General features: G+C 69.4%; 111 protein-coding genes, 1 tRNA gene and 1 riboswitch (2 of these 113 running past the window's edge). Of the genes, 57 read left to right on the forward strand and 55 right to left on the reverse strand.

The features are described 5' to 3' along the window. The 3 genes in view from BOSE46_RS19025 to BOSE46_RS19035 are tightly spaced (at most 19 nt apart) and all read right to left on the reverse strand, a layout consistent with a single transcriptional unit that may run on beyond the window. A protein-coding gene (locus tag BOSE46_RS19025; RefSeq protein ID WP_159541724.1) for a hypothetical protein crosses the window boundary here: on the reverse strand, positions 1–74 show its beginning. Its footprint begins 154 nt before the window's first position; the window shows 74 of its 228 coding nt (coding positions 1–74); the start codon lies at positions 72–74; the stop codon falls past the left edge of the window. A 19-nt stretch (positions 75–93) separates the two neighbouring features. Continuing rightward, positions 94–462, reverse strand: coding sequence for a YidH family protein (locus BOSE46_RS19030; RefSeq protein WP_159541725.1), 369 nt, complete (start codon positions 460–462; stop codon positions 94–96). Continuing rightward, the gene (locus BOSE46_RS19035; RefSeq protein ID WP_159541726.1) at positions 459–1,355 is read right to left on the reverse strand and encodes a rhodanese-related sulfurtransferase; all 897 of its coding nucleotides are present in this window, start codon (positions 1,353–1,355) and stop codon (positions 459–461) included. The genes BOSE46_RS19030 and BOSE46_RS19035 overlap by 4 nt, the downstream gene beginning before the upstream one ends. A gap of 101 nt (positions 1,356–1,456) precedes the next feature. Here BOSE46_RS19035 and BOSE46_RS19040 point away from each other — a divergent pair, with 101 nt between their 5' ends. The 3 genes from BOSE46_RS19040 to BOSE46_RS19050 are packed head-to-tail and all read left to right on the forward strand — an operon-like array spanning position 1,457 to position 3,849. Then, positions 1,457–2,050: a hypothetical protein gene (locus tag BOSE46_RS19040; RefSeq protein WP_159541727.1), complete on the forward strand. Its 594-nt coding sequence runs from the start codon at positions 1,457–1,459 to the stop codon at positions 2,048–2,050. A gap of 42 nt (positions 2,051–2,092) precedes the next feature. Further along, positions 2,093–2,440, forward strand: a complete 348-nt coding sequence (locus tag BOSE46_RS19045) for a hypothetical protein (RefSeq protein ID WP_159541728.1) — start codon at positions 2,093–2,095, stop codon at positions 2,438–2,440. Continuing rightward, positions 2,437–3,849 (forward strand): amidase, encoded by a 1,413-nt coding sequence (locus tag BOSE46_RS19050; RefSeq protein WP_159541729.1) that lies wholly within the window; start codon positions 2,437–2,439, stop codon positions 3,847–3,849. The genes BOSE46_RS19045 and BOSE46_RS19050 overlap by 4 nt, the downstream gene beginning before the upstream one ends. Here BOSE46_RS19050 and BOSE46_RS19055 read toward each other — a convergent pair. The 4 genes from BOSE46_RS19055 to BOSE46_RS19070 form a co-directional block, all read right to left on the reverse strand. After that, entirely contained in the window at positions 3,846–5,825 is a 1,980-nt protein-coding gene (locus BOSE46_RS19055) for a reprolysin-like metallopeptidase (protein WP_159541730.1), read from the reverse strand. The genes BOSE46_RS19050 and BOSE46_RS19055 overlap by 4 nt on opposite strands. Before the next feature lie 97 nt (positions 5,826–5,922). Beyond that, positions 5,923–6,318, reverse strand: coding sequence for a VOC family protein (locus BOSE46_RS19060; RefSeq protein ID WP_159541731.1), 396 nt, complete (start codon positions 6,316–6,318; stop codon positions 5,923–5,925). 60 nt (positions 6,319–6,378) lie between these two features. Then, complete coding sequence (map, locus tag BOSE46_RS19065; RefSeq protein ID WP_159541732.1) at positions 6,379–7,146, reverse strand: type I methionyl aminopeptidase; 768 nt, start codon at positions 7,144–7,146, stop codon at positions 6,379–6,381. Then, positions 7,143–7,523, reverse strand: a complete 381-nt coding sequence (locus BOSE46_RS19070) for a hypothetical protein (RefSeq protein ID WP_159541733.1) — start codon at positions 7,521–7,523, stop codon at positions 7,143–7,145. The genes map and BOSE46_RS19070 overlap by 4 nt, the downstream gene beginning before the upstream one ends. Before the next feature lie 222 nt (positions 7,524–7,745). Here BOSE46_RS19070 and BOSE46_RS19075 point away from each other — a divergent pair, with 222 nt between their 5' ends. Genes BOSE46_RS19075 through BOSE46_RS19090 form a run of 4 tightly spaced genes read left to right on the forward strand, consistent with a single transcriptional unit; the run spans position 7,746 to position 11,331 of the window. Then, positions 7,746–8,663 (forward strand): ABC transporter ATP-binding protein, encoded by a 918-nt coding sequence (locus BOSE46_RS19075; protein WP_159541735.1) that lies wholly within the window; start codon positions 7,746–7,748, stop codon positions 8,661–8,663. Between the two features lies 1 nt (position 8,664). Next, positions 8,665–9,408, forward strand: coding sequence for an ABC transporter permease (locus BOSE46_RS19080; protein WP_159541737.1), 744 nt, complete (start codon positions 8,665–8,667; stop codon positions 9,406–9,408). Between the two features lie 17 nt (positions 9,409–9,425). Then, positions 9,426–10,706: a sensor histidine kinase gene (locus BOSE46_RS19085; protein WP_236551804.1), complete on the forward strand. Its 1,281-nt coding sequence runs from the start codon at positions 9,426–9,428 to the stop codon at positions 10,704–10,706. Then, positions 10,699–11,331 (forward strand): response regulator transcription factor, encoded by a 633-nt coding sequence (locus tag BOSE46_RS19090; RefSeq protein WP_159541741.1) that lies wholly within the window; start codon positions 10,699–10,701, stop codon positions 11,329–11,331. The genes BOSE46_RS19085 and BOSE46_RS19090 overlap by 8 nt, the downstream gene beginning before the upstream one ends. 76 nt (positions 11,332–11,407) lie before the next feature. Here BOSE46_RS19090 and BOSE46_RS19095 read toward each other — a convergent pair whose 3' ends face one another. From BOSE46_RS19095 to BOSE46_RS19105, 3 genes are read right to left on the reverse strand one after another with little or no spacing between them, the layout of a single operon-like run. Beyond that, entirely contained in the window at positions 11,408–12,208 is an 801-nt protein-coding gene (locus BOSE46_RS19095; protein WP_159541743.1) for an SDR family oxidoreductase, read from the reverse strand. A gap of 2 nt (positions 12,209–12,210) precedes the next feature. Beyond that, positions 12,211–13,425, reverse strand: a complete 1,215-nt coding sequence (locus BOSE46_RS19100; RefSeq protein ID WP_159541745.1) for an acyl-CoA dehydrogenase family protein — start codon at positions 13,423–13,425, stop codon at positions 12,211–12,213. A 1-nt stretch (position 13,426) separates the two neighbouring features. Further along, positions 13,427–13,885 (reverse strand): MaoC family dehydratase, encoded by a 459-nt coding sequence (locus BOSE46_RS19105; protein ID WP_159541747.1) that lies wholly within the window; start codon positions 13,883–13,885, stop codon positions 13,427–13,429. A gap of 106 nt (positions 13,886–13,991) precedes the next feature. Here BOSE46_RS19105 and BOSE46_RS19110 point away from each other — a divergent pair, with 106 nt between their 5' ends. Continuing rightward, complete coding sequence (locus BOSE46_RS19110) at positions 13,992–14,504, forward strand: hypothetical protein (RefSeq protein ID WP_159541749.1); 513 nt, start codon at positions 13,992–13,994, stop codon at positions 14,502–14,504. Here the strand turns inward: BOSE46_RS19110 and BOSE46_RS19115 are convergent, their stop codons facing one another. From BOSE46_RS19115 to BOSE46_RS19130, 4 genes are all read right to left on the reverse strand, one after another. Next, positions 14,505–15,206 carry an energy-coupling factor transporter transmembrane protein EcfT gene (locus BOSE46_RS19115; RefSeq protein ID WP_159541751.1) on the reverse strand — a complete coding sequence of 234 codons (702 nt, stop codon included), beginning with the start codon at positions 15,204–15,206 and terminating at the stop codon, positions 14,505–14,507. A 79-nt stretch (positions 15,207–15,285) separates the two neighbouring features. Beyond that, on the reverse strand, positions 15,286–16,677 hold the full coding sequence (locus tag BOSE46_RS19120) for an ABC transporter ATP-binding protein (RefSeq protein ID WP_159541753.1): 1,392 nt from the start codon (positions 16,675–16,677) through the stop codon (positions 15,286–15,288). Continuing rightward, positions 16,678–17,295 (reverse strand): ECF transporter S component, encoded by a 618-nt coding sequence (locus BOSE46_RS19125; protein WP_159541755.1) that lies wholly within the window; start codon positions 17,293–17,295, stop codon positions 16,678–16,680. Beyond that, positions 17,285–17,394: riboswitch (TPP riboswitch) on the reverse strand. (Overlaps the previous gene by 11 nt.) Before the next feature lie 79 nt (positions 17,395–17,473). Beyond that, positions 17,474–18,856, reverse strand: a complete 1,383-nt coding sequence (locus BOSE46_RS19130; RefSeq protein ID WP_159541757.1) for an FAD-binding oxidoreductase — start codon at positions 18,854–18,856, stop codon at positions 17,474–17,476. 30 nt (positions 18,857–18,886) lie between these two features. On the opposite strand from BOSE46_RS19130, the gene BOSE46_RS19135 reads away from it, so the two are divergent. The 6 genes from BOSE46_RS19135 to BOSE46_RS19160 all read left to right on the forward strand — a co-directional run bounded on the left by BOSE46_RS19135 (position 18,887) and on the right by BOSE46_RS19160 (position 25,438). Further along, positions 18,887–19,555, forward strand: coding sequence for a GPP34 family phosphoprotein (locus BOSE46_RS19135; protein WP_159541759.1), 669 nt, complete (start codon positions 18,887–18,889; stop codon positions 19,553–19,555). A 34-nt stretch (positions 19,556–19,589) separates the two neighbouring features. After that, positions 19,590–20,135 (forward strand): NUDIX hydrolase family protein, encoded by a 546-nt coding sequence (locus tag BOSE46_RS19140; protein ID WP_159541761.1) that lies wholly within the window; start codon positions 19,590–19,592, stop codon positions 20,133–20,135. Continuing rightward, positions 20,132–20,584 (forward strand): GNAT family N-acetyltransferase, encoded by a 453-nt coding sequence (locus tag BOSE46_RS19145; RefSeq protein ID WP_159541763.1) that lies wholly within the window; start codon positions 20,132–20,134, stop codon positions 20,582–20,584. Before BOSE46_RS19140 ends, BOSE46_RS19145 begins: the two co-directional genes overlap by 4 nt. Positions 20,585–20,715: 131 nt before the next feature. Beyond that, a complete protein-coding gene (locus tag BOSE46_RS19150) occupies positions 20,716–21,903 on the forward strand; it encodes an MFS transporter (protein ID WP_159541765.1) in 1,188 nt (395 codons plus the stop codon). A gap of 111 nt (positions 21,904–22,014) precedes the next feature. Continuing rightward, positions 22,015–25,059, forward strand: coding sequence for a heterodisulfide reductase-related iron-sulfur binding cluster (locus tag BOSE46_RS19155; RefSeq protein ID WP_159541767.1), 3,045 nt, complete (start codon positions 22,015–22,017; stop codon positions 25,057–25,059). Between the two features lie 4 nt (positions 25,060–25,063). Next, on the forward strand, positions 25,064–25,438 hold the full coding sequence (locus BOSE46_RS19160) for a YchJ family protein (protein WP_159541769.1): 375 nt from the start codon (positions 25,064–25,066) through the stop codon (positions 25,436–25,438). A gap of 7 nt (positions 25,439–25,445) precedes the next feature. Here BOSE46_RS19160 and BOSE46_RS19165 read toward each other — a convergent pair whose 3' ends face one another. Then, positions 25,446–25,808: a hypothetical protein gene (locus tag BOSE46_RS19165; RefSeq protein ID WP_159541771.1), complete on the reverse strand. Its 363-nt coding sequence runs from the start codon at positions 25,806–25,808 to the stop codon at positions 25,446–25,448. A gap of 130 nt (positions 25,809–25,938) precedes the next feature. On the opposite strand from BOSE46_RS19165, the gene BOSE46_RS19170 reads away from it, so the two are divergent. The 7 genes from BOSE46_RS19170 to BOSE46_RS19200 all read left to right on the forward strand — a co-directional run bounded on the left by BOSE46_RS19170 (position 25,939) and on the right by BOSE46_RS19200 (position 32,376). Then, positions 25,939–28,026: a tetratricopeptide repeat protein gene (locus BOSE46_RS19170; protein ID WP_159541773.1), complete on the forward strand. Its 2,088-nt coding sequence runs from the start codon at positions 25,939–25,941 to the stop codon at positions 28,024–28,026. A 90-nt stretch (positions 28,027–28,116) separates the two neighbouring features. Further along, complete coding sequence (locus BOSE46_RS19175; protein ID WP_159541775.1) at positions 28,117–28,401, forward strand: hypothetical protein; 285 nt, start codon at positions 28,117–28,119, stop codon at positions 28,399–28,401. Between the two features lie 150 nt (positions 28,402–28,551). After that, on the forward strand, positions 28,552–29,076 hold the full coding sequence (locus BOSE46_RS19180) for a hypothetical protein (RefSeq protein WP_201299681.1): 525 nt from the start codon (positions 28,552–28,554) through the stop codon (positions 29,074–29,076). 48 nt (positions 29,077–29,124) lie between these two features. Further along, positions 29,125–29,763 (forward strand): ABC transporter ATP-binding protein, encoded by a 639-nt coding sequence (locus BOSE46_RS19185; protein ID WP_159541777.1) that lies wholly within the window; start codon positions 29,125–29,127, stop codon positions 29,761–29,763. Continuing rightward, positions 29,760–31,247 (forward strand): DUF6297 family protein, encoded by a 1,488-nt coding sequence (locus tag BOSE46_RS19190; protein WP_159541779.1) that lies wholly within the window; start codon positions 29,760–29,762, stop codon positions 31,245–31,247. Before BOSE46_RS19185 ends, BOSE46_RS19190 begins: the two co-directional genes overlap by 4 nt. A 98-nt stretch (positions 31,248–31,345) precedes the next feature. Beyond that, a complete protein-coding gene (locus tag BOSE46_RS19195; RefSeq protein WP_159541781.1) occupies positions 31,346–31,876 on the forward strand; it encodes a hypothetical protein in 531 nt (176 codons plus the stop codon). Further along, complete coding sequence (locus tag BOSE46_RS19200) at positions 31,873–32,376, forward strand: RNA polymerase sigma factor (RefSeq protein ID WP_159541783.1); 504 nt, start codon at positions 31,873–31,875, stop codon at positions 32,374–32,376. Before BOSE46_RS19195 ends, BOSE46_RS19200 begins: the two co-directional genes overlap by 4 nt. A gap of 3 nt (positions 32,377–32,379) precedes the next feature. Here BOSE46_RS19200 and BOSE46_RS19205 read toward each other — a convergent pair whose 3' ends face one another. Next, entirely contained in the window at positions 32,380–32,991 is a 612-nt protein-coding gene (locus BOSE46_RS19205) for a TetR/AcrR family transcriptional regulator (RefSeq protein WP_159541785.1), read from the reverse strand. A 103-nt stretch (positions 32,992–33,094) separates the two neighbouring features. On the opposite strand from BOSE46_RS19205, the gene BOSE46_RS19210 reads away from it, so the two are divergent. Both BOSE46_RS19210 and BOSE46_RS19215 read left to right on the forward strand, forming a co-directional pair. Next, positions 33,095–34,534 (forward strand): MFS transporter, encoded by a 1,440-nt coding sequence (locus BOSE46_RS19210; protein WP_201299682.1) that lies wholly within the window; start codon positions 33,095–33,097, stop codon positions 34,532–34,534. A 76-nt stretch (positions 34,535–34,610) separates the two neighbouring features. Continuing rightward, positions 34,611–35,147 (forward strand): anthrone oxygenase family protein, encoded by a 537-nt coding sequence (locus BOSE46_RS19215; protein WP_159541789.1) that lies wholly within the window; start codon positions 34,611–34,613, stop codon positions 35,145–35,147. Here the strand turns inward: BOSE46_RS19215 and hutI are convergent. Genes hutI through hutH form a run of 5 tightly spaced genes read right to left on the reverse strand, consistent with a single transcriptional unit; the run spans position 35,108 to position 41,782 of the window. Further along, positions 35,108–36,250, reverse strand: a complete 1,143-nt coding sequence (gene hutI, locus BOSE46_RS19220) for an imidazolonepropionase (protein ID WP_159541791.1) — start codon at positions 36,248–36,250, stop codon at positions 35,108–35,110. The two genes, BOSE46_RS19215 and hutI, sit on opposite strands and share 40 nt — an antisense overlap. Next, entirely contained in the window at positions 36,247–37,377 is a 1,131-nt protein-coding gene (locus BOSE46_RS19225; RefSeq protein ID WP_236551805.1) for a formimidoylglutamate deiminase, read from the reverse strand. Before BOSE46_RS19225 ends, hutI begins: the two co-directional genes overlap by 4 nt. Further along, a complete protein-coding gene (locus tag BOSE46_RS19230) occupies positions 37,374–38,546 on the reverse strand; it encodes an allantoate amidohydrolase (protein ID WP_159541793.1) in 1,173 nt (390 codons plus the stop codon). The genes BOSE46_RS19225 and BOSE46_RS19230 overlap by 4 nt, the downstream gene beginning before the upstream one ends. A gap of 48 nt (positions 38,547–38,594) precedes the next feature. Continuing rightward, complete coding sequence (gene hutU, locus BOSE46_RS19235; RefSeq protein WP_159541795.1) at positions 38,595–40,259, reverse strand: urocanate hydratase; 1,665 nt, start codon at positions 40,257–40,259, stop codon at positions 38,595–38,597. After that, a complete protein-coding gene (gene hutH, locus BOSE46_RS19240; protein ID WP_159541797.1) occupies positions 40,256–41,782 on the reverse strand; it encodes a histidine ammonia-lyase in 1,527 nt (508 codons plus the stop codon). Before hutH ends, hutU begins: the two co-directional genes overlap by 4 nt. Positions 41,783–41,861: 79 nt before the next feature. Here hutH and BOSE46_RS19245 point away from each other — a divergent pair, with 79 nt between their 5' ends. Beyond that, positions 41,862–42,605, forward strand: coding sequence for an IclR family transcriptional regulator (locus tag BOSE46_RS19245; RefSeq protein WP_159541799.1), 744 nt, complete (start codon positions 41,862–41,864; stop codon positions 42,603–42,605). Positions 42,606–42,661: 56 nt separating this feature from the next. Then, entirely contained in the window at positions 42,662–44,470 is a 1,809-nt protein-coding gene (locus tag BOSE46_RS19250; protein WP_159541801.1) for a CocE/NonD family hydrolase, read from the forward strand. 54 nt (positions 44,471–44,524) lie between these two features. Here BOSE46_RS19250 and BOSE46_RS19255 read toward each other — a convergent pair whose 3' ends face one another. Both BOSE46_RS19255 and BOSE46_RS19260 read right to left on the reverse strand, forming a co-directional pair. Next, positions 44,525–45,319, reverse strand: a complete 795-nt coding sequence (locus BOSE46_RS19255; protein WP_159541803.1) for an ABC transporter permease — start codon at positions 45,317–45,319, stop codon at positions 44,525–44,527. Beyond that, on the reverse strand, positions 45,316–46,230 hold the full coding sequence (locus tag BOSE46_RS19260; protein WP_159541805.1) for an ABC transporter ATP-binding protein: 915 nt from the start codon (positions 46,228–46,230) through the stop codon (positions 45,316–45,318). The genes BOSE46_RS19255 and BOSE46_RS19260 overlap by 4 nt, the downstream gene beginning before the upstream one ends. Positions 46,231–46,392: 162 nt before the next feature. On the opposite strand from BOSE46_RS19260, the gene BOSE46_RS19265 reads away from it, so the two are divergent. The 4 genes from BOSE46_RS19265 to BOSE46_RS19280 are packed head-to-tail and all read left to right on the forward strand — an operon-like array spanning position 46,393 to position 50,461. Beyond that, positions 46,393–47,598, forward strand: a complete 1,206-nt coding sequence (locus BOSE46_RS19265; protein WP_159541807.1) for an AGE family epimerase/isomerase — start codon at positions 46,393–46,395, stop codon at positions 47,596–47,598. After that, on the forward strand, positions 47,595–48,485 hold the full coding sequence (locus BOSE46_RS19270) for a carbohydrate kinase (protein WP_159541809.1): 891 nt from the start codon (positions 47,595–47,597) through the stop codon (positions 48,483–48,485). Before BOSE46_RS19265 ends, BOSE46_RS19270 begins: the two co-directional genes overlap by 4 nt. A gap of 27 nt (positions 48,486–48,512) precedes the next feature. After that, positions 48,513–49,856 carry an MFS transporter gene (locus BOSE46_RS19275; protein WP_159541811.1) on the forward strand — a complete coding sequence of 448 codons (1,344 nt, stop codon included), beginning with the start codon at positions 48,513–48,515 and terminating at the stop codon, positions 49,854–49,856. Continuing rightward, the gene (locus BOSE46_RS19280) at positions 49,853–50,461 is read left to right on the forward strand and encodes a hypothetical protein (protein ID WP_159541813.1); all 609 of its coding nucleotides are present in this window, start codon (positions 49,853–49,855) and stop codon (positions 50,459–50,461) included. Before BOSE46_RS19275 ends, BOSE46_RS19280 begins: the two co-directional genes overlap by 4 nt. An 8-nt stretch (positions 50,462–50,469) precedes the next feature. On the opposite strand, the gene BOSE46_RS19285 is transcribed toward BOSE46_RS19280, so the two are convergent. Both BOSE46_RS19285 and BOSE46_RS19290 read right to left on the reverse strand, forming a co-directional pair. Further along, positions 50,470–51,294, reverse strand: a complete 825-nt coding sequence (locus BOSE46_RS19285) for a carbohydrate kinase family protein (RefSeq protein WP_159541815.1) — start codon at positions 51,292–51,294, stop codon at positions 50,470–50,472. Then, a complete protein-coding gene (locus tag BOSE46_RS19290) occupies positions 51,291–52,199 on the reverse strand; it encodes a pseudouridine-5'-phosphate glycosidase (RefSeq protein WP_159541817.1) in 909 nt (302 codons plus the stop codon). Before BOSE46_RS19290 ends, BOSE46_RS19285 begins: the two co-directional genes overlap by 4 nt. A 241-nt stretch (positions 52,200–52,440) precedes the next feature. On the opposite strand from BOSE46_RS19290, the gene BOSE46_RS19295 reads away from it, so the two are divergent. Next, on the forward strand, positions 52,441–53,013 hold the full coding sequence (locus BOSE46_RS19295) for a hypothetical protein (protein ID WP_159541819.1): 573 nt from the start codon (positions 52,441–52,443) through the stop codon (positions 53,011–53,013). 52 nt (positions 53,014–53,065) lie between these two features. Here the strand turns inward: BOSE46_RS19295 and dcd are convergent, their stop codons facing one another. After that, positions 53,066–53,641: a dCTP deaminase gene (dcd, locus tag BOSE46_RS19300; RefSeq protein ID WP_159541821.1), complete on the reverse strand. Its 576-nt coding sequence runs from the start codon at positions 53,639–53,641 to the stop codon at positions 53,066–53,068. A 56-nt stretch (positions 53,642–53,697) separates the two neighbouring features. Here dcd and BOSE46_RS19305 point away from each other — a divergent pair. Further along, positions 53,698–53,768: transfer RNA gene (locus BOSE46_RS19305), tRNA-Gly, on the forward strand. A gap of 195 nt (positions 53,769–53,963) precedes the next feature. On the opposite strand, the gene BOSE46_RS19310 is transcribed toward BOSE46_RS19305, so the two are convergent. Beyond that, a complete protein-coding gene (locus BOSE46_RS19310; RefSeq protein WP_201299683.1) occupies positions 53,964–54,515 on the reverse strand; it encodes a sugar O-acetyltransferase in 552 nt (183 codons plus the stop codon). A 109-nt stretch (positions 54,516–54,624) separates the two neighbouring features. Further along, positions 54,625–56,055 carry a ricin-type beta-trefoil lectin domain protein gene (locus tag BOSE46_RS19315; RefSeq protein WP_236551806.1) on the reverse strand — a complete coding sequence of 477 codons (1,431 nt, stop codon included), beginning with the start codon at positions 56,053–56,055 and terminating at the stop codon, positions 54,625–54,627. Positions 56,056–56,230: 175 nt separating this feature from the next. Between BOSE46_RS19315 and BOSE46_RS19320 the strand changes: the two genes are divergently transcribed. Further along, complete coding sequence (locus BOSE46_RS19320; protein ID WP_159541823.1) at positions 56,231–56,704, forward strand: hypothetical protein; 474 nt, start codon at positions 56,231–56,233, stop codon at positions 56,702–56,704. Positions 56,705–56,887: 183 nt separating this feature from the next. After that, complete coding sequence (locus BOSE46_RS21525) at positions 56,888–59,473, forward strand: LuxR family transcriptional regulator (protein WP_159541825.1); 2,586 nt, start codon at positions 56,888–56,890, stop codon at positions 59,471–59,473. 89 nt (positions 59,474–59,562) lie between these two features. Here the strand turns inward: BOSE46_RS21525 and BOSE46_RS19330 are convergent, their stop codons facing one another. From BOSE46_RS19330 to BOSE46_RS19350, 5 genes are all read right to left on the reverse strand, one after another. Further along, positions 59,563–62,457, reverse strand: a complete 2,895-nt coding sequence (locus BOSE46_RS19330; protein WP_159541827.1) for an Ig-like domain-containing protein — start codon at positions 62,455–62,457, stop codon at positions 59,563–59,565. Positions 62,458–62,659: 202 nt separating this feature from the next. Beyond that, a complete protein-coding gene (locus tag BOSE46_RS19335) occupies positions 62,660–63,577 on the reverse strand; it encodes a LysR family transcriptional regulator (RefSeq protein WP_159541829.1) in 918 nt (305 codons plus the stop codon). A gap of 278 nt (positions 63,578–63,855) precedes the next feature. Then, complete coding sequence (locus tag BOSE46_RS19340) at positions 63,856–66,663, reverse strand: LysM peptidoglycan-binding domain-containing protein (protein ID WP_159541831.1); 2,808 nt, start codon at positions 66,661–66,663, stop codon at positions 63,856–63,858. A gap of 20 nt (positions 66,664–66,683) precedes the next feature. Next, on the reverse strand, positions 66,684–67,769 hold the full coding sequence (locus tag BOSE46_RS19345; RefSeq protein WP_159541833.1) for a hypothetical protein: 1,086 nt from the start codon (positions 67,767–67,769) through the stop codon (positions 66,684–66,686). Beyond that, positions 67,766–68,356, reverse strand: a complete 591-nt coding sequence (locus tag BOSE46_RS19350) for a hypothetical protein (protein ID WP_159541835.1) — start codon at positions 68,354–68,356, stop codon at positions 67,766–67,768. Before BOSE46_RS19350 ends, BOSE46_RS19345 begins: the two co-directional genes overlap by 4 nt. A gap of 258 nt (positions 68,357–68,614) precedes the next feature. Between BOSE46_RS19350 and BOSE46_RS19355 the strand changes: the two genes are divergently transcribed. Both BOSE46_RS19355 and BOSE46_RS19360 read left to right on the forward strand, forming a co-directional pair. After that, positions 68,615–70,603, forward strand: a complete 1,989-nt coding sequence (locus BOSE46_RS19355; protein WP_159541837.1) for an alpha/beta hydrolase — start codon at positions 68,615–68,617, stop codon at positions 70,601–70,603. Continuing rightward, positions 70,600–71,031, forward strand: a complete 432-nt coding sequence (locus BOSE46_RS19360) for a hypothetical protein (RefSeq protein ID WP_159541839.1) — start codon at positions 70,600–70,602, stop codon at positions 71,029–71,031. Before BOSE46_RS19355 ends, BOSE46_RS19360 begins: the two co-directional genes overlap by 4 nt. 19 nt (positions 71,032–71,050) lie before the next feature. Here the strand turns inward: BOSE46_RS19360 and BOSE46_RS19365 are convergent, their stop codons facing one another. From BOSE46_RS19365 to eccD, 12 genes are all read right to left on the reverse strand, one after another. Continuing rightward, positions 71,051–71,707 carry a TadE/TadG family type IV pilus assembly protein gene (locus BOSE46_RS19365; protein ID WP_159541841.1) on the reverse strand — a complete coding sequence of 219 codons (657 nt, stop codon included), beginning with the start codon at positions 71,705–71,707 and terminating at the stop codon, positions 71,051–71,053. Continuing rightward, on the reverse strand, positions 71,704–72,147 hold the full coding sequence (locus tag BOSE46_RS19370; RefSeq protein ID WP_159541843.1) for a TadE/TadG family type IV pilus assembly protein: 444 nt from the start codon (positions 72,145–72,147) through the stop codon (positions 71,704–71,706). Before BOSE46_RS19370 ends, BOSE46_RS19365 begins: the two co-directional genes overlap by 4 nt. After that, a complete protein-coding gene (locus BOSE46_RS19375; RefSeq protein ID WP_159541845.1) occupies positions 72,144–72,566 on the reverse strand; it encodes a TadE/TadG family type IV pilus assembly protein in 423 nt (140 codons plus the stop codon). The genes BOSE46_RS19370 and BOSE46_RS19375 overlap by 4 nt, the downstream gene beginning before the upstream one ends. Before the next feature lies 1 nt (position 72,567). After that, positions 72,568–72,786: a hypothetical protein gene (locus BOSE46_RS19380; protein WP_159541847.1), complete on the reverse strand. Its 219-nt coding sequence runs from the start codon at positions 72,784–72,786 to the stop codon at positions 72,568–72,570. A gap of 32 nt (positions 72,787–72,818) precedes the next feature. After that, positions 72,819–73,721, reverse strand: coding sequence for a type II secretion system F family protein (locus BOSE46_RS19385; protein ID WP_159541849.1), 903 nt, complete (start codon positions 73,719–73,721; stop codon positions 72,819–72,821). Beyond that, entirely contained in the window at positions 73,718–74,602 is an 885-nt protein-coding gene (locus BOSE46_RS19390) for a type II secretion system F family protein (RefSeq protein WP_159541851.1), read from the reverse strand. Before BOSE46_RS19390 ends, BOSE46_RS19385 begins: the two co-directional genes overlap by 4 nt. 2 nt (positions 74,603–74,604) lie before the next feature. Next, the gene (locus BOSE46_RS19395) at positions 74,605–75,912 is read right to left on the reverse strand and encodes a CpaF family protein (RefSeq protein WP_236551807.1); all 1,308 of its coding nucleotides are present in this window, start codon (positions 75,910–75,912) and stop codon (positions 74,605–74,607) included. Continuing rightward, positions 75,909–76,697 carry a hypothetical protein gene (locus BOSE46_RS19400; protein WP_159541853.1) on the reverse strand — a complete coding sequence of 263 codons (789 nt, stop codon included), beginning with the start codon at positions 76,695–76,697 and terminating at the stop codon, positions 75,909–75,911. Before BOSE46_RS19400 ends, BOSE46_RS19395 begins: the two co-directional genes overlap by 4 nt. Before the next feature lie 9 nt (positions 76,698–76,706). Further along, positions 76,707–77,378 (reverse strand): SAF domain-containing protein, encoded by a 672-nt coding sequence (locus tag BOSE46_RS19405; protein ID WP_159541855.1) that lies wholly within the window; start codon positions 77,376–77,378, stop codon positions 76,707–76,709. A gap of 124 nt (positions 77,379–77,502) precedes the next feature. After that, entirely contained in the window at positions 77,503–77,841 is a 339-nt protein-coding gene (locus BOSE46_RS19410) for a hypothetical protein (RefSeq protein ID WP_201299684.1), read from the reverse strand. Beyond that, positions 77,834–78,967, reverse strand: coding sequence for a hypothetical protein (locus BOSE46_RS19415; protein ID WP_159541857.1), 1,134 nt, complete (start codon positions 78,965–78,967; stop codon positions 77,834–77,836). The genes BOSE46_RS19410 and BOSE46_RS19415 overlap by 8 nt, the downstream gene beginning before the upstream one ends. After that, positions 78,967–80,322 carry a type VII secretion integral membrane protein EccD gene (gene eccD, locus BOSE46_RS19420; protein WP_159541859.1) on the reverse strand — a complete coding sequence of 452 codons (1,356 nt, stop codon included), beginning with the start codon at positions 80,320–80,322 and terminating at the stop codon, positions 78,967–78,969. The genes BOSE46_RS19415 and eccD overlap by 1 nt, the downstream gene beginning before the upstream one ends. A 121-nt stretch (positions 80,323–80,443) precedes the next feature. Between eccD and eccCa the strand changes: the two genes are divergently transcribed. The 6 genes from eccCa to BOSE46_RS19450 all read left to right on the forward strand — a co-directional run bounded on the left by eccCa (position 80,444) and on the right by BOSE46_RS19450 (position 88,800). Next, a complete protein-coding gene (gene eccCa / locus BOSE46_RS19425; protein WP_159541861.1) occupies positions 80,444–84,409 on the forward strand; it encodes a type VII secretion protein EccCa in 3,966 nt (1,321 codons plus the stop codon). An 88-nt stretch (positions 84,410–84,497) separates the two neighbouring features. Further along, the gene (locus BOSE46_RS19430; protein WP_159541863.1) at positions 84,498–84,857 is read left to right on the forward strand and encodes a hypothetical protein; all 360 of its coding nucleotides are present in this window, start codon (positions 84,498–84,500) and stop codon (positions 84,855–84,857) included. 28 nt (positions 84,858–84,885) lie between these two features. Beyond that, a complete protein-coding gene (locus tag BOSE46_RS19435; RefSeq protein ID WP_056210777.1) occupies positions 84,886–85,191 on the forward strand; it encodes a hypothetical protein in 306 nt (101 codons plus the stop codon). A 7-nt stretch (positions 85,192–85,198) separates the two neighbouring features. Further along, the gene (locus BOSE46_RS19440; RefSeq protein ID WP_159541865.1) at positions 85,199–85,555 is read left to right on the forward strand and encodes a hypothetical protein; all 357 of its coding nucleotides are present in this window, start codon (positions 85,199–85,201) and stop codon (positions 85,553–85,555) included. Between the two features lie 114 nt (positions 85,556–85,669). Beyond that, complete coding sequence (locus BOSE46_RS19445; RefSeq protein ID WP_159541867.1) at positions 85,670–88,363, forward strand: hypothetical protein; 2,694 nt, start codon at positions 85,670–85,672, stop codon at positions 88,361–88,363. Between the two features lie 176 nt (positions 88,364–88,539). Next, entirely contained in the window at positions 88,540–88,800 is a 261-nt protein-coding gene (locus BOSE46_RS19450) for a hypothetical protein (protein ID WP_159541869.1), read from the forward strand. 9 nt (positions 88,801–88,809) lie between these two features. On the opposite strand, the gene BOSE46_RS19455 is transcribed toward BOSE46_RS19450, so the two are convergent. Continuing rightward, entirely contained in the window at positions 88,810–90,243 is a 1,434-nt protein-coding gene (locus BOSE46_RS19455) for a hypothetical protein (RefSeq protein WP_159541871.1), read from the reverse strand. 131 nt (positions 90,244–90,374) lie between these two features. On the opposite strand from BOSE46_RS19455, the gene BOSE46_RS19460 reads away from it, so the two are divergent. The 12 genes from BOSE46_RS19460 (at position 90,375) to BOSE46_RS19515 (ending at position 101,720) form a co-directional block, all read left to right on the forward strand. Next, the gene (locus BOSE46_RS19460; protein WP_159541873.1) at positions 90,375–93,269 is read left to right on the forward strand and encodes a hypothetical protein; all 2,895 of its coding nucleotides are present in this window, start codon (positions 90,375–90,377) and stop codon (positions 93,267–93,269) included. Next, complete coding sequence (locus BOSE46_RS19465) at positions 93,266–93,892, forward strand: hypothetical protein (protein WP_159541875.1); 627 nt, start codon at positions 93,266–93,268, stop codon at positions 93,890–93,892. The genes BOSE46_RS19460 and BOSE46_RS19465 overlap by 4 nt, the downstream gene beginning before the upstream one ends. A gap of 25 nt (positions 93,893–93,917) precedes the next feature. Continuing rightward, on the forward strand, positions 93,918–94,508 hold the full coding sequence (locus tag BOSE46_RS19470; protein WP_236551808.1) for an HAD family hydrolase: 591 nt from the start codon (positions 93,918–93,920) through the stop codon (positions 94,506–94,508). 141 nt (positions 94,509–94,649) lie between these two features. Then, positions 94,650–96,512, forward strand: coding sequence for an acyl-CoA dehydrogenase (locus BOSE46_RS19475; protein WP_159541877.1), 1,863 nt, complete (start codon positions 94,650–94,652; stop codon positions 96,510–96,512). Between the two features lie 97 nt (positions 96,513–96,609). Further along, the gene (locus BOSE46_RS19480) at positions 96,610–97,053 is read left to right on the forward strand and encodes a MarR family winged helix-turn-helix transcriptional regulator (RefSeq protein WP_159541879.1); all 444 of its coding nucleotides are present in this window, start codon (positions 96,610–96,612) and stop codon (positions 97,051–97,053) included. Continuing rightward, entirely contained in the window at positions 97,050–97,340 is a 291-nt protein-coding gene (locus tag BOSE46_RS19485; protein ID WP_159541881.1) for a hypothetical protein, read from the forward strand. Before BOSE46_RS19480 ends, BOSE46_RS19485 begins: the two co-directional genes overlap by 4 nt. Before the next feature lie 79 nt (positions 97,341–97,419). Continuing rightward, positions 97,420–97,944, forward strand: coding sequence for a hypothetical protein (locus BOSE46_RS19490; RefSeq protein WP_159541883.1), 525 nt, complete (start codon positions 97,420–97,422; stop codon positions 97,942–97,944). Further along, positions 97,937–98,728 (forward strand): maleylpyruvate isomerase family mycothiol-dependent enzyme, encoded by a 792-nt coding sequence (locus BOSE46_RS19495; RefSeq protein ID WP_236551857.1) that lies wholly within the window; start codon positions 97,937–97,939, stop codon positions 98,726–98,728. Before BOSE46_RS19490 ends, BOSE46_RS19495 begins: the two co-directional genes overlap by 8 nt. A 36-nt stretch (positions 98,729–98,764) precedes the next feature. Continuing rightward, positions 98,765–99,700 (forward strand): oxidoreductase, encoded by a 936-nt coding sequence (locus tag BOSE46_RS19500; protein WP_159541887.1) that lies wholly within the window; start codon positions 98,765–98,767, stop codon positions 99,698–99,700. A 140-nt stretch (positions 99,701–99,840) separates the two neighbouring features. After that, the gene (locus BOSE46_RS19505; protein ID WP_159541889.1) at positions 99,841–100,293 is read left to right on the forward strand and encodes a GNAT family N-acetyltransferase; all 453 of its coding nucleotides are present in this window, start codon (positions 99,841–99,843) and stop codon (positions 100,291–100,293) included. Positions 100,294–100,410: 117 nt separating this feature from the next. Beyond that, a complete protein-coding gene (locus BOSE46_RS19510; protein ID WP_159541891.1) occupies positions 100,411–100,833 on the forward strand; it encodes a hypothetical protein in 423 nt (140 codons plus the stop codon). Positions 100,834–100,865: 32 nt separating this feature from the next. After that, positions 100,866–101,720 carry a hypothetical protein gene (locus BOSE46_RS19515; RefSeq protein ID WP_159541893.1) on the forward strand — a complete coding sequence of 285 codons (855 nt, stop codon included), beginning with the start codon at positions 100,866–100,868 and terminating at the stop codon, positions 101,718–101,720. Here the strand turns inward: BOSE46_RS19515 and BOSE46_RS19520 are convergent. Both BOSE46_RS19520 and BOSE46_RS19525 read right to left on the reverse strand, forming a co-directional pair. Then, complete coding sequence (locus BOSE46_RS19520; protein WP_236551809.1) at positions 101,717–102,289, reverse strand: GNAT family N-acetyltransferase; 573 nt, start codon at positions 102,287–102,289, stop codon at positions 101,717–101,719. The two genes, BOSE46_RS19515 and BOSE46_RS19520, sit on opposite strands and share 4 nt — an antisense overlap. 18 nt (positions 102,290–102,307) lie before the next feature. After that, positions 102,308–103,609, reverse strand: a complete 1,302-nt coding sequence (locus BOSE46_RS19525) for a nitrate/nitrite transporter (protein ID WP_236551810.1) — start codon at positions 103,607–103,609, stop codon at positions 102,308–102,310. A 55-nt stretch (positions 103,610–103,664) separates the two neighbouring features. Between BOSE46_RS19525 and BOSE46_RS19530 the strand changes: the two genes are divergently transcribed. Together BOSE46_RS19530 and BOSE46_RS19535 are read left to right on the forward strand one after the other, a co-directional pair. Continuing rightward, entirely contained in the window at positions 103,665–103,970 is a 306-nt protein-coding gene (locus tag BOSE46_RS19530) for an NIPSNAP family protein (protein ID WP_159541895.1), read from the forward strand. Between the two features lie 25 nt (positions 103,971–103,995). Next, positions 103,996–104,601 (forward strand): DUF1684 domain-containing protein, encoded by a 606-nt coding sequence (locus tag BOSE46_RS19535; protein WP_159541897.1) that lies wholly within the window; start codon positions 103,996–103,998, stop codon positions 104,599–104,601. A gap of 4 nt (positions 104,602–104,605) precedes the next feature. On the opposite strand, the gene BOSE46_RS19540 is transcribed toward BOSE46_RS19535, so the two are convergent. The 7 genes from BOSE46_RS19540 to BOSE46_RS19570 form a co-directional block, all read right to left on the reverse strand. After that, positions 104,606–104,878, reverse strand: coding sequence for a hypothetical protein (locus tag BOSE46_RS19540; RefSeq protein ID WP_159541899.1), 273 nt, complete (start codon positions 104,876–104,878; stop codon positions 104,606–104,608). 137 nt (positions 104,879–105,015) lie between these two features. Then, complete coding sequence (locus BOSE46_RS19545; RefSeq protein WP_236551811.1) at positions 105,016–105,429, reverse strand: Hsp20/alpha crystallin family protein; 414 nt, start codon at positions 105,427–105,429, stop codon at positions 105,016–105,018. 144 nt (positions 105,430–105,573) lie between these two features. Then, positions 105,574–106,953 (reverse strand): dihydrolipoamide acetyltransferase family protein, encoded by a 1,380-nt coding sequence (locus BOSE46_RS19550; RefSeq protein ID WP_159541901.1) that lies wholly within the window; start codon positions 106,951–106,953, stop codon positions 105,574–105,576. 9 nt (positions 106,954–106,962) lie between these two features. Next, positions 106,963–107,937 (reverse strand): alpha-ketoacid dehydrogenase subunit beta, encoded by a 975-nt coding sequence (locus BOSE46_RS19555; protein WP_159541903.1) that lies wholly within the window; start codon positions 107,935–107,937, stop codon positions 106,963–106,965. Then, positions 107,934–109,064, reverse strand: coding sequence for a pyruvate dehydrogenase (acetyl-transferring) E1 component subunit alpha (pdhA, locus tag BOSE46_RS19560; RefSeq protein WP_159541905.1), 1,131 nt, complete (start codon positions 109,062–109,064; stop codon positions 107,934–107,936). The genes BOSE46_RS19555 and pdhA overlap by 4 nt, the downstream gene beginning before the upstream one ends. Before the next feature lie 194 nt (positions 109,065–109,258). Further along, entirely contained in the window at positions 109,259–110,317 is a 1,059-nt protein-coding gene (locus tag BOSE46_RS19565; protein WP_159541907.1) for a histidinol-phosphate transaminase, read from the reverse strand. A gap of 29 nt (positions 110,318–110,346) precedes the next feature. Continuing rightward, the gene (locus tag BOSE46_RS19570; RefSeq protein WP_159541909.1) at positions 110,347–111,324 is read right to left on the reverse strand and encodes a TIGR03557 family F420-dependent LLM class oxidoreductase; all 978 of its coding nucleotides are present in this window, start codon (positions 111,322–111,324) and stop codon (positions 110,347–110,349) included. 62 nt (positions 111,325–111,386) lie between these two features. Here BOSE46_RS19570 and BOSE46_RS19575 point away from each other — a divergent pair, with 62 nt between their 5' ends. Further along, positions 111,387–112,325 (forward strand): DMT family transporter, encoded by a 939-nt coding sequence (locus BOSE46_RS19575; protein ID WP_159541911.1) that lies wholly within the window; start codon positions 111,387–111,389, stop codon positions 112,323–112,325. A gap of 57 nt (positions 112,326–112,382) precedes the next feature. Then, on the forward strand, positions 112,383–113,243 hold the start of the coding sequence (locus BOSE46_RS19580) for an FtsX-like permease family protein (protein WP_159541913.1). Its footprint extends 2,052 nt past the window's final position; 861 of the gene's 2,913 nt are visible here — the first part of the coding sequence; the start codon lies at positions 112,383–112,385; its stop codon lies beyond the right edge, outside the window.

The following is a 113,243-nucleotide window of genomic DNA, read 5'->3' on the forward strand; positions in this document are numbered from 1 at the left end:
GACAGGCACGTGCCGACGATCGCGAGGTCGAGGGTGGACCTCACGAGCTCCCGCGAGGTCCGCGTCATCCGCATGACCTCACAGTAGGACGCGTCAGCGCACGGCGACGACGATGACGCCGACTGCCACGCCCACGATCAGGACGCCGAGCACCGCGGCCAGCATCGCGGGGCCGCCGAAGCCGGGCAACGGCTCACCGGAACGGATCGCGCGCTCGGTCGCCCGCCAGCGAGTCCACGACTGGGCGATCGCGAGGCCTGCCGCGGCCAGCAGGCACAGCGACGCGACGGTCTTGACCCAGACGTCGAGATCGACAGCGGGGGTGTGGACCGCGACGGCACCGGCGAGCAGCGCGAGTGCCGTGCGGATCCAGGCCAGGAACGTACGCTCGTTGGCCTGCGACAGACGCGGGTCGGGCTCCTCGCCGTCGTCGAAGACCTGCTTCGGAAACCGGTCGGTCACGAGGGCACTGCCGCGTGGGCGTCGCACATCTGGTCACCCTGCAGGCACTCTGCGCAGCGGACCATCTGGCGTACGCACGACACGTCGCCGCAGTCGGCCACGTGGTTGGTCGGCGAATCGCACGTGTCGCAGCTGCCGACCAGCGCGGTGTGGTCCGAGAAGTCCATCGTGATGCGGTCGTCGAAGACGTAGAGCGAGCCCTCCCAGAGCCCGTCGTCGCCGTACGCCTCGCCGTACGTCGCGATGCCGCCGTCGAGCTGATAGACCTCCTGGAAGCCGCGGTGCTTCATGAGCGGCGTGAGCACCTCGCAGCGGATCCCGCCGGTGCAGTAGGTCACGACCGGCTGGTCCTTGAGGTGGTCGTACGCTCCGCTGTCGAGCGCCGCGATGAACTCACGTGTCGTCTCGACGGGCGGCCGCACAGCACCGGCGAAGTGGCCGATCGCCGACTCGATCTGGTTGCGGCCATCGAAGAACACCACGTCCTTGGCCTCGACGAGCGCGTGCAGCTCCGCCGGTGACAGGTGCGTGCCACCGTCGACGACGCCGGTCTCGTCGACCTGGAGCTCATCGGGCGCGCCGAAGGTCACGAGCTCGTCGCGCACCCTGACGCTGAGCCGGGGGAAGTCGGCGGTCGTGCCGTCCTCGAGCGCCCGGCCCTCGCTCCACTTGAAGTCGATCTCCTTGAAGGGCGCGTAGGCACGGGTGCCGCGGACGTACTTCTTGAGCTGCACGACATCGCCGCCGACGGTCGCGTTGATGCCGTCCTTGGTGATGATGATCCGGCCGCGTACGCCGAGCGAGTCGCACAGGGTGTGCTGCCACAAGCGGATCGCCTCGGGGTCGGCCAGCGGCGTGAACGCGTAGAACAGCAGGACTTTCGGGGTGGCCACGGGGCGATTCTAGTGGGCCGGCATGGTGTCGGTCCCCGGGCGTGGGACGCGGACGCCCAGTCGCTGCGACAGCATGTCCGGTGCTGCCCTAGGATCTCGTCATGACGAACGTGACAGCACCCGAGACCCAGCGACAGCGCCCGTGGCTGCCGGGGGCACTGATCGTCGCCGTGGTCGCAGCTGTGGTCGCGTTCTCCACGCTCGGTCTGCCGGGACTCGGATCGGACAGTGCCAAGGTGCTGACGACCAAGGGACTCACCAAGCTGGTCGCGGACATCAAGGACGAGTTCGGCACGACCCAGGTCGTCGAGCTCAACCTGTTCGAGGACTACGCCATCGTCGAGATTCCGCTCTCCGGGGGTGCCGGCCGGCGGACGCAGTCGTACCGCTACGACGGCGGCTTCGAGAAGTTCGGCGCCGGTTCGTCGCGCACCGACAAGTCCAGTCTCCTGATCGATCTCTCCCAGCTCGACGTGCCGGCAACGCTAGCCCTGCTCAAGACCGCGCCCAGGACCGTCGGACTTCCCGACGAGACGGTGTCGAACGTGACGTTGCAGATCGCCAACGGACCCGGCGCGGGTGATGGCGAGATCGTGTCGACGTACGTCATGGTCGACTCGGACTACGACGAGAGCGGCTTCGTCCGGGCCGATCTCTCGGGTCAGGTCATCGATGTGGACAAGGTGACCGACTGACGGTGCATGGCCGTTCGGGCCCAGGGGGAGTTAGATGAGGCCATGGATCCCTTCAACGTGCACACTCAGGCAGCCGAGCTCCTCGAGACCGCGCGGGACAGCACCGCCGGACGAGCGGCCTACATGCCCGTGGGAGGCCCCGGCACCGAGATGACCCAGACGGTCATCGCGTTGGCAGGTGGCTTCCAGCTCGACGAGCACGAGAACCCCGGCGAGGCGACGGTGCTGGTGCTGTCCGGCGAGGTCGAGCTCGGCTCGGGCGACTCGGTGTGGTCGGGGTCCGAGGGCGATCTGCTCGACGTACCCGATGCCAGGCACCACCTGCTGGCCAAGAGCGACGCGACGGTGCTGCTCACCTCGGTCAAGCGCCGGTCCGGCCTCACCGCGTGACCGAGCTCCACGAGCTCGACGCGACCGCGCAGGCCGCCGCGCTCCAGGCCGGGGAGGTGTCGTCGGTCGAGCTCGTCCAGCACCACCTCGACCGCATCGACGCGCACGGCGCATCATTGGGCGCGTTCGTCACCGTCACCGCTGAGCAGGCGCTCGTACGTGCGGCAGAGGCCGACCGGCAGCTCGCGTCGGGCCAGGCTCCCCCGTTCGCCGGTGTGCCGACGGCGTTCAAGGACCTGACCTTCACCCGGGACACCCCGACGTCGATGGGCTCAGCGGCGATGCGCGACTTCGTGCCGGGCGTCAACGCGTACGTCGTGGACCTTGTGGAGGCGGCCGGTTTCATCAGTCTCGGCAAGACCAACACCCCGGAGTTCGGCCTCTCGTCCTACACCGACAACGACGTCATCGGCCCGGCCCGTACGCCGTGGGACCCGAGTCGCAACGCGGGCGGGTCGAGCGGCGGCGCGGCAGCCGCGGTGTCGGCGGGACTCGTCCCGGTGGCGCAGGGCAGCGACGGTGGCGGGTCGATCCGCATACCGGCGAGCGCGTGCGGGATCTTCGGCTTCAAGCCCAGCCGGGGGCGGGTCAGCGCCGGTCCGGTCGGCTCGGACTGGAGCGGGCTGGCCGGCGACGGTCCCCTGACTCGCACCGTGCGGGATGCCGCCGCGCTGCTCGACGCGATGGCGCACCCCGAGCCCGGCGACGTGCGGCCGTTGCCGGAGCCGACGATCCCGTATGCCGAGTGGGCCCGCCGTTCGCCCAGGCCCATGCGCATCGCTCGTTGGTCGAAGACCCATCTCGCCGGCATCGAGCCGGGACCCGACGCGGTCGAGGCGTGGGAGGTGACGAGCCGGCTGCTGGAGTCGCTCGGCCACGAGGTCTTCGACATCGACAACCCGTTCCCGCAGGAGCTCGAGCCGCAGTTCAACGTCATCTGGTCCAGCGGCATCGCGTCGGCGGCCATCCCACCCGAGGCCGAGCCCGTGCTGCGACCCAACACCCGCTACTGGCGCGATCGCGGCCGCGCCTCGACGGCGATCGAGCTCACCCAGGCGTTGCAGTATCTCGAGCTGACGACGCGGCAGGTCGTCACGGACCTCCAGGCGTACGACGCCTTCCTGACCCCGACCCTGGCGCTGCCGCCGCAACCGGTCGAGTGGTTCAACGAGTCGGGCGACCCGGTGGAGGACCACCACCGCGAGCTGCTCTTCACGCCCTACACCGCGCTCTACAACATGAGCGGGCAACCGGCGGCGAGCCTGCCGCTGCACTGGACGGCCGACGGGCTGCCGGTCGGCGTGATGCTCGCGGGGCTGCCGGGTGCGGACGGCCCATTGTTCAGCCTCTGCGCGCAGGTCGAGGAGGCCGCGCCATGGCAGGATCGCCGGCCGCCCGGCTTCAGCTAACGCTTGACGACGGCAGTGCTCGACGAGCCGCGCGACTTGGTGACGTAGCCGGCTCGCCTGCCGGTCACGGTCACCGTGATGCGCTGACCCACGCGGGACTTGGAGATGACGTATGTCGAGCGCGTCGCCCCGGAGATGTTGTGGCCGTTGGCCCGCCACTGGTAGGTCCACGACGGTGTTGGGCTCCACGTCCCATGATGCGCGCTCAAGGTGCGGCCGACCTTCGCAGTTCCGGTGATCGTCGGCGTCACGGTCGTGAAGATGCCGCGTTCGACGAAGACACCGTCGGACGTCCGGCGAACGGTGAGGCGCCCCGCCTTCGCTCCCTCGACCCGCACAGCCAGGGTCCTGCCGTAGGTGGTCGCCTTGTACGTCCGGGCGGTCGCGCCGGCGATCGGTGTCTCGTTCGACAGCCACTGGTAGGTGAATGCCGTGCCGGGCTCCCACGAACCCTCCTGGGCGGTGAGGTACTTGCCGACCTGCGCGATGCCGGTGACGGTGGGCTTGGAGGACTGTAGGAACGGTCCGTCGAGCGTCACGTTGATGTCGGCTACGGATGCAGTTGCGCTCACCACGTCGATCCTGATGTTGCCGGTGGGGCTCACGTACGACTCGCCGGTGCCGAACGAGGTCTGGACCGAGTTGCTGTCGATCCGTTTGGTCATCAGCAGGTTGACCGGCCCTGTGGTTGCGCCCTCCGAGGTGAGACGAGAGACGACCACGCCGGGCTTGAACGGCGCGTTGCTGTCGTCCCCGAGGTCTTCGGAGTAGTTCGGTCTGGCATAGACCGTGTTGGAGTCCAGGCCCGTGGCCGACCGGTACTGGACGACGAGCTTCTCGCCCGTGAAGGGATCGGTGATCTCTGCCGCTCGGATGCCGGTGGTGCTTGCCCGCGGCATGAGATGCACGTGGGTCACTGCCTTCTCAGTCGCGTCGACGGGGAGCGTCACCGACTGGACCTCCGTGGCGTCGGTCAGGCCGAGCCGCTGCCGGAACACGGTGTCGACCACCGACGGATTCGGGCCGGGGTTACCACCCAGGGCTGACGCCATCACGCTGTACGCGTCGCCGTACTCGTCGACGTGGCAGTTGGTGGCTCCGTCGGTGTTGCAGTACTCGATGTTGGCGTGGCCCAGGCCGACGTTGTGGCCGATCTCGTGGGCACCGATCTGGAACTCGGCTCCGCTCGCGGTCGCCACTGCGGACTTGCCGCCGGACGACAGCGACGTGCCGACCGTGCCGATGCCGCCCCCGCCACAACCGGGGAGGAGCACGATCAGGTGGTCTGGAGTCGAGCCATCGAACGGGAGGCCGAACTTGGCAGCCGCCTCGTCCCAGATGGCGTCGGAGCCGGCCTTGCTGACACACGTCGATGCATTGTCGGACTGGTAGATCACCGGAGTCGGTGTCGGCGACCAGGTGATGAGGCTGGTGCCGGCCGAGTTCTTCGACTGCTGGTTCCAGTAGCCGGTGATCTGGTCGGCCCGCGCCGAGGCCTGCTGCGCAGTCATGGTCGGGAGGGTCGTGCCGACGACAGCGACATACGCGTGGTGGACGGTCGCCACCGGTGCGGCGGCGACAGCGGCCGGGGTGATGGTGGCTGCGGCGACCGGTTGCGTCGCCGCGTCGGTCACGACCAGGTCGCCGGCAATCCGACCCCCCGTGGGCAGGGCGGTGCCGCGGGTCGACACGGGAATCGTGTCGCCGTCTGTCGTGACGATGGCCTGGGACTGCTCCGCGCGGCGGCCGTCGAAGGACTCGCCGATGGTCGTCTGGACCGTGCCCTTCACGGCGATCGTCCGGCGACCGTCGTAACGCGGGTCGTCGTACGACAGGACGCCCTTGGCCGAACGATGGACGCTGGGTCGCGGGTCGGGCGTCTCGGCGTGAGCTGCCGGGCTGCCGACAGTCAGCGCCGGCACGGCGACGCAGAGCGACGCAAGTGCGACGAGCCGTGGGAGTGCAGCTCGGTTCACCGGAGACCTTTCGGGATCACCTGGGATTTTACGGGGATTCCGGGCCCTGCAGGCCGTTTTGGCTGACTTGGATCAGCTGGCTCTGCTCAGCGGCTCGTCAACCACCGAGCGTCGCAAGCTCCTCAGCTGTGAATGCTCGGAGGACGTCGAACTCATTGCCCTCGGGATCAGCCATCCCGACCCAGGTGACGTCGTCGCCCTGACCGACGCTGATCCGGCGCGCTCCCATCGCCTCGAGCCGCTCGACCTCAGCGGCCTGGTCAGTGGGCCGCAGGTCGAGGTGCAGCCGGTTCTTGACCGTCTTGCCCTCGGGCACCTTGAGGAACAGCAGGTCGGGCACCACGCCGTCCTCCGGGCTGCCTTCCGGCGGCTCGAGGACCGTCTCGTCGTCGCGCTCGAGGGTGATCCGCCACCCCAGGACCTCGGCCCACCAACGCCCGAGCATGATCGGATCGGAAGCGTCTACACACGCACACTGGATTCTGATCGCCATCGTCGAAGCCTGTCACATTCGGGTCGACGACCACAGGCTCCGCACGTATGTCGTGCTGCCTCAGCCGCGTGCGGTCATGACGATCGGGTCACCGTCCGTGATCGCGATCGTGTGCTCGACGTGGGCGCCGCGCGAACCGTCAGCGCTGCGGATCGTCCAACCGTCGTCGTCCATCACGATCTCGTCGGTCGTGTGGAGGAACCAGGGCTCGATCGCAATCACCAGGCCCGGCTTGAGCGGGAAGCCGCGGCCGGCTCGTCCGTCGTTGGCGATGTGCGGATCGCCGTGCATCGTCCGGCCGACACCGTGACCGCCGAACTGCGTGTTGATCTTGAGCCCGTGCGAACGACCCACGTCACCGATGGCCGCCGAGATGTCGCCGACCTTGTTGCCTGCGCGAGCGACCTTGATCGCGGCATCGAGCGCTTCCTGGGCGTTGGCGATGAGGCGTACGTCCTCCTCACGCGGCGTGCCGACGATGACGCTGAGCGCCGAGTCGCACACCCAGCCGTCGACGGAGGCGGCGAAGTCGAAGCTGACGAGATCGCCGTCGCGCAGCTTGTACTGGTGCGGGAGCCCGTGCAGGACGGCGTCGTTGACCGAGGTGCAGAGCACCTTGCCGAACGGCATCGCACCGAACGACGGGTGGTAGTCGATGTAGCAGGACTCGGCGCCGCGGTCGCGGATCATCTGGTGCGCGAGGGCGTCGAGGTCGAGCAGGTCGACGCCGACGTCGGCTGCTTCGGAGAGCGCGGTGAGGACGGACGCGACGAACCGTCCCGCCGGCCGCATCTCGTCGACCTGCGTGGGCGTGAGGAGCTCGATCATCGATGACCTTCCGTGGTGATCGGGGCAGGACGGGAGCCAATGAGTGCCAGGACCAGGCCGGCGACGCCGGCCGCGGCGGTCAGTGAGCTGCCGAAGATCTGCCCGGCAGGTGCGCTGAACGCCGACGAAGCGGCGAGCGCGCCGCCCAGCAGGGCAGCCGCGACGGCGGCGTGCTCGCGAGGAGTGTGGTCGCGGCGGACGCTCCACAGCTGGTAGATGATGCCGGCACAGATGAGCGCCGCGGCGATCACCGCAACGCGACCCGTGGTGGCGGCAGGCTTGCTCAGATCCGAGCCGGCCACGAGGTCGACGACGTAGGCGACCAGCACGACCGCTCCCGCGATCGTCGCGATCTGCAAGGCGCGACCGGCCTTCATACGTGCTGCCTCGTGTGTTGTCTCATCGGCGCCAAGCGTACGCGGAGGGCTTGGCGCAACTCCCCGCGAGTGGCGCAATATGGCCAGGCCCAGGGCCTCCGAGCTGACCACACTGCGCCACTCGCGGGGGTTCTGCGCCCGTCCTCGAGCAGCCATCTGGTTGACCGGAACCGAGCCGAACGGGCGATGTGCCGAGCGCACCGGCTCGACGAGGCTGGAGCCATGAACATCATCGACGTACGCGGACTCCGCATGACGTACGGCACCAAGGTCGCCGTCGACGGCATCGACCTCCAGGTCGACGAAGGCGAGATCCTCGGCATCCTCGGTCCGAACGGAGCGGGCAAGACCACGACGGTCGAGTGCATCGCGGGCCTCCGCCGCCCCGACGCAGGGAGCATCAGCGTCGCGGGGCACGATCCGTACCTCGAGCGCGCGGCCGTCACACCGATCATGGGCGTGCAGCTGCAACAGGCCGGACTGCAGGGCAAGCTCACGGTCCGCGAGGCCCTCGAGCTGTACACATCGTTCTACGCGCACCCCCGTGACGGGCTCGAGCTGGTGGAGCGACTTGCTCTGGCCGAGTCGCTCGACGTCCGGTACGCGAAGCTGTCGGGCGGCCAGCAGCAACGCCTCGCCATCGCCCTGGCACTGATCGGACGGCCGCGCATCGCGCTGCTCGACGAGCTGAGCACTGGCCTTGACCCACGATCGCGCAGGGATGTCTGGGACCTCGTCGACGAGGCGCGCGCGGGCGGCACCACCGTGATCTTGGTGACCCACCTGATGGAGGAGGCGCACAAGCTCTGCGATCGGCTCGCCCTCGTCGACCGCGGCCGGATCACGGCGCTCGACACCCCCGACGGCCTGGTCGCCCGGTCTGCTGCGCCCACGATCATGGCCTTCACCCCGTCCCGCACGGTCGACAACAGCGTGCTGTGGGACCTCCCGGGCGTGACCGACGTACGCCGTCACGGGGACCGCATCGAGCTGTCCGGCGACGACGACTCGGTGCACGCCACCCTCGGCTGGCTGGCGCGGCACGACATACGCGCCGGCCGGCTCCGCGTCACCGAGTCGACGCTCGACGACGCCTACCTCGACCTCACCGGCGAGCCCGTCCTGACGGAGGAGAACTGACATGAGCACCCCTGCACGCACCATCCTGCGTACCGAGTCGAAGCTGTTCCTGCGCGAGCCTGGCTCCTTGTTCTGGATCGTCGCGTTCCCGACCCTGCTCGTGGTGATCCTCGGCAGCATCCCCTCGTTCCGTGATCACTCCAAGGATCTCGGCGGCGCCAGGGTCATCGACCTCTACATCCCGATCTCGATCCTGCTGTCCGCGATCATGGCGTCGATCCAGTCGATGCCCGGAGTGCTCGCCGGCTATCGGGAGCAGCGCGTGCTCCGCCGGGTCGCTACGACTCCAGCACGCCCAGCACACCTGCTCGCCGCCCAGTACGTCCTGCACGGCGCGGCCGTCGCGATGTCGGCGGTCCTGGTCCTGGTCGTCGGTCGTGTTGTGTTCGACGTACGGCTGCCCGGATCCGTCGGACCGTACGTCCTGGTGCTGGCGCTCGCCCTGCTCGCCTGCCTGGCGATCGGTGGGGTCGTCGGTGGCCTTGCGCCGACGGCCCGGATCTCGAGCGCCATCGGCACGGTCGTGTTCTTCCCGATGATGTTCACGGCGGGTCTGTGGGCCCCGGTGCAGACCATGCCGCACGGGCTGCGCACCGTCGTCGAGCTCACGCCCGGCGGGGCGGCGGCGCGCGGCATGGACCAGGCCGCCCTCGGGCACTGGCCGGCTGCACAGTTCCTGCTGGTGCTCGTCGCCTGGGCTGTCGTGGCGGCTGGTGCGGCTGCGCGATACTTCAGGTGGGAGTGACGAACGGGGTGATGCGCGTGTCGAACGGTCCTGCCCTGCTGGAGCTGCCCAACGGCCGGCCCGGCAACGTGCAGCTTGCGTGGTTCCTGCGCCGCGGCCCGTACGTCCTGCTCGTTCTGGGCTCGATCGCTGCAGCACTGAGCGTCGACAGCATCGGTACGAGCGAGGCCGGGGTCATCGCCATGGCCGTGCTGGTCCCGACGCTGGCCGCCCTCCACTGGATCTGTGCCGACCGGCGGTGGGTCGAAGGCAACCTGCAGGACGGTCTCGGCCGCTTCTACGTGGTGACCCGCACCGTGGTGGCGTTCGTCATCACGTGGCTCAACCCGTTCTTCTCGATCTTCGCCCTGATCGGCTACTTCGACAACCAGCTCTACGTGCCGCGGCGGTGGGGCATCGCCATCCTGCTCGGCACTGCCGTGACGATGGCCGGCGCGCAGTCGGGCGGGCTGCCTCCCGACGGCGCGCTGCAGCTCGTCCTGTTCCTCGGGCTGCTCGCGCTCAACGGCGTCCTGACCGTCGTCATGACCAACGCAGATGCTCATGAGGCGGAGATCGCCGAGGAGCGCAACACGACGATCGCGATGCTCGAGGAGGCGAACGTACGTCTCGAGCAGGCCCTGGCGGAGAACGCCGGCCTGCAGGCGCAGCTGGTCCAGCAGGCCCGCGAGTCCGGGGTCCACGACGAGCGCGAGCGCCTCGCCCTCGAGATCCACGACACCATCGCGCAGAACCTGACCGGCATCGTGACGCAGCTGCAAGCCGTCACAGACACGACCGACGACGCGGCCGGGCGCGATCACGTCAAGCGCGCCGCCGACCTCGCCCGGGAGGCCCTCGGTGAGGCCCGCCGATCTGTGCAGGGACTGCTGCCGCTCCGCCTCGACAGCACCGACCTCGTCGACGCGCTGGCCCACCTGACCCGCGACTGGTCAGCGGCCACCGGCATCGCCGGCGACCTCGTGGTGACCGGAGAGGCCGAGCCGTTGCACCAGGACATCGAGGCCACGGTGCTGCGGATCGCGCAGGAAGCGCTGACCAATGTCGGCAAGCACGCTCAGGCACGACGCGTCGGCGTCACGCTGTCGTACACCGACGACGAGCTGGTCCTCGACGTACGCGACGACGGCCTCGGCTTCGACCCCGGAGCGGCACCGACGCCCGACGGCCACGGTGTCGGCCTGCACGGCATGGAGCAGCGCGCCGCCCGGGTCGCCGGGGCGCTGGTCGTGGAGTCCGAGCCCGGAGCCGGCACGGCCATCTCGTTGCGCGTGCCATCGGTGGTGCCGCATGGCTGAGGCGATCCGGCTGCTCCTGGTCGACGACCACCCGGTCGTCCGCGACGGGCTGCGCGGCATGTGCGAGTCGTCGCCGGACTTCGAGGTCGTCGGCGAGGCGGGCGACGGCGTCGAGGCCGTCGCCCTGGCCAAGGAGCTCGACCCCGACGTCGTGCTCATGGACCTGCGCATGCCCGGCGGCAACGGCCTCGACGCGATCGCCGCCCTCGCCTCGTCCGGCAGCCGCGCGCACGTCCTGGTCCTCACGACGTACGACACCGACCGCGACATCATGGCCGCGCTCGATGCCGGCGCGACCGGATACCTGCTCAAGGACGCGCCCCGGGACGAGCTGTTCGCCGCGATCCGCGCGGCTGCCGCGGGCGAGTCGGTGCTCTCACCCGCGGTGGCGACGCGCGTGGTCTCTCGCGTGCGTACGGCCGGATCGGAACCGCTGAGCGGACGCGAGACCGACGTGCTCGCGCTGGTCGCCAAGGGTCGCTCCAACCGCGAGATCGCCCGTGCCCTGTTCGTCAGCGAGGCCACCGTCAAGACCCACCTCGGTCACGTCTACGCCAAGCTCGGGGTCAACGATCGCGCCTCGGCGGTCGCCACGGCGTACGACCGCGGCTTGCTCGGCGGCTGATCCCCGCGACTGGCGCACTGTGGTCAGGTCGAGGGCTCCAAGAGTGACCACACTGCGCCACTCGCGGGGGTTTGGGTCAGGACTCCAGGCTGGAGCGGAAGCGTTGCATGCCGGCGATCCAGTGATCCGTGTCGGCAGCCTTGCGGGCGTACATCGTGCCGACGTCGGGGTGCGGCAGGGCGAAGAACGTGCCGGCCTCGACGGCCTGCAGCAGGACGTCGGCGACGGCAACCGGCGACAACGTCTCGCCTGCGGAGACGACCGACTTCATGCCGAGCCGGGCATCGCCGACCGCACTCGTCTCGCCCTCGACCAACATGTCGGTGCGTACGCCCATGGGGCACAGGCAGCAGACCTGCACGCCCCGGTCGCCGTACGTCGCCGCGAGCCACTCCGCGAAGCCGACGGCCGCGTGCTTGGTCGTCGAGTACGTCGGGGAGCCCAGCTGGGTCAGCAGCCCCGCGGCCGACGCCGTGCTGACGAAGCATCCCGCACCGCGCTCCAGCCACCCCGGCACCAACGCGCGGGCCGCGACGACGTGCGCCTTGACGTTGACGTCCCACGACAGCGCCCACTCGTCGTCGGTGGCCTCGAGCCCGAAGCCCTTGAAGACGCCGGCGTTGGCGAAGTACGCGTCGACCTCACCGGCAGCGTCGATCAACGCTGCCACGTGCGCAGCGTCCGAGGCATCACCGGCAACGTGCGACACCCGCCCCGGGTGTTCGCCATCGAGCCGCGCAGCCGTCTCCGCAAGCCGCGTCGAGTCGAGGTCGCCGATGACCACCGACGCGCCGCGCTCCAGCAAGCGCTGCGCGATGGCCTCGCCGATGCCGCTCGCAGCACCCGTCACGACCGTGCTCGCTCCGGAGATCTGCATCGTCAGGCGTGCTTCTTGAGCTCGGCGCGAGCCAGCGAGTTCTTGTGCACCTCGTCAGGCCCGTCGGCGAACCGCAGCGTGCGGATGCCGGCGAACCACTCCGCGAGCGGGAAGTCCTGGCTCAGGCCACCCGCGCCGTGCACCTGGATCGCCTTGTCGAGGATCCACTCCACGGTCTGCGGTGTGGCGATCTTGATGGCCTGGATCTCGGTGTGGGCGCCGCGGTTGCCCGCGGTGTCCATCAGCCACGCGGTCTTGAGCACGAGCAGGCGCAGCTGCTCGATGCGTACGCGCGACTCGGCGATCCAGTCGCGTACGACGCCCTGGTCGGCGATCGGCTTGCCGAAGGCGACCCGATCGAGCGCACGCTTGCTCATCATCTCGACCGCCCGCTCCGCGATGCCCAGCGACCGCATGCAGTGATGGATGCGGCCGGGGCCGAGGCGGGCCTGCGCGATCGCGAAGCCCTCGCCCTCGGCGCCGATGAGGTTGCTCGCCGGCACACGTACGTCGGTGAACGAGATCTCGGCGTGTCCGCCGTGGTCGCGGTCGTGGTAGCCGAACACGTGCATGCCGCGCTCGATGTCGAAGCCGGGGGTGTCGCGCTCGACCAGGATCATCGACTGCTGGCGATGGCGCTCGGCCGCCGGATCGGTCTTGCCCATCACGATGAAGATCTTGGCGTTGGGGTTCATCGCACCCGTGATCCACCACTTGCGGCCGTTGATGACGTAGTCGTCGCCGTCCTTGACGATCGAGGTCTCGATGTTGGTGGCGTCGGACGAGGCGACCTTGGGCTCGGTCATCGCGAACGACGACCGGATCTCGCCGGCGAGCAGCGGCTCGAGCCACCGCTTCTTCTGCTCCGGCGTGCCGAACATGTGCAGCACTTCCATGTTGCCGGTGTCCGGGGCGGCGCAGTTGACCGCCGCGGGGGCGAGCTGGATGCTGCGCCCCGTGATCTCGGCCAGCGGCGCGTACTGGAGGTTGGTCAGGCCGGCACCTTCGTCACCCGGCAGGAAGAAGTTCCACAGCCCGCGCTTCCTGGCCTCGGCCTTGAGGTCTTCGAGGATCGCGGGCGGCGACCAAGTGTCCGCCTTGATCGCGGCCTGCATCTGCTCGTGCGCGGTGGGCTCGGCCGGATAGATGACCTCGTCCATGAACGCTTCCATCTGGCCGATCAGGTCCTGCGTCCTGGCGTCGTAGGCGAACTCCATCTCACGCACCTGCCATGACGTAGACGACCTCGGCGACGCACGCGGGCTTGTCCGCACCGTCGATCTCGATCACGAAGCTGACGACGGCCTGTGTGCCGATCGCGATGTCGGCGGTCTCCTTGAGCGTCGCGGTGGCCCGCAGCTTGGCGCCGACCGGCACCGGGTTGGGGAAGCGCAGCTTGTTGGCGCCATAGTTCATCCCGAACGCCAGGCCGTTGACCGAGTAGATCTGCTCCGCGAACGCCGGCAGCAGCGCCAGGGTCAGGTAGCCGTGTGCGATCGCACCGCCGAACGGACCCTTGGCGGCGCGCTCCGGATCGACGTGGATCCACTGGTGGTCGTGGGTCGCGTCCGCGAACGTGTTGACCTGTTCCTGGGTGATGGTCATCCAGTCGCTGGTTCCGAGCACCTCCCCGGCGGCTGCCTTGAAGTCGTCGAGACTGTCGAACACGCGTGGCATGAAGAACCTCCGGGGTCACTAAGCGCTTGCTTAGTTCGGCACCTTAGTACGTCCGACAGCCCGCGCGCCAGAGGGTCACCGTCCGCGGCGGCTAGGCTCCTGCGCCATGTGGGGACGCAAGAAGGACACGCAACCAACGAGCGAAGACGAGGCCGAGGGCAGCGCGGGTCTGCGGCGTCTGATCCTGTCGACCTCACCGGCGGATCTCGGCCTCACGGTCGACGCCGATCCCGAGCGGGTCTACGGCGTGCTGATGGAGACGGGGTACGACGCGGCGGTCGTCACGATCGTCTCGCTGATCGATGGCACGACGAGCATGTACATCAGCACCGGCGGCGGCACGATCGGCGCCGGTGAGCACGAGCCGGTCGCCGAGGCCACGCGAGCGTTCGTCGCGATGGCGCAGGTGTTCGTCGGGCAGACCGCGCCGACCACGACATACGACCTGCCTGCCGTCGGCCGCGTGCGATTCCAGCTGCTCACCGTCGGTGGTGGCCGCACGGCTGAGGCGGCCGAGGACGACCTCGGCCACGGGCGGCACCCGCTCTCGGCGCTGTTCCACGCCGGCCAGGACGTCATCACCCAGATCCGGCTGCTCAGCGAGCAACAGAGCAGCTGACTACGCGCCGCCGAGGCGCGCAACGATCGGCGCACAGCCCAGCACGGCAGCGCCGACCAACGCCAGACGGTCGAGAACGGTCCAGGGTGCCGGCTCGGCCCACGTACGATCGTGGGCCGTCGCGAAGCCGCGCGCGTCCATCGCGATCGACGTCGCCGAGGCCCCGCGCAGCGCCTGGACCAGCAGTGCGAACGACATGTTGGCGGCATAGCGACCGTTGGCCAGCGGGTTGCGCGAGGGCCCGAAGCCGCGCACCCGGCGTACGCGCTCGAGCTGCTGCCAAGCCAGGCCGAATCCCGTGAACTTCTGCAGCGCCGCCGCGAACGCCGCGATCAGCCGGGCCGGCAGGTGCAGGGTCTGCGCGAGGTAGTCGGCAAAGCGCGACGGGTCGACGTAGCCGGCCATGATCGACCCCGGCCCGGCCAGCACGACGATGCGCAGGCCCGCGGTGAACGCCTCCTCGACGTCGTGACCGCCGAGGCGCCACGTGGAGTAGACGATCGTCACCGCGGCGATCGCGGTGAAGCCCAGGCAGGCGAGCGGGTAGCGCCAACCGGGCAGGAGCAGCAGGCCGGCGACCGCGTACGCGCCGAGGGCGATCAGCGCGACCGGCAGGCTGCGGATCCAGAACGAGCCGAGCAGGGAGAACAGCCCGACCGACAGCTGGACGAGCGGGTTGATCCGCAGCACGACCGATCTCATGCGATGACCCCCGTGGAAGAGCAAAGATACGGAGGCCAACGCATGAACCCTGCCTCATGATTCACTCGCTGGCGCTCGCTCATGCGACCACCCCGTCGCGCATGAGGTACTCGACGTCGATCGGCAGGTCGGCGTCGTGGGTCGACAGCGCGACCGTCGCGCCGGCTGACCGAGCCGCACGGATCCAGCCCACCACGGCGGACCACGTGCTGGGGTCCTGGCCGACCGTCGGTTCGTCGAGCAGGACGACGCCCGGCCGGTGCGCCAGTGCGGCGGCGAGGGCGAGCCGGCGCTGCTCGCCACCCGACAGCCGGTACGGGTTGGAGGTCGCGAAGCGCGCGAGGCCGAACACCTCGAGCACCTGCTCCACGTCGACCGGCCGGCCCAGCCGGTGACCCGTGCGGCGGACCTCGTCGCCGACGGTCGTGGTGAGGAATCCGTGCTCGGGATTCTGCGGCACCCAGCCGACGGCTTCGGCGAGCCGGGCCGACTTCCACCTGCGGAGCTCCGGCGTCACTGAGCCGCTGCCGGGCTTGAGCAGCCCGCCCAGCACGGCCAACGCTGTCGACTTGCCGGCACCACTGGGCCCGGTGAACGCCGTCGTGGTGCCGGGGTCGATCGAGGCTGTCAGACCCGTGAGCGCCTGCGTGCGCTGCGTGCCTCGGAGCGTACGGGTGACGAGCTCCACCGACACGTCGGCGGCGGTGATCGACAGCGCCTCCTCCAGCGGGCGGACGAGGTCGGCCGGTACGTCCAACGGTGCCGGGGTCGCCATGCCCGGCATCCAGACGCCGGCCGGCGGTGGCCCGTCGAGGAACGCCTGCACGGTGCCGTCACTGACCACCTCACCGTCGGCGGACAGCACGACGACCCGGTCGACGTGCTTCAGCCACGCCCCGATGCGGTGCTCGACGACCAGCAACGTACGACCGTCGGCGGCCGTCAGGATCGAGTCGCGCACGCTGGCCGAGGTGTCGCTGTCGAGCATCGAGGTCGGCTCGTCGAGCAGCAGGATGTCCGGCCGCATCGCGAGCACGCCGGCAAGGGCGAGCCGCTGCTGCTCACCGCCGGACAGGGCAGCGCTGAAGTGGTCGCGCCCGTACGTCAGGCCCACCGACTCAAGCGCCTGGTCGACCCGCGGCCAGATCTCGTCACGGGGCATGGCGGCGTTCTCGGGACCGAACGCCACGTCGCGACCCATGCGCTCGGCCACGATCGCATCGGCGGGGTTCTGCAGGAGCAGGCCGAGCCGTCCGTCGACCTCGGCCGAGCCGCTCAGCTCGCCCGCGATCGTCGTGCCGAGGGCGCCGGCCAGGCCGTACAAGAGGGTCGACTTGCCCGCGCCGCTCGGGCCGACCAGCAGCACCCGCTCGCCGGGCTCGATCGTGAGATCCAGCCCGGCGACGACGGGGTTGCGCCGGCCCAGGGGGCGCCACGTGAAGCCCCTGAAGCGGGCCTCACCCAAGCTCACCTAGACCTCGGTGACCTGTTCGCGTCCTGCCGGGAACGCGTCGAGCACACCGGCCCTGGCCAGCGCCTTCACGAGGTAGAAGCCACCGAGACCGGCGACCACGACGCCCGAGACGACGAAGAAGCCGAGATGCGCGAGCTTGGAGCCGAAGCTGTAGTCGGGGACGTACGCGTGCCACTCGTAGAACGACTCGAGCGCACCCGCCAGCGCACCGGAGAGGGCTGCGACGACGACGCCGAACCGGCGGTAGAAGAACAGCAGGAAGATCAGCTCGGCGCCGAGGCCCTCCCAGAAGCCCGAGGCGAAGACGCTGAAGCCCCACTGCGTTCCGCCGGCGATGAACGTGGACACCGTTGCGGCGATGAACTCGGTCGCGAACGCGGCACCCGGCTTGCGGATGATCAGGCCTCCGACGACGCCGGCGGACAACCAGACTCCGCCGAGCAGGGCGCTGCTGGGCGGGTAGGAGAAGACCGCGAGGTCATGGAGCGGCTCGTAGAGCTTCCCCCAGCCCCAGAAGATGACGCCGAACGCGACTCCGAGCGTGGTGATGGTGACGAGGTCGATCGTGCGGTAATGCACGTCGAACCCGGTCCTGGACGTGGTTGCAGAACTCATCGTGACTCCCTTCGCCGGTACTAACCGGTGCAGGTTCAAGGGTCTGCGGCTGATCCGCACTCTCAGCGCCCTCTGCGTGGCGCTCCCCTGTCTTGGTGAATCGACTGTACCGCAGCCACACCGCTGGTTGAGGTGCGGAGGCCGCCCGCGGCCGAAGCCTCGAAACCAGCGGTGAGACTCATCTCCCGGTGAGCTTGTCGCCGATCCTCGCCAGGCGACTTGGCCGCGCCAGACCCTTGCCCTCACGCCGATCGGCCTCGCGATAGAGCCCGTACATCGCGCGCACGCCCAGCCAGCGCAGCGGCTCGGGCTCCCAGCGGCGCACGCCACGGTTGACCCACGGCAGGCGTACGAGGTCGGTGTCGCGACCCAGCACCAGGTCGGCGAGCGTCTGCCCCGCGAGGTTGGTCGTGGTCAGCCCGCTGCCGACGTATCCGCCGGCCCAGCCGAGCCCGGTCGAGGCGTCGAACGTGACGCTCGCGCTCCAGTCCCGCGGCACCCCGAGCACGCCGCACCACGCATGGTCGATCCGTGCCCCGCGAGCGGCCGGGAACATCCCGTGCAGGATCGAGGTGAGTGACTCGACCGTCCAGTCCTGCGTACGACCGTCGACGTCGGTGGCCGAGCCGAAGCGATAGGGGATGCCGCGACCGCCGAGCGCGATGCGACCGTCGGCGGTCCGCTGGGCGTAGCAGTACGCATTCGCGTTGTCGCCGAGGAGCTCGGCACCCCGCCAGCCGATCGAGTCCCAGACGGAGTCGGACAGCGGCTCGGTCACGATCATCGCCGAGTTCATCGGCAGCCACGTGCGCCGCTGTCCGCGGATGCCGGCGGTGTAGCCCTCGAGGCAGCGCAGGATGCGGCCCGCCCGCACGACGCCGCGATCGGTCGTCACGGCACCGGGCTCGATGCGCGTCGCGCGGGTCTGCTCGAGGATGCGTACGCCCCGGCGCTCCACCGCGGCGGCGATCCCGCTCACGAGCCTGGCCGGCTGCACGCGGGCGCAGTGCGGGCTGAACGTCGCTCCGAGCGCGCCCTCGACCTGCAGCCGGTCGCCGAGCTCTGCCGCCGTCAGCTCCCGCTGGTGGCCCTCGCCGATGCCCCACGCCTTGTCGCTCACCAGTCCCTCGTGCATACGAGCCAGCTGGGCGGCTGAGCGCGCGACGTAGAGGACGCCGTGCTTGACGATGTCGGCGTCGATGCCCTCGGTGCGGCACACCTCGATGACCTCGTCGACGGCCGACTCCATCGACGACACCAGGGCCTGCACGCCCGCCCGGCCGTGCGTCGCGGCATACCGTTCCTTGCTGCCCGACAGCTCGGCCGACAGCCAACCGCCGTTGCGGCCGGACGCGCCATATCCCGCGAACTCCGCCTCGAGCACCACGATGTCGAGGGTGGGGTCGAGGGCCGAGAGGTAGTACGCCGTCCAGAGGCCTGTGAGTCCCGCGCCGACGATGCAGACGTCGCAGTCGAGATCGCCGTCGAGACCGGGGCGCGGCTCCGGGATGCCGACCTGCTGCCACCAGAACGAGACGCCGCCGTTGATCACGGGTTCCATGCTCGCACCACGCATGGCTAGCGTGGTCGCATGACAACCGCGGAAGACCTCCTGCTGATCGTCACGGACCTCGAGAGCGGCAAGCCGCAGCTCGACTCGATGAAGGCCGATCCGGTCATCGGCGGCGCCCACCTGCTCGACCTCGTCGCCGCCGGCCCTCTCGCCCTCGAGGGTGCGGGTCGCAAGGCGCGGGTCGTCGTGTCGAGCCACGCAGCCGTCGCCAATCCGTTGCTCGAGCAGGCCTTCGCCCGCATACGCAACCGTGGTCGGCAGAGCCCGCAGAACGCCGTCACCAAGCTCGGCAAGCACGGCCGCAAGCACGTGTACGGAGCGCTCGTCGCCAAGGGGCAGATGCGTGAGCGGCCGGCGAAGGCGCTCGGGATCTTCCCCGTGAGTCGCTACGACGTCGTCGACACGGCCCGGCGCAACGACCTGGTCAACCGCATCCGGGCGAGCCTGCTCCACGACCAGCCCGCCGATGCCGAGACCGGCCCGCTGATCGGCCTGCTGTCGGCCGCCGACCTCACGAAGCTGCTGGTCGACAAGCCCGAGCGCAAGGCTGCCAAGGCTCGCGCCAAGGTCATCGCCGAGGGTGACTGGGCCAGTGAGGGCGTGCGCAAGGCGATCCAGGCGGCCCAGTCCGCGATCACCGCGGGCATCGTCGCGGCCACCGCTGCGGGTGCGGCCGGGTCGAGCTGACCCGCCGCCACCGGGCATACGACAGAATGTGCGCATGTCCGTGCGCACACCTGATCCCAATCCGGGCTGGCTCCCGGACTTCGCCCTGGACGAGACCCGGGCCCGCGTCCCGATCCTCTATGTCGAAGCCGTCCCCGTCCGCATCAACGCGCTCGGGCAGGTCGAGTCGATCGGCATCCTGCTGCGCGGCTCGTCGACGACCGGCGTCATGACCCGCACCCTCGTGTCGGGCCGGGTCATGCACGGTGAGTCCGTGCGCGAGGCGCTGCTGCGCAACCTCGCGAAGGACCTCGGCCCGACGGCGTTCCCGCAGCTGCCCCCCTCGACCGTGCCGTTCTCGGTCGCCGAGTACTTCCCGCTGCCGGGCGTCTCGACGCTCTACGACCCGAGGCAGCACGCGGTCTCCCTCGCGTACGTCGTGCCGGTCAGTGGTGAGTGCAACCCGCGCCAGGACGCGCTCGAGCTGACCTGGCTGACGCCTGAAGAGGCGGCCGAGCCGGAGGTGCTCAACGACATGGAGGGCGGCCGCGGCGCGCTGCTCAAGGAAGCCCTGGCGTCGGTCGGCGCCCTGCCTCAGTGAGCGCGCTGCTCATCCGCCCGGCCGTCGCCGAGGACCTCGAGGCGATCCTGGCGCTGACGGCAGAGGACTCGATGCACTACTTCGACGAGCCCGGCGCGGTGACCGACAACCAGCGGGCGGCGATCGAGGAGATCGTCTCGGACCAGCACCAGGACCTGCTCGTCGGCGAGATCGACGGCACTGTCGTGTGCACGGCGCAGGTCACCTGGATGCGGATGCTGAGCGCCGACGGTGGGCTCTACTGCCAGGTCGAGGCCGTACGGACCTCAGCGGCCCTGCGCGGGCAGGGCATCGGCGCGACCCTCATGGCATACATCGAGGACGAGGCCCGGCGTCGCGGAGCAGCGCGGATGCAGCTGACGACCAACCGCGAACGCGTGCGGGCCCATGCGTTCTACGAACGCCTCGGTTTCGTCGGCAGCCACGTCGGGATGAAGAAGTACCTCTGACCTATCGCGCACCTTGAGCTGGGGGTCCCCCACGAGCTCTGCGAGTAGGGGGAGCGAAAGGTCCTCTCGACAAGCTCAAGGGCCGAATACGATAGTCTGCATACTGAGACGATTCGTATCAGGATGTGGACATGGCCGAGCAGCGCACGCCCAACCGCTGGCTCATGCTCGCCGTCTCGATGGTCGGCCAGATCGCCGGCACGATCTATGTCAACGGCGCGCCGTTCCTGATCCCCTACCTGCACCTCGAGCGCGGGCTGAGCCTGGTCGAGGCCGGCACGATCGCCGCGGCGCCGCTCACCGGGACGATGTTCACGCTCGTCCTGTGGGGACTCGTCGTCGACCGCATCGGCGAGCGGGCGGCGATGACGGCCGGGCTGGCGATCGTCACGATCGGCGCCCTCGGTGCGAGCCAGAGCGACTCGTTGGTCGGCCTCGGGCTGTGGTTCCTCGTCGGCGGCATCGGCGCGGGCAGCACCAACTCGGCGAGCGGCCGCGTCGTCGTCGGCTGGTTCCCCGCACATCGCCGCGGCACGGCCATGGGCATCCGCCAGACCGGCCTGCCGCTCGGCGTCGGACTCGCGGCCCTGCTCGTGCCCAACGTCGTCAAGGCGCACGGCCTGTCCACGACGCTGCTGCTCATCACGGCGATCTGCGCCGCCGCCACCGTCCTCTGCGCCGTCCTGATCGTCGACCCGCCGAGACCGACCCGCAGCGAGGCGGCGGACCTCGGGCACCTCGACAACCCGTACACGCGCGACTCCCGCCTGTGGCGGATCCACCTCGCCTCGGCACTGCTCGTCGTCCCGCAGTTCACCGTCTGGACCTACATGCTGGTGTGGCTCATCGACGACAAGGGCTGGTCGACGTTCGCCGCCAGCGCCCTGGTCGCGTCGACGCAGCTGCTCGGCGCGGCGGGCCGTATCGGCGCCGGGTGGTGGTCCGACCGCGTCGGCAGCCGCCTCGGCCCCATGCGTACGGTCGCGATCGCGGCAGCCGCCACGATGCTGTCGCTGGGCCTGCTGTCCGGTACGCCGCTGGCGATCGCGCTCATCGTCATCGCGACGGCGGTGACCGTGGCGGACAACGGTCTCGCCTTCACCGCGGTCGCCGAGATCGGCGGGCCGTACTGGTCGGGCCGCGCGATGGGCCTGCAGAACACGGGGCAGTACGTCGCCTCCGCCCTGGTCCCGCCCGTCGTCGGCGCCCTGGTCTCGGGGCGCGGCTACGGCTTCGCGTTCGCGCTCGTCGCGGTGTTCCCGCTGGTCGCGATCCCGCTCGTCCCGGTGCGCGGAGAGCACCCCGAACACACCGTGTGACCTGCGCCGCACCGCTCTCGTTTGGCTGGCCTAACTGCGCATCATGGTTACTGACGGGTTAATGTCAGCCGTACTGTCACGGTCATTCCGTACTTCTGGGAAAGGGCTCCCATGCGTGTCGTCGCCATAGTCGTGTCGCTTGCCATCACCGCCGTCGCGGTCGCACTGGCGGTCAAGGCCGTCAGGGACATGGTCGCCGTGATCCGCAAGGGTCAGCCGGCGATCGGGCGCACGGACAACAAGGGCGCCCGCTGGGCCAACATGTTCAAGGAGACGCTGGGCCACACCCGCATGCTCCAGTGGCAGTGGATCGGCATCATGCACTGGTTCGTGTTCGCCGGCTTCATCTTCCTGAGCTCGATGGTCCTCGGCGCCTACTTCCAGGTCTTCGACGCGCACCAGGCGCTCCCGATCATCGGCCACTGGGTCGTCTACGAGTGGCCCGCAGAGGTCCTGTCGTGGCTGACCCTGATCGGCATCGTCTACCTCATCGCCGTACGCCAGAAGAACCACCCGCGCAGCCTCGGGCGCAAGTCGCGCTTCTTCGGCTCGACGTTCTGGCAGGCGTACTTCGTCGAGACCATCATCTTCGTCGTCGTGCTATGTGGCTTCACGCTGCGCACGCTCGAGTACGCCATGGAGAAGGCGCACGGCGCTGACGACCTCACGTTCCACTACCCGCTGACGTTCTTCCTCGGCGACCTGTGGGACGGCCTCTCGGTCGACACGATGGAGACCCTCGTCTACACGATCGCGATGATCAAGATCGTCGTGTCGATGACCTGGCTCATCACGATCGCCCGCAACATCACGATGGGTGTCGCCTGGCACCGGTTCACCGCGTGGTTCAACATCTGGTTCAAGCGCGAGTCGGACGGCTCGACCGCGCTGGGCGGCCTCGAGCCGATCTACATCAAGGGCAAGGCGCTCGACCTCGAGGACATGGACGACCTCGAGGAGGAGGACTTCGCCAAGCTCGGCGTCGGCAAGGTCGAGGACTTCACCTGGAAGGGCATCCTCGACTTCACGACGTGCACCGAGTGCGGCCGCTGCCAGAGCCAGTGCCCCGCGTGGAACACCGAGAAGCCGCTGTCGCCCAAGCTGCTCATGATGGGCCTGCGCGACCACGCGTACGCCAAGCTGCCGATCCTCGGCCAGGACGAGGAGACGCTGACCGACGAGCAGAAGACCGAGCTCGAGCGCCCGCTGATCGGCAACGCCGAGGCGTACGGCGTCATCGACCCCGACGTGCTCTGGTCCTGCACCAACTGCGGCGCCTGCGTGCAGCAGTGCCCCGTCGACATCGAGCACGTCGACCACATCGACGACATGCGCCGCTTCCAGGTGCTCGTCGAGTCCAACTTCCCGGCCGAGCTCAACAACATCTTCAAGGGCCTGGAGCGCAAGGGGAACCCGTGGGGCATGGACCCCAAGGGCCGCATGGACTGGGCCAAGAAGCTCGACTTTGAGGTCAAGCAGGTCGGCGTCGACGTCGAGGACCTCGACGAGGTCGAGTGGCTGTTCTGGGTCGGCTGCGCCGGCGCGTTCGAGGACCGCGCCAAGAAGACGACGCAGGCTGTCGCCGAGCTGCTCGACATGGCCGGCGTGACCTTCGCGGTCTTGGGTGATGGCGAGACCTGCACGGGCGACCCCGCGCGCCGCGCCGGCAACGAGATCGTCTTCCAGCAGCTCGCGATGCAGAACGCCGAGGTGTTCAAGGAGACCAAGGTCAAGAAGGTCGTCTCGACCTGCGCCCACTGCTTCAACACGCTCAAGAACGAGTACGCCGAGTTCGGCGTCGAGCTCGAGGTCGTGCACCACACCCAGCTGCTCAACCGGCTCGTTCGCGAGGGCAAGCTGACCCCGGTCGCGCCCACCGCGGAGACCGAGACCAAGAAGATCACCTACCACGACCCGTGCTTCCTGGGCCGTCACAACCAGGTCTACGAGCCGCCCCGCGAGCTGCTCAGCGTCATCCCCGGTGCCGAGTTCACCGAGATGCCGCGCAACTCCGAGAAGTCGTTCTGCTGCGGCGCCGGTGGCGCCCGTATGTGGATGGAGGAGACCCTCGGCTCGCGCATCAACGTCAACCGCACCGAGGAGGCCATCGCGACCGGCGCCGACCAGATCGCCGTCGGCTGCCCGTTCTGCCGCGTCATGCTCTCGGACGGCCTGACCCTCAAGCAGTCCGAGGGTGCCGCCCGCGAGGAGGTCGAGGTGCTCGACGTCGCGCAGATGCTGCTCGCCGGCGTCAAGCGTGCGCCGTCGGCCGAGGAGACGGCCGCGGTCGTCGCCGAGGCCGAGGCCGCCACGTCCGCCGAGGCTGAAGCCGCGACGGAGTCGCCCGCCGGGCCCTCATCGGGCTCCGGCGGACCCGACGAGGTCACGGACACCGACAAGGCCGCCGCAGCCGCGAGCAACATCGACGTCGACGACGCCGGATCGCGTACGGGCGACGCTCCAGAGGCTCGCTCCGACGAGACCGCGCCGCCTGCTCCGGAGCCGGTGAAGGCGGAGGCTCCCGACTCGGAGGCCAAGGCCGATCCGGCCGAGGAGGCCGAGCCCGACGCCGAGGACAAGGCCGACGAGTCGATCAGCAGGACCGAGGACGTCGGGCCGGCAGCCGAGGCCACCGCGACCGAGGACGAGAGCACGCCGGTTGAGCCTGTCGAAACCACCACCGAGGCTTCGACAGGCTCGACGTCCGACGACTCGGCGTCCGATGCCGAGCCGGCTGACGACCGCGACGCCAGCGAGAAGGAGAAGGCGGCCTGGGCCAATGTCGGGCCGGTCAACACCGACCTGACCCCCGACTCCTCCGGGAAGGATCCCGGCGACACGACCGATCCGGAGACCGAGTCGGTGCCCGAGGAGTCCGACAGCGAGCCGGAGATCCCCGCAACCAAGACGCCGGACGAGTCGCCGGCCGAAGAGGTCACCCACGTGCCAGACGAGACCGAGCCGGTCGAGGAGGACGCCCGCGAGGAGGAGGCCGGCATCATCCCGGTCGAGGACGCCGAGTCCACCGCAGATCCGGTCTCCGACGACGCCGCACCACTCAGCGACGCCAACCCCAGCGGCGCCGACCTGAGCAAGGCGGCCGGCGGCGCGACGGACGAGGCGGCCGACGAGGCCGACGGCGAGACCAAGTCCTAGCACGGTGAGTCGCTGCCCCTGCCTGAGCGGGATGACGTACGACGCGTGCTGCGGCCCGCTGCACGCGGGAGCCGCGGTCGCGCAGACGGCGGAGCAGCTGATGCGCTCGCGCTACAGCGCGTTCGCGGTCGGCGACCCCGACTACCTCCAGGCGACGTGGCACGCCAGCACCCGCCCGAAGACACTCGAGCTCGACAGCGATCGTCGCTGGTACCGCCTAGACATCCTCCGCACCGAGCGCGGCGGCCCGTTCGACACCGACGGGGTCGTGGAGTTCCGGGCGTACCACCGCTCCTCCGATGGCAAGGGCAGCCAGCACGAGGTCAGCCAGTTCGTCCGCGAGGACGGCCGCTGGTGGTACGTCGACGCGGTCGGCTGAGCCGCAGCTACTTCTGCTTGGTGTACGTCTGCTGGTTGCGGACGACGGCGATCTTGCGGGTCGCCGAGCGTCCGGACGCCGGCAGCGTGGCCTTGATCTCGTACTCACCGGGCGCGACCAGCGCGGCCAGCTTCAGGGTTGCCGTCACAGGTCCCGCGGCCGGAGCCGTCAGAGTCTGCGTGACCAGAGTGCCAATGGCGATGACGCACACCTCGCCCGACGGGACACCCGTGACGGTGACCTCCACGTCGGAGTCGGGGACCACGATGTCCGGTGCCGAGACGGACAACCCCCGGCCGGAGAACAGGTTCCCGATGATCGGGGACTTGGCCAGACCGCGCAGGAAACGGGACAGCGGAGACGAGCTCATGGCGCACCTTTCGTCGTCCCTCTTGGGTGCACAGTAGCGATTTTCGTTGGCGAGACAGGCTGATTTCGCAGCAAGGCACCCTCTGGCCCCCCTACCCTGAGGTCAGGAGGGGCAGTGCAGGAGGTTGCCCATGCCGGACGCGCCGCGACCCGCTTCGGTCCGCGACCTCCTCGGCGTGCACGGCGACGCCGAGCGCCTGCTGCAGGCCGTCGTCGGTCTCGGACCCCGAGCCATCGCGACGAGCACGGCCGACGACTGGGAGGCCGTGGCTGTCATCGTGCAGTCCGGTGACCGCTATCCGGCGGCGATGGCGTGGCGAGCCGGCTACGCGCTCTACCACCTGGGTCACACCGAACGGGCCGAGCACTTCTTCGGGCACGCCGACCGGGCAGAGCTCGACGACGCCGAGCGGGCCCAGTTCTGCGCGGCCTGGGCGTCGAGCGCGTGGGGCTGCGGGGACGCGGACCGCAGCGAGGCGCTGGGGCTCGAGGCGTTCGAGGCGGCTGAACGAAGCGGTGACGACACGGCGCTGACCTGGGCCTGGGAGAGCCGCGCCATGCTCGCGTCTATCCACGGCGAGCCGCGGGAGAACCTGCACGCGCACCAGCGCGCCCTCGACCATGCGGAGGCCGCCGGCGACATGCTGATGGAGTCCCGCATCCGCAACAATCTCGGCTCCGTGCTGTTCGACCAGGCCCGCTACGTCGAGTCCCTCGACCAGTTCGAGCACGCCCTTCGGCTGGCGAACGGCATCGGCCACCTGTCCTCCATCGCGCTCGTCCGGCACAACGTCGCCGACGTCATGCTCAACCTCGGCCGGATCGACGAGGCGCTCGTCGAGGTGGAGGCGGCCCGCGCGATCTGGGCGGGGCTCGAGTCGCCGATGGTGGGTGCGGCCTGGCAGCTGCTCGCCGACATCCAGCGGGCACGCGGCAACACGGCGCAGGCCGCGATGGCATACGGGGAGGCCGTCGCCGTCGCGGAGGAGTCCGGCGACACCCAGACCCTCGTACCTGCACTCACGGGTTCGGCGCTGATCCATGTCGCCACCGATCCAGCCGGTGCCGAGGAGACCGCACGCCGTCTGCTCTCCCTGCCGTCCGCAGTAGGTCTCCTGCCGGGCAACCTGACGGTCGGCTGGGTCGTGCTGCATGCGGGTGATGCCGAGGCGGCCGCCGCCTTCGCGAAGGAGGCCCTCGCGGAGGCCTCCCGGCGCCACGCCCGCGCCTGGCTGGCGGAGGCCCTCGAGCTGTCCGCCCTCTCGGCCAACGACAACCGGGAGGCGCAGCTGCAGGAAGCGGCCTCCATCTGGCAGGAGATCGGCAATCCCATCCGGCTGCAGGTCAACCGGATCGTGCAGGCGCACCTGTTCGGCAGCCCGTTCACCGAGCAGCTGGCCCGCTCGGGGCTGCGATCGCTCGGCGTCCAGGAGGACGCGTACGGCATCGCCGGCCCGCTGCACGCGATCTGGCCCCGGGCCGGGGAGCACCCGGTGCACGTCCACGTGCTCGGTACGTTCGTGCTGTCCCTGCACGGGCGCCCGGTGACCGGCTCGGAGTGGCCGTCGCGCAAGGCGCGCGACATCCTCAAGGTGCTCGCAGGGCGCGGCGCCAAGGGGATCCGGCGCGAGGCACTCGCCGACCTGCTGTGGCCCGACGACGCCGACCCCGGCAGCAAGCTCTCGGTCGCCCTGTCCCAGCTGCGCCGCGTCCTGGACCCCCACAAGTCGTACGGGACGGACCACTTCGTGCATGCCGACCGGGCCAGCGTGCGTCTCGTGACGGCCCACGTCGAGGTCGATGTCGCCGACTTCATCGTTGCCGCACACGAGTCGCTCGCCGTCGCGCGGGCCGGGAGCCCGGACGCCATCCAGATGCTGGAGGCCGCTGCGGCGATGCACACCGGAGAGTTCCTCGAGGAGGATCTTGCCGAGGACTGGCCCGGCGAGATCCGCGACGAGGTCGAGGCGCTCGGCAACGAGGTCATCCGGGTGCTCGCGTTCGCGCTGCAGGAGGGCCCCGATCCCACGCGTGCCGTCCCCTGGCTCGCGCGCCTGCTGACGTACGACCCGTTCGACGAGTCGATCTATGCCGCGCTGATGCGGATCCTCTCGGCAGCCGGCCGTCACGGCGAGGCACGGCGCCACCATCATGCGTACGTCCTGCGGATGCGCGAGATCGGCGTGCCCTCGATGAGCTGGGACGACATGGCGGCCTGACCCACGCGCGCCGGTCTCAAACCTTTCGCAACGTTCTCTCAAGGCCCGTCTCAGAAGGTGTCGACATCACTTCGACACCAGGAGATTCACATGGCCACCATCAACTACCCGTTCACCTCCGCCGCTGCTCACGCCGCCCACTCGCTCCCCCGCCTCGTCCGGGCGGTCCTCACCCGGCTCGCCGCGATCGCGGCACTCTGCGTCGGTGCCATGGCGGTCGCCGGCTTCGCCGACCGCGGACCTCTCGGCGACGCTCTTGACGGCTGGGCGGCGCTGTCCGTGATGGGTTCACTCATCGTCGTGGCCGTCCTGTCGATCGCCACGCTCGGCGCTGCTGACACGCACTCCGACTCGGACCTGTTTGACATCCGTTGAGAGCCACGTACGAGGAGCGCCGACGCAGGGGATCGGCGCTCCTCGTACGTCCTGGGGAGTACGGGAAGATACCCGCGCGAGTGGATGTGCCCGGCGTACGGGCGGGCGACGATGCAGGGGTAGGAACCGCCCGCACCGACAGGACCTCTCATGACCACGACGACCCCGCTCGACCGTCGCCCGCGCCGGCTGCCCCAGCGGTGGCGCAAGACCGTGCTGATCCTGCACATCGTCTCCGGCGTCGGCTGGATCGGCGTTGACTTCGCCCTGCTGCCGCTGGTCATCACCGGCCTCACGACAGATGACGGCGAGACAGCGGCCGCGAGCTACCGGGCGATCGCCACGCTCGTGCCGTGGACGATCCCGGCGCTGTCGCTGCTGATCCTGACCACCGGCGTCCTGCTCGGTCTCGGGACCAAGTGGGGACTGATCCGCTACTGGTGGGTCGCCACCAAGCTCGTGATCTCGCTGCTGCTGACCGTCCTGGTGTTCATCGCCCTGCTGCCGGCTGTGTCGTCGCTGGAGGTCACGAGCGCCACCACCGGTGACGACGTACGCGCCGCGCTCGACGATCCCGCGGTGTTCCTCTACCCGCCGGTCGCCTCGTGCACGCTGCTCGTCGTCTCGGCGATCCTTTCGGTCACCAAGCCCTGGGGTCGACGCGGGAAGCGTTGATCGCGGCGTCGCGCCTGCAGCCGCGGATCCTGCAGATACCGTGACGACATGTCCCAGACACCTCCGTTGCTCCGGGTCCGGGGGTTGCACCGCCGCTTCGGTGACCTGGACGTGATCGTCGACCTCGATCTCGAGGTCGACGCGGGCCGGGCCCTCGCGATCACGGGGCCGAACGGCTCCGGCAAGTCGACGGCATTGCGCTGCATCGCCGGGTCCGACGAGCCGACCGCAGGGACGGTCGAGCTCGACGGCAAGACGCTGGACGAGCGGTCGCCGGCCGTGCGACGTGACCTGGCCGTCGTGCTGGACGACATGAGCTTCTTCCCCGACCTCAGCGTGGTCGAGCACCTCGACCTGCTGGCGCGCGCTCACAGCATCGAGGACATCGAAGGCGTGGTCGACGCGGTGCTGACCGATGTGGGACTCCTGGGCCAGGCCGGTCGGCTGCCCGGCACCCTGTCGTCGGGGCAGCGACGGCGACTGGCCCTCGCCACGGCGTTCGTACGCCCGCGGCGCCTGCTGATCCTCGACGAGCCGGAGCAACGGCTCGACAGCGCCGGGCTCACCTGGCTCGCAGAGCGGCTCAATGCGGAGAAACGTGACGGCCTCGGCATCCTGCTGGTGAGTCACGACGCGGCGCTCGTCGAATCGGTGGCCGACGACGTCCTGGCCCTGGAGCCTCGGTGACCCGAGCCTCCCGGCGCGAGGTTCGCGAGCTGCGCCAGCAGGCGCGGGAGTGGCGCCGAGGGCGTGCCGACACGACGCTGATGGAGGTGCTGTCGGACGCCTACATCGCGCTGTTCGCGACCTGCATGCTGTCCGCGATGGCCGTCAGCGCGGTCCACCAGACCCGGCTCAGCATCTCCGCCAGCTGCACCACGACGGAGTGCACCGACGCGCGGTTCTCGTCCGCCTGGGTCTGCGTCACGGCCATGATCGCGGTGACGCTGGTGGCCGGGCGTGCCGTGGGCCCGGTCCAGGTGTCACCTGCGGAAGGTTCGTGGCTGCTCGCGACGCCCGTGGATCGCGCAGCAGTGCTGCGTCCGCGGCTGGGACTGGTGGCGGCGGTGACCGCGCTGTGTGCAGCGGTGGCCGGATCGGTCGCCTCCACCCTCGCAGGATTCGGCGCCCCCGCGATCGGCCTCGTCGCGGCTGCCGCGACGGCGAGCGGGATCGCCGCAGCCATGTTCGCCGCGCTGGTCCAGCCCCACGACGGGTGGGCCACGCGCCTCCTCACCTGGACCTTGGGTGTTGCCACGTGGATCGCGTTGGTGCTGATCGCTGCCGACGCCGTCCCGGCGGCGCCGACGTCCGCCCCGTGGGCCATCACGACCGGAGCAGCCGTCACGGGCGCGATCTGGATCGGCGCGGCGGTGCTGCTGGTCGCGAGCGCGCGGAACCTGTCCCGCCTCCACCACAACCGGCTCGTCCCAGGCGGCGCGCTGCTGGCCAGCCTGTCCGGTGCGCTCGCCGGTCTCGACCTCACGGTGATGTACGACATCCTGATCGCGCAGAAGTGGCTGACGAGGGCCACCGTCACGCCGGTCCGCAGCGGTCCGAAGGGCCCATGGGCTCTGGTGTGGCGGGACGTCATCAGGCTCCGCCGCTCGGTGCCCTCGCTGGTGATCCTGGCTGCGGCTGCGGTCGTGCCCTACCTCGTCGTGGCGGTCGACCTCGGCGCGCTCGCGGTGCTCGCCGGCGCCCTCACACTGTTCGTGACCGGCGTGCCTCTGTGCTCAGCCCTGCGTACGACGAACCGCAACCTCGGGCTCATGCGATGCTTCCCGATGCCGCCCGAGACGGTGCGCGCCGCGTGCCTCGTCGTGCCGGCCGCGCTCACCGGCGTCTGGTCACTCGCGACCCTTCCGGCCATGCACTCCGCGACCTCCGCGACGTGGGGTGCGAGCCTCATGATCGCGGCCGCCATGGCCGTGACGGCACTGGCCGCGATGGCCCGCTGGATCCTGGCACCACCGCCCAGCTACGCCCAAGGGCTCGTGGCCTCTCCTGCCGGCGGCATCCCGCCCGGGCTCGCGTTCAGCCTGCTCCGCGGGTTCGACGTGCTGATCCTGGCGACCGCGCCGATCCTGATCTCGCCCACCTCCACCGGAGCGGTGATCTCGCTGCTGCTCGCCACCGGTGTCCTGGGCATCGTCGTCAGGCGCAACTGAGCGGTCAGATCAGACAATTTTCTTGCTTGATTGGACGACCGGCCTGTTTGGATACATGTACGGGGCGTACGGATCATCCTCGTTCGTCAGGAGACGACATGCCATCCTCGCTCGACGACCTGCTCGCCAGCTCGACCCCGGCCACCACGCCACGCACGGCAGAGCTCGACCGAGAGCTCGCCGTAGTGGTCAGTGCTGCCGAGGTCGCAGCGACCGCACCGTCACGCCGCCGCAAGCGGATCGCGATCGTCAGCCTCGCCACGATCGGAATCCTCGGGGCCGGCGCCGCGGCCGGCGCCACCGGTCTGCTGCCGACGCCGTGGTTCGACGATCCAGCCGCTCGGACGACGCAGACCTCGCCAGATGGCAAGACCTGTGATCTCGCCTTCAGCGCCAAGGGGCTCCACGACCCGGCCCATCCCGTCAACGAGGCCACGCGCGCCGAGACGATCGCCGCCGCAGACGCGTTCCTCAAGGGCTTCGACTTCTCGACGATCGAGCAATACAAGGGCGACACCATGCGGGCCGAGCTCGCACGCCGCCTCAGCGCACATCTCGCCCAGCAGGGTCTGCCGCCGGAGGCAGTCAGCGTTGCCGCGATGGCCTCGTGCTTGGGCAGCGACCAGTGACGGCGAACGACCGGGCGAAGATCCGCTCCGCGTTCCGCGACACGGCTCCCGACCTTCTTGCGTACTTCGAGCGCCGGCTCACCGATCGCGAGGAGGCCGCAGACCTCCTGGGCCAGACGATGCTGACCGCCTGGCGCCGGGTCGACAAGCTGCCGGCCGATCCGGAGCGGCAGCGCATGTGGCTGTTCGTCATCGCGGCCAACACGCTGTCGAACCATCGGCGTACGTGGCAGCATCGCCTGGACCTCGCCGATCGGCTGCGCGAGCACCTCGCCACCACTGCTCCGGCACCTGCGGCAGGAGAGGCGCACGCCGTACGCGATGCCGTGCTGCGGCTCCGCGACGCGCAGCGTGAGCTCGTCATGCTCATCCACTGGGATGGCTTCACGATCGTCGAGGCAGCGGAGATCCTCGGCCTGAACGCGTCAACCGCCCGCAGCCGGTACGCGGCCGCCAAGGACGCCCTGCGGCGGGCGCTGGTCGAGGCGAGCGCTGGCTGACCGTCAGGCCGGCGGGGTCAGCATCGTCACGAGCGTGTCGACGAATGCTGGCCGCGGCTGGATGCCCTTGCGGCTGCCGATCAGCTTGGGCACGGCGGCGCGCTGGAACCCGTCGTTGACGATCATCGACGCGATGACCTTGGGGTCCACGTCGGCGCGGATGATGCCGGCTTTCTGCTTCATCGCGACGTACGCTCCGATGCCCGCAATGCCTCGATGGGGTCCGTAGTCGCTCTCGAGCATGTAGGCGTGCAGCGAGTCCCGGAGCCCGGCATCGGACTGCGCCGCCATCATGACGTCGAGGCTGGCGTTGAGGAATGTCTCGATCGACTCCGACATCCCGGTGATGGTCGTACGGAGGTCGTCATCGGCGCTGGGGTCGATCGCATCGAGGTGCAGCGGCCCCAGCGCTCGCTCGAAGACGGCCTTGAGCAGTCCGAACCTGTCCTCGAAGTGATAGAACACGCTGCCTTCCGAGACGCCGGCCCGCTCGGCGACCTCGCGGGTCGTCAGCTTGGCCATGCCGCGCTCGCGCAGCAGGTCGTGCGTGGCGCGGAGGATCTCCTCGCGCCCTCCTGAGGGCGGTCGGCCGCGACGCTTCCCGGTGGTTGTCATCCACGTCACCCTATCGGGCAACAGCAGTTTCTCCATCTTTATTGAGTTCTCACTCAGGATGTGTCACCTTTATCTGAGTAGCGACTCAATAAAGGGGAAGTCCATGTCATCCACCACCGCTGAACCCTCAGTCCTCGCGACGTCGCGGGGCAAGCTGATCCTCATCCTGTTGTGCGCGGTCGGGTTCCTCGACCTGATCGATGTCACGATCGTCAACGTCGCCCTGCCGGCCATCCGCGACGACCTCGGGTTCTCCGTCCAGGAGCTCCAGTGGGTGCCGAGCGCATACCTCCTGACGTACGGCGGCTTCATGCTGCTCGGCGGCCGGGCGGCAGATCTCCTGGGCCGCCGCCGCGTACTGGTCGCCGGCATCACGTTGTTCGGCATCGCGTCGCTCGTCGGCGGCTTCGCCGACACCTCCACCGTGCTGGTGGGTGCCCGGCTCGTGCAGGGCGTCGGCGCCGCGCTGACGATCCCCGCGACCCTGTCCATCATCACCACGACCTTCACCGACGGCCCGGACCGTCACAAGGCCTTCGGCGCCTGGGCCGCGGTCGGCGGTCTCGCCTCGGCCGTGGGCGTCCTGTTGGGCGGCGTGCTAACGGAGGGACCGGGATGGCGGTGGGTCATGTTCATCAACCCGGTCATCTGCGCGATCCTGCTACCAGCGATCTACGCACTGATCCCCGACGACCGCCCGGCCGAGCGCCGGCGGGGATTCGACCTGGTCGGCACGGTCCTGGCGACCGGAGCCATGCTGCTGCTGGTCTACACGCTCGTCGAGGCCCCGGATCGCGGCTGGGACGCGACCCGCACGATCGCCGGACTGGCCGGGACCGTGGCTCTGACGGCGTCGTTCATCTGGGTCGAGAGCCGCACCCGCAACCCGCTCGTCCCGTTCACGATCTTCCAGGTGCGCGGGCTCGCGGCCGCCAACATCACCCAGTTCGTCGCGTTCGCCGGGTTCATCTCGATGTTCTTCTTCCTTAGCCTCTACATGCAGGGCATCCTCGGTTTCTCGCCGATCCAGACGGGACTGGCCTATCTCCCGGTCTGCGTCGTGATCGGTGTCTCGGCCGGCATCGCGACAGCGTTGATCGCCAAAGTGGGCACCCGCGTCCTCGTGGTGACCGGTGGCCTGATCACGGCTGCCGGGGTCTACCTGTTCTCCTACATCCGGGTCGACGGCTCGTACGTCTCGGACCTGCTGCCGGGCATGATCGTGATGTCGCTCGGCATCGGGCTCGTCTTCGTGGCCCTGATCAACGCCGCCAACGCGGGGGTGCCGGAGGAGCAGGCCGGCCTCGCCGCTGCGCTGCTCAACTCGTCGCAGCAGGTCGGCGGCGCACTGGGTCTCGCCGTCCTGTCGGCGATCGCGACCTCGCGCACCAACAGCCTGCTCGAGGCTCACACGGTCGCACCCGACGCCATGGTCGAAGGATTCCAGCGCGGCCTGCTGGTCGGTGCGATCTTCCTCGCCGCCGGCGCCCTGATCGGCCTGCGTACGACCAACACCCACGAGCTGCAGGAAGCGGCGGCATGAGCGAGCGCCAGCGAGCGAAAAATCAGGACTTCATGCCGCGGCCTCCTTACCGTTGCTTCTCCGAGGAGGCGGCGGCATGATCGAGGCGGTCGCCAGGGTCGTCGGCCTGGTGTTCGGCGGCATCTTCACGGGCTTCCTGATCACGGTGATGGTGCTCGAGCTGTCCCTGCGGGACGCCGGCGCCTCGGTCTACACGCAGGTCCGGCAGGTCGAGCTCGACCACCTGGATGCACTCGCGACCGCGACCCTGCTGCCGACGGCCGTCGCCACGATCGTGCTGTTCTGCGTGGGATTGAAGTGGGGCAGACCCGGACTCGGCCTGCACTCGGTCGCGCTGGTGCTCCTGCTGGTCGTCTTCATCGTCACCGTCGTGATCAACCTGCCGATCAACGCCGACCAGCGTGACTGGTCGGTCGCCCACCCGCCGAGCGACTGGGCCAGCGACCGCGACCACTGGCAGGTCGCGCATGTCGTACGGACAGCGGCGACCGTGATTGCATACGGCTGCCTCATCGTCGCGTCGGGCGTGCACCGGCGGCGCCACGGGACCGAACCCGTCGCGGCCGAGTGGGATCAGCTGACGGCCGCCACCAGTGGGACGCCGGGACGGTAGGCCAGGTGGACGAAGGACGGGGCGTTGAGCACCGCATAGTCGGCCGTGGCGCCGACGGCGAGATGACCGACATCGTCGCGACGCAGAGACAGCGCCCCGCCCTTGGTCGCCGACCACAGGGCCTCACGCGGGCTCATGCCCATGTCGCGCACGGCGACGGCGACGCAGAACGGCATCGACGACGTGTAGGAGCTCCCGGGGTTGCAGTCGGTCGCGAGCGAGACCGTGACACCGGCATCGATCAGCCGGCGGGCGTCCGGGTACGGCTGCCGGGTCGAGAACTCGACGCCCGGCAGCAGCCCGGCGACCGTGCCCGAGCCGGCGAGGGCGTCCACGTCGGCATCGCTGAGGTACGTGCAGTGGTCGGCCGCGGCCGCGCCGACCTCGACCGCAAGCTGCACGCCGGGGCCGTGGCCGAGCTGGTTGGCGTGGATGCGCGGCAACAGCCCGGCGGCGATGCCAGCCTCGAGCACCGTCCTCGCCTCGTCCGCGCCGAACGCACCGTCCTCGCAGAACACGTCGATCCACCGGGCGTACGGTGCGCACTTCTCGAGCATCGCCCCGGTGACCAGGTCGACGTACGCCGCGACGTCGCCCCTTGAGCCTGTCGAAAGGTCGGGGACGACGTGGGCGCCGAGGAACGTGGTCTCCTCGGTGAACTCCTGCGCGATCGCGAGCGACCTCGCCTCATCGAGCACCGTGAGGCCGTAGCCGCTCTTGATCTCGGCGGTCGTAGTGCCCTGCGCCCGCATCTCCGCGAGGTGGCGCGCGACGTTGGCGCGGAGCTGCTCGTCGGGCGCGGCCCGCGTGGCGGCGACGGTCGTGCGGATGCCGCCGGCGGCGTACGGCTCGCCGGTCATCCGTGCCTCGAACTCCGCGGAGCGGTCGCCGGCGAACACGAGGTGCGTGTGCGAGTCGACGAACCCGGGGATCACGGCGGCACCGCCGACATCGTTCGAGGAGTCGGCTGCCGGCGCATCCACACGATGCCCGAACCAGGAGACGCGGCCGCCCTCGACGACGAGCGCGGCGTCGTGCAGGATCGGCCGGTCGGCGTCCCACGTGACGAGCTCGCCGATGTTGGTCACCAGGTGCGAGGTCATGTGCGACTCCAGCACGCGTCGATCGCCGCCGCTAGCCGATGCGCGACATCGCCGCGGTCCCCGACGACGTCCTCCGCACTCGCCGCCCACAGCAGCTCGTCCGCGCCGGCCGTGCGTACGGACTCGCCGACCTCTATCGGGTCCCCCGCAGCGAAGCCCAGCGACCCGTGACCCGTCGCACCCGCGGCCTGCCACAGCTGCTCTGCGGTCCAGGCGCCTCGCACACCCGAAGCCAGGCGCTGGTGCATCTCGACGGCGCGGGCCTCGGCGAACATGTCGATCACGGTATTGCTGTCCGAGCCCAGTGTCAGCCTCGCGCCGGCCTCGCGGAGCGCCACGCTCGGCCCGATGCCATCGGCGAGCTCGGCCTCGGTCGTCGGGCAGAAGCACGCGTACGCCCGGGCATCCCCCAGAGTCGCGATGTCGTCAGGCGTGAGGTGGGTGGCGTGCACGGCAGTCGTCCGCGGCGTCCACGCCCCGGCCTCCCCCAGCAGCGCGACCGGGGTCAGACCCGTGGCGGCGAGGCACTCGTCGTTCTCGGCGGGTTGCTCCGAGACGTGCACGTGCAGCGGCGCAAACGGGAACGCAAACGCCACGGTGGGCAGCTGGTCGCGGGGGACGGCGCGTACGGAGTGGATCGCGGCGCCGATCACGACGTCGTCCTCGCCGGCGTGCTTGCGGGCGAGATCCTCGACCCGCGTCGCCCAGCTGTCGGCATCGCCGTCGCTGAACCTCCGCTGCACGCCTTCGACTTCTCTGCTCCTTGAGCTTGTCGAAAGGCCGAACCCTGCCGCGAGGTAGCACGTGTCGAGCAGCGCGATGCGTACGCCGGCCTCGCGGGCGGCGGCGATCAGTGCCTCGCCCATCGCGTTCGGGTCGTCGTACGGCTGGCCGTCGGGGCCGTGGTGCAGGTAGTGGAACTCGCCGACGCTGCGGATGCCCGCGAGGTGCATCTCGGCGTACGTGGCCCGGGCCAGGTCGAACAGCAGGTCGGGGTCGAGCACCGCCGCCAAGGCATACATCTGGTCGCGCCACGTCCAGAACGAGTCGGCGCCGGTGACCCGGCCGCGGAGTGCCCGGTGGAACACATGGCTGTGGCAGTTGGCGAAGGCCGGGACGGTCGTCACGCGAGGGACCTCACGACCGCGGTCAGGGCATCGACGCCGGCCTCGCAGTCCGCCTCGTCGGCGAACTCTGCCGGCGAGTGCGAGACGCCGGTCGGGTTGCGGACGAACAGCATCGCGGTCGGCACGTACGGGCTGAGGACTCCCGCATCGTGGCCGGCGCCGGTCGGCAGGACGGGTGCGTCCAGCAAGCTGGCGAGCCGGTCGCGCAGCGGCACGTCGAACTCGACGGCCGGGCTGACCGACTCGGCCGTGAGCGTGACCGTCGTGCCGTCGCGGTCGGCCGCGGCGCGCGCCTGGCCAACGAGGTCGTCGACCATCCGGTCGAGCTCACCCTCGTCGGCTGCGCGGGCGTCGAGCCACGCCCGTACGCGTGACGGGATCGCGTTGGTGCCACCCGGCTCGACCTCGAGCCGTCCGAACGTCGCCCGCGCACCGGCGTCAGTGGCGAGCTGGCGGGAGGCCAGGACCGTCGCGGCGTACGCCTGCATCGGATCGTGTCGGTCCTGCATCAGCGTGGCCCCGGCGTGGTTGGCCTCACCACAGAAGTCGAGCCGCCAGCGGCCATGCGGCCAGATCGCGGTCGCGACGCCGACGGCCGCGTCTGAGTGGACCAGCGATCGGCCCTGCTCGACGTGGAGCTCGACGAACGTCCCGATGCTGTCGAGGAGGTCGGTACGCCCGACGTTGCGCGGGTCACGACCGCGGGCGGTCATGACCTCGGCCATCGTGAGGCCGTCGCGGTCCTTGAGGCCCAGGGCCTTGTCGGCGCTGAGCGCTCCGGTGACGAGCTGCGATCCGGCGCACGCGATGCCGAACCGGGCGCCCTCCTCGTCGGCGAAGTTGCCCACGACGACCGGCCGGCTCGGGGCGAGTCCGTCGGCGCGGAGCCGGTCAACGGCGGCGAACGACGAGACGACGCCGAGTGGTCCGTCGTACGCTCCGCCGTCGGGCACCGAGTCGAGGTGCGAACCGATCAGCAGCGCGTCGGTGCCTGAGCCCCACCACGCGAACTGGTTGCCGTTGCCGTCCTCGACGAGCTCCATGCCACGAGCCGCCGCCTCACCGGCGAACCACTCCCGCAGCTCCATGTCGGCATCGGTCCACGCGAACCGCCGATAGCCGCCGGTCCCCGCATCCCGCCCGATCGAGGCGATGTCGTCAAGGGTCATCGCGCGTCTCGTGGTTTCGAGGCTACGGCCGCAGGCGGCCTCCGCTCCTCAACCACCGGTCGGACCCTCCAGCATCGGGACGCGGAGACCGCGCTCCTCGGCGACCTCGGCGGCGCGGTCGTAGCCCGCATCGACGTGGCGCATGACACCGGTGCCCGGGTCGTTGACCAGGACGCGCTCGATCTTCTGAGCAGCGAGGTCCGTGCCGTCCGCGACGATGACCTGACCCGCGTGGATCGATCGGCCGATGCCGACGCCACCGCCGTGGTGGATCGACACCCATGTGGCACCCGACGCGGTGTTGAGCAGAGCGTTGAGCAGCGGCCAGTCGGCGATCGCGTCGGAGCCGTCGGCCATCGACTCGGTCTCGCGGTAGGGCGACGCGACCGATCCGGAGTCGAGGTGGTCGCGGCCGATCACGACCGGAGCGCTCAGCTCGCCGGAGGCCACCATCTCGTTGAAGCGCAGCCCGGCGAGGTGCCGCTCCTGGTAGCCGAGCCAGCAGATGCGCGCCGGCAGGCCCTCGAAGTGCACCTTCTCCTGCGCCTTGGTGATCCAGCGCGCCAGGTGCTCGTCCTCGGGGAACAGCTCGAGGATCGCGCGATCGGTCGCGGCGATGTCGGCCGGATCGCCCGACAGCGCGGCCCAGCGGAACGGGCCCTTGCCCTCGCAGAACAGCGGCCGGATGTACGCCGGCACGAAGCCGGGGAACTCGAAGGCGCGCTCGAACCCGCCGAGCCGGGCCTCCTCGCGGATCGAGTTGCCGTAGTCGAAGACCTCGGCGCCGGCATCCATGAAGCCGACCATCGCGCGTACGTGCTTGGCCATCGACGCGCGCGCCCGGTCGGTGAACCCGGCGGCGTCGCGCTCGGCCTCGGCGTGCCAGTCGGCGACCGAGATACCCTCGGGGAGATAGCTCAACGGGTCGTGCGCGCTGGTCTGGTCGGTGACGATGTCGACCGGCACGCCGCGCTCGAGCAGCTCGGTGAACACGGTCGCCGCGTTGCCGACGATGCCGACCGACAGGGCCCGGCGCTCGTTCTTGGCGGCCACCGCACGGTCGATCGCCTCATCGAGATCGGTCCAGTACTCGTCGAGGTAGCCGTGCTTGACCCGCCGCTCGAGCCGGGTCTCGTCGACGTCGACGACGATCACCGCGCCGTCGTTCATCGTCACGGCCAACGGCTGCGCGCCGCCCATGCCACCAGCGCCGCCGGTCAGCGTCAACGTGCCGGCGAGGGTGCCGCCGAACCGCTTGCGCGCCACTGCGCCGAACGTCTCGTACGTCCCCTGCAGGATGCCCTGCGTGCCGATGTAGATCCATGAGCCCGCGGTCATCTGGCCGTACATCGTGAGGCCCTCGGCCTCGAGCTTGCGGAACTCCGGCCACGTCGCCCAGTCGCCGACCAGGTTGGAGTTGGCGATCAGCACGCGCGGCGCCCACTCATGCGTGCGGAAGACGCCGACCGGCTTGCCGGACTGCACCAGCAGGGTCTCGTCGTCCTCGAGGGTCTCGAGGGTGCGGACGATCGCGTCGTACGCTTCCCAGCTCCGCGCCGCGCGACCCGTGCCGCCGTAGACGACCAGGTCCTCGGGGCGCTCGGCCACCTCAGGGTCGAGGTTGTTCATCAGCATGCGCATCGGCGCCTCGGTCTGCCACGACTTCGCGGTCAGGGTCGAGCCGTGGGCAGCACGAACTGTGGGTCGGGTCATCGGGAACTCCTTGAGTGAGCAGCGTCCAGAAGGGAGCCGTCGCGGACGAGCTCCGTGGCGGCTTCGAGGTCGGGTGACAGGTGGCGGTCAGGTCCGGGGCCGTCGACCCGCGTACGCAGCAGGGCGATCGCGGCACCGGTCGCGGCCGACGGCTCGAGCGGGGCCCGCAGGTCGATGCCACGGGCGGCCGTGATGATCTCGACCGCCAGCACCCGGGTCAGCAGGTCGACGGACGTCCGCAGCTTGCGGGCGGCGGACCAGCCGAGCGACACGTGGTCCTCCTGCATCGCGCTCGACGGGATCGAGTCGACGCTCGCCGGCACCGCGAGCCGCTTGAGCTCGGAGACCATCGCAGCCTGCGTGTACTGGGCGATCATGTGCCCCGAGTCGACGCCGGGGTCGTCGGCGAGGAACGGCGGCAGGCCCTGGCTGCGCGTCACGTCGAGGAACCGGTCCGTCCGTCGCTCGCTCATGCTCGCGACGTCGGCGACCGGGATCGCCAGGAAGTCCAGCACGTACGCCAGCGGTGCGCCGTGGAAGTTGCCGTGCGACTCGATGCGCCCGTCGTCGAGCACCGACGGGTTGTCGATCGCCGACGCGAGCTCGCGGCCCGCGACCGTCGCCGCGTGCTCGAGGGTGTCGCGGGCGGCGCCGTGCACCTGCGGGGCGCAGCGCAGCGAGTACGCGTCCTGCACCCGGCCGTCACCGTGCCGGTGGCTCGCGACGATCGGCGACCCAGCAAGCAACGCCGCCATGTGCGCCGCCGACTCGGCCTGACCCGGGTGCGGGCGCAGCGCCTGCAGGTCGGCCGCCAGCACGCGGTCCGTCGCCATGAGCCCCTCAATGCTCATCGCGGCAGCGAGGTCGGCGGTGTCGAGCAGCCGGCGCAGGTCGTGCAGCGCCAGGACGAGCATGCCGAGCATCCCGTCGGTGCCGTTGATCAGCGCGAGGCCCTCCTTCTCGGCGAGCTCGACCGGCTCGAGCCCGTGGGCTGCGAGCGCCTCGGCCGCAGGGCGTACGACGCCGTGGTCGTCGATCTCGCCCTCACCCATCACCGCCAGCGCGCAGTGCGACAGCGGCGCGAGGTCGCCGGAGCAGCCGAGGCTGCCGTACTCCCGCACGACCGGCGTCAGCCCGGCGTTGAGCATCGATGCGTACGCCTCGGCAGTCTCCAGGCGTACGCCCGTGTGCCCGCTCGCGAGGGTCGAGAGGCGCAGCAGCATCAGCGCCCGCACCACCTCGTCCTCGACGCGCGGTCCCGTGCCCGCGGCGTGCGACCGGATCAGGCTCTTCTGCAGCTGGGTGCGCAGGCCGGGCTCGATGTGCCGGGTCGCCAGCGCGCCGAAGCCGGTCGAGATCCCGTAGACCGGTACGTCCGACGCGGCGAGCTCGTCGACGTACGCCCGAGCGCGCTTGATCGCGTCACGGGCGTCCGGGCTCAGCTCGACCGTGGCACCCTCGCGCGCCACGCGCACGACATCCTCCGGCGCGATCGCGCCCACTCCCACCGTCACATGTGCCATGAGTCCATTGCACGCCTGCGGGACTCGCCCCGCCACACTCCACGGGCGGATCCTGTCTCGCATACAAGACACTGGTGCCATGTCCCGACCCGTGCCCGCCGCCACCGCCGCCCTGCGGGTGCTCCGCTTCCTGTCGGGGCAGCCGGTCCCGGTCTCGGCCACGCACATCGCCGGCGCGCTCGACCTGCCCCGGTCGTCGGCGTACCACCTGCTGACCGCGATGGCCGCCGAGGACTTCGTCGTCCACTACCCGGAGGACCGCACCTGGGGCATGGGCATCGCGGCATGGGAGGTCGGTCACGGCTTCGCCAGGCAGGAGCCGCTGGCCCGCCTCGCCCGTACGCCGCTGGCCCGGCTGGTCGACCGGGTCGGCCAGTCGGCACACCTCGTCGTCCTGCACGGCGCCGACGTCCTCTACGTCATCGAGGAGCGCGCCCCCGGACGGCCGCCCCTCGTCACGGATGTCGGCGTACGCCTGCCGGCGCACCTGACCGCCTCGGGGCGCGCGATCCTCGCCTCGCTTCCGGCCGCGCAGGTGACGGCGCTCTATCCCGGCAAGGCCGCGTTCACGTCGCGCACCGGTGCCGGTCCGCAGTCGCCGACCGAGCTGCGTCGGCTGCTCGTCACGACTCGACAACGCGGATACGCAACCGAGGACGGGGAGGTCACCGAGGGGTTCGCGTCGATCGCGGCGCCCATCGACGCCGGCACGATCCATGCTTCGGTCGCGGTCACCTGGGAGAGCCGCGCACCGGCCGGCGACATGGTCGCGGACGTACGCGCGACGGCCGCCGAGATCGCCCGCCGCCTCCGGCGTACGTGACCTGAGCCACACCTGGCTCGTTGGGTGACTGATCGGTAACACCCACTAGGAGTCACATGCGCACGAGCCGTCCCCTCCTCGCCCTCGCGGCCCTGGCGCTCGCCGCCGCGCCGCTCGTCGCCGCGCCGACCAGCGCCCAGGCCGCCGTGACTGTGAAGGTGACGCCGCTGCACTTCAAGGTCAACATCGGCCCGACCGGCTCCGAGGTGTGCGACATCGTCGGCGACCTCTACACCCCGTCGACCGCCACGTCGGCCCACCGCGTGCCCGCGCTCCTCACGACGAACGGCTTCGGCGGCTCCAAGGACGACCAGGCCGGCCTCGGCCAGCGATTCGCCAGCCGCGGATACGCCGTGCTGAGCTACTCGGGCCTCGGCTTCGGCGGTTCGGGCTGCAAGATCACCCTCGACGACCCGGACTGGGACGGCAAGGCCGCCAGCCAGCTCGTCAGCTATCTCGGCGGCAAGAGCGGCATCGCGTTCGCCGACGCCAAGCACACGATTCCGGCCCCCGTCCTCAACGTCGTGCAGCGCGACGCCAAGGACCACACGGGGCACGCCGCCGCCAACGACCCCCGCGTCGGCATGGTCGGCGGCTCGTACGGCGGCCAGGTGCAGTTCGCGGCCGCCGCCGTCGACAAGCGCGTCGACACGATCGTCCCGGTCATCACCTGGAGCGACCTGTCGTACTCCCTCTCGCCCAACAACACCTCGCAGACCACCGGCGTCCAGACCTCGACGCCCGGTGCCGCCAAGCTGGTGTGGGCCCTTGGTTTCTCGGGGATCGGGATCGCCGACGGTGTCACCAACGCCGCCGGCGATCCCGGGCGTCTCATCGGCTGCCCCAACTTCGCGTTCTTCGTCTGCCCGGCCCTGCTCGTCGCCGCCACGACCGGCACGGTCGACCCGTCCACGACGGCCTCCCTGCGGCACGCCTCGGTCAGCAGCTACGTCAAGAAGGTGACGATCCCGACGCTGGTGGTCCAGGGCCAGAACGACACCCTGTTCAACCTCAACGAGGGCGTCGCCAACTATCGCGCCCTCCAGGCCCAGGGCACCCCGACCAAGATGATCTGGTTCAGCGGCGGCCACTCCGGGCCCAACGCGCCGGGCGAGTTCAGCTTCGGAGCACCGAACCCGGCCACGGAGCACGTGACGCGCCGGGTCTCGGACTGGCTCGACCACTACCTCAAGGGGTCGTCCGCCAGCACCGGCCCGGAGTTCGCGTACTTCCGTGACTGGGTGCCCTACACCGGCATCGCGACCCCGGCATACGGCTCGGCGTCGACCTATCCGGTCGGCACCGCGACGAAGTATTACCTCTCCGGATCGGCCCTGACGACCAGCTCGTCGGCGCTCAAGGTCGCGACACAGAGCTTCCTGACGCCGATCGCCGGGCTCCCGACGTCGATCGATCCGCTGGACGTCGTCGGCAGCGCGCTGCCACTGCCCGAGCTCGACCTGCCCGGCACAGCGGCATCGTGGACGACGGCGGCGCTGACCAAGAACGTCGACGTGGTCGGCTCGCCGAGCCTTCGTCTGCAGGTCAGCTCGCCCACCGCGGCGCTCACGCAGGGCCTCGGCTCGACCGGCCAGCTCGTGGTGTTCGTCAAGGTGCTCGACGTCGACCCGGCCGGCAAGGCATCGCTGATCCACAACCTGATCGCGCCGGTACGCGTGCCGGACGTCACCAAGCCGTTCACCGTGACGCTGCCGGCCATCTCGCACCGGTTCGCGACCGGCCACCAGCTGCGGCTCACGGTTGCGGGTGGCTCGACCAACTACCGCGGCGGCCTGACGCTCAACACCGTCGGCATCACGAGCGGCAGCACGAGCCAGGCGCTGACCCTCCCGGTCGTGAAGTAACCCGTACGCACGAAGCCCCGCCACTCACACGAGTGGCGGGGCCTCGTTCTTCGCTCAGGCATCCCGCTTCTGGAACAGCGCGAACCCCACGAGGCTCAGCAGCGCGATCTCGCCGACGAACACCGCGAAGCCGGTCCACGGGGACAGCATGTTGTCGCCGAACGAGACCGGGACGACGATGCCGGGGCCGGCGTTGCCGGGCATGAGCTTCATGACCCACTCACCGAACGTGCCAGGGATGAGTGACACGACCTGGCCGATGATGAACACCAGCGCGAGGACGATCGAGATCGCCGCGGCCGTGTGACGGACGAGCAGTCCGACGGCGGCAGCGAGCAGTCCGAGGCCGGCCATGTAGAGCCCGGCGCCGAACATCGACCGCAGGATGTGCTCGTCACCCAAGGAGATGCCGATGCCCTTGTTGCTGAAGAACGCATTGCCGCCGAAGTAGCCCAGGAACGCCGTGACGGTGCCGACGACGAACAGGAAGCCGCTCAGGACGATCGCCTTGGCCGCCAGGACCCTCGAACGTACCGGGGTCGCCGCCAGCGTCGCGCGGATCAGCCCGGTGCCGTACTCGGAGGTGACCACCAGCGCACCGATCACGACGGCCGAGATCTGGCTGAAGATCAGGCCTTGGGTGATGTACTCACCGGGCGAGTCCCCGCTCTTGCCGCTGGCGATGTCACCGGCGACGACCCCGGAGATGATCGTGGTGAAGCCGGCGCCCAGGACGATCATCGCGAGCGTCGTCCACCAGGTCGACCGGATGCTGGCGACCTTGATCCACTCGGACCTGACGGTACGTCCGAGGGAGCCGCTCGTCGGCGGCGCAGCAAGCGTTGTCATGCCGCGACCTCCGTCCGGGCGTGGTACTCGACGCTGTCGGCGGTGAGCTCCATGAACGCGTCCTCGAGCGAGGAGCGTACGAGGGTCAGCTCGTGCAGGAGGAATCCGTGACTGCCGATGAGCTCGCCGATCGCGGGAGCGTCGAGGCCCTGGACCCGCAGCTCGTCGTCCGTGCGCGTGACGTCGAGTCCCCGGCCGACGAGGAGAGCCTCGACGTCGGTGGTCTGGGGAGCCTTCACGCGTACGTACGCCGAGGCGTGCTCGGCCATGAACTCCTGGATCGGGCTGTCCGCGAGGATCGCGCCGCGACCGATGACGATCAGGTGATCGGCCATCAGAGCCATCTCCGACATCAGGTGGCTCGACACGAAGACGGTCTTGCCGTCGTCCGCGAGCTGGCGGGCGAGCGATCGCACCCAGCGGACGCCTTCGGGGTCGAGGCCGTTGACCGGCTCGTCCAGCATCACGACCGGCGGATCGCCGATCAGTGCGGCCGCGATGCCGAGACGCTGGCCCATGCCGAGCGAGAAGCGCCCGGCCCGCTGCGCGGCCACCGAGTCGAGCCCGACGAGCTCGAGCACCTCGCCGACACGAGTCGTCGGGATGCCGTTGCTGGCGGCGAGCCAGCGCAGGTGGTTGCGGGCAGAGCGGCCGGGGTGCACGGCGTGCGCCTCGAGGAGCGCACCGACCTCACGGAGCGGCGCCGGTGACGCGGCATACCGGTGACCGTTGACGGACACCGTGCCCTTGGTCGGTGCGTCGAGGCCGAGGATCATGCGCATGGTCGTGGACTTCCCGGCGCCGTTGGGGCCGAGGAAGCCGGTGACGCGGCCTGGCTCGACGGTGAAGTCGATGCCGTTGACGGCCACCTTGCCGTCGTACGTCTTGGTGAGTCCCTGGGCGCGGATCATGCCGACCGCCGCCCCGTGCGTGCCGCAGCACTACGTGTCGATGTCATGACCTCAGCCTGCTGCCGGTGGCCCTTTCGCCACATCGGGGACCGACCCCCAGCGACCCCTGAGCACACCCTGATGGTCGTAGGTTGGAGCCATGAGCTGTGGCGAGGCCGAAGCATGAGTTATCCGGGGAGCGTCGCGTGGCGACACCGTGCGCGCAGGAAGCTGTTGGCGTTCGCCCGTCGGTCGTTGCGGCCGGAGGGCGGGTTCTACTGGCTCGACGACACCGGCGGCCCTGACCGCGACAAGGTCCTCGAGCTGTGGATCAACGCCCGCATGACGTACGTGTTCTCCCTCGCCTACCTCGCGGGTGACGACAAGGCACTGGAGCTGGCGACCCACGGCGTACGGGCGCTGGCCACGGTGTTCCACGACGATGTCAACGGAGGCTGGTACGACCGGGTCGGCTTCGACGGCGACGTCCCCGACCGGGCCAAGGGCTGCTACGGCCACGCCTTCGTGCTGCTCGCGGCGTCGAGCGCCAAGGCGGCCGGGGTCGAAGGGGCCGAGGAGCTCCTGACAGAGGCGGCCCTGGTGCACAGCCAGCGGTTCTGGGATCCCGACGAGGGCCGCTGCGTCGAGGAGCTCAGCGAGGACTGGTCACACGTCGACGCCTATCGCGGCGCCAACAGCAACATGCACTCCGTCGAGGCCTACCTGTTCGCCGCCGACGTCACCGGCGACGACATCTGGCGGCGCCGCGCGCTCGCGATCTGCGAGCGCATCATCGGCATCCACGCCCGGGCGCACGACTGGCGCATCCCCGAGCACTACGACCACGACTGGACGCCCGTCCCGACCTACAACGAGGACCAGCCCGCCGACCCGTTCCGGCCGTTCGGCGCGACCCCCGGGCACGCATTCGAGTGGTCCCGCCTGCTGCTGCAGCTCGCCGCCGGGATGGAGGACCCCCGCCCCTGGTTGGGCGAGGCTGCCGAGGCGCTGTTCGCGCGGGCGGTCGACGACGCCGTCAGCGACGACCAGCCGGGCCTGCCCTACACGACCGACTGGCACGGCGAGGCCATCGTCGAGGAGCGGTTCCACTGGGTCATGGCAGAGGCGGTCCTGGCAGCGGAGGCGTTGCACACGTGGTCCGCCAAGCCCGTCTATGCCGGGCTCGCCGAACGATGGTGGAACGAGATCGACGAGCACTACATCGACCCCGACACCGGTGCGTGGCACCACGAGATGTCCCCCGGCATGCAGCTCACGAGCCGCACGTGGCGGGGCAAGCCCGACGCCTATCACGCGTTCAACGCCCTGACGCTGCCCGACCTGCCGCTGGCACCCAGCGCGGCACTGTCGATCGGCGCGGACGCGTGACCGCCCTGATCGTCGGCGAGGCACTGGTCGACGTCGTCCAGCGTCCGGGCGCCGAGCCCGAGCCACACGCCGGCGGGTCGCCGTTCAACGTCGCTGTCGGCCTGGCCCGCCTCGACGTGCCGACGCACCTCGCGGCACAGCTCGCCGACGACGCGTACGGCGACCTGCTGCGCGACCGGCTCTACGAGTCCGACGTCGTGCTCGACGCCCTCGAACCCGCCCCGGCCCGGACGTCCAGCGCCCGGGCCACGCTCGCCGAGGACGGCAGCGCGACGTACGAGTTCGACCTGACCTGGGACCCCGCGGCGCTGCCCGATCCCGGCGCGTTCGAGGTCGTGCACGTGGGTTCGCTCGGCACGTCCCTCGAGCCGGGCGCGACCCTCGTGGCCGATCTGGTCGTGATGGCCGACGCCCTGGGCGTGCCGGTGTCCTTCGACCCCAACATCCGCCTCACGGTCGAGCCGGATCACGAGGCGTGGCGGCGTACGTTCGAGGCGATCGCCCCGCACGCCACCGTCATCAAGATGAGCGACGAGGACGCCGCCGTGCTGTTCCCCGGAGTTGAGCACGACGCGCTGGCCCAGAAGCTCGCCGCCGACGGCGCCCTCGTGGCGATCACCCTCGGCGGCGACGGCGCGGTCATCGCCAGCTCCGGGGTCGTCGCCCGCATCGAGGCACCGCGCATCACGGTCGCCGACACGATCGGCGCCGGCGACTCGTTCATGGCCGCCGTCCTGTCGTGGTGCGCCGCATACTCCTGGCCGGCAGCAGACGAGCTGGACGTCACCGAGCTCACGGATCTCGGCATGTACGCCTGCAGCGCCGCGGCGATCACGTGCTCGCGACCGGGCGCCGACCCGCCGCGCACCGTCGACCTCACGCCCTAGGGACGCTCGCGCTGCCACGATGGGGTGGTGCGTCGCGCCAAGGCTCCCCTGCTCATCCTGACGGTGGCGTTGGTGCTCGCGGACTCCGCGGTCGTGACGCTCGCACTGCCCGACATCCTCCGGCACCTGGACGCGTCCGTCGGCCAGGTCGCCTGGGTGCTGATCGCCTACAACCTCGTGCTGGGCCTCACGGCCGTGCCCGCGGCCATGGCGTTCACGCGTGCCCAGCCACGCATCTTCAGCGCGGCGGGCATCGCGGTGTTCGCCGGCTCGTCAGCCATGTGCGCCGTCGCCGGCTCGATCGACGTGCTGATCGCGGCCCGCTGCGTGCAGGCAGTCGGCGGGGCGTTGGCACTGGTCGGCTGCCTGGAGCTGCTGGTCGCGCAGCAAGGCGAGCGCCGCGGCGTCACGTCATGGGTCACCGCCGGGGTCGTCGGCACGGCGCTCGGCCCGGTCGCCGGGGGACTGCTCACCCAGGCGATCTCGTGGCAGGCCATCTTCGTCGTGCAGGTTCCGATCGCGGTGCTCGCCGTGCCCGCAGCGCTCGCCGTACGAGCCCTGCCGACGGTCGTACCGGACCGGCACCGCCCGGCGACACGCGCCAACCTGACCCTCGCGCTGATGTCGGCTGCGCTCACCGCCGCGTTGTTCCTGCTGGTCCTGCTGCTCGTGCAGGGGTGGGGACGGTCACCCGCGACGGCGGCTGTCACGGTCTCGGTCGTACCCGTCGCCGCCATCGCCGCACGTCCGCTCGCACGCCTTTTCCTTCCCCCGGCGGAGGTCGAGATCGCGGTGGGCTGCTTCCTCGTCGCCGGCGGACTGCTGGGGCTTGCCCTCCCGCCCTCGGCGTCGCTTGCCTGGACCATCGCACCCCAGGCGTTGGTGGGCCTTGGGCTCGGGCTGACCGTCGACCGGCTCACCTCGGCGGCGATGGAGATGCGCCTGCCTCGTGCCCACCACGCGGGCTGGACGATCGGGGCGCGACACGTCGGCGTCGTGGTGGGACTCGCGATCCTCACGCCGGTGTTCACCGCCGACCTCAGGGACGCCCAGGTGCCCGCCCAGCAGGCCATCACCTCCTTGGTGCTCGACGCTCCGTTGAAGCCCGAGGACAAGATCGCGGTCGCCGAGTCGCTCGGCAACGAGCTGTCCGGCCAGCGGGACCAGGTCCCCGACCTGCACAGCGCGTTCGCGACGTTGCGCCTCGACCCAGGGGAGCGCCCCGCCGCAGCGCGGCTCGAGCGAGATCTCAACGCACAGGTCGAGCGTGCCGCCACGCGGGCGTTCCGCGACTCGTTCCTCATTGGTGCCGGTCTCGCGCTCGCGGCTCTCCTCACCCTGGTGCCCCTCCGCCGCCGGCGGCCCTCATGAGCGCGCCTCGCTGGATCGCTATGCCGATCGCCGCGCTTGTCCTCGTCTGCGGTGTCGTCGGAGTGCAGCTCGCCAACGGCGGCGGGACGTACGAGCCGCTTCGGCCGGCCGACCCGTGCGTCGCGCGTCAGGTGACCTCACGCGCCGACGGCATCGACGGTCTCACCGAACGCCTGGTCCTGCTCGGCATCGACGGTGCGGCGTGCCGCCTGCACGTCAGCCGGGAGGCGCTGACCCTCGAGCTCGCGCAAGCCGATGAGCCCACCGATGCCCAGATCGACGCCCTGCGCAGCGGCCTGCACACCGCGGTTCGCCGGATGAAGGCCGACGGGTCGCTCCCGCCGGCATCCGCACTGGTCGACGAGGCGCTCGAGTCATCAGACCTGAACGACCTGCTCAAGACGCTGATCCGGGCGCTCCCGGACTCGGTGATCGACAGCGCGTTGAAGACTGATGACGTCCTCACGCGCGCCATCGACGACCTCGACCTGAGGGCCCTGCTCGCGGATGTCGACGACCAGCAGGCGCTGGAGAAGCGGGTCGAGGTCGCGGTCACCGGCGCCGTCAAGGACTCCCTCGAGGCGCGCGTCCGCGACCTCGCCTGAAGCTCTCGTCAGGCGACCGGGCGGGCGCCGCGTACGGCCACGCACCCGGCAGCCGATCGCGAACCACTGAGCAGGGCGGACTCGACGTCGCCCGTCCTGGTCCAATCGGCGAGGAAGCCGGCGCAGAACGCATCCCCGGCGCCGGTGGTGTCGACGACGTCCGTCGGCAGTGCCGGCACCTCGTGGCCGCGAAAGGCCGCCCCGGCACCCCCGCGGGTCAGCACGACCCGGTCGTCTTCCAGCACGAGGAAGCCCTGCTCGTCGTCGTTGGGGAACACCAGGTCAGCGTCCGCGAGCCAGCCCACGACGGTGTCCCGGCCGGCCGCCTCGAGGAAGCCGAGCGAGCTGGGGTCGATGCTGACTCCGATGTCGCGGCGCTTCGCCTCGGCGACGAGCTCCTGCACGACCGGGCGCACGCCGTCGTCGAAGAACGAGTAGCCGGTCAGGTGCAACCAGGTCACGTCGTCCCAGGCGTCGGCCGGGACGTCGGCGGCGGTCAGCATCGTGTTGGCGGCGCGGTCGACATACATCGTCCGGTCGGCCTCGTCGTCGAGCGTCAGCACGATCGTCGCGGTCGGCAGCTCGGGGTCGCCGGAGATGCGCGCGTCCACGCCGTACGCCTCGAGGGCCGCGCGGTGGCGGTCGACTCCGTCGGCGCCGCATCGACCGACAAAACGTACGTCGGCGCCGAGGTGTCCGAGCCACGCTGCGACGTTCGCCGCCGAGCCGCCCGCGGTCATCCGGATCTCCGAGACCGTGTCGCTCGCGGGGTTGACGGTGCCGAGCGGGCGTACGCCGATGTCGTCGACGAGGTCACCGACGACGAGGATCATCGCGAGGCCCAGGACCGGGCGATCTCGCCGGCGACCCGGATGTTGTTCTCGGCGATCTTGAGGTTGACCGCGAGGCTCTCGCCGCCGGTCAGGCCGACGATCGTCTGCAGCAGGAACGGCGTGACCTCCTTGCCCGACAACCCCTGCTCGTCGGCCATGCGGAGGGCGTCGGCGAGGGCCCGGTCGTGCACCTCGGGGTCGAGCTGCTCGGCGACCGGGAGCGGGTTGGCGACCAGGATCGCGGCCGGCTGACCCAGCTCGTCGCGAGACGCCATCACGCCGGCTACCGCCGCCGCGTCCGGGACCGACCAGTCGAGCTCGAAGCCGGAATCGGTCAGCCAGAAGCTGGGGAACTTGTCGGTGCCGAATCCCAGGACGATCACGCCGAGCGACTCCAGCCGCTCGAGCGTCGCCGGGATGTCGAGGATCGACTTCACGCCGGCCGAGACGACGGTGATCGGCACCTCGGACAGCACCTTGAGGTCGGCGGACTCGTCGAACGTCTCCGACGCGCCCCGGTGCACCCCGCCGAGACCGCCGGTGGCGAACACGCGGATGCCGGCGAGGTCGGCGATGTACGAGGTCGCGGCGACAGTCGTCGCGCCACTGCCGCCGCGGGCCAGCACGATCGGCAGGTCGCGGACGCTGAGCTTGGGGATGTCCTCACCGGCAATGCGTACGAGCTCGTCGTCGGTGAGCCCGGCCTTGAGCTGGCCGTCGAGCACCGCGATCGTCGCCGGAACAACACCCATCGCCGTCAGGATCGCCTCGAACCCTCGCGCCGCCTCAAGGTTGTCGGGCCGCGGCAGGCCGTGCGAGATGATCGTCGACTCGAGCGCGACGACGGGCGTACCGGCCTCGAGCGCAGCGGCGACGGCGGGCGAGATGCTGAGGGGAAGTGTCACCGCGCCACCCTATCCAGCACCCGGGCCTCCGGAGCGGTGACTTAGGGCCCAGTCGAGCCGCGGAGCGGTGACTTAGGGACCAGCGCGGCCGACCTCTTGGGCTCTAAGTCACCGCTGACGTACGCGGTGAAAAACGATTCCTGCGAAAAGTTGCAAGACCTGTCGGGCTCGATGCTCCTACCTCTGAGCAAGCAACAACCACCGACTTCGACAAGCAGCATCACACCCACAGGAGAACGACATGAAAAGCATCATCCGCAACCTGATCATCGCCGCCCCGCTGGCCACTGCCGCCCTGACGATGGTGCCGGCGAGCGCCATGGCCACCGACGGACCGGTCATCATCGCCCAGCCGCACACGGATCCCGATCCGATCGACGACATCGCGATCCCCAAGCCCAAGCCGCCGGTCGAGCCCAAGGACAAGATCGCCCTGCCCAAGCCGAAGCCCCCGGTCGGCCCCGACGACAAGGTCGGACCGAAGCCGAAGCCCACGCACCCTGACGGACCGGACGTCATCACCAACCCGCAGCCCTGCCCGACCCACGGCACCTGCGGCGACAACGACGACAAGGACGGCCCCAAGGGCGGCGGCGGCAAGGACGACAGCTCGGACGACACCAAGCCCGCTGCCGACGTCGCCGAGGTCGAGTCGACCGAGACCGTTGAGGTCCCCACCCGCATCGACGCGGGACTCGCCGACGAGCAGACCGAAGGCGGTCTCGACCTCGCCTGGCTGCTGGCCGGCGGCGCGCTCGTCACGGCTTCGGGCGCAGCGGTCGCGCTCCGTGCCCGCAAGCGTCACACTGCCTGACCCGCACGACGAAGGGCCCCACACCAACCGGTGCGGGGCCCTTCGGCGTACGTCAGATCTCGGTGCGGTGGAAGTTGGCGTGCGAGCGTGAGGCCGTCGGCCCGCGCTGGCCCTGGTAGCGGGAGCCGTACTTCGCCGAGCCGTACGGGTTCTCCGCCGGTGAGGTCAGCCGGAAGTAGCAGACCTGGCCGATCTTCATGCCGGGGTAGAGCTTGATCGGCAGCGTCGCCACGTTGGCGAGCTCGAGCGTCACGTGGCCCGAGAAGCCGGGGTCGATGAATCCGGCCGTCGAGTGCGTCATCAGCCCGAGGCGGCCGAGCGAGGACTTGCCCTCGAGGCGCGCGGCGATGTCGTCCGGCAGGGTCACCAGCTCGTACGTCGAACCGAGCACGAACTCGCCGGGGTGCAGGATGAACGCCTCGTCGTCGCCCACCTCGACCTCGCGGGTCAGGTCGGACTGGTCGGCGGCCGGGTCGATGTGCGGGTACTTGTGGTTGTCGAAGACCCGGAAGAACTTGTCGAGCCGCACATCGATGCTGGACGGCTGGATCATCTCGCGGTCGAACGGGTCGAGCGCCACGCGCCCGGCGTCGATCTCGGCGAGGATGTCGCGGTCGGAGAGGAGCACGAGTCGAAACTAACGCATGTGGCTTCGGTAGTCTGTGTTCGGTCGCAACTGACCGCGCCGATGTAGCTCAGTGGTAGAGCGCTTGCTTCCCAAGCAAGATATGCGGGTTCGATTCCCGTCATCGGCTCTCGGCACGAAGTGCCCACCCCCGATGACGGGAATCGAGTGGGCCCTCCCTCGAGCCACTGCCCCGCGGCGAAGCCGCCCCTCCAGTGGCTCCACCTAGGGATCCCGTCATCGGCTCTCTGCTCCGGTCCGGCGCGGAGCGGTGGCACTGGCGCTGGCGGTGATCTGGTCGCCCATCAGAGGGGCGGAAGGGCGACTAATCCACCGCCCACGTACGTTGCACGGTCGCCTTCGAGCCGGTCACCAGAGTCTGTGCCGGTACGTCGTCGGCCACCACAGCCCCCGCCGCGATCACGGAGTCGCGGCCGATCGTGACCCCCGGCAGGATCGTCGCACCCGCACCGATCCACACGTTCTCCTCCACGTCGATCGGCTCGCCGGTCAGCCACACGCGCCGATCCGCCGGGTCGACCGGATGACCGCCGGTGATGAACGTGACCTTCGGCGCGATCATCACCCGCTCGGCGAGCCGGATGCCGGCGTAGTCGAGGAACGTGCATCCCTGGTTGATGAACACCCGCTCGGCGATGTCCAGGTTGAGCCCGTGGTCGGTGTAGAACGGCGGATAGATCGTCACCCGCTGAGGCAGCGGCCGCCCGAGGATCTGCTCGAACAGGGCGGCCTTGCCGGCTTCGTCCTCGAACGGCAGCACGTTGAGGCGCGACGTCAGAGCCGTCACCTCGAGGACCCGCTCGGACATGGCCGTGAACTCGGCGCTGTCGATCCGCATCAGGAAGTCGTCGGGCATCCCACGATGATCTCCCGCTCACGACGCGCAGGGCAGCAGACACGCAAGACTCCGGGAAGTGCAGCCGCCCCCGGCTGGAGGAAGACCCGGGGGCGGCCACGTATGGGTGCTACGTACGAGCCCACTGCTGGTTGGACTCGCCGCTGCAGCTCGCGACGCCGACCGCCGAGCCGTTGTCGGCCCCGGCGGCCTCGAGGCAGAGGCCGGGGTGGCTCACACTGCTGACCGACAGGTCGGCGTTGACCTCCCACTGCTGGTCGACCGCACCGGTGCAGTCGGCGATCACAGCGGGACTGCCGGCGCTCGCACCGTCACCACCGATCGCGAGGCACTTGTTGGCATACACGGTGAGCTGCTTCTCAGCCGTCCAGTTCCACAGCTGGTTGCCGCCGGCGTTGCAGTCCCACAGGTCGAGCGCGGTGCCGTTCGTGGTCGAGAAGCCCGGCACGTCGGCGCAGCGATCGCTGGCCACGCCACGCAACACCTCACCCGGAGGCGCCGGCGGCAGGTTGTTGGTGGGCTCCCGCCGCAGCAGGCCCCAGCCCCACCACACCTGGGCGAGACCGCTCTCGCTGTTGACCTGCAGCTGGTTGCCGACCCTGGTCGTCATCGAGTACGCGTCGCCGTCCCGCAGGCCGGGCCAGTAGACGAGCCCCATGTGCTGCTCTCGAGCGGTCTGGGTCAGTGCTCCGAGGTATGACGTGTAGACGTTGCCCTCGTGGTTGCCGTAGTTGAGCCCCGTGGTCATCGGCGAGCCGGCCTCGTCGATGATCGTGCGCCAGCCGTACGAGCCGATGCGTGGCCGCAGGTTCGCCAGCCAGGCCGCCTCGGTCGTGTCGGATGCCCAGAAGCCGTAGAAGTGCAGCGACAGCAGCGTGCCCTTGAGCTCAGGTGCGGCACCGACGCCGGTGACGTCGTCGTTGTAGCCCGTGCCGGAGATGACGACGCGCTTCCGTGGGACGTCGACGTGCCGCTTGAGCCACGACGAGGTCAGCGAGACCCACTCGTCGAGCGAGTAGCCGAACGGCTCGTTCATCGGCTCGAAGTAGACGTGCGGGTTGTGGCGATACTTCCGCACCACGGTGTCCCACATCGTGTTGAACGCCTTCGGGTCGTCGACGCGACCGTCCTTGGCATCGTTGGCCTCCCAGTAGCTCACGATCACCTTGAAGCCGCTGTCGGCCGACGCGTCGATCGCGGCCTGGTACGACTTCCACCACTTCGTGCCCACGCTCGACGGGTTGATCGGCAGTCGAACCGTGTTGGCCTTCAGCTCGTGCCGGAACTCCGACACGGTCGTCCTGGCCTTGCGGTACGTCGTCGCGTAGCTGTCGGCGGTGCTCAGTCCGGAGGGCACCACCTCGTCAGCGGCGTAGTTGTCGCGCGGGTCCGCCCAGTTCACGCCGCGGAAGTCACTGGTGTTCGTACGGCCGTGGTGTGCCGGCGACGCCTCTGCGGGCGACGCCAGCGTGGCTGCCACCAGTGCACCGACAGCCAGGACGGTCGCCGCGATCGCCCCCGAGGCGATGCGGTGACGCAACCGTTGGCGAGACTGGGATTGGAGTGATGGTTGCGTAAACATCATCGAGGAGAGCCTTCCTTGTTTGCGTAAACATTAGGCGGTGTGACGACGGTCTCACTCGTCGATCGGATCCGTCAACCCCTCCCGCCGCCGGCCGCCTGGATGTGTCGGTCCCCGTCCGTAGGTTCAGGGGATGGCACTCACCGACTTCGACTTCGTCCTCGGCCGCTGGGGCGTGACCAACCGCAAGCGAGCCGACGCGCTCGACCCGGGCTGCACTGACTGGCTCGAGTTCGCCTCGACCGGCGAGCATCGCGCGCTGCCGGGCGGCGCGGGCAACATCGAGGCGTACGAGGCCCTCGAGATGCCCGGGATCGGCGAGTTCCACGGCCTGGCCCTGCGCCTCTACGAACCGGCGTCGGACACGTGGCGCATCTGGTGGTCCTCCAGCTCGACACCTGGTCGGCTCGATCCACCGATGGAGGGCCGCTTCGACGGCAACGTCGGCACGTTCGTGACCGACGACGTCATCGACGGCCGGCCGCTCAAGGTGCGTTTCGTGTGGACCGACTTCGGCGACGACCGGGCGCAGTGGGAGCAGGCGTTCTCCCACGACGGGGGCCACACGTGGGACACCAACTGGGTCATGAGCATGACCCGGGCCTAGCCACCGATCGTGCAACAGCCGGTCGTGAATTGTCTGAAACCGCACACAGCCGGCGCACGGTGTGGTTATCGTCAGGCGAGGGCAGTTGCGAGGTCTCCGACAGGTGCTGGGAGCCTTCACCCACCGAAATCTGGTGCGTGAGGATGTTCCTTTCGAGGGCTTCACCGATGTGTGGAGTATCAGTTGTCGACGTCCTGGCCGTCCTTGCGACGTGAACGTCTCCTGACCGCTGCGGTTGCGGCATTCGCTGATCGCCGCGGCGGGGTCGTCCTGCGCGGACAGACCGGTGCCGGCAAGAGCCATCTCCTGCGCGAGGTCCGCGCCGAGCTCAACCGTGTCGCACCCGAGCCGATCGTCTGGCTCTCCGTCGCCGGTACGCGCGAGGAGGAGGACAACGCACTCGCTGCTGCCGACACCCTGCTCGACGGGATCGATGCGCCCGCGATGCGGTCCGGGCGCAAGCTGGCCAAGGCTGCGCACGAAGCGATCCTCGAGACAGCCGCCGGCCGGCCCGTCGTCATCGAGGTCGAGAACGCCCAGCTCCTCGACTCCGACAGTGCGGAGCTCGTCGCCAGGATCGCCAGACTTGGCGGCATCAAGCTGCTCGTCGCGTCCCGTTCCACCGCACCACAACGTGCCGCCCTCGTGAGTCTGTGGACCGACGAGCTGGTCGGCCGGATCGACGTGCCCACCCTCGCGCCTGACGAGCTCGAGACGATCCTGTGGTCGGCGTTGGGCGGACCGGTGGAATCTGCCCTGACCCGCGACGTGCTCTACGCGACGGGCGGCAACGTCGGTCTCGCCCGCCAGCTCGTACGCGCCAATGTCGCCGCCGAGACCATCGTGCAGACCAACGGCACGTGGATCCGCCGGGGCCGCCTGGTTCCCGACGCGCACCTCATCGACGTGGTCACTGCCGAGCTGGGGCGCTACACGCCAGAGGATCGTCACGCGATCGAGCTGGTGGCACTCTCCGAACCCGTACCCCTCGCCATCGCGCGACCGTCCATCGGCGCCGACACCCTGGACCGTCTGACGACAGCCGGGGTGCTCCGGGTCACCCGCGGCAGGAGTGCCAACCGGGCCACGCTTCCGGTGCTGAGGTTGCCGCATCCCCTGTACGCCGACTGCATCCGCACCATGGTCACGCCGGCCCGTAGCCATGCCCTCCATCAGGAGGTCTACCCGGAGGCGCCCCGCGCGTCGCGCCAGACGCTGCACGGACTGGTGCGCTGGGCGGAGTGGACCCTCGAGTGCGGGCTCGACATCGACCCGGAGGCCCTGACCCTCGCCGCCGGCGCAGCGAGCAGCAACGGCGACTACGAGGCGGCGATCGACCTCGCGACTGCGGCTCTCGACGCCCGCCCGAGTCCCATCGTCCGCATCGACGCCCTCGCCATCCGGGCGCGAGAGCTTCGGTTCCGCGACCGGCCGGCCCAGGCGATCCGCGACGTCGAGGACGCCATCACCTTGCAGCGGGTCATCCCCACCGACCTGATGCACCCGGCCGACGACCGCATCCTCGACCTCCACGACCTGCGCGCCGACATCGAGCAGTACGGGCTCAACGAGGCGGCCCATGCGATCGAGCTGATGGGGCAGATCTACACCGAGATCATCCAGCGCGGCGGCAACATGGACCAGGTCCAGCGCTACCGCATGTCCCGCATCGCACGACATGGCTGGTCCGGCGACTTCCGCCCGGCCCTCGCAGCGGCCGAGGAGCTGGCGTCGGGCCCGGTGCCCGGCTCTAGCTGGACGCTGCAGGCCGTGGCACCAGTCATCCTCGCGCAGACCTGGCGTGGCCAGACCGCCCAGGCCGTCGCGATCTCCGAGCGCTATCGACCGGCCGCCTCCGCGTACGACGCTGCGCTGCCTCGTGTGGGTGCGGAGATCCACCTGTCGACGTTCCTGCTCCACGTGGTGTCCGGGCGCCTGGGCGAGGCCCGCCGGCTCGGGGCTGATCCCCGACCGCCCGGCGGCGCGACCCGGCTGGACTCGGCGCTGACGTTCGCCGGTGAGGCGCGCCTGCTGTCGGCAGAGGGTCGCTGGCACGAGGCCGACGAGAAGTTCCGCATCGCCCGCCAGCTGTTCGAGATCCGCGATCCGAGCGGGTTCTCGGCGTGGGCGTTCGCGAGCGAGGCACACTGCGCGTTGATGGTCGGTGACCACGAACGCGCCGAGGCGCTGTGCCGCCGGGTCGACCACACGCCCATGAGGGCCAGCCGCGCGTTCGAGGCCGACATCCGCGCGCAGGTCATCACGACGCTGTCGGGCCTGGGCCATCGTGACGCCCCGGGCCGCGCGATCGAGATGTCGTTGTGGGCGGAGGAGCGTGGCCACTACCTGGCCGAGCTGTGGGCCCTCGATCTCTTCGCGGTCACCAGCCCCCGGCTCGCCCGGGCGAGCGGCACGGCCGAGCGCGCACACGTCCTGCTCGAGCTCGTCGATGCCCCCGTGGCTCCGTCGCTCGTGAACCACATCGACGCGATCATCGAGACCGACTCAACCCTGGAGAAGGCCGCGACAGCCCAGCTGGCGCGCTTCGGCCGGTGGATCCCCAGCAGCATGCCGGTCCACGTCGACCTGTCGCCGCGGGAGCAGGAGGTCGCGTCGCTCGTCACCGCCGGCCTCAGCAGCGCGGCCATCGCCGAGCGCCTGCACGTGTCGACACGTACGGTCGAGACCCACCTCTCTCGGGTCTACGCCAAGCTCGGCGTCAACCGCCGCAGCCTGGTCGCCGAGGCGCTGCGCAAGCATTCCGCCTGAGCATCCAATCCATCTGACCACCCACCCACCCGAGACGACGCACTGCCCGGCCTCCGCAAGAGACCGGGCAGTGCGTGGTTTCTCGTCGACTACGGGATGTAGCGCCGCAGTGACTTGGCCTTGCCGACCTGGGTCAGCTTCCCCTGACCGTTGTAGACCGCCACGATCACCAGCTGCTCATCCGGCAGGCCCGAACGGACGTAGGTCGCCCGTCCGCTGCTGTTGAGCTTCAGCGACGTGATCTTCTGACCGTCGATGTAGAGGTGGACGTAGCCGGGTGCAGGCTTGCCGTTCAGCTTGCGCACCCAGACCTTGAACGAGCCCTTGTTGAGCGAGATCCGGTTCGTCGTGAGCTGGATCTTGTCGTTGGGCCGGCCCTTGTAGACCCGCTGGATCAGACCGTTGCTGACCTTGCTGTCGAACGGCGAGCTCGACGACGGGGTGAAGCGTGCCACGAACCGGTGCGTTCCCGGCTTCAGGCCCTTGAGGGTCCGCGAGCCGTGGTACGTGCCGGACACGGGGACCGGCGAACCGTACTTCTTGTCGTCGGCGTAGTACTGCAGCGTGCCGTCGATCTTGCCGACCGCGTCAGCGGCAGGTGTGATCCGCGCCTGGACCAGGATGTCGTCACCCTGGTAGGCCGGGATGCGGTTCGTCACCAGCTTGACCGAGAGCAGGTTCGGATGGATCGTCACCTGCAGGGTGTTGGACACCCCGTCCTCGGTCTTGCCGTCGCCCTCGAGGTCGTTGAAGTACTTCGCTGAGTACTGGTGAACGCCCTTACTGACCTTGTCCGAGCTGATGACGGCCAGGCCCTCACCATCGACCAGGACCGGATCCTTGACCGCGACGCCGTTGTCGTAGAACTGGACCCAGCCGACCGCGACGTCACCCTTTTCGGTTGCGACGTGTGCCGTCAGTGTCAGCGTCTCGCCGTACTGCAGGTCCGTGGCGTTCGACGTGAGGGTCACGGCCACGAGCTGCTTCTTGACGACCTGGATCAGCTCGCCACTCTCGGCTTCCTTGTACCGCTTGTCGCCGAGGTAGCGCGCCGTCACGTGGTTGTCGCCGACCGGCAGCTTGTCCGTCGTGATCTGCGCCTTGCCGTCACCGTCGATGCCGACCGGTCCGTCGAACGCCGAGCCGTTGACGTACAGCTGCACCTCGCCCGTGGGCTCGTACGGCTGCGTCGGCAGGTTGCCCGACACGTCGATGCTGAACGTCACGTCGTTGCCGACGTGCGACGGGTTGAGGTTGCTGCTGAGCGCGACCTTGGCCGAGCCGAAGTTGACGATCTGGTCGACGTAGTTGCTGGTCGCGGTGTGGAAGTTGTCGTCACCGCTGTAGACGGCCGTCACGTGGTGATGGGCGTCCGGGTTGGTGACCGGCAGCTCCAGCTCGAAGTGCACCTTGCCGGCGTAGTCGATCGGCAGGTCTCCACTGATCGGATCCTGGTCGATGTAGAACTTGACGGTTCCGGTCGGCTTGGCGGTCGTGGTCTTGTTCGATGTCACCTTGACGTCGAACTTCGACTTCTCGCCCGCGATCACCGGGTTGTGCACCGACGTGAGCTCGACCGAGACATCACCCTGGTTGACGGTGAAGCCCGACAGGCTCGTCTCGTCGACCGAACCGTTGAACTCCTTGTCGCCGGAGTACGTGGCGATGATGTCGTGCGTGCCGACGGGGAGTCGGTTCGTGGACAGGACGGCCTTGCCGCTGCCGTCGAGGACGACCGGCGCCCCGAGTGCCACGCCGTTCGAGCTGAACTTGACCGTGCCCGTCGGGACACCCTGAGCCGGATCGACCGGGGACACCGAGACGCCGAGATCGACGACGTCGCCGAAGTTCGGCGGGTCGAGAGGCCCGGAGACCAAGGTCGTCGTGTCACCCTTGCTGACCGTGAGGGGTTCCTTGCCGGTCGATGCCAGCGAGTCGCTGCCGGGCGCCGGGATGAACTCTGCGCTCAGCGTGTAGTTGCCGACCTTGAGCTTGTCGGAGTAGACGGTCGCGTCCTGGTTCTCGAGCGCTTCCGTGCCGAGGTTGGTGATGATGCCGTTGGCGAGGTTCTTGGCCGTGAGCTTCACCGAGCCGACCGGGGTCTGGCCGCCGTTGCCGGCGACGTGAATCGCGTAGCCCTTCATCTCCTGCGTGACGACGGTGCCCGGGTTGGTGATGCTGGTCGTCGTCGTGAACGCCTGGTTGTACGTGATGACGACGGAACCGTCGCCCTCGACGCTGGGGCTGAATGCCGAGTCGACCGTGGCGTTCAGCAACGGGTTGAGGTAGCTACGTCCACCGCCACCGCCCGCGCCGCTCGAGGACAGGAACGTGGCACCCTGGCTGCCGCCCTGGTAACCACCGCCGCCGCCACCCGCGCCGCCACCGGCGAGGAAGCCGTTGGCGCTGTCGCCGACTCCACCGGCCTGCGTCGCAGCGTCGCCGGGATGTCCGCCCTCAGACTGCGGAGCGGTGCCGTTCTGGCCGTCCTGGTCGCCGCCGCCACCGTTGCCGCCGGCGAGGTTGGGGCCGTTGTTGCCGCCACCACCGCCGCCGCCACCGGCGACGATCACGCGGTTGGTGTCGATCGCTGAGCCGAAGAAGACCTCGGTCGCACCGCCACCGCCACCGCCGGCACCGCCGAGCGGTGCGGCTTCGCCACCGGCGCCGCCGGCAGCAGCGCCGCCCGCGGCTCCGCCGCCACCTTCGAACGTGGGGTTGTCCGTGCCGGCGTCACCGCCACGCTTGCCCAGGTAGACGGAGATGAGCTGACCGGGTGTGACCGGCACGGTGACCGTGCCGCTCGCGCCACGACCTCCGGACCCGCCCTCGAGGCCACCGGCACCGCCGGCAGCTCCCTTGGTCGTGATCGTGATCGAGTGGACGTCCGACGGGACGTTCCAGTTCTGGCCGAGGCCTCCTGATACCAGGAAGGTCTTGGACCCCGGGGCGGCTTGAGCCGCCTGGGGGGCGATGGCAATCATGCCCGCGGCCAGCATGGCTGACGAGGCAAGAGTTGCGGTGGTCCGGGTCAAGACCCGACTGCGTGGACGCACGAGATTTCTCCTTGGGAGTGGGGTGCCACGAAGGCACCGAGAGAGACTCCCTCAGAGTCGCGCCAAAAGGTCTGGACCGAATCAGTAAGTACTACGTATTTCTTGCACGATTCGCCCGAAACGCCCGACCTCAGACCGCCTCGTGCGCATCGGCTACGGCCCGCGCCTCGTCACGAAGTGCCTGGACGACGAGGCGCACCGACGGCCGCTCGAAGCGGTCCGGCCGCAACAGGGCCGAGATCTCCCGCTTGGCCCGGATGCCGACCAAGGGGCGGGTGACCAGGCCGTTGCCGTGCTCGCGAGTCGTGAATCGCGGCAGGATCGCGATGCCGTGACCGGCCGCGACGAGCGCCTCGACGATTCCGTTGTCGGAGATGCGTTGGGCGATCCGCACCGGCTCGCCCGTCGCCGCGACGACCTGGCTGAGGACGCGGTCGAACGGATAGTCGTGGGGCACCCCGATCCAGGTCTCCCCCACGACGTCCTTGGGCGACAGGCTCGCCTTGCGTGCCAACGGGTGCCCCTCGGGCAGGGCGACGTCGAGCGGCTCGCTGATCAGCGGCACGACCTGGAGCCCCCGCTCGTGCCAGGTGGCCGACGTCGTCGGCGAGTCGGCCAGCACGATGTCGTGGTCCGGCGTGAGGTCCGCGAAGTCGGTCGTGATGCCGTCCTCGTCGGAACAGATCAGCTCGACCTCGGGCACCTCGGCCAGCCGGGTCAGCACGCCCGGGAACAGCATCTCGCCACCCGTCGGGAACGTGACCATCGTGACCTGTCCGGCCGGCCGGTGCATGAACTCGCGCCACCGGCCTTCGGCGCGTTCGATCGCGACCGCGATCTCCGTCGCTGTCTGCACCAATGCGCGTCCCGCCGGGGTCAGCGCCACGCCGCGGCCCGCGGGCTCCACGAGGGTGTAGCCGGCCTCCTTCTCGAGCACCTTCAGCTGCTGCGAGACCGCCGAGGGTGTGACCTTCATCGCGTCAGCGACGGCACCGACGGTGCCCCGTTCGGCCAGTTCCCGCAGCAGCGCAAGGCGATGTACGTCCATGTAGCAAGTCTACACGTTAGGTGTAGTTCTATTCGCTTGTGCTTGACGATCCGGGCTTCCATACTGGAAGTACGAACTGCCCACCAAAGCCTTGAAGGAGGCCACCATGATCGCCATCATCACCATCGCTGCCCTCTCCGTGATCGGGATCGGCCGCTCCATCCGCACCGTCGCCACCGACGGCTTCGGACGCGTGCCGACTCGCTCCATCTGACGCAGCACCAGACGCCAAAGCCCCCGCGAGGATCTCGCGGGGGCTTTCTTGTGGAGCGGGAGAGTCAGGCCACGTTGGCTCGATAGCCGGGCAGGAGCTCGTCGACCAGGCCGTCGGTCTCGGCCGATGAACCGACGACCGAGCCGTGCTCGGCGATCGCGGCATACATCTCGTCGGCGACCACCCGTACGTCCTCGCGATCACCGAAGTGCGTCGCGAGGCGGAGGCGGGATCGCCACAGCTCCTCGCTGGCGGGCAGCATCATCAGTCCTTGCGCCAGCACGGCGCGAGCGGCCGGCTCGTCGTTGCGGGCCGCCGCAGCCTCGGCGCAGGCCTGCACCGTCAGGCTGACGGCGATGACGATGTCGCCCTCGATCGTGGTGGACTCCAGCCACGCGTAACGGCCGGCCGGGATGTCACCGAACGGGAGACCCGCGACGAGGTCCAGTGCCGTGCGCATGTGCGTCTCCCGCCGCGTGCCGTCCTCGGCAGCGCGGTTGAGGGCTTCGCGGAAGGCGTCCCAGTCGAGGTCGACCGCACCGGGTGCGAACCGCCATACGCCGGACTCCGACTCGAGGACGGGGTTGCCCGATGCCGTCGTGCCGAACCAGTCGGCGACCTGTCGAAGGGCCGCGTCGCGCACCTGCGGGTCGACGCCTCGCGGCCACAGTGCGGCGCTGATGCGGTTGGCGTGCACGCCGGTCGGGTGCAGCGCCAGGAAGCACGCGAGCTCGGTGAGGAACTCGACGCGGTCGGCATCGACCTCGCCGGACGCCTCGGCCGTCACCGGCCCGAGGACCCGTATGCTCGCGACCGCCTCGTGGGCAGCGGTGACCTGCTGCTCGGACTCGAGCGTCTCGATGAGCTGGTCGATCGTGACCCGGCGCGCGGCGTGCACGGGTTCGTAGAGGTCCGCCAGCGCCTCGGCCGCAGCCGGGGTGATGACCTGAGCCGCCACGTCGACACTGTGCAGCGGCGACGAGATGCGGCCGTCGGGCCGAGCGGTCAGGCGTACGGCGGCGTCGCGAACCGTGCCGACGACGACAACGCCGAGGGCGACCTGCGGATCCGAGGCCAGCGCCTCCAGACGAGCCAGCTCGTCAGCGGTGGGTACGCCCGAGCAGACGACCAGGTGATAGGTCCAGTCGACGGCGTCGGGCGCGGCAGCGCGGGCCTGGCGTACGGTCCGGGCATCCGCGTCGCGGCACGCGGTCCGCTGGTAGCGGGCGACGTTGTCGAGGCTCTCGATGACCCGCTCGAGGTCGTCGGTGCGCCGGATCGCGCCTTCGCCGATGCCCGCGAGGTCACCCGCGAACCCGACGAGAGTGACCAGACGATCGTCCGCCCAGGCGTGCGTCGCGGTGTCGATCGCCATGCTGAGCGCCACGCCGCGGGCGGTCTCGCTGTCACCGTCGAGCGACAGCACACCGCTGATCGACTCGGGGTCGAGCATCAGGATGCTGCCGTCGTCACGGCGGCCGATGCTCGCCATGCCGGGCAGCGGGGACAGGCCCGAGGCCGTGGCCTCGACGTCACGGTCGACGGTCCACACCTTGGCGCGCGCCGACCAGCCGGCCGGCGGCGCGACCTCAGGCACCAGGTCGAACGCGATGGCCATGCCACCGCCGCTGACCGAGGCGCGCAGGGGCGCCGGCATGCCGGGCGCCCCGTTGAGGGAGCGCAGTGCACGGTTGAGCCAGCCGGCGGTGCCGAGGTCGGCCTCGTTGCGGAGCTTGGCACCGGGAGGCGGCGAGCCGGGATCGGGGTTGTGCGGGTCGGGATCCGTGGGCGTACGCGCGGACCACCACGCGGCTGCAGGTGCCGACGCCCGGCGACGGCGCAACGCGAGCGAAGCACCGGCGATGACGAGCCCGCCGGCGACGCCGAACAACGGAGACCAAGCACCGAGCTGAATGCCGCCGCCGGCATCCTCGCCGGCCGCGACGTCGGCCTGCTCAGCGGCGGCGGTGTCGACCTCGGCCGTGTCCACAGCGCCGGCCGTCTCGTCGGGCACGGGAGCGTCGGCGACCGGGGCGTCAGCCGCGTGGTCGATGACCTTGAGGCCGGGACCCTTGGCGTCGTTGGGCAGCTTCATGACCCAGCCCGGATAGATCAGGTCGGCCTTCTGCAGCACTCGCCCGTCGGGCTGGGTGATGCCCTTGTTGAGATCCCAGATCTCCTTGTAGCGGAAGCCGTCACCGAGGTAGCGGTCCGCGATGTCCCACAGCGTGTCGTAGTGGCGGCCGTGCGGGGGCTTCACGTCGTAGTAGGTCGTGACGCCCTCGGCGATGTCGACAGACGTGGCGTCGTCCAACGTGTTGACGGCGGGCAGGGTGCCATCGGGCAGCTCGGCGGCAGCGCTCTCCGCGACGGTCGGTGCGACCATGACCTGGCTGGCGAACTGGCTCTGGGCCGCGGACGTGGGAGCCGATGACTCGACCGCGGACGCCGACGACATGCCGACCGAGGTCGTCGCCGCGAGCAGCACGATCGCACTGACGAGCCGGCGGGCCAGGCCTTGGGTGCCGATGCCGCCGCCCGGGATCCGGGGAGCGAGACCACTCTTGCGGCGTTCGGCGACCGCCTCGACCACGAGACACACGACGAAGTGCGCCCACGCCAGCCAGACGACGACGGCCAGGACGCTCAGGACCGTCTCGCCCGTCGTCGGGGTGCTGAGCCATTCGACGCTCGGCCTCTGGTCGGGCCACGGCGTCCCGAAGGCGGCGAAGAGCGCGATCGGCACCCCCACGACGAGGGCGAGGGTGCCCAGCAGCGCGGCGGCGCCGGTGGCGACCTGCTTGAACCGGCTCGGCTCCTCAGTGATCGCGGGCAGGCGGTTCTGCGGAGATCGTTCGATGGTCGATGGCATCGTTCTCTCCTGTCGTGGGCTCAGTAGACGACGGCTGGGGGCTGGTTGGGGGCCTGGACCTCCTGGACCGGCAGGACCTGCCGCATCCGCATGGTGAAGTCGTTGCCGAGGGTGCGCATCGGACCGTTGACCGGGCCGTAGGTGACCTTCCACGTCACGATCACGTCGGCGTAGAACGCGTCCTTGATCCTGCCGGGAATCTCTCGGTTGGCGTACTTGCGGGCCGAGGCTGACGAACGCTTGAACGTGATCTTGCAGGCGTTGGCCGGCTGACTCCTGGGCAGGACACCCGGGAGGTAGGACGCCTCCGGGTCACAGGTCTCGGGCTTGATGTCGGTCTGCCGCGGATCGATCACGATCTTGGTGGCGCGGGCCTCCATGGCGACGTCGCCCTCGACGATACGCCGGAACGGCCCACCATTCTCCCGGTTGGCGTAGTCACCCTGGGCCACGACGTCCTTGGTGACGGGATCGAGCCAGCGGAAGGTGAAGAACGTCGGAGTGCCGACGATGGGTGTCACGTTGGGACGGGTCACCATGAATGGGACCGGCATGAGGGCGTCGGTCTTGAACCGGTTCCACAGGAAGTCGGTGATGCCGTTGTGGTGGTCGCTGATATCGGCGTCGAACGGGACGAACACGATCGAGATCGCCACCGTACGGTCGGGGCCGCCGCTGTAGGTGTCGAAGTCGATGCTGCCCAGGCACGTCATGAGCATGAATCGGCCCTTGTCGGGGTTCGCGTTGTATGGCGGCTCGACGGTTTTCGGCAGGTCGCTGTAGCGGCACTGCTGCAGCTTCTGGTCGCCGAACCGCTCGCGCAGCGTCTTCAGGTTGCCGCCGCCCAGCGTCACGCAGTACATCCCCATGCCGCCACCGTTGGCGTAGACCGAGCACGAGGAGCCGCCGGTGTTGATCGCGGCGTTCTTGTTGCCGCTGCTGGTGTCGTCGCCACCGTTGCCGCCGTTGTCGGTGTCGCCGGAGTCGCAGTCCTCTGTCGCCTGGTCGCACGCCACGGCAGACGTCGTTGTCACCGCGACAAGGCCTCCTGCGATGACGAACGCCATGATCGCGGCCGCTGCGAACGAGCGAATGGTTCGAGTCACTGGGGAGCACCTCCTGGGCACGTGCCGACGTGCTTGATGGGCTGCAGGACCCAGGCACCGGCTTTGAGCTTGAGCGTTATGGAGTATTTCCGCCACTCGCGTTTGACCTTGCCGAGCAGCTTGCCGTTGCGGTCGAGCACATCGGTGGACGGCGCCCACTGGCACGTCACGAGCCGCGCCTCGCTGCCGCGAGTGCGGGACGACACGATCTTGATGTGCGCCACGTCCGGGACGCTCCACCGCAGCTTCTTGCCACTGGCCACGTTGCCCGACACGAGACGCAGCACGGGCTTGGAGAGCAGCTTGGTGGCGTCGGGGACGAGCTTGTGCTGATTCATCGAGCCGCCGGACGCCTCGGACGCCCTCTTGTAGCCGAGCACAGCAGGGTCGGTGGCGTAGTCGTCCCAGTTCTGGATCTCGACCGTCATACCGAACGCGCCCTTGGGCTGGGCCGGGATGGTCGGGGTGGGCGACGGGGTCGTCTTCGTCGGCTTCGGGGCCGCTTTGTCGCCGTCACTGCCGCCGCACGCGGCCATGCCGACGAGGAGCGTCGCTGCGACGCCGATCATCAGCAGTTGCCGTCTCACGAAAGATCCCCCCGGACATCCTGTTGCAGAACCCCGCCAGCATACCGAGAAATGCGTACTGTCGGTAAACGAGGCCGATCGTTCTGGACAATTCGGAGCATGTTCGGCACGCGCCGTCGTCCTTCACGGTAGAGACGTCTCACCCGTCGATTCCTGACGCGGCTGTCTCGACGACGATGTGCGGCGCCTGCTGCGGCTCCGTGGCGGATTCCCTGCAACCGCTATACCGTCGGGGCACCGGCAGGTCGGGGGCGACGCATGGTGACGCGGACATCGGGACCGTTCGAGTACTGGGAGGTCACGGGCGATGCCGTGCGCGCAGCCGCTGCGGCGCCCGCGTCCAGCGCGACGGCGATCCAGTCGCTGGCCGGTGAGCTCGAGGGCGACCAGGTCAGGGTGGCCCAGGCCATCGAGGGCGACATCGTCGCCGGTGTCGTCGCCAACCCGCAGGCCGCTCGCGCCACCGCGCAGAAGCTCGCCGCCCAGGGTCAGTACGCCGTGGGCCTGCTGCGGATGTTCGCAGCCGACGTCGACGAGTTCGACACGACCGTTGACGGCATCAACCGCGACTACCACTCCCGCGTGAGCACCGCGCTCAGTGTGGCTCGTCACGATCCGGACCAGCAGGACAGCATGATCGACCCCGTCGCGGTCGGAACGGGGATCGAGGCGGACTTGAGAGCGCGCCACCTCAAGGCCCAAGGCGTCATCGACGACGCGGCCGACACGATCGCCTCGATGTTCCGGCAGGGGCCCACGGATGACAACGTCCGCGACCTGATCCGCGCTGGTCTCATCCCGCTGACCTCCGCGAGCCTCTACCCGACGCTGACCCTCACGGCGGACGACACGAGGCTCGCGCTCGACGCGGCGGTGCACGCGATAGTGCTCCGCATGATCGAGGCCGGGACGCTGCCGCCCGAGGTCGGCGCGATGTCGCCGGAGGACTTCCGGACGTTCCTGATCGACCACCCCGACCTGGCGACCCGGCTGTATGCCCAGGAACCACGGCCGGGCAGCGAGTGGCCCGAAGGTGCGCTGGCCGCGCTGACGATGCCGTTCATGACGTCTCCGGGCGGTGCTGCCGAGGTCCTCGAACAGCGCCGAGAGGACGCCCGTGCCCTGTTCGAGAGCCTCGCGCCCGCCGATGCCGCCATGCTGGCGATGCTGTTCCCCAGGACGGTCGGCAACCTGTCCGGTGTGCCGTTCGAGAACCGGGCCGACGCCAACGACGTCTCGGTCATCGCCGCGCTCGACGCCGAACGGGACGACCTCGCAGACCTCGAGAGCAGGCACGAGCACAACCAGCACGACTGGGACTTCCTGGGCCTCAACAACAACGACCTCGAGGGACCCATCGGCGACTCGAAGGACCGCATCGCGCTGTACGAGTCGATCCTCGGCAACCACCGGCAGATCCTGCTGTTCGACCCATCGGGCGACGGCGCGATAGCCGAGCTGCACGGCTCGATCGACGCATCGACCAAGAACGTGGGCGTGCTCGTGCCGGGCACCGGGACGGACCTGTCGAGCTTCCAGGGCACAGCGGACCGGGCCAACAACTTCGTCGAGAACAGCCGGCCGGGCGAGCTGGCGATGATCTCGTGGATGGGCGGTGACCTGCCCGACAGCATCGTCCAGGACGCACCGTTCGCCAACTACGCCCGCGATCTCGGCCCGCTGCTCGCCGGCTTCTCGCACGACGTACGCCAGGAGACGGCGCACTCCGCGGGTGCCGGCAACGACATCCAGACGACGTACGCCGGGCACTCGTACGGTGGTGCGGTCGTCGGGCGCTCCGAGCTCGCCGGACTCGACGCCGACCGGGTCCTGCACATCGAGTCGGCCGGCATGGGCCACGACGTCCAGGACCTCGACGATCTCCCGCCTAGCCAGCGGGACGTCGACCGCTACTCCATGACCGCCCCGGGCGACATCATCGGCGACATCCAGGGGATGCAGGTCGGCGACAACATCGGTCACGGCGCCGATCCCGACACGTTCGAGGGAACGCTTCGCCTCGACACCGGCGACAAGGCCGGCACCGACGAGCCCAACATCGGCGTCGGTTCGCACACCAACGTGTTCCAGGAACACTCGGACGCGTGGCGCAACATGCTCGAGGTGTTCAATGGCGGCACGGTCACCGGCTATCGCCAGCCCGAGTACTACCTCCCGCCCACGCCGTACGCCCAACCCGTGCAGACCGGGTGGGCCACACCGGGCGAGAGAATAGACATCCCATGAGACCAGCCCTCGTCACCACGATCATCGTGCTCGGCCTCGCCCTCGGGGCATGTGGCGACAACAAGGAGGACAAGATGCGGACCATCGACGAGGTCGCCTCGCAGGCGCGACGCGACATCGACGCGCTCGCGGCCCGGCTCGGCAGCGACCCGGAGGTACGCGAGGACGTCATCACCGACTGCACCCCCGGGCAGAAGGACTCGGGCAAGGACCTGATCTACACGATCCACGTGACGATCGAGCCCGGCGCCATGGACCGGCTCAAGGGCGAGATCGCCGACGACCTCAAGGCCGACGGATGGACCGTCAAGGAGGACGCCGGTTCAGACAGCGTGCGGTTCGCCAAGGGCGACGCGACGATGGGGGCGGAGGTCTGGGAGGACCTGGGCAAGGCCTCGGTCGGCGGCTCCGGCGGTTGCGTGAAGTAGCCGGACCCGGCGAGCACCGTCAGCCCGGGCCGTCCGGCTTCTTGCACTCCTTGGGCTTGTCCTTGTCGTCCTTGTCCTTGTCGTCGTCGCCCTTGTCGTCCTTGGGCTTGTCCGTCGGCTTCGGCGTGCACGGAGTCACCTCGATCTCCGGCGGCGTCGGCGGGGCGGTCGCCGTCGGGGTGCCGCCATCGGGCGGGGCGACTGACGGCGGGCCGACGGTCGGCCGCTTGCCGCTGTCGGGCTCCGAGATGCCACTGACCGGACGGGCCAGGGCCTGACCGCTGGCGTTGAGGACGGACTTGCGGATCATGCCGAGGAGGATCGCCTTGATCCTCACCTGCGTCGACACGGTGACCGCGTTGAACGTGCCGGCCGGATCGTCGATCTTGACGATGTCGGCGCGACACTTCACGAGCTGCGAGTCGGCCGCCATGGCCTGCTGGCAGTACTCGTTGGCCGCCTTGAGCGCGCTGTCCGGCTTGAGGTCCAGCCTCGGGTCCTCCACGTCGATCCCCTGGGCTCCGGCGCGCGCGGCCTCCTGGGCGTACGCGATGGCTCGGCCCTTGGCGTTGAGCTGACGGCCGCCGTCGACGACGAGCGCCGCCAGCAGGATGATCGCCAGGGAAACGATCACGACGAACGGGGTGATCGAGCCGGTCTCGTCGCGGCGCCTCATCGGTAACCCCGGTATCGGTCGAGCGGACTGGTGAACGTACGCGTGATGTGGACGGACTTGAGCGGCAGCGCGGCGAGGTCGCTGAGGTCGAGGGTGCAGTGCACCGTCACGGTGACGGTGTCGATCGCCAACGGGTCGTCCGGGTCGGGCAGGTCGAACGCGGTCTTGGAGAGCACGGGCGGATCGGCGACCGCGGTGTCGCGGCATGACGCCGGCGCGTCGGCCATCGCGTCCTTGATAACCTGGTTGACCGTCTTGGGGACGTCGCCCTTGACGTTCTGCGCGGTCGCCGATCGAGCGGCGTCGCGGGCCGCCTGGTCGACGAGGTTCTCGGTCTGCGCGTAGCGGCCGAAGGCAATGATCAGCATCATCAGCGCCAGGAGGAACGGCGCGACGATCACGAGCTCGAGGCTCGCGGAGCCCCGGTCGTCGCGCCTCATGGCGTGTCCCTGAGGTCGCCACGGAACTGCTCGAGGGTCGCCTCCGACGTCTGCTGGATCTCGACCGAGCCACCGAGCGGCAGGACCGCATCGCCGATGACGAGCATCGTCACGCGACCGGTCTTGGTGTTGATCGTGCCGACTGCCGTGACGTTCTTGAGCCGCCCGATCTTGGTGGCGTAGCCCTCGGTGACGTCCTCGGCGGCGGAGATGAACGCGTCAGGATCCGAGTTGTTGCCCGCCAGGCGCAGGTAGGACACGCCCTCGCGCGACGCCGACTGCGCCGTGTTGCGCGCGTACAGATAGAGCCCCGCCTGGATGATCGTGAAGATCAGCAGCAGGAAGACCGGCGCGATGATCGAGAACTCGAGCGCGCTGGTGCCACGCTCACGCCCGACCTTGCGCGCCGGCACGGTCACCTCAGGTGTTGGAACCCTGCTCGATCTTGTTGGAGTTGTCCTCGACGACTCCCTGGATGACGCGCGCGACCACGAGGGCCAGGACCACGACGACGGCCGAGATGATGGCCCATTCGATGGCCGAGGCGCCGCGCTCGTTGAAGCCTTCACGTCGCGCCCGATCTGCACGGGCGTGGACGTACGCGATGATCGCCCTGGCGTAGAACAGTTCAGCTGACACGAGATCTTCCCCCGACGCATGGAAACCGTCGCCTACCTGAGCTGGCTGACGGCTGGATAGGCCAAGAATACCAAGAACGCGACGCACATGAGCAGCTGTGCCATCAACATCGACTGGGAGCTCTCGCCGGCCGCTCCCTCGATATCGACCATCTCCTTGCGACGCATGCTCTCGGCGCGCGCCATGAGCGACAGACGGATCCTCGCGCCCTCGTCGCCGGCCAGCGCAAGAGCCGAGGCGAGGTCGCGCAGCTCGTCGACACCGAGGTCGCGGCCGAGCCTCGCGATGCCCTCCCACGGTGTCCAGCCCATGATGCGGGCGTTCGACAGGGCCTGCCGCATCCGCACCATGGCCCAGTGGTCGCCGAACGACGATGCCGCCATGAGCGCCTCGGGCAGGCCACGACCACCGGCGAGGTTCATCGCGACGAGGTCGAGGAACGCACCGGTCACGTGCCGGAAGTCGCGGCGGCGGGACTCGGCCTCGCGGTGGAGGGCCAGGTCGGGCAGGAAGAACCCGAAGACGCCGGCGATGAGGGCGAAGACGATCGGCAGCCCACCGTTGCCGCCGAAGCCGAACAGGTAGATCACGGCCGGGAACCAGATGAACGCCGCCAGTCCCAGCAAGGCCTTGGAGCCGAGGTGGGTCGTCATCGGCCGGTTCATGACGGCCAGGTCCTCGCGCGTACGCATGAGCTGCCAGCCACGAGCCGAGACCTCGGCCTCGATGCGCTCGCCCACGGTCTCGCGAAGGCGTTCGAGCCGGCCGTCGGCGCCCGTGCCGGCAGCGCTCGCCGTGAGCGACCGGCGGGGGTGACGCGTGCGGTCGAGGCGGCTGAGGGTCGCCGCGACGCCCGGCACCGGACGGCTGAGGACCAGGACGATGAGGAGGATGCCGGCGCCGACGCTGGCCCCTGCGAGCAGCTCGAGGATCATGCTTCCGGCACCTTCGTCGTGGGGGTGATGAGGAAGCGCTCGGGCTCGCTGACGCCGGACAGGCTGCGGAGCCAGAACACGCTGAGACCGAAGACCGCGAGCACCGAGGCCAGCACCATCTGCCCCTCGACCGTGCCGTAGGGCTTGACGTACTCGCGGTTGAACAGCACGAGCAGCGTCGCGACACCGGCGATGACGCCGACGACGACCTGCACGCTGCGACGGGTGCTGCGCCGGCTGGACTCGACCCGGCGGCGTACGTCGAGCTCGTCGCGGGCCGACGTGGCGAGCGCCGTCAGGACGTCACGCAGGCCGGGTCCGCGGAGGCGGGCGTTGAGGATCAGTGCGGCGACGACCAGGTCGGCCGACGGGTCGTCGAGGTCCTCGGAGAACTTCATGAGCGCGTCGGGCAACGGCTCACGTACGCGCAGCCGGTCGACGAGGAGGTTGAGCGAGGGGCGGATCGACGGTGCCGCGTTGACCGCGGTCGCCGGGATCGCCTGCTCGAGGCCGACCGCGCCGGCGATCGTGTCACGCAGGGCCTCGATCCAGCCGGCGAGCCCTTCGATGCGCGCGATCGCCGCCCGCTCGTGCCGGGCCCCGCCGAACACCCGGTCCCAGAACGCGACGAGCGCACCCAGGACGACGGCGAGCACGACCCACCGCGTGACGGCGAGGACCACGACACCCGTCAGCGCGCCGGCCAGGAGCTGCTGGCCGCGGCGGCGGGTCGTACGGGAGGACAGCTTGCGCTTCTGGGGCGTGGCGCCCTCGATCGTGGTGGACTCGCCGCCCCGCAGAGCGTGGATCAGCAGCACGCAGCCAAGCCCGAGCAACGCTCCGGTCGTGACCGCGAGCGGGATGCGGTAGTCCTCGAGCATGGCTAGGCCCACCGCCCGTGGACCTGCGGCTGGTAGCCGTGCTCCTGGAGATCGGCGATGCAGCCGATCGGGGAGTGCGGCACGGCCCGGCCGTCGCCGTCGGGCGCGAACACCTCGTTGGACAGCACCTGGCCGTCGTGTCCCACGACCTCGCGGATGCTCTCGACGACACGGATCTGGCCGCCGCCGGTCGCATGGTCGTTGTGCTTGCGGACGAACACGACGAAGTCGAGCGCGCCGGCGATCAGCATCGTCGTCGCCTCGAGCGGCAGGCGCTCGCGGCTCTGGATGGCGTAGGTGCCGATGCGGTTGAACACCTCGAGCGAGGAGTTGGCGTGGATCGTCGAGAGCGAGCCGTCGTTGCCCTGGCTCATGGCGTTGAGCATCGTGACGATCTCGTCACCCAGGACCTCACCGACGATGACCCGCGACGGGTTCATGCGCAGCGACCGGCGGACGAGCTCGGCCATCGAGACATGGCCGAGGCCCTCGGAGTTGCCGAGCCGCTCCTCGAACGACACGACGTTGGGGTGCAGGTCCTCGTACTCGCCGAGCCCGACCTCGAGGGCGCGCTCGACCGTGATGAGGCGCTCGGTCGGCGAGATGACGTTGGCCAGGGCGCGGAGCATCGTGGTCTTTCCGGCGTTGGTGGCGCCGGCGATCATGATGTTCTTGCGCGCCTTGACGGCCGCGGTCAGGAACGATCCGATCTCCGGCGACATCGTGCCGTTGGCGACGAGCTCGTGCAGGAAGACCCGGCCGAGACGCGCCTTGCGCACCGAGACCGACGGCCGCGCACACACGTTCATGACCGCGGACAGGCGCGAGCCGTCAGGCAGGCGCAGGTCGAGCTGCGGGTTGGCCGAGTCGAACGGACGGCTCGACAGGCCCGTGTGGGCGGCAAGCACCTGGATGAGCTCGATCAGCTCGTCATCGGTCTCGGCCACCGGCGGGTGCCGCTCCTCGCGGCCGTCGCCGTACTGCACGAACACGGCGTCGCAGCCGTTGATGTCGATGTTCTCGACCTCGGGGTCGGACAGCAGCGGCTCGAGCCGGCCGACGCCGAACAGCGCCGAGTGGATCGCCGTGGCGACCTGACCCTCGACGTCGGCGGGGATCGGCGAGCGACCCTCGGCGACCTCGTAGCGGGCGTGGTCCTCGAGGACCTGCACGATCAGCGAGCGGGCGTACTCGCGCTCGTCGTCGACGTTCATCGGCGTGACGCCGCTGATCTGGTCGCGGCGCCGCTGCTCGTTGAGCCGGTCGGCGACCTGCGTGCGGAGCGTACGTACGAGGTCGTGGTCGATCATGATGCGACCTCCGGGCTGGACTGCTCGACGGGACGGAACGCCCCGGTGGTGCGGGCGGCGAGCTCGTCGACGATCGGCTGCGCCGAGCGTACGAGCTGGGTGCGGGCCGGGTTGCCCACGACCTGCCCGAGGAAGAACCCGGCGCCGACGTCGTCGGCCGCCAGATGGAGCACGCCGGCGACCGGGGTCGCCGAACGCTCGATCGCGTCACGGATCTCGCTCACGGTCCGCGACCGCTTGGGCGGCGCCACCACGACGACGTAGAGCGGCGCGCCGCCGACCCCGCCGAGGCTGTCGCTGACCTTGCGGAGGCGCTCGCGCAGGTGCACGACGTTGCTCGGCACGGTGTCGACCATCATCACGACGGCCGACGCCGACGCCAGCAACGCGTTCTGCGGCGTCTCCGCACCGATGCGGCCCAGGTCGACGACCGAGTCGGTGCCGGGCAGGTGGGCGAACAGCAGGCCGAGCTGGCCCCACTGGCCCAGGCCCGCAGCCTGCTCGGGCGCCGTCATGCCGCTGATGACGTCGAGGCCGCCCACGATCTTCTCGGCGTGCTGCGAGACGAGCTCGGGATAGAGCGACTTGCGTCCGGCTGCGACGAGGTTGAGCAGGCCGGGGTTGGGGTCGAGCGGCTCACCGTCGATGCCCGGCATGCGCAGGGCCACGTCACCGCCGGACGGGTCGCACTCGACCATGACGCTGGGCCGCGGCCACAAGGCCGCGAACAGCAGCGCAGCGGTCGTGACGCCGGGCGAGCCCTTCGCCGAGGCAACGGCAATCATGCCCACGGCTCAACCCCCGCAGGTCTGCTGGACGAGGTCACTGTCGACGCCCCCGATGAGCGCAGGCGTGACGTCCTTGTCCTTGATGCCCTGCGACACGACCGACAGGCAGGACAGGTCGATCGACACGACGATCGGGATCTCGTCACCGCCCGACCCGGCGATCGCGCCGCCCTTCTGGTCACCGACCGAGATGAGCTCCGCGTGGACCGTCTGCGGGTCGCCACCGTCGGACGAGCCGACGGCGAGCGCGAGCTGGTCGCCGGACTGCAGGCCGCTGACGAACGGGGACGCGTCGACCGCCACGGTGAGCCGCGTCTGGTTCTCGGCCAGGCCCGACTTGTCGGACACCATCGACTTCATCAGCACGGTGCCGGGCAGCAGCCGGGCACCCGCGGACTTGCCCACGACGCTGTCGGAGTCAGAGGACGGGATGCCGCCCTTGAATCCTTCGGGCAGGCTGACCCGGCTCAGGTCGTCCTTGGAGATCGTGGCGCCCTGCGCCACCTCCTGGTCGATCTGCACGAAGTACGATCGGTTGCCGGACTGGATCGCCAGCCAGGCCGAGGCGAGGGCGCCGCCGAAGATCAGCAGGACGGCGAGTCCGATCAGGGCCGGACGGGACTCCCGGGTCGACGGGAGTCGCGAGGCGGTGGCCTGGTTCGCGCTCGATGTGGCCATGTGGTGCACCTCTCGGGGAAACGACGTAGGTCATCCGGGAGGGGAGCTGATCCGTCCCCCGACCTGGATCTCGGATCAAACGGTACACGGACTCACGATTGCTGCTCGACAGTGGCCGCAGGCCTCAGCGAGTGGCCGTCGGGCCCGGCGTTGCAGGGGCCGACGAGGTCGGCCGCTGCTGCTTCTGCTGTTCCTTCTTCTCGTTCTCCTCGGTCTTGCGGAATGCCTCGGTGACGGCGAGCGCGGCCACGATGACGGCGACCACGATCAACCCGACGACCAGCGCCGGCCAGATGCGTCGGTGCTCGCGCCACGTACGCCGACTGCCGTGCAGCAGCGCGGACCGCAGCTGGCGGCGGCGCATCGCGTCGGCCTCGAGGACGTAGCGCTCGGCGTTGGGGGTGTTCTGCATCGCCGTGCGCGGTCCCACTGGCGGCGGGCGGTGCCCGTCCTGCTCAGTCATGCCTGGGCCTTCGGCCCGCCACCAGGCCGGCCACCCGCAGGAGCGCCTCTCGTGTCGCCGGTGCCACGTGCGCCGGCTCGTACGCATGGCCGGACTGCAGGTAGGGATCCGGCGGCACCACGACGACGGAGACCCCGAGGGCGCCCGCGAACTCGCGCTGGGCCTCGCGGTACGCCTGCTCGTGCGGGCACACCACGACATGCACCGCGGAGGCGGTGGCCTGGGGATTGACGATCTTGATGCGGTCGAGCGCCGATCGCAGGGCGCCGATGCCGAGCTCGCCCGGGCTCGTCACGACGACGGCCTGGTCGGCCCTGGCCAGTGCCGCGTGGCCCGCCTCGCCGGCGTCGTCGCCGACGTCGAGCAGGTTGAACGTGTGGTCGGCGCGCAGCCGGTCGAGCACACCCGAGACATCGCTGCGGGTCAGCCCCTGGTCCCAGCCGGAGCCGTCGACCAGGCCGAGGCCCGTCGCCGCCGCGGGTGGTGTCGTGGCCTCGACCTCCGACAGCATCGATCCCACGGTGCGGGGCTCGGCAGCGCCGAACGTACGCCCGAGGGACGGCGAACCCTGCTGCACGTCGACGACGACGGTGTGGTCCTCGCGCATCGCCATGAAGGCCGTGCCGACGCCGACGGCGATCGTCGTGCACCCCACGCCGCCCTTGCCGGCGATGAAGGCCACGATGCGGCGGTCGGTCTGCCGGTGGCGGATCGCGTCGACGGCGTCGCGCTCGCCCTGGACGGCCAGAGCCGCGTCGGGAGTGGTGAGCCCGCGCGCGACGGTGCGCAGCATGCGGCCGGCCTGCCGCGGAGCCGGTTCGGGGTTGCTGGCCCGGGACAGCAGCTGCTCGGCGGGCGAGGGCGAACGTACGGAGTCGTCGGGCTCGGGTGCCGGCGCAGGCTCGGGGGACGGCGAGCTGAACTCCGGCCGGATGGGCACCACGCGGCCGTGCGACTCGTCGACCTCTTCGGGCTCGGCCTGAGGCGGTGGCGTGCGCGGCTCGGGATCGCCGAGACCGAGGCTGCGTGGGTCGATGCCCATGCGACTCAGGTCGCCGGCGGCCGACTGGGCCTGGCGGCGATCGCGAAGGGACTGGTCGGGCTGGTCCTGGTCGTCGTCGTCCATCAGAAGACCCCTCCCATCTTGTCGTAGACGCCGAGGGCACCGAAGAGGACGACCAACAGGTCGACCACGACGAGGAACTCGAGCACGTTGAGCCAGCGCTTGACCCGGGCCCGGGTGATGTCGGAGATCTGCAGCGTCGACGCGGCGACCGCGGCGACCAGGATCAGCGAGATCGCGACGACGAGCCATGGCGTCGCCGACTCCTCCTCGACCGCGAAGCGTCCCATGGCGAACACCACGACGGCGACGCCCGCGATCCGCAACGGCAGCATGTGCGGGGTGCGGGAGAACAGCCGCGACCTCAGGAGTGCGGCTGCGGCAAGGGTGAGGGCGAGCGTGCGGTCCCACGAGCTGCCGGCCAGGTCGAGCGCGGTGCCGCCCCAGGTGACGACCAGCGAGATGCCGACGAGCGAGCCGATCAGCACGGCGTTGCTGGCCCGGTAGCGAGCCCGCAGCGTGACCAGGTCGAGCCGGCCGACGTGGCGTACGCGGTAGTCCGCGCTGGCCAGGCCACCGACCGACAGCGACACCAGCGGGATGACCCCGACGACGAGCAGGACGGCGACCGGGAGGATGCGCCGGTACTGGTCGATCGGCGCGTCGGTCCAGCCGACGATCGCGTAGCTGAGTCCCGCGACCAGGATGACGGCAGCTGCGGCGAGGTGGCCAGTCGCTGCGGGTGTGAGCAGCCGAGCGATGCCGGCGACGACGGCCACCGAGACGACCGTGAACGCGACGGTCTCCCAGGTGTCGACGTCGGCCCGGTCGCCGGCCACCCAGCCGGCGAGCGCGGCCCACACCATGGCCCCGCCGGCCGCGACCTGGGCGTCGACGACGCGCGCGAACTGCGAGGACCACCAGGCGACGAACAGCAGGACCGCGGCCGTGATCAGGGTCGCCGCGGGCGTGATGACATCCGCGAGGCGGGCGCTGTCGGCGAGCTGCCCGGCGACCCACGAGACCACGCCGAGCGCGGTCAGGACCGCGACACCGAGGATGACGGAGAAGGAGCGGGTCGTGAGCGTCGACCACACTCCTCCGGACGCGTCGACGCTGTCCTCGACGGTGTCGCGCACGTCCTCGACGGCCACCGGGCGTACGTCGTCGTCCTGCGCCCGAAGCTCGAGGATGTCGCCGTCGAGCACCCCGGCGTCACCCAGCGTCTGCGCCAACGACAGCGACGCGCCGCCGAGGTGCGCGAGCGTCCAGCTCGTCGGCGAACCGTTGGTGTTGTCGGGCGCGGCGTAGCGCATGACCTGCGGCAGCACGTCGGCCAGCGGCAGGGCGTTGGGCAGGGCCAGATCGATCGTACGATCGGCCGTGACGACCGTGACCCGGCTGTATGCAGTCAGCAACGGTCAACCCCCTTGACGTCACGGTATGCCGGGTGGCCGCACCTTGCGGGCTCCAGATGGCGCTTGCGAGCATATCGTTGACCCACGCCACCACACATCCGCTCATCGAACCCGGGGACTCATGACGACCGCACTGGTGAAACGTCCGGCCCGCATCGAGCCGCCGAGCACGCAATCAGCGCCGCTGTCGATCGAGGCGCCACCCATGAAGGGCCAGGCCGCGCCCGCGATGGCCGGCGCCAGCATGATGATGATGCCGATCATGAGTGGCACGGGCTCCGTCACTGTCGCCATCACGCAGCGCGGCCGGCCCATCGTGGCGGTCGCCGCCCTCCTGGCCCTGATCGGCTCGATCGCCATCGGCGTCATGATGATGATCAGCCAGCGCAGCGGCACCAAGCGCCAGGTCCGCGAGGGACGTGAGCGCTACCTCGACTACATTGAGGCACTACGGCACACCGCTCGCGACCAGATCGCGAGCCAGCGTGCCGAGCAGGCGTGGCGCTACCCGCGCACCGACGAGCTCCTCGACATCTGCCGCGACGACACCCGGCGTTGGGAGCGGCGGCCGTCGCACGTCGACTTCCTGTCGGTCCGGCTGGGCACCGGCGAGGTGCCGCTGGCCTCCGGCCTGACGCTCGACGCCGACACCGGCCCGCTCAATGACTTCGACCCGGTATGTCTGCAGGCTGCACAGGAGCTGACCCAGCGCTACTCCTCGTTGCGGGCCCAGCCGATCACGCTGAACCTGCGCGAGATCGGCCAGACCAGTGTCATCGGCCAGCCGGCCCACCGCCGCGCACTGGCGACCAACATGGTCCTGCAGCTCGCAGCGCTGCAGAGCCCGCATGACGTGGAGATCGCCCTCGTACGCTCCGACGACGCGGCGGCGGCGTGGGACTGGATCAAGTGGCTGCCCCACCTGCAGTCGGCCAACGCGCTCGACGGCGACCTCCCGGCGCGGCGCGTCACCTCGGACGTACCCGCGATGACCGAGCTCCTGGCCGCGGAGCTCGAGGCCCGGCTCGATCGTGCGCAGCGCTCGCGTGGTGGGTCGTCCGGACCGACCTCCCACCTCGTCGTGATCGTCGACGGCGACGGCCTCCAGCCCGGACAGCACCTGACGTCGCCGGACCCGCAGGTCCCGCTCGCAGCTCTCGGCGTCCACGTCGTGTCGCTGCTCGACTCGGCCCGCCACGAGCCGGAGACTGTGAGCGAGCGCATCGAGCTCGGCACCGACGGCTCGGTCAAGCTCGACTCCCGCGAGGCCCCGTTCACCCTCGACATCGCCCCGGACGGTGTCGCCGCGGCCATCGCTCGCGTGCTCTCGGCCCTGCGGCTCACGATCGAGGACGCCAGCGACGACGGGCTCAGCGACACGGTCGGCCTGCCCGACATCCTCGGCGTCGCCGACCCGGCCAAGCTCGACCTCGTACGCACGTGGCGCGCCCGCGCCCTCCGTGACCTCCTGCGGGTGCCGATCGGCGTCGGCGCGACCGGCAACACCGTCGTGCTCGACCTCAAGGAGTCCGCGCACGGCGGCATGGGCCCGCACGGCCTGGTCGTCGGCGCGACCGGCTCGGGCAAGTCCGAGATGCTGCGTACGCTCGTCAGCTCGCTGGTCATCGGTCACGGACCGGACCGGCTCGCGCTGATGCTCGTCGACTTCAAGGGCGGTGCGACGTTCGCCGCGATGGACCAGATCCCGCACATCGCCGGCATGATCACCAACCTCCAGGACGACCTGACCCTCGTCGACCGCATGCGCGACGCGCTCTACGGCGAGATGCAGCGCCGGCAGGAGATCCTCAAGGACGCCGGCAACCTGCCCAACGTCACGGTCTACCAGGACCGCATCGACGCCGGCGAGGACCTCGAGCCGCTGCCGCACCTGCTCGTGATCGTCGACGAGTTCTCCGAGCTGCTGACGGCCAAGCCCGACTTCGCCGAGCTGTTCGTGGCGATCGGGCGCATCGGCCGATCGATCGGCGTGCACCTGCTGCTGGCGACCCAGAAGCTCGAGATGGGCAAGATCCGCGGCCTCGAGTCGCACCTGTCCTACCGCATCAGCCTGCGTACGTTCTCCGAGGGCGAGAGCCGCGACGCCATCGGCGTACCTGACGCGTTCCACCTGCCGCCTGAGCCGGGGTCGGGCTACCTCAAGGTCGACACGACGGTGTTCGACCGCTTCAAGGCCGCGCTCGTCTCGTCGCCGTACGTCCCGCCCAGCGACGGGCCCAAGACGTCGGTCCCGGTCGTCCCCTACCTCGCGGTCAACGGCCTCGGCGCCTGGCTCGCGGCCCAGCAGGCTGCGGCCGACGAGCTCGCGGGCGAGGTGCGCCTCGACAAGGCGGCATCCAACGCGACGGTCCTCGACGTGCTGTGCGACCAGATCGCGGCCTCGGGCTCGGCCCAGGTCAGGCCCGTCTGGCTCGAGCCGTTGCCGAGCAAGCTGGCCCTCGGCGAGCTGCTGTCGCTCGACGACACCTCCGACCCCACGACCTGCGCCGCGATCCTCGGCCTGGTCGACGACCCGGGCCACCAGAGCCAGTTCCCGCTGTCGTGGGACTTCACCGGCGGCGGCGCCAACCTGATCATCTCCGGCTCGCCGCAGACCGGGAAGTCGACGCTGATCCGTTCGCTGATCCTGTCGATGTCGATGACGTACGCGCCGGGCGACGTGGCGTTCTACTGCATCGACTACGGCGGAGGCTCGCTCAGCGCCCTGCAGCGGGTGCCGCACGTCGCGTCCGTCGCCGCCCGGGTCGACCCCGAGCGCATCAACCGCACGGTCAACGACGTACGCGCTGCCCTCAACCACCGCGAGGCGATGTTCCGCGAGCACGGGCTCGAGTCGATGGCCGCCTTCCGCCGCGCCCGGGCCGCCGGCACCCTCGGTGACGACGAGCCCGGCGACATCTTCCTGATCGTCGACGGCTGGGGCACGTTCCGCGACGAGTTCGACGACCTCGACTACGCGATCGCCGACATCGCCGCGCGCGGCTCCAACTTCGGCGTCCACGTCATCGTGACGGTCACCCAGAACATGCAGGTCCGCATGCGCATGGCCGGCTCGATGGGCGGCCGACTCGAGCTGCGCATCAACGATGCGTACGACTCGGAGTTCGACCGCAAGGTCATGGAGCAGATCCCCAAGGACGCCAACGGCCGCGGCATCACCGGCACGCGCAGCTCCGCGCTGCTGTTCCAGACCGCGCTGCCGGTGCTCGAGGTGCCCGACGCCGCGGCCGAGGACTCGGCCCAGCAGGCGCTCATCGACGCGGTCCTCACCAAGTGGGGCGACCGCAGCGTCACCAAGGTCGAGGTCCTCCCGCGCCTCGTGACACTCGCCGACCTGCCACCCATCGAGATGGGCGACAAGGGCGTCCTCGTCGGTCTCTCCGAGCTCAACCTCGGCCCGGCCGAGATCGACATCTTCGGCGCCGACCCGCACCTGCAGGTCTACGGCGACGGCGAGACCGGCAAGTCCAACCTGCTCAAGCTGCTGATCCACAACCTGGTCTCCAGCCACACGCCGGACGAGATCGGCATCGTCGTGGTCGACTACCGCCGCTCCCTGCTCGACGTCGTGCCCGAGGACTACCTGCTGACGTACGCCACGGGCATGGAGCAGGCAGCGACGATGGCTGCCGAGGTGTCCGGCGCGATCCGCGCCCGGGTGCCGGGTCCGGACGTCACGTCCGAGCAGCTGCGCAACCGCACCTGGTGGTCAGGCCTCGAGGTGTTCGTCATCGTCGACGACTACGACCTCGTCTCGACGTCGCAGGGCGATCCGCTCGCGGCGCTCGTCGACCTGCTGCCGCAGGGTCGCGACCTCGGCTTCCACCTCGTGTTGGCCCGGCGCACGGGCGGCATGTCACGTGCCGTGTTCGAGCCGATGATCCAGCGCCTGATCGACCTCAGCGCACCCGGATTCATGTTCTCCGGCGACCGGCTCGAGGGCCGGCTGATCGGCGGCCACCCGTCTCGCCGCCTGCCCAAGGGACGCGCCATGTACGTCACGCGGGACGGCGCGACCTCACTCGTCCAGACCGCGAGGGTCGACGACGACCAGGTGGGCGGTTGAATCGTTCACTATGCGCAAGGATGTCGCTATTCGCATTCATGCCATATCCTGACGGCACTGACTGAATCTCTACAGGGGGTATTTCACGATGACTTCAGATCGCGTATCACTGTCCGAGGGCTACGAAGGCGCTCTCCAGCAGAACAAGAACCTCGCCACCGAAGGCGAGAACGCGCACGGTCTCTCCAAGAAGCAGCACAACCACACGGCTGACCTGCTGGGCCAGAACAAGGGCGCGCTCGCGACCCAGGCCGGCAACGGTTCGACTGCAGCAGCCAACAGCCTCTCGGCCGGCGGCCTGATGCACACCAACAACGCTGCCGGTGGCGCCGACTACCTGCGCCGCACCGCCGGGCACGAAGACACGGCCTCGCACGACCAGGCCGGCGAGTCCCGCAACGTCGAGAACGCCGCATCCGACCTGACCGCCAAGATCAACCGGGCCTGAACGCCCCTTTCGACTTCAAGGAGACATCATGAGTGATCAGCTTCGCGTAGACCGTGGGTCCGTCCAGCAGCACGTCGACGACACCCGCTCCAACATGGCCAACTTCCGTGAGACCAACGAAGGCGCCGACCGCCAGCAGGCTCACCTCCAGAACCAGATGGAAGGCGGCGTCGGCTCCGACCTCCAGGCGCAGACGCGCTCGGTCAGCCGCCACCACGGCGACGAGATCGACACCAACGTCAACAAGCTCGCTGGCAAGACCTCGGAGAACACCGACGAGTTCATCGCCAACGTGCGCAGCGCGGCCAACAAGTCGCTCAACACGATCAACTGAGGCTGCCATGGGTGGATCCAGCGACGTCACAGGCGTCGAAGTCGGTCAGCTGCACAAGGTCGGGACGACAGTCTCGGGTCGCTCGACGTCGGGCAACGCCGCGGCCAAGGGACTCAAGGATGGTCTCGACTCCGCGTCGGGAAGCCTCGGGCACCCCATCGTGGGCACGGCTCTGACGAGCTTCGTCAACGACCATGTGCTCGACGACTCGGGCAAGCTGGGCAACCTGCTCACCGACGGAGGACACAACGTGTCCAACGTGGCCTCGACCGCTCGCAACAGCGACGAAGAGGGCGGGGCCAACCTCGCGGCGCCGATCAACACGACGTCCGAGGTCGGCGACCGCATCAACCGGCAGGTCTGACACCGGCTCCGGCCGGTCGGACGACCGCACACGTACGACACTGACGCCAACGGGACGCGAGTCTCGTTGGCGTCAGTTCTTTCGAAGACACACTGCTGAACCGGGGGCAACAACATGGTGACGAGAACTGACGGGCCGTTCGAGTACTGGAAGGTCACGGGAGACGCGATCCGTGCTGCCGGCGAGAAGCCCGGCTCCGACGCCGCCGTGATCCAGTCACTCGCCGGCGAGCTCGAGGGCGACGAGAAGAACGCCGCCGCGGCGATCGAGGGTGACATCGAGGCCGGGGTCAAGGCCAACACCACGGCAGCCAAGACTGCAGCGCAGAACCTCGCCGCCAAGGGCCAGTACGCGGTCGGCCTGCTCAACCAGTTCGCCGGTTTCGTCGACGACTTCGACCGCGAGGTCAACGAGATCAATGTCGAGTACAAGAAGCGCTACGACAGCACGATCTTCGGCATGCACCACATGCCCGAGTACCGCTCCGGCGAGGAGAAGATCGACTACAAGGGCATCGCCGCGTCGATTCAGGCCGATCTCAAGGGCCGCTACTCCAAGGCCGAGGCCACGATCGACGATGCCGCCGACGGCATCGCCTCGAAGTTCAAGCAGGGGCCGACAGACGCGAACGTCCGCGAGCTGATCCGCGCCGGCCTCATCCCGCTGACGTCGGCAGGACTGTGGCCAGGCCTCGCGCTGACCCCTGAGGACAAGTACGCGTACTACCGCTCCCGCATGGACGCCGGGCTCATGCCCGACTTCGCCCACATGACGGAGGAGCAGCGCACCGCATTCATCGACGAGAACCCGGGGCTGCTCGAAAGCTGGCTCCAGATCAAGGATCCGGGCAAGGGCCTCCAGGCCGACATCATCGCGCTCGCCCTGCCCCACGTGGACGGCGACGACGCCAAGGGCGACGTCTCCAAGATCCTCGGTGTGCTCGGCGACGACGCCAACGTCAGCCCGGCCGACTTCCTCAACGCATTCCACAACGTCAGTGGCATCAATGAGGGTCTTGCGCTGCTCGCACCATGGGCGGCCAAGAATGGCGTCGACCTCGCGTCGAACGCGACGGTGGGCAATGCCCAGTCCTATCTCAAGACCTTCGTCGAGGGCACGTACTCCAAGAAGGACGACATCCTCGATTACATCAACGCCAACGAGCACGAGTGGAAGACCGGTCAGCAGAGGGACTATCCCTACTCCCCGTACGGCGGCCCTTCTGGCAGCTACGACGTCACCGACAAGGTCGGCGGTTTCACCGACTCGTGGAAGGACATGCTGCAGGAGGACTACGCGAACAGCATCCTCAACCTGTCCAACACCGATGTCGGTGGCAGCTACGACGACCTGCCCGAGGACCTGCGCCACGACGCTCGCGAGATGTTCACGTCCGAGATGAAGGGCAGCATCGGCGGCGCCTACTGGACGTTCGACGACAACGAGCACTTCAAGTCCCTGGCCGAGCTGCTCGTGCACGGAGATGCGGAGCCCGGCGACGGCTTGGCCAAGCAGATGGCTTCCACGGCAATCGCCTCCACGGACGCGTACGAGACGTTCTGGGACAAGCAGCCCGGTGGCGACCGGCAGGGCCAGTGGGACACCGGTCTGACCGCCGACATCCTCGACATGGTGAGCCGCAACCGCGACGCCACCGCCGACCTCGTCAGCGGGGTCGACGTGCCGGACAACTACCCGTCCAACTTCAACGCCACGATCCTCGACGAGCCGTGGGACCTCGAGAACGGCGAAGAGGCCAAGGCCGCCAAGATGTACTCGTGGATCCACGACGACGCCATCTCCGGCGATCCGGCGGCTGTCGCCCGTGCTGACCAGGCCTTCGACAAGCTGACCCAGGACATCACCGCGGTCGACGGCGACAACTTCAAGCACCTGATGGGCGAGGACGGCGACTCGGCCGCCTTCCGCAACACCCTCATCACCCGCGAGATCACCGACGCCCTGTCGGACCACCTCGGAGAGTTCGCTGCCGAGACCGGAACACCGGAGGCCAACAAGAGCCCCTTGTCCGAGGCCGACCGCATCCGCCTCATGACATACATCGCGAGCGACAACGTCCTCGGCAACGACCATCCCTCGCAATTCGACGCAGAGCGCGGCGCCAACCGGCTCGCGACGTACGTCAACGCGTACCAGCACGACCAGATCTTCAAGTGGGCGGCCAACCCGGACGACAACCCGCGCACGCTGGCCGACAGCAACGGGCGCCTCCAGGCCTACCTGGATGCCGGTCTGGTCAACGCGGCTCAGGAGCACGGTCTCAATGCCAACGACGCCGAGGCCGAGCGTGTGCGCAACCTCAAGATCGCGTCCGGCATCGTCTCCACCCTGGCCGGCAAGATCCCTGTTGCCGGCGACTTCCTGGGACCGGCCACCGGCATCGGCAACACCTTGCTCGCGAACCTCACGACCGCCGAGCACTTCCCCGCCCCCAATGCCGACCTCGGTTACGACTGGCAGCCCGACGGCTCCCACGTCACGACGCACAACACCGTGACGATGATCGATGCTCTCGTCGAGTCCGGAAAGCTCGATCCCGCGACCCTGCCGTCGGTCCTGAAGGACAACCCGGGCCATGCCTCCAATGCGGCGCTGCAGGATGCAGCCGACACGGTGCTGACCAAGTACTTCAGGGACAACCCGCCGCACGACGACACCTTCTACACCGACTTCTCGGAGCAGATCGGCGACGTCTACAAGTTCTACAGCGATCACTACTCGCTGACGGGCATGGACGACAACCACATCAAGGAGTTCTTGACCTCCAAGGGCTGGGGCCGTCCTTGATCGGGGTCCCTCGGCGACACCTTGCGGCGCTTGTCGTCATCGCTGGTCTGACGGCGACTCTCGGTGCCTGCAACGGGAGCGAATCGGACCCGTCGCCAACGGCATCCCCCACGATCAAGGTCGCCAGATCAGTTGGCTCTCTGCCGGCATACTGCGAGATCCAGGGACTGCGGCAGATGATCGCCGATGGCGACATCGACGTGTCAGCGCTGCCCGACTGGGCCGACAAGACCGAGGTCGAGGGCACACCGCTGATCGTCGACTTCAAGAAGCAACCGGCCGAGAGTCACGCGGCCACACTCGACCGGCTGTTCAACTCGCCGGGACTCAAGGACGTCAAGGTCAATCGCAGAGCCGAGCGCGAGTGCCTCAGCACCACGACCGAGGCGGACGTCGAACGTACGCAGGGCGGCCCTGGATACCTGGCAACGAAGTGACCAGCGTGGTCACTCTGCCGGCTGGTTCCAGTCGGCGATGAAGTCACGCGGCCACGACGTGCTCGGGCCGTCCGCCGGGTAGATCACCTTCGTCGCCTTGCCCGCGGCCGTCGCGGTGAACCCCAGCGTGCCCCCGGCGCGGCTCGAGATGCGGAACTGCACGGTACCGGGAAAGTCCGAGCCCTTGATCGCATCGATCATCGCGCGCCGGCCTTCCGTGGTGGTCACATCTGACGCGCTCGCCGCGTCGTCAGTGACAGTGAGCTGGTTCTTGAGGCTCGTTCGATCGGCTGAGGAGGCGACGAAGCCGGCCCGCCGGATGTCGGCCATCGCCCCACCCAAACGCTGCAAGACCGTGACCGGCTTGAACTCCAGTGCGTTCCAGTTCGTGCCGCCCCAACGGACGGTCATGACGGCATCGGCAGGTGCCGTCCAGCGCGACGGGTCGAGCGTGAGCTTTCGCAGGGCAGCGAGCCCTTCAGCGTCCGGGACCGACATGCCGATGAATCCCAGATCACTGTTGACCTGGGTGACCGTCGCGCCGATTCGCTCAAGATGCTTTCGCAGGGCCAGGGCCCGGTCGATGCCCGAACCGCGCGGTTGCAGGCGCAGCTCGAACGCGGTGTCGGACCCATCTCCAACCGTCAGCGTCACTCCGCATTGCGGCGCTTCGCGAGCCACGACCTGCGCAGCCGCACGGAGGCGACCCGCCGGCCCGACAGTGAGCTCCGCATCGCACTCAGCCGGCCGCCCGGAACGGGCGAAGGTCGCAACGCTCATGGTAGGAGACCGGACTGCCCGAAGCTTGGCACCCGACATGGTCACCGCGCGGTCGAGACCCTTGAGGAGGGACACCTGGCCGGAGGCCCCGGAGAGCGTCGACCGCAGCTGGCCGTTGCCCCGACGAGAGGTGATTCGGAGCACCGCGTCGCTCCCCGCGCCGATCTTCGCCGAGGTCAAGGCCTTGAGCGCCCGGGTCGCCACAGGGATGAGCGACTCGTTGTCGGCTGTCGACATCGTGACCTCGTAGTCGTCCACCTCGATGCCCTTCAGACCATCGACGTCTTGCAGCGCCACGACCGCACCCATGACGTCTCGGGACAGAGATCTTTCGCGAGGCGGCTCCAGCATGAAGTCGCCGACATGCATCTCGACACCCGCCCGGTCGCCGGCGATCTCGTGACGGTCCAGGGCTCGCTGGACGCTCTCGACGCCGCGACTCAAGTCATCTGCGGAGACGTCATTCGCGAACCTCACGGCGTACGGATGATCGTCGAACGTCCCATCGGGCATCGACTTCACGGACGCGACACCCGGTATGTCCTGCAATGCGTTCGTCAGGGCCCTGGTCTGCCACCACGGGCGACCCCAGATCCATCCGGCGGCGACCAGCAACACGACGCCTACCACCCCTGCGCCGATCATCCGGCGTCTCGCCACCATGTCATTTCCCCCTGTGACCGCCCCGAGTGACGGGGCCATCCTGTCAGATGCGACGGCGCGACCCGGCCTCGATCGACGCGTCGTTCCAAGGCGTCTAGACTGCCTGTCACATGCCAAGACGGGGGTAAGCCATGGTGACCAGGACCGACGGGCCGTTCGAATACTGGCAGGTCACGGGCGATGCCGTTCGAGCTGCTGCCGAGGCGCCCGGGACCAACGCAGGTGTGATCCAGTCCCTGGCCGGTGAGCTCGAGGGCGACGAGGTCAGGGCTGCCAACGCCATCGAGGGAGACATCGAGGCCGGCGTCAGGGCCAATCCGGCCGAGGCCAAGAAGGTCGCTCACAACCTCGCCGTCAAGGGGCAGTACGCCGTCGGTCTGCTGAAGTCGTTCGGGCAGATGGTCGACGAGTTCGACAACACCGTCAACCAGATCAACATCGACTACCACACCCGCTACCGCAGCACGATCTTCGGCCTGCAGCACCAGCCCGAGATCAGGTCTGGCGACGAGAAGATCGACTACAAGGGAATTGCGGCCGGCATCGAGGCCGATCTCAAGGGCCGCTACCACCAGGCACAGGCCACGATCGACGACTCTGCCGACGACATCGCCGCCCGGTTCAAGCAGGGTCCCACGGACGAGAACGTCCGCGAGCTGATCCGCGCCGGTCTCATCCCCCTGGCGGCCGCCACCCTCTTCCCCGACCTGAAGCTGACCGACGCCGACAAGATCGAGTACTACAAGAACGCCGTCGCCAACGGCGAGCTCCCCAACTTCGCCGACATGAGCGACGACGAGGTCAAGGACTACCTCGCGGACAACCCTCAGGTGTCTGACGACATCGTCGCCATCATGTCGGCATCGCAGCTGCCCGCTGCCCTCGTGAAGCTGGTCGACGTCCAGGCGAAGGTCGACGCGGCGCTGCTCAAAGACGCCCTCGACGACGAGAACCCCAGCAGCGAGACACTCGCCAAGATCGACAAGGCCAACGAGCGCCTCGCGGCGATCAACGCTTCCATCGCGGACAACAACGGAGACGGCAAGCCCGACAAGCTGATGACCGCCGCACAGGCGTCCTACATCACGAACTGGACCAACACGGTTGGGGCCGACAACCTCACGAAGGTCGCCGGCGTCGTCCGCGAGGCCGTCAGCTCCACTGCGGCGGGTGCGCCCGGCGACGTCATCACCCAGATGGTCAACAGCCATCTGCGCCCGATCTCCGATGCGATCCTCAACATCACCAACACCGACGTACAGGAGAAGGGCGCCACCCCACTGCCGCTCTGCACGGCGGACAACCCGTCCGGCCGCCCCTATCCGCAAGCGATCTGCGACCTGCTCGACCTGCGCGTCGGGGAGTCGCACGACGGCTACCGCTACGGGTCCGGCGAGGGCTTCGACTCGATCAAGGGCCTCGAAGGGGTCGAGGGCTGGGCGGACCTGCTCGGCTCGGCGTCAAAGGACGTCGAGGGTGGCGATCTGTTCAGCCAGCACCTCGGCGAGCAGGCCATCCACGTCAAGCAGGACCTCAACGCGATCCTTGCCTCGGCCAACGGGCTCAACCGCGAGGACCTGGGCGACTGGGACGGCGAGTACGACCCCATCCCGGAGCTCCGGGATCTTCCCGGCATCAAGGCGATGCTCGACGACGGCGCGGCAAGCGACCTCCTCAGCGTCGCGTCGCGCAACGAGGACGGCGCGTCCGCCCTGCTGCTCAACGACGGCGATCGCAAGGACCTCCTCGGGCTCAACTGGACCGACGACACGGGCGTCATCGACGTCATCCACTCCGGCACCGACCGCGACCCCGCGCACGGCGGTGGCGGCGAGATGCAGTCGCGGGCCGCGCTCGCGCTCATCAAGGACGTCGGCGACAACCAGGCCGGCTACCTGGGCGGGCGCTACGACAGCGACGGCGACGGCGACATCGACAAGAAGGACGCCGTCGCCGTGGGCCGCATGACGGAGGGCATCAGCGATGCGGTTGTCGATGCCGGCATCAACTGGGTCGATCAGTTCGGCGACGCGCACGACAGCTCGCAGGAGAACACGGCGGGCGAGCACGGCTTCGAGATGAACCCGTCGGTCGAGAGCAACTTCCTTCGCTTCGTGTCAGGCACCGGCGACGAAGATGCCGTGCGTTTCCACGCAGCGGCCACGTGGGACGCCCAGCAGCAGATCACCGACGCAATGAGGAACGGCGACGCAGGCGACGTCAAGGAGGCGATCGACCGCGCCGGCCGCCTCGAGGGACGCATCGTCGGCGCAGACATGGAGCACCAGATCGACGTGGCGGCGGGCAAGGACGCCGGCGACAACCAGGCGGCCGACGAAAAGTACTCCGCCAAGCAGCGCCAGATGGCGGCGCTCCGCATGGTCGCCGACATCGGAGTGTCGGTCATACCCGGCGCCAAGGCCGCCGAAGGTGCCGGCGCCCTCACGCAAGCCGGGATCTCGATGTTCAACGCGTCGTCCGGCAAGGTCCAGAGCGGCTTCCTCGATGCGCTCTTCAGCGCCGGGTCACCGCCCGAGGACTCGCACGCGCACGAGACCAAGGTGACCGGCGAATGGGCAGCTCAGGCCGCGAACGACTCGCAGACGATCCAGCGACGCATCGTGGTGCAGGCGGCCCTCGAGGCTGGCACGCTGTCTCCCGAGGGCTACGAGTCCCTTTACACGCAGAAGAACGGCCACTACGTGGTCAAGCCCGATCTCGATGCCGAGGCGCTCAAGGAGCCCTACTTCGACCTGGACCTCGACGAGGGTACGTACGAGAGTGGCTGGCAGAGCGGTTTCGACGGCCGCGACCACGATCGCGTCGCGGGATCCGGCGGCTGGCTCGACGAGAAGTCGGCGAAGTCCAACCTCTACGGCTCGACCGCCGACAGGTGGGAGGAGGACAAGGAAAAGCACTACACCAACGACTACACCGGCCCGGAGTCCGACGCCGATCCTTACAACGCGGACTCGTCGAAGAACGACGACTACGACGAGCTCGTCGACAAGTACGGCGTTCGATGAGCTCGAGGACGATTGCTGCGGCGGCTACCCTCCTCGCGCTGCTGGGGCTCGCGGGCTGCGACGACAGCGACCCACAACCACGGCCCGCACCTTCGAGGACCACCGCGACGCCACCGCCGGACGTACCGACCACCGGACCGGCCGACTCGCCCATCACGTGGGAGCTCGGCGACGGTGCGACCGCGAACGACCCGCCGGTCGCGGCGCTCCAGCGCTACATCGCGTTCGACACCTACCTCACCTCCCTCCCCGAGGACCAGCGCGACGGTGACGACGCAGCGGCCTTGGCCTCCGGCTACGACGCGCTGGCGACGGGCGAGCAGCTCACCGAGGTCGTCAACGCGACCAAGGGCTACGAGCGCGGTGCACGCAGGACGGGACCTCTGTGGATTCGACTGAGCGCGCACTCGGTCGGCGACAGCAGGGCGCAGCTCGTCGCCTGCACCGACGAACGCTTCCACCTGGCTGCCGGCAAGACCCCTGACGACGAACAGAAACCGTCCGTGACGCTCTACACGCTGCGCAGCACGGGAGGCGACTGGAAGGTCAGCCTCCGGCGATCGGCCTCCCGGCACGATCTGGCGCGCTGCCGATCGTGGAACATCTCCAGCCACACCCCGTGAGGTTGGCCGCGATAGGTTCGATCGCGTGATCACCGGCTTCGACCTCGACATGACCCTGATCGACTCCCGGCCCGGCATCAAGGCGGTCTACGACCAGCTCGTCGTCGAGACCGGCGCCCACATCGACACGGATCTGGTGGTCTCGCGGCTCGGCCCGCCGGTCGAGTGGGAGCTCGAGCACTGGTTGCCCGAGCCCGAGGTCAAGCACTGGGCCGACCGCTACCGCGAGCTCTATCCCGAGATCGCCATCGACCTGGTCATCGCGATGCCCGGGGCACATGACGCAGTCGAGGCGGCCAACCAGGTCGGCCGCACGATGCTCCTCACCGCGAAGCACGCGCCCAACGCCCGCCTGCACGTCGACCGCCTCGGCCTGCCCGTCGGCGAGGTCTTCGGCGGCGCCTGGCGCGAGGCCAAGGGCGTCGTGCTGCGCGAGCAGGGCGCCACGACGTACGTCGGCGACCACGTGCACGACATGGACGCCGCGACGTTCGCCGGCATCGTCGGAGTCGGTGTCGCGACCGGGCCGAGCACCGCGGACGAGCTCCGCGAGGCGGGCGCCGAGAGCGTGCTGACCACGCTCGAGGACTTCCCTGCGTGGCTCGAGAGCCGCTGACCTGCGACGACGGTGTGACAGGGCCGACAAGGCCGCATCCGGGGTTTGACTTGTTTTAAGCGCAGCGTGGACGGATACTTAAGTTACTACCCAGTAGCAAGCTGCCCCGGCGCAGCGCAAACCCCTCAAAGGATTGCTGGCATGAGCCATTACAAGAGCAACCTCCGTGATGTCGAGTTCAACATGTTCGAGCTCTTCAACCGGCAGGACATCCTCGGCACGGGACCCTTCGAAGAGGTCGACACCGACACCGCGAAGAGCATCCTGACCGAGATCGATCGCATCGCGCGCGAAGACCTCGCGGCATCGTTCGAGGACGCCGACCGCAACCCGCCGGTCTACGACCCGGCCGCCAAGACCGTGACGATGAACCCGGCCTTCGCCAAGTCGTACAAGGCCTGGATGGACGCCGAGTGGTGGCGCCTGCAGATCCCCGAGGAGCTCGGCGGCCAGGTGGCCCCCGCGTCCCTGATCTGGGGCAGCGCGGAGTTCGTGCTCGGCGCGAACCCGCCGATCTGGATGTATGCCTGCGGCCCCGCGTTCGCACGCATCGTCTTCGAGAACGGCATCGAGCGCGACAAGCTGATCGCGCAGCACATGGTCGACCGCAGCTGGGGCGCCACGATGGTGCTGACCGAGCCCGACGCGGGCTCCGACGTCGGCGCGGGCCGCACCAAGGCGTTCCCCAACGAGGACGGCTCGTGGAACATCGAGGGCGTCAAGCGCTTCATCACGTCGGCCGAGCACGACATGGCCGAGAACATCATGCACCTGGTCCTCGCCCGCCCCGTCGGCGTCGAGGGTGTCGGTGGACCCGGCACCAAGGGCCTCAGCCTGTTCCTCGTGCCCAAGTTCCACTTCGACCACGAGACCGGTGAGCTGACCGGCGAGCGCAACGGCGCGTACGTCACGAACGTCGAGAAGAAGATGGGCATCAAGGTGTCCACGACGTGCGAGGTCACCTTCGGCGACGGCGCACCGGCGCAGGGCTGGCTGCTCGGCGAGGTGCACGACGGCATCAACCAGATGTTCCGCGTCATCGAGAACGCCCGCATGATGGTCGGCCTCAAGGCCGCCGCCACCCTGTCGAGCGGCTACCTCAACGCGCTCGACTACGCCAAGGAGCGCGTCCAAGGCGCCGACCTGACGCAGGCGTCCGACAAGGCCGCCCCCCGCGTCACGATCACGCACCACCCCGACGTGCGTCGCTCGCTGCTGACCCAGAAGGCGTACGCCGAGGGCCTGCGCTCGCTCGCGATGTACGCCGCGACGTGGCAGGACGACGTCATCATCAAGGAAGCTGCCGGCGAGGACGCGTCGCTGTCCGAGTCGATCAACGACCTGCTGCTGCCGCTCGTCAAGGGCTACGGCTCAGAGCGCTCGTGGATCCTGCTGGGCACCGAGTCGCTTCAGACGTTCGGCGGATCGGGCTTCCTGCAGGACCACCCGATCGAGCAGTACGTCCGCGACGCCAAGATCGACACCCTCTACGAGGGGACCACGGCGATCCAGGGCCAGGACCTGTTCTTCCGCAAGATCGTGAAGAACAAGGGCGCTGCACTGGGCTACCTGTCCGAGCAGGTCAAGGCGTTCGCCGAGAGCGAGGCCGGCAACGGTCGCCTCAAGGTCGAGCGCGAGCTGCTCAAGCAGGGCCTCGACGACGCGACGGCGATCATCGGCGCGGTGTTCACCGACCTCATGTCGTCGAACCCCGCCGACGAGAAGGGCGACCTCAAGAACATCTACAAGGTCGGCCTCAACACGACCCGCCTCGTGTACGTCCTCGGTGACCTGACCGTCGCGTGGCTGCTGCTGCGTGGCGCCGAGGTCGCGCTCGAGAAGCTTGGCGGCGAGGTCTCGGCCGCCGACAAGAGCTTCTACGAGGGCAAGGTCGCCGCTGCGACATTCTTCGCCCGCAACGTGCTGCCGGGCCTTGCCGGTGAGCGCGCGATCGCGGAGAACATCGACGACTCGATCATGGAGCTCGACGAGTCCGCGTTCTAGTCCTTTTCACCGACGAAGGCCCTCACCGTGCGGTGGGGGCCTTCGTCATGCTCCACGTCACATTGATTAGTGCACTAATCATTCGTACACTTGCCATATGGACGACATCAATCCACTCGCGCTCGAGGAGCAGGTCTGCTTCGCCCTCGCCGTCGCGTCCCGCAGCGTCATCGCGAGCTATCGCTCCGTGCTGGAGCCGCTGGGCCTGACGCATCCGCAGTACCTCGCGATGCTGGCGCTGTGGGAGCACGGCACGCTGAGCGTCAAGGCATTGGGCGACCTGCTTCACCTCGAGCCGGCCACGATCTCTCCCTTGGTCAAGCGGCTCGAGCAGGCAGAGCTCGTGACGCGTACGCGGTCCAGCGCCGATGAGCGGCTGATCGACGTCGCGCTCACCTCTCAAGGTCGGGCGCTGCGCCGCAAGGCGCTCAAGGTGCCGGCCACGATGTTGACGCGGTTCGGCATGACTGTCGAGGACCTGCGCGCCACCAATGCGGTCCTGCACCGCATCATCGACGCAGCAGAAGCGGTGCCCGCATGACCGCCACCAAGGAGGCTGTGGCCCTCGACCGCGTACGCCGGAGAGTCACCGCGCTGGGCTTCCTGGCGGTCGCGATGCATGGCGTCTTCGGGCTGATCGGCGTCTCGTACGTCCTGCTGGACCAGGGCCGGCGCAGCGACGCCACCGCGCTGACACTCATGTCCGGCGTCGTGGCCCTCATCGTCTGCGCGGCGACGCGCGCGATCCTCGGGACACGCCCGTTCTCGATCCTGTGGTCCGTCCTGTCCCTCGTGCCGACCGTCGCAGCCTTCATCTGGCTCTTCTGACGAGCGACTCGGCCCAGCCGAAGTCGTGCCACGTGCGTCAAGGCGCGTTCCGAGCGCCGCCGTGTGGCAAGGTGACTCCGTGAAACCGGTCAATCCCCTCTGGTATCTCGCCGCCTTCGTCTTCGCACTCGGCAGCACGATGGTGGGGACCGCGGTCGCCGCGAGCTCATGGGATCCCCTGCGCGAGGTCACGGTCTCGCCCACGACGACGCGTGCAGACGCGCAGGCCAAGACGCTCGGGGTGTTCACCGACATCCTGCAGCCGGAGCGCCACATCACGTGCCGCGCGATCGGCCCGGACAAGAAGCCGGTCGCGATCCCCAAGGCCAAGATCGACATCACGGTTGACAACGAAGGCAACCAGTGGCACCTGATCGGCGTGCTCAACCAGGGCACGGACCGGATGCAGGTGCGGTGCACGCCTCGGGACCGGCGGGTCGACAATGCCTCGTACGGGTGGGCCACGGCCACCGGAGTCGAGTCCCGCGCCAACCGGGGCAATGACATCGGACTGGCCGGTGTGGCTGTGGGCATCGTGTTCGCGGGGTATGTCTTCTACTGCCGCCGTCAGCAACGCAAGGAGACCATCCGTGGACATGCTTGAGACGTACGTTCGGGGGTGGCACGAGTCGGCTCTGTCGATCCTGGCCCTGGCCGCCGACCTGGACGACGCCGACTGGGCTCGGCAGACCGACTGCGAGGAGTGGACCGTCAAGGACGTCGTCGCGCACCTGGCGCACCTCGAGTCCGAGCTGTGCCACACCGAGCAGAACGATCCGGAGCAGGCGGGTGGGACGGAGGTCGTCTCGGCCTACACCGCGAAGGGTGTCGAGGCACGCCGCCACGAGACGCCGGCCACCGTGGTCGCCGAGCTGGCCGCCGCCGTGGAGCTGCGCGCGAGTCGGCTCGCCGACCTGCCGGACGACCCGTCGGCACCTGCGCCGGTCACACCCGGCGGCGTGCAGTGGTCGTGGGACACCCTGCTGCGCAACCGCTCGGTCGACATGTGGGTGCACGAGCAGGACATCCGGCGGGCGGTCGGCCGGCCGGGCGGGCTCGACAGCACCGGCGCGCAGATCGCGGTCATGACGTTCTCGTTCGCCATGCCGTACGTCCTGGGCAAGCGGGTCAAGCCGCCCGCGATGTCGACCGTACGGTGGGAGGTCACGGGCGAGATGCCACTCGAGCTGGCCGTTCGGGTCGGCGAGGACGGTCGGGCCAGCGCGATTGAGAGCCTCGACGAACCGACGGCCACACTGACGATGAAGACCGAGGCGTTCACGGTGCTGTGTGCCGGCCGCCGGCGCCCCGACGACGTCAAGGTCGGGATCCACGGCGACGAGGACCTCGGACGAGCGATCCTCTCGGCCATGGCGATCATGCCCTGAACGGTGGATCCCCGGCAGGGGCCCTAGGCTGACGCGATGAGCTGGAGCACCCACGACATCCCCGACCTGTCGGGCAAGCGCGCCGTGATCACCGGAGTGACGGGCGGGCTGGGCCTGCACACGGCAATCGGCCTGGCCGGCAAGGGCGCCGAGGTCGTCGTCACCGCGCGTGACGAGGCCAAGGGCGAGACAGCCGTCAAGCAGATTCTCGACATGGTTCCCGGCGCCCGCGTCGAGGTCGTGTCGCTCGACCTCGCCGACCTGGCCGACGTGAGGCGGGCCGCAGCCGAGGTCTCCAAGACGTACGACCGCATCGACATGCTGGTCAACAACGCCGGCATCATGGTGCCGCCCAAGTACGCGGCCACGGCCGACGGCTTCGAGATGCAGATGGGCACCAACCACATCGGTCACTTCACCTGGACCGCCGAGCTGTGGCCTGCCCTCAAGGCCAGCGACGCGCGCATCATCACGGTCTCCTCACTCGCGCACTCGGCGGTCGGCAGCGTCGACCTGACGGCGCTCGAGCCGGGCGACTCCGGCCGGCCATACAAGCGCTGGCAGTCGTACGGGCAGTCCAAGCTGGCCAACCTGCTCTTCGCGCTCGAGCTGGACCGCCGCGTCAAGGCAGCCGGACTCGGCGTGATCAGCGTCGCCGCGCACCCCGGCTACGCCGCCACCAACATCACGAAGACCGGACCCACGGGCAGCGGCCTGTCCCTCTACGGCATCGGCATGCACCAGGTCAGCAAGATCCTGGCCCAGTCGGCCTCCGCGGGCGCCCAGCCGCTGCTGATGGCGGCCACCGACAGGTCGCTGAGTGGCGGCGAGTACGTCGGTCCGTCAGGCATCCGGGGGCTTCGCGGCCGGCCCAAGCTCGTCGGGATGACCCGGGCCGCCCGCGACGAAGAGTTCGCCAGTGACCTGTGGACAGCGACCGAGAGGGCCATCGGGGCGACATTCGAGGTCTGACGCCGAATCTCCCTGCGAGGTCAGCAGGAATCGCCGATTGAGCGTGGATTGGAGGCGTGTGGGATCGCCCACATGACCCCCCTTCTCGCGTGCCTTCGCCGCCAGGTTGACGTAACGTCGAATGCCTGATGATCCGAGAAATGACGCACAGCGACTTTGACAGCATCGTCCACCTCAACCAGAACGCCCTCGAGGGCGTCGGTCCACTCGACAACGAGAGCCTCTCGCTCCTCGTCAAGATGTCCGACCAGGCCCTCGTCGTGGAAGACGAAGGCGACATCGCCGGCTTCGTCATCACGCTGCCCCCGGGCGCCGAGTACGACTCGAGCCGCTATCGCTGGTTCGAGGACAAGCTCGTCGACAACTACGTCTACCTCGACCGCATCGTGGTCTCCGGAGACCACCGCCGCAAGGGCGTCGCCTCCAAGCTCTACGAGGAGATCGAGGGCGACGCCCCCGTCGCGCTCGAGGTCTACGAGACCAACGACGTCTCACTGGCCTTCCACGAGAGCCGCGGCTTCGAGGAGGTCGGCGCCCTCACCCATGACGGCAAGACCAACGTCATGATGGTGCGCGAGCCCGACGACGCCTGACCCACGACCTGCACCCGCGACGGGCCATCAACCGCATCCGGTTGGTGGCCCGTCGTCGTTGGTGAATCTCGCCGGTTTCTCGGCGGCAATGGCAGCGCGAGCCCTACTGTGATCGACATGTCTCACATCGAACCGCCGCGTCCCGAACGAGGACAGACCGGCGCCGAGCGCGGCCCCAACCTCACCAGCATCGAGCGCGAGGTGACCGACGCACGGACCATGCCGCAGAAGCTGCTGGCAGCCGCCAACCCGAAGAACTACTTCGGCATGGTCAAGCACTACCCCGCCGGGACCAAGCAGTTCCTCTGGCTGTGCCTGGGGATCCTCTACCCGTTCTGGCTGCTGGGCGTCCTGGTCGCCTGGCCCGTCATCATCGTCCTGAAGGCCGTCGGCTGGGTCCTGTTCCAGATCTGGTGGTTCTGCACGGGCTGGTTCTGGAAGCGCCTGGGCGGCGAGAAGCCGTCCAAGGAACGCCGCGCCGAGATCGACCAGGAACGCGCCGCCAAGCTCGCGGACAGCAACGCCCAGCAGTACGAATGAGGTTGCTGCCTCGGCGGCGCTCGGGAGCCACGATGACGGTGGCCCCGGACCGTCCGCTCCTGCCGACCGAGTCGGTCACCGCGACGCTGACCCTCGACGAGGCGCTGGACGACGTCACCGACGCGCGGATCGAGATCGGCTACCTCAACACGTTCAAGTACGAGTGGGCGCGCAACAGCACCACCGACCTGGTCGGTCCCACCAGCGCGGGCGGGCGCAGCGACGCGACGGAGTGGGTCGGTGCGGGAGACTCGCCGATCGTCTTCGCGGGCGGCACGCTCGCCGCCGGCACGCACACCGCGACCGTACGGCTGCCGTCGTGGTCCCCAGGCACGTCCGATCCCGCGGTCGCCTGGCAGGCCCGGCTCCGGGTCGAGCGCAAGGGCAGGACGCCCGAGGCCGAAGCATCGTTCACCGTGGTCGTGCCGGCGCCCGATCCCCTGCCGACCGAGTCCCGACTCGTTCAGGGCGAGCGCGCCATGGCCAACAGCATCCACTTCGACATCGTCACGGACTCGCTCGCATACCGGGCCGGTGACGTGGTCCGCGGCACGATCTCGGTGACGCCCACGGAACCGGTCTCGAAGTCGGCGACCGCCGACGTACGGTTCTACCGCCCGCAGGTCTCGCACCCGCTCGAGAAGCCGCCGTCGCCCGTCATCGAGTGGTTCAGCCGTCCGCACGTCACGGTGGCCAAGGACCTCATGCTCGCGCAGGGCGTCACGACCGAGATCCCGTTCGAGCTCACCCTCCCGGCCGATGCCTCACCGACCGTCGAGGCGGTCCACAACTCGATCCAGTGGTGGGTCATGGCCACGATCACGTACGCCGGCCTGACCGGCGCGATCGAACGCGCCCGCCGCGAGATCTTCGTCCACAACGCCTAGCGCGCTCGCCACTCCTCGGCGAGGAGCGCATAGACGTACCCGTCCTGCCAGCCGTGCTCGCGGTGGAGCGAGTCCTTCACGTGGTGCGCCTCGCGACGCATCCCGAGGCGCTCCATCAGGCGCCACGACGGCTCGTTGGCGGTGAAGCAGATCGCGATCACGCGCCGGAGCCCGAGGCCGTCGAAGCAGATCCGGAACAGTGCCTCGATCGCCTCCGTCGCGAAGCCCTGGCCATGGTGCGCGGGATCGACCACCCAGCCGATCTCGGCCTCGGTCCCCTTGGCGCCCTCAGCGACCTCGCGCTGCGCGTACGCGTCCTGCACCTTGACCATCAGGTCGCCGATCAGCCGGCCCTCGTGCTCGACGATCACGGCCATCCCGCCGTTGCCGAAGCGCTCGGCGAGCGACTCGACGTCCGTGGCAAATTCCGCCGATCCACTCCGCGACGTGCGGCTGCGACCGATAGGCGAAGATCTGTGCCACGTCGCCGTCGGCCAGGCGGCGGAGCACCAGCCGCTCGGTGCGCACCGGCCAGTCGACGACATCAAGGGGCGAAGCCATGACCTCATGTTGTCAGGTGCGGCTGGCTACCCCAGGTTGCGGGTGCGGCCGTACGCCTCGGGCTCCTCGGCCATGATCTTGGCCCGCGCCTTGACGCGATAGCGCCAGATCTGGACCATGCCCAGGAGCCACAGGACGTACTGGAACGACATCGCCCAGCGGAACGCCGAGGGCGTGTAGGCCGTCGACGCACCCGGCGTGCGCCAGTCGAGGATCAGGCCGATCGCGACCACCAGGACGAGGCTCGCGACGAAGCCGGCCTGATTGACGATCGCGGTGGCGCTGCCGAGACGGTCCGCGGGATTCGACGTGCGCGCGAGGTCGAAGCCGATCATGGCCGCTGGGCCGCCGATGCCCATGACGATGACCAGCACGACCAGGACACCCAGCGGCGCCGGACCGTGCCAGACGAGCACGGTCGTCCAGACCACGACGATCGAGCTGACGATACCGAGCACGATCGTGGAGCGATGCCACGGATGGCGCGTGATCACCCACCCGAGCAACGGCCCGGCCGCCATGACCGCGACCACCATCAGTGTCAGCAGCAGGCCGGCGACGTGGTCGGACTGCTCCTCACCCCGGACGAAGAACGGATAGCCCCACAGCAGGCCGAAAGTCGTGGCGCTGAACTGCGTCGTGAAGTGCATCCAGAAGCCGAGCCGCGTGCCGGGCTGCGCCCACGACGCACCGAGGGTCCGTCGTATGGCGCTGAGTGACAGCGCCGCGCCGCTCATCGATCTTGCAGCCGGTGCGTCCCGCACGAAGACCGCGAGCGCGATCGACAGCACGACCCCAAGCGAGGCGGCGATCAGGTACGACTTCGTCCAGCCGAGCTCACGCAGGGCCACCGTCATGGGCACGGCCGCGATGATCGCGCCGAGCTGGCCGGTGACGCCGGTCAGCTGCGTGATCACCGGCACTCGCCGGGGAGCGAACCAGGTGTTGACCAGCCGCAACACGCAGATGAACGTCATGGCATCGCCAACGCCGACGAAGACCCGCGCGACGAGCGCCCAGGCGTACGTGTCGGCGAACGCGAACCCGGCCTGCGCGAGCGTCAGGGTGATGGCGCCGGTCAGGAGCATGCGCCGCGGACCGAAGCGGTCCAGCAGCAGGCCGACCGGGATCTGCATGCCGGCGTAGACGAGGAGCTGCAGCATCGTGAACGTCGCGAGCTGCGCCGCCGAGATGTCGAACCGGTCGGACGCGGCGAGCCCGGCCACCGCGAGCGAGGAGCGGTGGAACACCGCGAGGAGGTAGACGAACAGGGCCACGACCCACACCGCGTACGCGCCGGGATGGCGGGTTTCGGCAGGCTGACTCACCGACCCAGTCTAGGTTGCGGTCGCGCTCGGCCCGCCGGGCTGTGAGGGTTGAGACATGATCACCTGCGTCGTGGACTACGTCATCGATCCGAGCAAGATCAGCGACTTCGAGGAGTTCGGCCGCCGCTGGATACAGCTCGTCAACCAGCACGGCGGGACCCACCACGGATACTTCCTGCCGTCCGAAGGAGCCAGCGACCGCGCGCTCGCGCTGTTCAGCTTCCCGAGCCTTGCGGCGTACGAGGAGTACCGCGCACTGTTCGGCAACGACCCGGACTTCGTCGAGGCCGACAGGATCCGGGACGAGAGCGGCTGCGTGCTGCGCTACGACCGGACGTTCATGCGGCCGCTCGAAGCCTGACCGCGGCTGTGCGACCGTGGACACCATGCCGAGCTCTTCGCTGACCCTCGTCGACTGGCGCCGTCGCGTCAACGAGATGTACGCCGACGTGCGCGCCGAACCCGACCACGCGGCGGGTCACGCGCGATGGCGCGCGGCGCGCGACGAGATGTTCCGCACCCATCCGCAGACGCCGCTGCTCGACGACGACCCGCTGCGCGAGACCGGTCTGCCCTACTGGCCGTACGACCCTGCACTGCGCTTCGAGGCCGAGCTGCTCGCCGTCGAGCCGACGGAGGATCGCCTCGTCGAGGCCGGCGGGGACGGCACGATCACCATGAAGCTCATCGGCCGCGTCGACCTGCCCGAGCACGTCGGCGGCAGCCTCGACGTGTGGTGGCTGCACCAGTACGGCGGTGGAATCTTCATCCCGCTGCGCGACGGGACATCAGGCGACGGCAGCTACGGCGGTGGTCGCTATCTGCTCGACACCGCCAAGGGCTCGTGGTTGGGCGGCGACGCGGACTCGTTGACGCTCGACCTCAACTACGCCTATCACCCGTCCTGCCGCTACAACCCACGCTGGCAGTGCCCGCTCGCGCCGGCGGGCAACACGATCACGTCGCGGGTCGAGGCCGGCGAGCGGCTGTAGGTCACTATGGCGCGGTTGCTGCATGCGGCACCACCGACCGCAGGACCCTGACCGCGGACGTGTCGATGCGCATGATGATGCGACGCGCATGGCGCTCGAGCGACGTCGACTCGCAGTCGACGATCACGTAGACACCCATGGCGTCCTGCGTGCCCAGCACCGCGACGCCTGGCCAGGCGATGCGGTGGAACGCCCTGAGGATGCGCTGCTGTCGGTCGGCATCACGAACGCGATAGATGAGGAGTGACCACTCGGAGGAGCTGGAGAGCGAGGACATGGCGACCCTTGGAGAGGAAGTTCGCCGCCTGCTGCTTAGCCGGTGACACCAGCGTAAGCCTGTTCACCGGGTACGTCGACCCGTGCGACCGGGTGCCGGACCCTGAGCACAGGTCCGGCACCCGGTCCGTCGGCGCGTCAGGCCGAGATCGACGTCTGCTCGGTCTTGTTGTCGAGGATGTCGATCTTGCGAGGCCTCGCGCGCTCGCTCACCGGGATCACGACGCTGAGGACGCCGTTGTCGTAGTGCGCCGAGATCCCCTCGGTGTCGATCCCGTCGCCCAGGCTGAACTGGCGTACGTAGCTGCCGTAGGCGCGCTCCCTCGCCAGCCACTTGGCGCCGTCGTGCGAAGCGGGCGTGCGCTCAGCCCTGATGGTCAGCATGTGCCCGTCGAGGTCGACGTCCACCGATCCGGGGTCGATGCCGGGCAGGTCGGCAGCCAGGACGTAGCGATCCCCCTCACGGAACAGGTCGACCGGCATCAGTCGAGTCGACCGTGAGGAGAGCTGCGAGGTCAGGCGATCGAAGTCGCCGAAAGGATCAAAGGACATGTTCATCATCGAGAGACTCCTTTCGAGACGTGAGTCCATCGGACTCAACTCGTTACGAGAGGAAAATAGATCGACAGCGTCGCCGGATCAAGTCGTGAAACCTGAAAAAAATCTGAAAAATGCGCTGGGGTTGCAGCGTTTTCGTCAGTACGTCAGCGCGAGCGCGGGATTGCCGAGGATCGCGGCGACGTCGGCCAGGAATCGCGATCCCTGCTCCCCGTCGACGACGCGATGATCGAAGCTCAGCGCCAGCGTCGTGACCCAGCGCGCCACGATCTCGTCGTCCTCGCCGACCCATGGCCGCTTGTTGATCGCGCCGACCGCCAGGATCCCGGACTCGCCCGGGTTGAGGATCGGCGTGCCGGCATCGATGCCGAACACCCCGATGTTGGTGATCGTGAATGATCCGCCGGCCATCTGCGCCGGCTGGGTCTTGCCGTCGCGGGCCGTGGCGATGAGCTCGCCGAATGCCTGCGCGAGCTCGGGCAGCGTCATCGAGTCAGCACCGACGATGTTGGGCACGACGAGTCCGCGCGGGGTCGCCGCGGCAATGCCGAGGTTGACCGAGCCCTTGAGCACGATCTCCTGCGCGGCGTCATCCCACGTCGAGTTGATCTCGGGGGTGCGGCGCATCGCCAGGCACACCGCACGGGCCACGATCAGGAGCGGCGAGACACGGACGCCGGCGAACCGGTCGTCGCTCTTGAGCTGGGCGACGAGCTCCATCGTCTTGGAGACGTCGACCGTGACCCACTCCGTGACGTGGGGCGCGGTGAACGCCGAGGCCACCATCGCCTCGGCCGTCATCTTGCGGACGCCCTTGATCGGGATGCGCTGGTCCTCCAGCGAGGTCGCGGGGGTCGCGGTCGGAGCGGGCTGGCTGTCGCGCAGGCCGGCGAACGCCTCGACGTCGGCTCGGGTGATGATGTCGCCGTCGGCGGGGACCGAGTCGAGATCGATGCCGAGGTCCTTGGCGAGCTTGCGCACCGGCGGCTTGGCCAGGGCACGGATCGAGCGCTGCGGCACCTTCTCGGTGTCGACCGACGCGACAGCGCCCTTGCGGGCACGGCGCTTGGTCGAGGTGGTGCGCGGACCGTAGCCGACGAGGACGGACTGCCGCTTCTCCTCGGCCTTGGGCGGCGCAGAGGCGGTGGGTGGCGCCTCGGTCAGCGCATCCGGGACCAGGTCGCCCGCGGCGGCGAACTGACCGGCCGTCGTGGCATGGGGCATGGTCGCGCGGGGCTCGTCCGTCGCCGGCGGTGCGGCGACGGGTTCGCCGGCCGGTTCGTCGGCCGAGACGATCCGGATGATCGGGGTGCCGACATCGACCGTCTGGCCCTCGTCGACGAGCAACGCATCGACCCGGCCCTCGTACGGGCTGGGCAGCTCGACGATCGACTTGGCGGTCTCGATGTCGACGATGATGTCGTTGACCTTGATCTCGTCGCCGACGGAGACCTTCCACGTCACGATCTCGGCCTCGGTCAGACCTTCGCCCACGTCGGGCAGCTTGAACTCACTCATCACAGACTCCTAGAACGCCAGCGAACGGTCGACCGCTTCGAGCACGCGGTCGAGACCGGGCAGGTACTCTTCCTCGACGCGGCTCGGCGGATAGGGCAGGTCGTAGCCCGTGACCCGGATGACCGGCGCCTCGAGGGAGTAGAAGCACTTCTCGGTGATCCGCGCCGAGATCTCGGCACCGAGCCCGAGCGTCTGCGCAGCCTCGTGCACGACGATCGCGCGGCCCGTGCGGCGTACGGACTCGAACACGGGGTCGAGGTCGAGCGGCGAGAGCGTGCGGAGGTCGATGACCTCGAGGCTCGTGCCCTCCTCCGCGGCAGCGTCGGCCGACTCGAGGCAGGTCTTGACCATCGGGCCGTACGCGATGACGGTCGCATCGGCGCCTTCGCGCACGACGCTCGAGGCATGCAGGGGCATCGGCTCCGACGTGGTGTCGACCTCGCCCTGGTCCCAGTAGCGCCGCTTGGGCTCCATGAACACGACCGGGTCGTCACTGGCGATGGCCTGCTGGATCATCCAGTAGGCGTCGTTGGCGTTGGAGCACGACACGACCTTGAGGCCCGCGGTCAGCGCGAACTGCCCCTCGGGGCTCTCCGAGTGGTGCTCGACAGCGCCGATGCCACCGCCGAACGGGATGCGGATGACGATCGGCATCTTGACCCGGCCCTGGCTGCGGAAGTGCAGCTTGGCGACCTGGCTGACGATCTGGTCGTACGCGGGGTAGACGAACCCGTCGAACTGGATCTCGAGGACGGGGCGGTAGCCGCGGTAGGCGAGACCGACGGCGGTGCCGACGATGCCGCTCTCGGCCAACGGCGCGTCGATGACACGGCTCTCGCCGAAGTCCTTCTGCAGGCCGTCGGTGATGCGGAAGACGCCGCCGAGCTTGCCGACGTCCTCACCCATGATCAGGACCTTGTCGTCCGCTTCCATGGCGGCGCGCAGGCCGGCGTTGAGACCCTTGCCGAGCGGCATCTTCGTCATGACTCGCTCCCCTCCGGCTCGAGGCTGTCTCTGTAGGCGACGTACTGCGCCTTCTGCTCCATAAGCTCGGGCGAGCCGTCGACGTAGACGTGGTCGAACAGGGCCGCCAGGTCGGGATCGGGCAGCGACTTGCAGGTCTCGCGCAGGTGCTTGCCGAGCTCGTCGGCCTCGGTGTCGAGGTCGTCGAAGAACGACTGGGGCGTGCCCTGCAGCAGGAGGTAGCGCTTGACCCGCTCGATGGGGTCCTTGAGCTTCCAGGTCTCGACCTCGGCGCTGTCGCGGTAGCGGCTCGGGTCGTCCGACGTCGTGTGAGCGCCCATGCGGTAGGTGTAGGCCTCGATGAGGCTCGGGCCCTCGCCGTTGCGTGCCTTCTCCATCGCCGCCGTCGTCACCGCGTGGCAGGCGAGGACGTCGTTGCCGTCGACGCGGATGCCGCTGAAGCCGAACCCGCCGGCGCGCTGGGCGATCGGTCCGCGGGTGTTGCGGTCGGTCGAGGCCGAGATGGCGTACTGGTTGTTCTGGCAGAAGAACACGACGGGCGCGTTGAACACCGCGGCCCAGTCGAACGCCTCGTTGACGTCGCCCTGGCTCGTGGCGCCGTCGCCAAAGTAGGCGATGACGGCGGCGTCGCGCTCAGGATCGTTGCGGCCGACCTCGCCGTCGAGCGTCAAGCCCATCGCGTAGCCGGTCGCGTGCAGCGTCTGGGCGCCGATGACGATGCTGTAGAGCGCGAAGCCCTGCTCAGCCGGGTCCCAGCCGCCGAGCTCGACGCCGCGGAACAGGCCGAGGAGCAGCGCGGGGTCGACGCCGCGGCACAGGGCGACGCCGTGCTCGCGGTAGGTCGGGAACGCGAAGTCCTGCGGGCGAAGGGCGCGGCCCGATCCGATCTGGGCGGCCTCTTGGCCGAGGGCGGGGGCCCACAGGCCGAGCTCGCCGTGGCGCTGCAGGGCGTGTGCCTCGAAGTCGATGCGCCGGCTCAGGACCAGGTCGCGGTAGAGGCCGCGGATGCTGTCATCATCCCCGTCGTAGGCGAAGTCCGCGTGAGGGACTCGCTCTCCCTCGGGGGTGAGGAGCTGGACGAGCGGGAAGGCTCCAGCTGGATCGTCCGCAACGTACGCGTCGGGCATGGTGGCACTCAATGCGACTCCCTCAATCGATCGGATCACGGGATTGCCGTTCCGATGTCGAAGATGCGAGACACCAGTGTCACAGGGGTGGCGGACATCGGTGGACTCACAGGACGTGACTGGCATCACATCTGATCCCACCGTATCCCGGCCATGTGCCTCGTGCCAAAACAACCCTCCGAGAGGGCGCCGGCTCAGTGCTCCTTGAGCCAGGTGGCCGCGCGATCGAGGAAGGTCGCGTTGACCGCCGGCGTGCCGACGCTGACACGTACGCCGTCTCCGGCGAACGGGCGTACGGAGACCGGGTCGCACCAGGCGGCGAACTCCAGGGCGTCGTCGCCGAGCGGCAGCCACACGAAGTTGGCCTGCGTCTCGGGCAGCTCCCAGCCCTGCTCGCGCAGAGCCGCGACCATCGCGCCACGCTCCTGCACGATCCCCTCGACCCTCTCCGCGAGCGCCGCCTCGGAGTCGAGCGATGCGACGGCTGCGGCCTGCGAGAGGTCCGTGACGGCGAAGGGCGGCGTCGCCTTGCGGATCGCTACGGCGACCGGTGGCTGGGCGATCGCGTAGCCGACCCGCAGGCCCGCCAGGCCGTACGCCTTGGAGAACGTACGGAGCACGACGACGTTGGGATGGCCCGCAAGAGCCGCCAGACCTTCGGCGGCATCGGGGTCGCGGACGAACTCGACGTACGCCTCGTCGACCACGACGAGCACGTGCTCGGGCACCGCGGCGAGGAAGCGGTCGAGGTCGGCAGCCTTGACGACGGGGCCGGTCGGGTTGTTGGGCGTGCAGACCAGCACGACGCGGGTGCGGTCGGTGACGGCGGCCGCCATCGCGTCGAGGTCGTGCGTGGCGTCGGGCCGCAGCGGCACACGCACCGTCGTGGCACCGGTCAGGTCGGCAGCAATCGGGTAGGCCTCGAACGACCGCCACGCATAGATGACCTCGTCACCGGCCTCGAGGTGGGCGCTGAGCAGGGCGTACAGGACCGCCACGGACCCCGTGCTGGCGGCGAAGTGGTCCGGCGCGAGCCCGAACTTCGCCGACAGCGCGTCGTACAACGCGGTGGTGCCGGCGTCGGGGTAGCGGTTGATGCGGCCGAGCTCCGTGGCGGCCCGCTCCATGACACCGGGCAGCGGGTCGTACGGGTTCTCGTTGCTCGACAGCTTGTGGTCCTCGCTGGCGGCGGCCTTGCCGGGCCGGTAGACCGGGATGTCGTCCAGGGCTCGACGGGCACGCGGGGTTGTCATGCCCCCGAGCGTAATACCTGAACGATCGGTCAGGTGAGCTGCTCCTCGAGCGCAGGCAGCAGCTCGGCGCGGGCGGCATCGAGGAAGGACTCCTGCTGATCGCCGCCGATCTGCACCAGGGCGACGTCGGTGAAGCCGGCGTCGACGAACGGCTTGACCGCCTTGACGATCGCGTCGACGTCCGAGCCGCAGGGGATCTGCTCCGCGACGTCCTCCGGGCGTACGAACTGCGACGCCGCCGCGAAGCCCGACGGACCGGGGAGCTCGGCGTTGACCTTCCAGCCACCGGCGAACCAGCGGAACTGCTCGTGCGCCCGGGTGCGCGCCGCGTCGGCGTCGGTGTCCCAGCTGATCGGCAGCTGGCCGACCTTGCGCGCCGGCGACGACGCACGGGTCTTGGCATCGAACGCCGGGCCGAGCTCAGGATCGGGCTCGACCGCGATCAAGACGTCGGCTCGCGGGGCGCCGATGTCGATCGACTGGTCGCCGCTCACCGCGACGCCGATCGGCACCCGGTCCTCGGGCAGGTCCCAGAGCTTCGCGGAGTCGACGCGATAGTGCTCGCCGGCGTAGTTGACGTAGCCGCCGTCGAACAGCGCGTTGATGATGTCCAGCGCCTCGGCGAAGCGTTCGTGCCGCACGTTGGCCGGCGGCCAGCCCGCGCCGATGACGTGCTCGTTGAGGTTCTCCCCGGCGCCCAGTCCCAACGTGAAGCGGCCCTCGCTGAGCAGCCCGACGGTCGCGGCCTGCTGCGCGATGACGGCCGGGTGATAGCGGGCGATGGGACACGTCACGTACGTCATCAGCTCGATCGACCCCGTCGCCTGCGCGACGGCGCCCAGAGTGGGCCAGGCGGCGGGACTGTGCCCCTGCTCCTCGAGCCACGGGTTGAAGTGGTCGCTCATCACGGCAAGCTCGAAACCTGCCTGCTCGGCTGCGACGGCATTGCGTACGAGCGAGCGGGGGTCGGTCTGTTCACACATGAGGGTGTAGCCGAATCTGGTCATGCCGGACCCGTACCCAACGCCCTCCAACGAACACGTCCGGGATCGCTGACATGATCGTGCGTGTGACCACTCGCAATGCCCGACTCGGCTACGTGCTGGTCATCACCGCCGCGATCCTCTTCGGCCTCAACGGCGGCCTCTCCCGGGTCGCGATGGGGTCCGGACTGAGCCCCGAGTCGTTCACGACGGTGCGCGTCACCGGCGCGACTCTGGTGTTCCTCGCGTACGCCGTGTGCTTCCGGCGGTCGGCGCTGCGTCGCCCCAAGGGCACCGCCATGCTGCTCGTCGCCGCGATGGGTCTCGTCGGCGTCGCGGCCCTGCAGCTGACCTACAACGTCGCGATCGACCGGCTGCCGCTCGGCATCGCCCTGCTGATCGAGTACCTCGCTCCCGTCCTCGTCGTCCTGTGGGTGCGCTTCGTGCGCAAGGAGCCCGTGCACGGCCGGATGTGGCTCGCGGTGGGCCTGGCGCTCGTCGGGCTCGCGGTGGTCAGCCGGGTCTGGAACGGCCTGACGTTCGACGGGCTCGGCGTGATCATGGCGCTACTGGCGGCCGTGAGCTTCGCAACGTACTTCCTGCTGGGTGAGCACAACGTCGGTCTCCACGATCCGCTGCGCATCATCTTGTGGGCCTTCATCGTGGCGACCGTCGCGATGAACCTGATCGAGCCGATCTGGGCCATGCCGACGATGGACAGCTCGGCTTCGCTGCTCGGCCGGCTCGACGACCACTCCGCGAACCCGTGGCTCGTCATCGCGGTGATCGTCGTGCTGGGCACCGTGGTGCCGTTCTTCCTCGAGATGGTCGCGCTGCGCCATCTCCCGGCGACGATCGTGACGGTCATCGCGATGCTCGAGCCGGTCATCGCGAACGTGCTCGGCTGGGCCTGGTTCCGGGAGTCGCTGACCCCGGTCCAGGCGCTCGGCGCGGTCGCGGTGCTCGCCGGCATCGTCCTGGCGCAAACCTCGCGCAGGGTGGAAACGGTCCTCCCGCAACCGTAGGGTGAAGCCACTCACGCCACGGTGACGGCCTGTCCGTCGGGACAGGAGGAGTGCGCGGTGCGACCTGGAGGCCTGGCGTACGCCCGCGCGCGGGCTCAGTCGGCTCTCCTCCTCGCCCTCGCCGGCATCGTGCTCGTGGCGACGTTCTCCATCGTCGGACTCGACGCGCTGCACCGCACGACCGACCGCCACGCCGAGGACGCCGCCCTCCGTGCCGGGCCCGCCACGGCAGCAGCCCTCCAGCTCGAGGTGCAGGCCGACCGGGCACCCGACCTCGATCGCCTGCTCGCCCGCGCGCGGTTCGGGATCACCCGCGCGACGTACACCGAGGGATTTCCAGCAGTCCACGACGGATCGACGGTCATGGTCACCGCGCGGGCGGACGAGGGTCTGCGCAAGCGGTCGGTCCTGGTCGACGGCGGGTGGCCGATGGCTCGCTCCGGAGCCGAGATCCACGCGGCCCTGCAGGACCGCGCCGCGTCGGCACTGGGAGTCGGGGTCGGCGACCGCCTGCTCGCCGGCATCGGGCGCGACCGGGTCGAGATCGTCGTCGACGGGACGTGGCGACCCAAGGATCCGGGCGCCACGGCATGGTTCGGCGATCCGGCCTCGGCGTCAGGTCGCGGACCCGGCGGCGCCGGGCCGCTCGTGGTCCCGCAGGCTGACATCGCCCGTATGCCTGCCCCCGCCACGGCGTCGTACGTCCTCACGCCTTTGGCCCCGACCGACGTGTCGCAGTCGCGCCGCGACCTGCGCACCGTGCTGTCGGCCATCGACGACAGCGACGTCTCGGCGACCGTGACGGGAGGACTGCCCGATCGCCTCGCGGACCTCGAAGCCACCCGAGCGGCGGCCGACGGCCTGCTCGCTGTCGCCTATGCGCTGCTGGCCGTGGCGGCGGTCGTGGCCTGCCGACAG

The sequence above is a fragment of the Aeromicrobium sp. 9AM genome (assembly GCF_902506105.1).
GTDB lineage: Bacteria > Actinomycetota > Actinomycetes > Propionibacteriales > Nocardioidaceae > Aeromicrobium.

Bases quoted from the DNA above. Each gene is read 5' to 3' on its own strand.
- BOSE46_RS19040 (WP_159541727.1), top strand. From the start codon at position 1,457: ATGACGAACGTGACAGCACCCGAGACCCAGCGACAGCGCCCGTGGCTG.
- BOSE46_RS19045 (WP_159541728.1), top strand. From the start codon at position 2,093: ATGGATCCCTTCAACGTGCACACTCAGGCAGCCGAGCTCCTCGAGACC.
- BOSE46_RS19060 (WP_159541731.1), bottom strand. From the start codon at position 6,318: ATGGCGATCAGAATCCAGTGTGCGTGTGTAGACGCTTCCGATCCGATC.
- map (WP_159541732.1), bottom strand. From the start codon at position 7,146: ATGATCGAGCTCCTCACGCCCACGCAGGTCGACGAGATGCGGCCGGCG.
- BOSE46_RS19070 (WP_159541733.1), bottom strand. From the start codon at position 7,523: ATGAAGGCCGGTCGCGCCTTGCAGATCGCGACGATCGCGGGAGCGGTC.
- BOSE46_RS19075 (WP_159541735.1), top strand. From the start codon at position 7,746: ATGAACATCATCGACGTACGCGGACTCCGCATGACGTACGGCACCAAG.
- BOSE46_RS19080 (WP_159541737.1), top strand. From the start codon at position 8,665: ATGAGCACCCCTGCACGCACCATCCTGCGTACCGAGTCGAAGCTGTTC.
- BOSE46_RS19090 (WP_159541741.1), top strand. From the start codon at position 10,699: ATGGCTGAGGCGATCCGGCTGCTCCTGGTCGACGACCACCCGGTCGTC.
- BOSE46_RS19095 (WP_159541743.1), bottom strand. From the start codon at position 12,208: ATGCAGATCTCCGGAGCGAGCACGGTCGTGACGGGTGCTGCGAGCGGC.
- BOSE46_RS19100 (WP_159541745.1), bottom strand. From the start codon at position 13,425: ATGGAGTTCGCCTACGACGCCAGGACGCAGGACCTGATCGGCCAGATG.
- BOSE46_RS19105 (WP_159541747.1), bottom strand. From the start codon at position 13,885: ATGCCACGCGTGTTCGACAGTCTCGACGACTTCAAGGCAGCCGCCGGG.
- BOSE46_RS19110 (WP_159541749.1), top strand. From the start codon at position 13,992: ATGTGGGGACGCAAGAAGGACACGCAACCAACGAGCGAAGACGAGGCC.
- BOSE46_RS19115 (WP_159541751.1), bottom strand. From the start codon at position 15,206: ATGAGATCGGTCGTGCTGCGGATCAACCCGCTCGTCCAGCTGTCGGTC.
- BOSE46_RS19125 (WP_159541755.1), bottom strand. From the start codon at position 17,295: ATGAGTTCTGCAACCACGTCCAGGACCGGGTTCGACGTGCATTACCGC.
- BOSE46_RS19130 (WP_159541757.1), bottom strand. From the start codon at position 18,856: ATGGAACCCGTGATCAACGGCGGCGTCTCGTTCTGGTGGCAGCAGGTC.
- BOSE46_RS19135 (WP_159541759.1), top strand. From the start codon at position 18,887: ATGACAACCGCGGAAGACCTCCTGCTGATCGTCACGGACCTCGAGAGC.
- BOSE46_RS19140 (WP_159541761.1), top strand. From the start codon at position 19,590: ATGTCCGTGCGCACACCTGATCCCAATCCGGGCTGGCTCCCGGACTTC.
- BOSE46_RS19150 (WP_159541765.1), top strand. From the start codon at position 20,716: ATGGCCGAGCAGCGCACGCCCAACCGCTGGCTCATGCTCGCCGTCTCG.
- BOSE46_RS19155 (WP_159541767.1), top strand. From the start codon at position 22,015: ATGCGTGTCGTCGCCATAGTCGTGTCGCTTGCCATCACCGCCGTCGCG.
- BOSE46_RS19165 (WP_159541771.1), bottom strand. From the start codon at position 25,808: ATGAGCTCGTCTCCGCTGTCCCGTTTCCTGCGCGGTCTGGCCAAGTCC.
- BOSE46_RS19170 (WP_159541773.1), top strand. From the start codon at position 25,939: ATGCCGGACGCGCCGCGACCCGCTTCGGTCCGCGACCTCCTCGGCGTG.
- BOSE46_RS19175 (WP_159541775.1), top strand. From the start codon at position 28,117: ATGGCCACCATCAACTACCCGTTCACCTCCGCCGCTGCTCACGCCGCC.
- BOSE46_RS19180 (WP_201299681.1), top strand. From the start codon at position 28,552: ATGACCACGACGACCCCGCTCGACCGTCGCCCGCGCCGGCTGCCCCAG.
- BOSE46_RS19185 (WP_159541777.1), top strand. From the start codon at position 29,125: ATGTCCCAGACACCTCCGTTGCTCCGGGTCCGGGGGTTGCACCGCCGC.
- BOSE46_RS19195 (WP_159541781.1), top strand. From the start codon at position 31,346: ATGCCATCCTCGCTCGACGACCTGCTCGCCAGCTCGACCCCGGCCACC.
- BOSE46_RS19205 (WP_159541785.1), bottom strand. From the start codon at position 32,991: ATGACAACCACCGGGAAGCGTCGCGGCCGACCGCCCTCAGGAGGGCGC.
- BOSE46_RS19210 (WP_201299682.1), top strand. From the start codon at position 33,095: ATGTCATCCACCACCGCTGAACCCTCAGTCCTCGCGACGTCGCGGGGC.
- BOSE46_RS19215 (WP_159541789.1), top strand. From the start codon at position 34,611: ATGATCGAGGCGGTCGCCAGGGTCGTCGGCCTGGTGTTCGGCGGCATC.
- hutI (WP_159541791.1), bottom strand. From the start codon at position 36,250: ATGACCTCGCACCTGGTGACCAACATCGGCGAGCTCGTCACGTGGGAC.
- BOSE46_RS19230 (WP_159541793.1), bottom strand. From the start codon at position 38,546: ATGACCCTTGACGACATCGCCTCGATCGGGCGGGATGCGGGGACCGGC.
- hutU (WP_159541795.1), bottom strand. From the start codon at position 40,259: ATGACCCGACCCACAGTTCGTGCTGCCCACGGCTCGACCCTGACCGCG.
- hutH (WP_159541797.1), bottom strand. From the start codon at position 41,782: ATGGCACATGTGACGGTGGGAGTGGGCGCGATCGCGCCGGAGGATGTC.
- BOSE46_RS19245 (WP_159541799.1), top strand. From the start codon at position 41,862: ATGTCCCGACCCGTGCCCGCCGCCACCGCCGCCCTGCGGGTGCTCCGC.
- BOSE46_RS19250 (WP_159541801.1), top strand. From the start codon at position 42,662: ATGCGCACGAGCCGTCCCCTCCTCGCCCTCGCGGCCCTGGCGCTCGCC.
- BOSE46_RS19255 (WP_159541803.1), bottom strand. From the start codon at position 45,319: ATGACAACGCTTGCTGCGCCGCCGACGAGCGGCTCCCTCGGACGTACC.
- BOSE46_RS19260 (WP_159541805.1), bottom strand. From the start codon at position 46,230: ATGATCCGCGCCCAGGGACTCACCAAGACGTACGACGGCAAGGTGGCC.
- BOSE46_RS19265 (WP_159541807.1), top strand. From the start codon at position 46,393: ATGAGTTATCCGGGGAGCGTCGCGTGGCGACACCGTGCGCGCAGGAAG.
- BOSE46_RS19280 (WP_159541813.1), top strand. From the start codon at position 49,853: ATGAGCGCGCCTCGCTGGATCGCTATGCCGATCGCCGCGCTTGTCCTC.
- BOSE46_RS19285 (WP_159541815.1), bottom strand. From the start codon at position 51,294: ATGATCCTCGTCGTCGGTGACCTCGTCGACGACATCGGCGTACGCCCG.
- BOSE46_RS19295 (WP_159541819.1), top strand. From the start codon at position 52,441: ATGAAAAGCATCATCCGCAACCTGATCATCGCCGCCCCGCTGGCCACT.
- BOSE46_RS19310 (WP_201299683.1), bottom strand. From the start codon at position 54,515: ATGCCCGACGACTTCCTGATGCGGATCGACAGCGCCGAGTTCACGGCC.
- BOSE46_RS19320 (WP_159541823.1), top strand. From the start codon at position 56,231: ATGGCACTCACCGACTTCGACTTCGTCCTCGGCCGCTGGGGCGTGACC.
- BOSE46_RS19330 (WP_159541827.1), bottom strand. From the start codon at position 62,457: ATGATTGCCATCGCCCCCCAGGCGGCTCAAGCCGCCCCGGGGTCCAAG.
- BOSE46_RS19335 (WP_159541829.1), bottom strand. From the start codon at position 63,577: ATGGACGTACATCGCCTTGCGCTGCTGCGGGAACTGGCCGAACGGGGC.
- BOSE46_RS19340 (WP_159541831.1), bottom strand. From the start codon at position 66,663: ATGCCATCGACCATCGAACGATCTCCGCAGAACCGCCTGCCCGCGATC.
- BOSE46_RS19355 (WP_159541837.1), top strand. From the start codon at position 68,615: ATGGTGACGCGGACATCGGGACCGTTCGAGTACTGGGAGGTCACGGGC.
- BOSE46_RS19360 (WP_159541839.1), top strand. From the start codon at position 70,600: ATGAGACCAGCCCTCGTCACCACGATCATCGTGCTCGGCCTCGCCCTC.
- BOSE46_RS19365 (WP_159541841.1), bottom strand. From the start codon at position 71,707: ATGAGGCGCCGCGACGAGACCGGCTCGATCACCCCGTTCGTCGTGATC.
- BOSE46_RS19370 (WP_159541843.1), bottom strand. From the start codon at position 72,147: ATGAGGCGCGACGACCGGGGCTCCGCGAGCCTCGAGCTCGTGATCGTC.
- BOSE46_RS19385 (WP_159541849.1), bottom strand. From the start codon at position 73,721: ATGATCCTCGAGCTGCTCGCAGGGGCCAGCGTCGGCGCCGGCATCCTC.
- BOSE46_RS19390 (WP_159541851.1), bottom strand. From the start codon at position 74,602: ATGCTCGAGGACTACCGCATCCCGCTCGCGGTCACGACCGGAGCGTTG.
- BOSE46_RS19395 (WP_236551807.1), bottom strand. From the start codon at position 75,912: ATGATCGACCACGACCTCGTACGTACGCTCCGCACGCAGGTCGCCGAC.
- BOSE46_RS19400 (WP_159541853.1), bottom strand. From the start codon at position 76,697: ATGATTGCCGTTGCCTCGGCGAAGGGCTCGCCCGGCGTCACGACCGCT.
- BOSE46_RS19405 (WP_159541855.1), bottom strand. From the start codon at position 77,378: ATGGCCACATCGAGCGCGAACCAGGCCACCGCCTCGCGACTCCCGTCG.
- BOSE46_RS19410 (WP_201299684.1), bottom strand. From the start codon at position 77,841: ATGACTGAGCAGGACGGGCACCGCCCGCCGCCAGTGGGACCGCGCACG.
- BOSE46_RS19415 (WP_159541857.1), bottom strand. From the start codon at position 78,967: ATGGACGACGACGACCAGGACCAGCCCGACCAGTCCCTTCGCGATCGC.
- eccCa (WP_159541861.1), top strand. From the start codon at position 80,444: ATGACGACCGCACTGGTGAAACGTCCGGCCCGCATCGAGCCGCCGAGC.
- BOSE46_RS19430 (WP_159541863.1), top strand. From the start codon at position 84,498: ATGACTTCAGATCGCGTATCACTGTCCGAGGGCTACGAAGGCGCTCTC.
- BOSE46_RS19435 (WP_056210777.1), top strand. From the start codon at position 84,886: ATGAGTGATCAGCTTCGCGTAGACCGTGGGTCCGTCCAGCAGCACGTC.
- BOSE46_RS19440 (WP_159541865.1), top strand. From the start codon at position 85,199: ATGGGTGGATCCAGCGACGTCACAGGCGTCGAAGTCGGTCAGCTGCAC.
- BOSE46_RS19445 (WP_159541867.1), top strand. From the start codon at position 85,670: ATGGTGACGAGAACTGACGGGCCGTTCGAGTACTGGAAGGTCACGGGA.
- BOSE46_RS19450 (WP_159541869.1), top strand. From the start codon at position 88,540: ATGATCGCCGATGGCGACATCGACGTGTCAGCGCTGCCCGACTGGGCC.
- BOSE46_RS19455 (WP_159541871.1), bottom strand. From the start codon at position 90,243: ATGGTGGCGAGACGCCGGATGATCGGCGCAGGGGTGGTAGGCGTCGTG.
- BOSE46_RS19460 (WP_159541873.1), top strand. From the start codon at position 90,375: ATGGTGACCAGGACCGACGGGCCGTTCGAATACTGGCAGGTCACGGGC.
- BOSE46_RS19465 (WP_159541875.1), top strand. From the start codon at position 93,266: ATGAGCTCGAGGACGATTGCTGCGGCGGCTACCCTCCTCGCGCTGCTG.
- BOSE46_RS19475 (WP_159541877.1), top strand. From the start codon at position 94,650: ATGAGCCATTACAAGAGCAACCTCCGTGATGTCGAGTTCAACATGTTC.
- BOSE46_RS19480 (WP_159541879.1), top strand. From the start codon at position 96,610: ATGGACGACATCAATCCACTCGCGCTCGAGGAGCAGGTCTGCTTCGCC.
- BOSE46_RS19485 (WP_159541881.1), top strand. From the start codon at position 97,050: ATGACCGCCACCAAGGAGGCTGTGGCCCTCGACCGCGTACGCCGGAGA.
- BOSE46_RS19495 (WP_236551857.1), top strand. From the start codon at position 97,937: ATGCTTGAGACGTACGTTCGGGGGTGGCACGAGTCGGCTCTGTCGATC.
- BOSE46_RS19500 (WP_159541887.1), top strand. From the start codon at position 98,765: ATGAGCTGGAGCACCCACGACATCCCCGACCTGTCGGGCAAGCGCGCC.
- BOSE46_RS19505 (WP_159541889.1), top strand. From the start codon at position 99,841: ATGACGCACAGCGACTTTGACAGCATCGTCCACCTCAACCAGAACGCC.
- BOSE46_RS19510 (WP_159541891.1), top strand. From the start codon at position 100,411: ATGTCTCACATCGAACCGCCGCGTCCCGAACGAGGACAGACCGGCGCC.
- BOSE46_RS19515 (WP_159541893.1), top strand. From the start codon at position 100,866: ATGACGGTGGCCCCGGACCGTCCGCTCCTGCCGACCGAGTCGGTCACC.
- BOSE46_RS19520 (WP_236551809.1), bottom strand. From the start codon at position 102,289: ATGAGGTCATGGCTTCGCCCCTTGATGTCGTCGACTGGCCGGTGCGCA.
- BOSE46_RS19530 (WP_159541895.1), top strand. From the start codon at position 103,665: ATGATCACCTGCGTCGTGGACTACGTCATCGATCCGAGCAAGATCAGC.
- BOSE46_RS19535 (WP_159541897.1), top strand. From the start codon at position 103,996: ATGCCGAGCTCTTCGCTGACCCTCGTCGACTGGCGCCGTCGCGTCAAC.
- BOSE46_RS19540 (WP_159541899.1), bottom strand. From the start codon at position 104,878: ATGTCCTCGCTCTCCAGCTCCTCCGAGTGGTCACTCCTCATCTATCGC.
- BOSE46_RS19545 (WP_236551811.1), bottom strand. From the start codon at position 105,429: ATGTCCTTTGATCCTTTCGGCGACTTCGATCGCCTGACCTCGCAGCTC.
- BOSE46_RS19550 (WP_159541901.1), bottom strand. From the start codon at position 106,953: ATGAGTGAGTTCAAGCTGCCCGACGTGGGCGAAGGTCTGACCGAGGCC.
- BOSE46_RS19555 (WP_159541903.1), bottom strand. From the start codon at position 107,937: ATGACGAAGATGCCGCTCGGCAAGGGTCTCAACGCCGGCCTGCGCGCC.
- pdhA (WP_159541905.1), bottom strand. From the start codon at position 109,064: ATGCCCGACGCGTACGTTGCGGACGATCCAGCTGGAGCCTTCCCGCTC.
- BOSE46_RS19565 (WP_159541907.1), bottom strand. From the start codon at position 110,317: ATGACAACCCCGCGTGCCCGTCGAGCCCTGGACGACATCCCGGTCTAC.
- BOSE46_RS19570 (WP_159541909.1), bottom strand. From the start codon at position 111,324: ATGACCAGATTCGGCTACACCCTCATGTGTGAACAGACCGACCCCCGC.